Below are 115,343 nucleotides of genomic sequence, written 5' to 3'. Positions count from 1 at the left end.
GATGCTTGATGCCTTCGTCCAGATGCGGATTCTTCAGGCCTGCCGCCTCGGCATGCTTAAGCGCTCCCTCGGCATGCTGCACCAGGGCATCGGCATGCCCCTGCTTGCCATGCGCCACGGCTTCCTTGGCATGTTCCACCGCTTCACTCACATGCTTGTTCTCGGCAAGAGCGAGCCCAGTGAATAGCGGGAAACCAACAAGTGCGGCCACCGCCGCCACGACCAGTGCTCCGCGATGGATTCTGATTTTCATGGGTTCCTCCTCAAGGGTTAAGCTTTATTCGACTGACATAAACCGTTGCATAATCATCGGCTCGTTCACCTTACACAGCCGTTTTTTGACTGTCAAGAAGGCCGCACTTGTGGATCGACGTTCAGGATATGTTGTAGTCCCTTGGCGTCTTTTTCCACCGGACAAGCGAAGTCACGGCTCCACTCCCACCAGGATCCAGGGTAGTTGCGGACCTTCCGGTAGCCGGCCAGCTTGAGGACGAAATAGAGCCAGGCTGAGCGGACGCCGCCCGTGCAATAACAGATGACCTCTTGGTCCTGCGTGAGCCCCTTATCGGCCAAACTCTCCGTAATCGTTTCCAGATCTTTCAGCGTGGCGTTCGGCTGAAGAAATCCCGTCCAGGCCAGATGGATCGCGGTGGGGATATGGCCAGGCCGCGGAATGCCCGAGACCTCTTTCCCGAGATATTCTTCGAGGCTGCGCGCATCCAAAATCACGGTGCCGGGATGCGGCTGCTTCACGAGCTGCTTCAACTCCTCTTTGCCCGCGATCACGGCCGTCACCGGCTTGACGATGAAGGTCCCAGGCTTGGGCGTCACACAACCATGTTCGAACGGCCGCTTTTCCTGCACCCACTTGACCCACCCTCCGTCGAGAATCCGCAGCTTCGTATGGCCGAAATATTCCAACATCCAGAACATGCGGCCTTCGTCGCCCCAGTTGTCGAAGGGATTCGAATAGATCACCACGTCGCTGTCCTGACTGATGCCCAAGGCGCGGATCTTCTGTTCCAGCCTGGCGCGATCGGGATCGAGCAGACCCTTCGGCACGGCCTTGGGGTCGCTGTACTCGTGCCAGGTCGAATGCACCGCGCCGGGAATATGGCCGCCGAATTCGTAGGCGGCCCGCCCCCGCACGTCGAGAATCACCAGGCCGGACTGGCCCAAGTTCTGTTGAAGGGTTTCGGTATCGATCAGCAACGGGTGTGTCATGTCGTTCCTTTGTGGTTTGAGCTGTCAGCGATCAGCCCGCAGCTCCGGCCTTACAACTTGTCCCCTCTGGCTGGCGGCTCAGGGCCGCTGACCGCTCGTTCTCACTTAACGCCGCCGCAAGATCGCCGGACAGCGGGAACTCCCGCTCGTACACGACGAATCGGTAGGGATCGTTTCCCGTCAACCCATACTGAGTCTGCAACATCTCATGCTGCTTGTCGGTCAGGATGTGGTACTGCACCCGCGCCTTGACTTTCAAGCCCTCTGCCTGAGCCGGGAGCTGGTACGTAAACTGGTACTCCCGGCTGGCCAGGGGCAAGAGGCGGTTATCATACAACTCGACGATAGCCGGCTGCCACATGATCCAGCGGCCCATCGTGGAGGTCTGCTGATCCAGCACATGCCCGTCCCGGTCCTCTACGGAAAACTCCACCGTGAAAAACCGGTCCGGATCGCCCGTCGGAATCTTATGGCCGGCTCCCGCATTGATGACCGTGAGGGTAAAACTCACTCGATCGCCAGGCTTGGGGGAGACGATATCGGCCTTGACCTGCACCCCCACCGCCCGTTTCACCATATCCGGGTCGTGCCCGCCGCGCCAGAGATGCTGCCGTCCCCGCCGGATCGGACTATTCGTCGCCACCGGCCGGTCGATTTCAGGCATGTGACAACTCTGGCAAATGAAGCCCCGCTCCTGCATGAAGAACTTGCCTTCATACTCCGAGTAGGTCCCGCAGGGCCCCACATTATAGAACTGGGCCGGACCGGACACCACGTTATGGCAACGCTGGCAGACCTGCGCGGTGCGAAAACTCGGATCGAACTTGGTCGGATGCGGCGCGGCGGAATCTTCGAACGGTCCATAGACGACTCCGTCCCGCACATGGCAGGCCGCGCAAGTCACCGACTCTTTTTGATACTCGGGGTCGTAATGGGGATTGGGCTCTTGCACCGCCTTTTCGACGCGCCCTCGCGGAATCTCCTTCACCAACGTCGGCTGCTGGTTTTCCAGCGGGGTGTGGCAGTTCAAACAGACCCAAATGTTCTTATCCTTCTTCCAATAGGCCTGAAAGAACGGGTCTTCATAGGCATGGGCATGGATGCTCGTCTTCCACTCGTCGTAAATCTCACGGTGGCATTGGCCGCAGGATTCGGCCTTCAAGCTCGTCAGCCCCTCCGGGATCTTTTGAAACGGGATCGCATGGGCATAATCGGACCGCAACCCGAAAATCACGACCGGCTTGACCTCGGTGTAATAGAGATAGACGAGCAGACCGACTAGAGCAGAACCGAGCAGAATCTTAAGAAGGGTTTTCATGCGGCTAACAAAGCCTGGATGTGACGATCCACCGACGCAGCCAAGGATGTCAGATGGTACCCGCCTTCGAGCGACGAGAGGATGCGGCCGTTTGCATGACGCTTGGCAATGCCGGCCACGATGCCGGTGAGATCCTCGTAGCCCTCTTCCGTCAACCCCATGCTCGCAAGCGGATCGTCTTGATGGGCATCGAAACCGGCTGAGATGATCACGAATTCAGGCTTGAAGGCATCGGCTGCCGGGACCAGCGTTTTCTGAAAGACGGCGCGGTACTCCTCATCGCCCTCCCCCGCTTCCATCGGCACATTGATCGTGAACCCCTCCCCTGCCCCTCGGCCCCGCTCCGTCGCGCGGCCCGTGCCTGGATAATGGGGAAACTGATGGGTACTGAAGAACAAGACCGACGGGTCCTCTTCAAAACTATGCTGCGTGCCATTCCCGTGATGCACGTCCCAATCGACGATCAAAACCCGGCTCAACCCATAGCGCTTCTGCGCATAGCGCGCGGCAATCGCCACATTATTGAAGAGACAGAAGCCCATCGCGTGCCCCGCCTCTGCATGGTGTCCCGGCGGCCGCACCGCACAGAACACATGATCGACTTTTTTCGACATGATGGCATCGACGGCGGCCAAGGCCCCGCCTGCTGCCAGATAGGCAGCGGTCAAGGAACCGGGAGACATGGAGGTATCGGCATCGAGGGAGACCCGCCCAGTCGCCGGAGCCTCAGCCTTCAGCATCTCAAGATAGGACGCCTCGTGGATCTGCGTAATCCATTCGTCCTCCGCCTTTCTCGGTTCAATCCTGGTCAACCGAGCCGCAGTCCCGCTCTGTTCCAGCTGCTGCATAATCGCACGCAGCCGATTGGGCGACTCAGGATGCCCTGCACCCATATCGTGCTCGAGATAGCGTGGATCGTAAACGAGTCCGGTGTTGCCCATAAATGCTCCAGCTTGCTTACCCAGCAGGACGCTCAAAATGGCTGCCCCGCAAGGCCGCAGCGAGCGAGATGCCGAGGCGTACTTCCAGTACGTTGAGGCGTTGAGCGACGCGAGCACGAAGCTGGCAGACTTTTTCAGCGTCCTGCCGAATCGTAGCATGCAGGAAACTGCATAGACAACGAGCGTTCGCCACTGCTATCGTCACATATACTTGGAGGGAATCATGGCGAATCGCCGCATCGAACCGCTCAAAAAAGTCCTGGAGATCGATCCGACCGACGAAGTCGCCTGGTTTGGGCTCGGGAAAGCCTATATGGAAGATGCGAACTTCGAAGAGGCGGCCAAGGCCCTGCAGCAATGTGTCACGGTCAAGCCCACCTACTCAGCCGCCTACTATGCTCTGGCCCAATCGCTGCACAAGCTGGATCGAATCGACGAATGTCGAACCGTCTGCGCCACCGGCATCGACGTCTCCACAAAAAACGGCGACATGATGGTCACGAAGAGTCTGGAATCGCTCACTGGCTCGCTGCCCGCCTAAACTGGCTCCGCTCCGTCGTCGTCATCATCAGTCGAAGCCAGGCCGAGAGATTCCGGCTCGCGCTTGGAAATTTCCTCATACACTTCGTCCAGCCAGCGGCTCGCGTAGCCCAGAATCTCCCTGACTAGCGGTTCCGGCTGGCCCGTCCGTTTGATCGTCCATTGGCAGACATATTCCAGCAGCACCTCCCGCTCAAACCGCTCCGACGAGTGTGTGGCGAGCGTCGTCATTTCACCAAGGCCGGTCGTCAGGATATCGGCCACCGTGTCTCGCCCATAGGACGTGCTGGCTGTGACATATTGAATGGCCCGATTGAGTTCTTGGTCGGTCATGAGATCTCCGTTACTCTTGGCGCATCATACCGAGATGCCAGAGCAGATGGAAGATTTCCCCTGAACTCGGCAAGAGAAAATTTCTCCGGCCTCGTCAACGAGAATGGTATGATCCTGAGCCCGCATAATGTGAAGGCGAGATGAAGGAGATATTATCTATGCCAGCGAAGACCAGCCTGAAAAAGTCGACCTCGCGCAAGACCGCTTCCCCGAAACGGCAGAAATCCACCTATGCCGAGCGCTGGGACCTCTCCCATTTGGCAGAGAATCCGGTCAAACATTTTGAAACCCTGCTGGCAAAGATCGAGTCCCAGGTAGCGCAATTCGAAGCGGCGCGAACCCAGTTCAGTCCGACCATGGAGACAGCCGTCTTCCACCCGCTCCTGACGCTCAGTGAGAACATCGCAGCTGCCTCGTCCAAGCTCAGCGCCTACGCCTATCTTTGGTTTTCAGAAAACACGAAAGACCTCGCCGCCCGCTCATTTAAGGACAAGGTCGAGGAGCGGCTCACAGCGCTCCAGAACCGCCTGGTGTTCTTCGACCTCTGGTGGCAAAGCGTCGATGAGGACAATGCGCGCCGGCTCATGGCCGGAACCGGCACGCTCCGGTACCACCTCGAAACCATCCGCCGGTTCAAGCCTCACACGCTCTCTGAACCGGAAGAGAAGATCGTCAACATCAAGAACATCACGGGCCGTAGCGCCGTCCATTCGCTCTACGACGTCGTGACCAACGCCTTCACCTTCACCCTCACCGTCAATGGCAAACGAAAGACGATGACGCGCGAGGAGCTGACGGCCTATCTGCGCCATGCGCAAGGACGGCTGCGCGAAGCTGCCTATCGGGAGCTCTACCGTGTCTATGCCGATCAGCACGACCTGCTGGGCGAGATCTACAAGACCCTGGTCAACGACTGGAAGGCGGAGAATCTTCAGCTGCGCCACTTCACCAGCCCGATTGCCACCCGCAACCTCGGCAACGACATTCCCGATGCAGCCGTAGCCTCGCTCCTCAAGGTCTGTCAGAAAAACGCGGGCATCTTCCAGCGCTACTTCCGCATCAAGGCCCGCCTCTGCAAGATCACGCCGATGAGCCGCTACCACATCTATGCGCCCCATCGCACGGAGCAGAAATCCTATCGCTATCAGGACGCCATCAACATGGTGCTGGAGGCCTATCGAGGATTTTCTCCGCAACTAGCCGACCTGGCGGAGCGGGTGGTGCATGAACGCCATATCGATGCGCGGACGAGACCGGGGAAAATCGGGGGCGCCTATTGCTACAGCGTCGTGCCCAGCATGACCCCCTACGTGCTGCTGAACTTCACCGGCGAAGCGCGCGATATCGCCACGATGGCCCATGAACTCGGCCATGCCGTCCACGGCATGCTGGCGCAACATCATTCCATCTTCACCTTCCATTCCACCCTCCCGCTGGCGGAAACCGCCTCGGTGTTCGGGGAACGCATCCTGTCCGATGCCCTCATGAACCAGGAGCGGGACAAGAAGGTGAGACAGGGACTCCTGCTCAACCAGCTGGACGACATCTACGCCACGGTTCTCCGGCAGGCCTATTTCGTCCAATTTGAAAATCAGGCCCATGAGATGATCGCCCAGGGCGCGACCGTGAAGGATCTGGCCAAGACCTATCTGGCAGAAGTGCGGCAGCAGTTCGGAAAAGGCATCAAGGTCCCGGAAGAGTTTCAATGGGAATGGCTGACCATTCCCCACATCTTTGCCAGCCCCTTCTATTGCTACGCCTACAGCTTCGGGAACTTACTGGTCCTCGCACTGTATCGCATGTATCAAAAAGAAGGAGCCTCGTTCGTGCCCAAATATCTGGAGCTGCTGAGTACTGGCGGATCGGAATCGCCGCAGACCATTCTTGCCAAAGTCGGAGTCGATATGGCTTCTGAGGATTTCTGGCAATCGGGGTTCGATACGATCAGCGAGATGGTGGATCAGCTGGAACAGACGCTGTAAGTATTTCGGCGTGAGGCATTTTAAATATGTTTAATCACAAAACAACCAGCTACCTCGCTGAACACCTATCAAGCAAAACTCGCCCTCAGCTTGATCACTTCTTGGGAAAGCATGGTGTACCAACAGAGCTATTCGCAGAGAGGCCAGAATCATATTCTAAGCTAAAGCTAGCTGGTGAGGTCCTCAAAGAACTGACAAGAAGGAAAGATTTCACAACACTCAAAAGCATCGCTCAAGCAATCCTACAGGAACCAAGCTGCACATCTCTTGAACACCTAGAATCAGCACTAACCGCCGATGGGTTTACGGTTACTGATGGGAAGATTGAAGCTGGTCCAGTATCAATTACCGAGGAGCGATCGGCACTGGAAACAATTATTGAGCGAAACCCCTACCTGTCCCAGGATATCCTCCACCATCATCTCAAGCAAAATATTGACTTATATACAGACGGAAAATGGGATGCCTCGATTGCCCAGGCCCGAAACTTCATCGAGCAATTATTGCATGACATCGCAATGCATTTGGCAAAGCAACGCAGTGAAAAACCAGATTTAGACAAACCTCTCAAGGTTCGCAACTACTTGGTAACGGTTTGCTTTCTTCAGAAAAATGAGAGAGACAAACTTATCGATGGTGTATATGGCTACCTCAGCGAGGAAGGAGCCCATCCTGGCATTTCAGAACAAAAGGTTGCCCATGTGTGCAGAATTCTCTGCCTAACAATTGGTCAGTACCTCATTGAAAAGCTTGAGAACTACTCGTGATTCCTAGTGCGAGATAGGGGATCGCTTGCCACTGTTATCGCCCCCTCTCTCATCGGCTGCTCGACCTTGCAGCAAAGCAGCAAAACGTTGCAGGAACATTGCATTCGACTAATTACTGCACGGGGAATGCAAATGGAAAGAGAAAGATGTGGCGGAGGCGCTACTTAACCGAACCGGCCTTGAACCTTGTCGCGACTTCAGCGACGCGCAAGCCTAAGGCCTTGGCCTCGGCCAATTCCTTGTTGTCGATGCCGGGGCTATCGCCTTCCGTGGTCGCAGAGGCACCGAAGGCCCCGCCCCCGCTGACGACGATCATCTGATTCCCCAACATCGCGGCAAGGATCGTCAACATCGTCACTTCTTTACCGCTGGAAATCTGGCCGCCGGTCGCAAAGGCCGCGCCGACTTTGTTCTTCATCTTGAATTCAGGGAACACGCCAAACTTGAACTGCCAGTTATCGAAGAAGGTCTTCACCTCACCCGACATATTCGACCAATAGACCGGCGAACCGACCACGACCGCATCGGCGGAGAACAGATCCTCCGCCGTCACCTGGCCGACCCGTTTCAGCAGCACCTCGGCGCCGAGCACGCTTCTCGCGCCCTCGGCCACCGCTTCAGCCATGCGTTCGGTATTGCCGGACAACGAATGATAGGTCACGAGGACCTTCACCAGTTGGGCCGGCTCGTCGGCGAAGGTTTCGCCGGAGCCGATGCCCAGTACCAGAAGCAGGACACAGAGGAATAGCGAGCCAATGGAGCGGAGTCGTGAAATGGAGGTGCGAGCAGACAACATCGACTCACAGGGAGCAGGAATCGGTGCACAGGCGTGACGCCGGTTCAACGACGGACGATTTCCTCTTCCATGCGCTCTTCGACAGAGACGTCCGTGAGGGCCCCGCGGTAATCGCACTTGTGGCAACGGACCCGCCAGGCTTCGATCCACTTTTCCTGCACATAGGACTGTCGGCACGTCGGACACACAAACACGCCTTTGACGTAATGAACTTTCCGAACCTCTTTCATGGGCCCCTCCCTTGCGTAAGTTAGCCGAGGATCGCATAGGCAACAATGTGATTGCAAGATACCCCCGGCCAATATTGCCAATGGCCCCCTGCCACCGTGCGGCCCCCAGCTTGACTCATCTCCGACTGGCCGATAGGATGCCGCGATGCAACGACGACTCGCGGCGCTCTTCATCCTGCTCCTCTTCTTCCCTGGCTCCACACAGGCTGGACCCGACCAGGTTCCGGCAGGCCTGATCCCGATTACCCTCCCAGGCGGCGCCATCATCCATGCGGAGCTGGCAGACACGCCCCAGAAACGCGCAGAAGGCTTGATGTACCGCACACACCTCGGCGCCGACCGCGGCATGCTCTTCACGTTCCTCCAAGCGCAGCCCTGGACCTTCTGGATGAAGAACACCAAGATCCCGCTCGACATTATTTGGATGAACGACAAGAAGCAGATCGTCCACATCGAGTCGAACGTCCCGATCTGCACGAGACAGGACGACAGTTGCCCGCAATATCGTCCGAATGACGAGTCGCTCTATGTCCTGGAACTCGCGGGAGGCAGAGCGGAGAGTTTGAAGTTGCAGAGGGGATCGAAGTTACAATTCAAGGTTCCCTGACGAACTATCTTTATGCAGGATGCTCAAAAAGCTCATCCAGCAAGGCCGCAGCCGATGAAAGCACCGGAGGCGTAGCCTCTGGGCTATGTTCAGGATGCTTTCGAGGCGAGAACGCCGCTGGTGGGTTTTTTCAGCATCCGACTAGGATCGTTCCTGCCAGGCCCGTAATCTTCTCGCGGTAATGACGCCATCCACCCGTTCGACGGCTTTTAGCACCTGATCGAGATGCTGGGTGCCTGACACTTCTACGACGAAATCCAGCTCAGCTTTCTGATCCTCCCGCGTCGTAATCTCGGCGCGGCTGATGTTGGCGTGGCAAGCCGCAATCGCAGAGGACACATTCGCCAGCACCCCGGTCTTATCGACGGCCACAATGGACATTTTGACAGAATGGGTGCCGGGTGTGGCCGAGTCCCACTCCACTTCAACTAGCCGCTCTTTATCATAGTCCAGCGCCACAAGGTTCGGACAGTCGACAGCATGGATCGTCAGGCCGCGCCCTCGCGTGATATAGCCGAGGATGCGATCGCCAGGCACGGGATGACAACAGCGCGACAACTGCATGAGCAGGTCGCGCGATCCCTTGACCTGCACCCCGGTGCCGTCGCTCTTCCCTCCCACCAGTTTGTGTGCGACGGGACGTTCCTGAACCGGCTCCTGCGTGCCGGATGGCGGGACGAGTTTGCCGATGACCTGTGAGGTCGCCACGCTGCCGAAGCCCACGGCGGCGGTCAATTCCTCGGTGCTGTCGAATCCCGATTGACGGGCCGCCTCCAACAGCTCTGCCGACTTGAACATCTGAGCCGGCGCCATGCCATGACGGCGGAACTCTGACTCCAGCAACCGGCGGCCGATCTCAACGCTCCGCGTCTGCTCTTCAAGCTTGATCCAATGTTTGATCTTGGTCTTCGCGCGCGAGGTGCGGACGAACTTCAGCCAGTCCTTGTGCGGCGTTTGCGTAGGCGAGGTCAGAATTTCGACCGTATCGCCGCTGGCCAGCTCATGCTTGAGCGGCACGATCTTCCCGTCCACCTTGGCCCCGACGCAATGGTCTCCGACCTCGGTATGAATCGCGAAAGCAAAATCGACGGGGGTCGATCCCTTCGGCAACTCCTTCACGATCCCTTTCGGCGTGAACACATAGACCACGTCGTGGAAGAGATCGAGCTTCACCGAGTCCATGAACTGCCGGTTATCCGACAAATCCTCATGCCACTCGACGAACTGGTGGAGCCAGCCGAACGCCTTGCTGTCACGATCGGCGACCTGTCCCTGCTCCTTATACTTCCAGTGCGCCGCGATGCCGTGCTCGGCGATGCGATGCATGTCCTCCGTGCGAATCTGGAACTCGACGTGCTCCCCCTTCGGGCCCACCACCGTCGTGTGAAGCGACTGATAGAGATTGGACTTCGGAATCGCGATGTAATCTTTGAAGCGCCCCGGCACGGGCCGCCAGAGGGAATGGATCACGCCCAGCACGGCGTAGCAGTTCATCTTGAGATCCGTCACGATCCGCAGCGCCGTCAGATCATAGACCTCTTCGAACGTAATCGACTGCTTGTTCATCTTTTGATAGATGCCATAGAGGTGCTTGGGGCGGCCGTACACTTCTCCGGCCAACCCGTTCTCCTGCATGGCCTTCTGCACAAGCTGGCTGACTTCATCGATGTACTGCTGCCGATCCTCATCCCGTTTCGCCACGCGGGTACGCAGCATTTCGTAGATATCCGGCTTGAGATGCTTGAGACAGAGGTCTTCCAGCTCATTCTTTACCCACCCGATCCCGAGGCGATTGGCCAGCGGCGCATAGATCTCCAGCGTCTCCTGGGCAATCTCCTGCCGCTTGGCTGCGCCGAGATGTTCCAAGGTGCGCATGTTGTGGAGCCGGTCGGCGAGCTTGATGAGGACGACCCGGATGTCGTCCGCCATCGAGAGCAACATCTTGCGGAAATTCTCCGCCTGCTTCTCTTCATAGCTCCGGAACGTGATCTTGCCGATCTTGGTCACCCCGTCGACCAGATGCAGCACATCCTTGCCGAACTCTCTTTCAAGTTCGTCAGCTGTGGCGACCGTATCTTCCAGGGTATCGTGCAGGAGGCCCGCGACGATGGCGGTCACATCCGTTTTAAGCGAGGTGAGGACTCCGGCGACCGCGATGGGATGTTGCAGGTAGGGTTCTCCGGACCGGCGCCGCTGCCCTTCATGCGCTTTCGCAGAGAATTCGTAGGCCTTGCGGACTAGCCCGAGATCGGCATCGGCGGCATAACTCTTGATCCGATCCAGCAACTGGTCAAGATCTGTGACGGTTTCGTACACCATGGCTCACTCACTCCATCACACTCGGACGAACATCGCGAATGCGGAGCTGAATCCTGTCACGGCCGTTCCAATGGTTCAGTTCAGGCGTGAAGGCCAGATCCACCGGCGTGCGGGACGGAATGCCCCGCTCCAGCAACGACCTCATCCCGAACGCAATACTATCGAACGGCACCGAGGAGCCCTGCCGCACGGTCATTTTCAGATGTTTCTCGCCGACGGTGCGGGCCTCCATCACTTCAAGCCGGGTCACGGCAAACGTGGGCTCAGGATTGCCGGCCCCGAACGGATGCAGCGAACAGATTTCCTGGATCAGCTTCAGATTCACTTCGTCCAGCCGGACCTCGGCATCGACATTTAACGTCGGCACCTTGGCCCCCTCGTGGGTCCAGCCTACGACTGCATCGGAAAATTTGGCGCGGAACTCGTCAATCCTGGATTCGCGAATCGTCACTCCGGCAGCGCTGGGATGTCCGCCGAATGCCTCCAGCATCTCCCGGCAGGACGCCAAACCTTGATAGAGATCGAACCCGCCGGTCGTCCGCGCCGAGCCCTTCGCAATGCCCTGCTCATTGATGGCCATGACGATCGCCGGACGCTGAAACCGGTCCACCAACCGAGCGGCGACAATTCCAACCACGCCAAGATGCCAGTTCCTGGAAGCCAAGACCAATGCGGGCGGCAACTCTTTATCCTTCAATGACGCCAGCGCCTCTTCCATGATGTCCACTTCGATGCGCTGCCGTTCCCGATTCAACTGCTCCAGCCGGTCTGCCAACTGCTGCGCCTCGAGCGGATTGTCGGTCGTCAGCAACCGCACCCCTAACATGGCATCGTCCAATCGCCCGGCGGCATTGATGCGGGGCGCCAGCTTGAAGGCGATCGTTTCCGCCGTGCAATCCCGCGTCACCCCCGCCACCTGCTTCAAGGCCCGCACGCCGCAGCGCGCGCCGCGCGACAACTGGACCAGCCCCTCACGCACAAAATTTCGATTCTCATCGTGCAACGGCACCACGTCGGCCACTGTCGCCAAAGCCACGAGATCGAGCAACGACTCCAACGGCACCCCGGCCACCCCGTAACGCAGCTGATAGGCCTGCGCCACCTTGTAGGCCAGCGCCGCAGAGCAGAGCCCGCGGAAGGGATAGAGGGCCCCTGCGCGATGGGGATTGAGCACCGCCACAGCCGGCGGCATCTCCTCGTCGCTCTGGTGATGGTCGGTCACCACCACATCCATACCCAGCTTGGCCGCCAACGCGATTTCTTTATGGGAAGTCGTCCCGCAATCGGAGGTCACCAGCAGCGAGATGCCTTCGTCATGCAGCCGCTGCACGGCGCTGAGATTGAGCCCATAGCCTTCGCGCAGACGATGCGGCACATAAGCGCGCACATTGGCGCCCAGCCCGCCGAAGAACGACAGGTAGACACTGGTCGCCGTAATCCCGTCGACATCGTAGTCGCCGTAAAAACAGATCGGCTCCCGTGTCGTGACCGCGCGATGCAACCGTTCGACCGCCTGCTCCATATCGGGAATTAAAAACGGATCGTGCGGCGACTGCAGCGACATCCAGGACGTGGCTTCATCCGGCGTCGTCACGCCGCGAGCCAAAAAGAGCGAAGCCGTCGCAGGAGAAATGGAAAGGGCCTGGACCAACGACGCCCGCTGAGAGAGATTGATGTCACGGAAGACCCAGAGCTTGGATTTCATGAAAGTTCCTCGAATGGTTCTGAGTCGCAGTAGAAGCTAACTAGCTGAGAATTAAAGGGATACTAGCCGCTCGTTGCTGCGTTGTCAAACCAACAGACGGGAGGCCGCATCAGTATTGGCTCTCAAGCGGGCCATGAAAAACTACAGGGCACGCAAACGCATCGAGGGTCTCCATGTGGGCACAACAGGAAAGCACTCCCGCAGGATGCTCAAACCGTCCGTCCAGCAAGGCCGCAAGCGAGCGATCCAAGATGGTTCTTCCAAGCTTGCTCGTGTACGTTTCCTAGGATGGCCCGGATGAGTCCCCCACTGCGCGCGTCCAACGAGGGTCTTCTGAGACCGCGCGTTGCACGAGCACAGGGGACTCACTGGGCCATCCCACCCTGCTGGCGGACGGCTTCAGCATCCTGCAGAACATCGACCTGTGAGATGAGGAGAAGGAGAGAAAGAAAAAGAGGGAAGTAGCCTGTCGCTACTCCCCCCCTTTTTGCACGTAGTTCTTGACGAATTCTTCTGCGTTTTTCTCGAGGACGTCGTCGATTTCATCGACCAGCTTGTCGATGTCTTCTTTCATCTTCTTGCCGGCTTCGACGACCTTCGGATTGGCCTTAACGTCGTCTTTCCCCTGCGGCTCTCGCTTAGGCTCTTGCTTGCGCTCCTGTTTCTCCATCCGAGCACCTCCCGTACAGCTGGGAAACTCTCGTGGACCAGCACAACGTGATCCCTGCGGTCACCTTACTCCAGGGTCATTTCAGCCGTCAAGCCGAGTGACAAAACGTGAAACGTGAGACGTAAAACGTGAAACGACATAAGCCCTCAGCGATCAGCCGTCAGCATTCAGCCATCAGCACGGAGCTGAAAGCTGAATACTGACCAATCCCATGCTCGCCATTCAGGAACGCCGAGAATCACTTCCAGGATGCTCAAAAATTCCGTCCAGCAAGGCCGCAGGCGAATCGAAACCGGAGGCGTACCCTCAGGGGTACGTTGAGGATTTCGATGAGCCGAGAACGAAGCTGGCGGACTTTTTCAGCATCCTGCTACACGAGCAGCGAGACGATGAGCAGAGCCACGATGTTAATGACCTTGATCATCGGATTGATCGCCGGGCCGGCCGTATCCTTGTAGGGATCGCCAACCGTGTCGCCGGTGACGGCCGCCTTGTGCGTGTCCGTCCCCTTCAATCGCGACGAACAGACCGGTGACAATGCTGCCGACGAGCATGCCGCCCAAGGCCTGCGGCCCCAGAATCACGCCGACCAGGATCGGGGAGATGACGGGAATCAATCCCGGCACCATCATCTTCTTGATCGCCGCCTGCGTGACAATATCCACGCAGGTCCCGTATTCCGGCTTGCCTGTGCCTTCCATGATCCCCTTGATCGTCCGGAACTGCCGCCGCACTTCTTCCACCACGAGGCCTGCTGCTTCTCCCACAGCCTTCATACAGAGGGCCCCGAAGATGAAGGGCAACATGCCGCCCAGGAAAAGTCCGACCAGGACCGAAGGATTGGAGAGGTCGAAGGTGCTCGCCCCGCTCCCCTTCGCCACTTCACGGGCATATTCGGCGAACAACACCACCGCCGCAAGACCGGCCGATCCGATCGCATAGCCCTTCGTCACGGCTTTGGTCGTATTGCCGACCGCATCCAACGGATCGGTAATGTCCCGCACCTCTTTGCCGAGGTGCGCCATCTCCGCAATGCCGCCTGCGTTGTCGGTAATCGGACCGAAGGCATCGATCGCCACCACAATCCCGGCCATCGACAACATCGAGACTGCCGCAGTGGCCACGCCATACAAGCCGCCCGATGCCGCGCCGCCACACAGCCAGTAGCTCGTCAGAATCGCCGCGCCGATCACCACCACCGGCAAGGCCGTCGCCTCCATTCCAACGGCCAATCCTGCAATGATGTTCGTCGCATGGCCCGTTTCGCTGGCCTTGGCAATCGCCTTCACCGGCGCATAGCTCTTCGACGTGTAGTAATCGGTGATAAAGACGAGGGCAAGGGTCACGGCCAAGCCGATCAACGAGGCGAGGTAGTAGCTCATCCCGCTCACGCCGCCCACACCAGACATGATCGAGGTCGTCACAGGATAGAAGGCTACCGCAGCGATGCCGCCCGCCACGAACAGGCCCTTGTAGAGCGCCGGCATGATCCCGCCGCCTTCGCTCACCTTCACAAAGAGAATGCCGATGATCGTCGCGAAGATCGTCACGCCGCCCAACGCCAGAGGATACAGAATCGGCGCGCTGACTCCCTTGAACAGGGTGAAGGCCAGGACCATCGCTGCGACCGTCGTCACCGCGTAGGTCTCGAAGAGATCCGCGGCCATACCGGCGCAATCGCCGACATTGTCTCCCACGTTATCCGCGATGACTGCCGGGTTGCGCGGATCGTCTTCCGGAATCCCCGCTTCGACTTTCCCGACGAGATCCGCGCCAACGTCCGCCGCTTTTGTATAGATACCGCCGCCCACCCGGGCAAAGACCGAAATCAAACTGCCGCCGAATCCAAGACTCAACAGGGCATGAATCGCCTTCTCCTGCCCCGCAATCTGCGACGCCACCACATAGAAGGTGGTGATGGCCAGCAGGCCCAAGCCGATCAACAAGAGCCCCGTCACCGCGCCGCCGCGGAAGGCCACGGTCAACGCCGCATTCATCCCGTTATGCGCAGCCTGCGCCGTCCGCACGTTCGCCCGCACCGCGATGACCATGCCCACATAGCCGGCCAGCGACGACGCGCCTGCGCCAATCAAAAATCCGATCGCAGTCAGCAAACCGAATTTGTCGGAGAACGCCCCTCCGCCCCACAACATCGCGAACAACACAGCCGCAACGACGCCGACGGTCCGATACTGGCGGTTCAGATAGGCGCTCGCGCCTTCCTGAATGGCCTTGGCAATTTCTTGCATCTTCGGATTGCCGGCATCCAGCTTAAACACCCACATGGCCAGATAGAGGCCATAGGCAATGCCGGTCACCGCCGATACCAACGCAAACGTAATGATGGATGAGTCGCTCACAATGGTCTCCTCCTGTTAGGGGTGTTAGGGGACACCCATTTCCTCTGGCCTCCATCCATCACGATGACGTGTTCGATGGCAAACCGCGAAGTGGTACAGAATCGATCCGTGCAGCTAACTAACTGAAAAGTCGGGCCATTCTATACAGGTGAGAGAAGGGGATCAAGGGCGAAAAAGGGCGTGGATGGAGACTGATGATCTTCTGTGCTCGCGCAACGCGCGGCCTCGGAAGGCCCTCGTTGGACGCGCGCAATGGAAGATCAATCAGCCCCCATCCCTAAAGAGAGAACGAGCAAGATTGGAAGGGAGACAGAAGCAGGCAACCGTCCTTCTTGCTCGCAGAACGCGCACAATCGGAATGTGCTCGTCCGATGCGCGCAGTACAGGACGGCTTGCCTGCTCCCTATGGAGAAAGTAAAGAATCGGAAGGGAGACCCACGTTGGTCCTGTGCTCCCGGAACGCGCGCCCGGAGAAGGGCCTCGCTCGACGAGCGGAGGGGAACCGACATCGGGTATCCCCTCAAAAAAGAACGAAACTGAAATGAAAACGCAAACGGCCGCATTTTTCCATTGAAGTGGGTTAGTTTGCGGATCAAAAAGAGAGTTGTTATAGTTCGCGCAGGTGGAGGGCCTATGGGAATGGAACCGAATTACATCGTCATTGATGGGCAGACGTTCAGCAAGGCGAAGCTGTCGCTGGACAACCACGTCTACAAAAACTGCGCGATCGACGACTGCGACATCTATTTCAGCGGGGGGCAATACGAGCTGCTCGACACCCACATTACTAATTCCCGCCTCATCCTCAACCACCCGGCGAAGGGCATGTATAATGCCGTGCAGATCTTTAAGATGAAGTCGCCGGGCTCCAGCGTCATCTCCGACTAGCGGGCAGTCAAAAAGCCCGCCAGCTTCGTTCTCGCTTCGTTCAGACCCTCAACATACCCTCCGGGTATGCCTCGGCCCTTCACTCGCTGCGGCCTTGCTGGACAGGCTTTTTGAACACCCTTCGTGACACGTATCTCGTGAAGCATCGTACGCAACCGGCTGCTACACACCGGCACCAACTTCTCTTCGCTCCCTTGACAGTGCGTACGCAATCACGTACCGTATTATGCAGATACCAACGGAGAGGATGAGGAGCAGACGACATGACAACCCTCAAAGCAAGCGCTGCACGGTCGAAATTATATCGTCTCATCGATGAAACGGCTTCATCTCATGAACCAATCATGATTGCGGGGAAACGCTCAAGTGCGGTGCTCGTCTCCGAGGATGATTGGCGAGCCATCCAGGAAACGGTCTATCTGCTCTCCATCTCCCGCATGAGGCAATCCATTCGCAAAGGCCTCGCGACCCCGGTTGGGAAATGCGCGAAAGAACTCCCCTGGTGAAATGGGAACTGGTCTTTACCAAACAAGCGCAGCAGGACTCGAAGAAAAACGCGGCGGCAGGCCTGCGAGATAAAACCGAACGTCTGCTTGACCTCTTACGCAAGAATCCGTTTCAAACCCCTCCCCCCTACGAAAAACTAATCGGTGATTTGGCCGGCGCCTATCCTCGCAGGATTAACATCCAGCATAGGCTCGTCTATCAAGTCCTCGAACAAGAGAAGATCGTCAAAGTCCTGCGCATGTGGACCCACTACGACTAGCCCCACCTCCTAAATCGGACGAGCGGCACGAAGCTAGAGGCGATAGGCCAAGTCTTCGTACTCTAAGCCTCTCGCCTACTTGACTGATATATTCTCCGCGAACTTCACGATCTCGATCGACTGGAAGACGGGATCTTGCGAGCCTTTGGAGGACTCCGCTTCGACTCGCTGCAGGAAGGAGGCTGAGCCGGTGATCGGCGCGTAGTTGAGGGTCACTTCGACGTCGAAAGTCTTGGTGTCTTTCGGCGTGGGGAAGGTGAAGGTCTCGACGCGGGTTTCTTCCGGCTTCAAGACCGTATCTTCCAGGACCTTGACCGCTTCGAAATCGAAGCTGGTCTTCTGCCCCTTGGCATCCTGATAGACCCGGCCATAGACCCGCTTGTCGGTAAAGACGGTCTTCAGATTCTTTCCTTTGATATCCAGATCCAGCGCCACGCTCGCCCAGGCCGGATGGGTGGTCGGCAAACTGTGCGGCACGAGACTCTGCACCTTCACCGTGACGATGGTCTTGTCGCCGTCGATTTTGGTCTGGACATCCAGCTTGGCCGCTTCCTGGCGGAGCTTGCCGATCCGTCCGGGGAAGGTATGGTTCGCGGTTTTCCGCTTCTTCTCCCCGTTGGCCGACTCCCCGACCTGCTCCGGCATGTGGCAGCTCTGGCATTCCTTGCCGGATTTCACCGCCTTGCTCTGATCCCAGTTGCCCAGCAGGTCGTTGCTCTTGCCTAAGTTGGCCGCCGATGGAACAGACTGGTGGCAGTTGAGGCAGAGATCGGATTTCTGAAACAGCCCCAGCTCCATCGACTGGTGGGCCAAGTTCTGCACAAAGTCCTTATAGGGACCGTAGAGCGTCTTGCTCCCGAGCTCGTACTTGGGCTCCGGCGGCTGTTTGGTCCGATCGACCTGCTTGATCAAGTGGCATTGCGCGCAGGCCACCCCGTCCAGCGAGGGGTCGCCGGCCTTGGCCTGATCGATGAAGAGCTGCGCCTGCTCAGGGAATTCGCGCACGTGCGGCGCATGGCAGCGGAAGCAGAGGGCCTTGTCTTTCCCTGCCGGGGACGCCAGGAATGCATCGAGGGAGGCGCGGAAGGCCGGGGAATGAATGGACTTCGACAGCGGCGAGGTTTCCCATTCTTCAAACACGCGCTCATGGCAGCGCTTGCACTTACTGGAGCTGGGAAAGGCCTTTTCAAGGGTGGGCTTGGGAGCCTCTTGCGCATAGAGGGCATGATCGAGCCACTGCGACAGACACAAGGCCGCCACGATCACCGCGCCGATCCCGAGCTTCACACCCATCAAATTTCGTCCCATCATGCAGCCCTTCTACTTCAACGGCTCAGAGTGTTTTGGCTCGGTACGTCAGCAACCGTGGCTGCGTATACTCATCGAAAATCTTCTTCGCGCTCTCCCGCTCTTTGTCGGTCGCCAGGGTGGCGAGATACTTCTCCTTGAGCGCGGGCTCCGGCGTCGGGATCAACGCATAGTTCAAGACCGCTTCAATCGAGGCGGCCGTCGTGCCGGCCGGAATCGCCAGGGAGAAGGGCACTTTTCTCGTATGGCCGCCCTTGATGAAGGGGTCGGGAATCGGACCGCGGAGAATCTTGTCGTAGGGCAAACCGAACTGCTTGGTCTCTTCCTTCAGCACCTTGCCCTGCGCATCCTTGGCGGTCAGAACCAGATAGAATTGCTTGAGCACCGGGTCTCCGTCCGGAAAACTGTGCGGGAGGCTGCCGACTTTCACCAGCGCCGTTCCCTCCACCGCAGAGGCAGACTTGGTGGCCTCAAGATCCACACGGGGCATCCATTCGGCTTGGAGGTTGCGATTCTTGAGGAGTGTGCCGGGGATCACCACGCCGCGGAACCAATGCCGGCCGATCGCGCGGGTCATGGAGCCGCGCCGCGAGGTGGAACTGCCGGTGGACGGCTCCATATGGCAGTCCTGGCACACCGTCCCCTGTAAAATCTCCCCTGCCAAATCCTTCTGCGTCACATCCTTCACCTTATCGAAGTGGCAGGAGGCACAATAGTTCGCGCCGCGGAACAGATCGGACTGCATCGCAGGATGGACGAGGTTTTCCTCCGGGTCCGCATAGGGGCCATAGATCATCTTGCCAGGCTCGATCTTGAACGACGGCGGAGAATCCTTGGTCTGCTCGACCTGCTTGATCAGATGGCAGGAGGCGCAGCCGATGCCCTCCACTTGCGGCTTGCCGGCCAACACCTGGGCCACGATCTTTTCGGCATGTTGCGGGAAGACGGTAGTCGAGGGCACATGACAGGAGAGACAGCGTCGGCGCTCATCGGTGGTCGGATTAGTCTGGAGCCAGACGCCCAACACGGTGCGGAAGACCGGCGACTCCAGCGAGGTGCCGTGCAGAAGAGCCGCATCGACCCGGCCAAAGGTCTTGAGATCCGGCGTCTGTTCGCGCACGCCCTTCCACTCTTCATAATGCCGATCGTGGCATTGCTTGCAGTCTTCCGATCTGATGAAGATCTTTTCGATTTCCTCCACCCAATCGGACGACGCCTTAACCTCTGACTTCTGGGCGATGGCAGGCCCTTGAAACAGGGCGATGAGGCCCACAATAAGCAGGAAGACCAAACCCAAGGCCATTCGTTGTACGGAGCTGCTGCGTCGTAACATGCTTAATCCCGCCTGCATCCGACGAAATGAAAATTCACGCCCCACCCGACCGGATCGCCCGGATCGGCCGGCTCATAGGTGCCGACGGTGAAGTTGCATTCTTTCATCCCTCGTTTGATCGCTTTTCCGAAGTCGAGCATGTTCCTGATCTCAGTCTTGTCGATTTCCTTGATGACGGATCGGACCTTGATGCCGGCATAGTCGGCGCGCGAGTTTCCGATCACTTCGAAGACGGCGACGCCCTGCGCCCGTTCCAACTTCAATTCTCGTTTAATTTCCTCGTCCACGTCTCCGACGATCACGCCGAAATCTTCCCCCAGCTTCGCGGCCTCCTCCACGGTCATCGGCTCCGACTCAGCCGCCGACGAAAACCCGCTCAACAGGCCCAGGCTGAATCCAAGACACAAAAGAAAGGCCCTTCCACTCCGAAGGGCCTTTGTACGAGCGCTCACTAAACCGATACGAGCATCCTCCAACGTGTACACCTTTCTACGGCTCTACGGCACAGATACGGTCATCGCAACCAAAACACTTTTCCCGCAGGATGCTCAAACAGGCCGTCAGCGAGGCCGCAGGCGAATCGAAACCGGAGGCGTACCCTCAGGGGTACGTTGAGGATTTCGATGAGCCGAGAACGAAGCTGGCGGCCTGTTTCAGCATCCTGCTAAAGCTTCGCCACAGGGTCGATGACCAGCTGAAACCACGGGGCCACGGATTTTTGCCCGTTTCGTTCCTTGTTCTCGCCGTTCCAGACGGCGAAGGACACGGTTTGCACCCGGCCTGGAATCAGCTTGGCTTCGTTCTCCTGCTCTTCGCTCACCAGGGGTCTGCGCATGACGACATGCCAGACTCCCTCTTTCCACACAGCCTTGCCCTGGACCCGCCCCTGCTTTTCTTTGGTTGTCAGCGTGCTGAAGCCCCCGCCAATGAGGTCTTCGACCGAGGAGACCCGGCGCGGAATGACTTCGAATGTCCGCACGCCTTCGCGAGCCCTCTCGGAGGCCCGGGCGGCTCGGCGATCGATATCGCTCTGCCAGTCGGCTTTCCAATGCCAGATATTGATGTAGTGGTCGAGTTGGCCCATGCAGAAAAATGCGGGGGCATCGCCGAGCGGCAACCCGATCGCGACGCCGTCGCGAAAGGTCCCTGGCGTCAAACGATCGTTCTTCGTGTTGTCCTGCCATTCCAGCAGAAACGCGATCTCGATGCCGTTATGGAGCGTCCGCACCGTCAAGGCCCGCGCCGTCGGCTCAGGCCAGACCGGTCTGGTAATGACCTGGCCGCTCAAAGGAATAGTCATCGGCGCCACTGTGGCCCAGGCTGCATCCTCCGGCCCAACCGGCAGCTCTCCCTCGACGAGGCGCGCGCGGATGATCATGCCCTCGGAACTGACGAGGGGCACGCCGAAGCCGACGAACACGCCGGCCACGACCAGGATGAATAGGAGCAACAGTAGCGGGCGGGAAGAACTCTTCGTCGTACGCACCATGCAAGGTCCTCGGGTGACCGCGCGAGTCCATCGCGAGGGGCTCAGAATACCACAAAGCCCGAGCGAGACCAATCCGACTGCATGCGGATGGCTACCAGAGTTTCACGCGGCGAATTTTGTTTTCGCCACGCTCGCAGATATAGAGATAGCCCTGGGAATCCAGCGAGAGGCCGACGGGAGAATTCACGACGGCCTCGATGCCGAGCAGTCCGTCGCCATGCTTCACGGTCCCGGACGATTCTTTCGCCACGAACCGCGCCGCGCCGCAACCGCCCATATTCTTGTCTTCGTAACCGCTATCTCCGTTGCCCGCGACCGTCGTGATCACACCGGTGGCGACGTCCACTTTGCGCACACGATGATTCATCGTGTCGGAGATGTAGAGATTGTCCTGCTGATCGACCACCACGGCTTCCGGCGCATGGAGCATGGCTCTAATCGCCGGCTTGTCGTCGCCATCGTAGCCGTACCGGCAGACGCCGGCCACGGTCGAGATGATGCCGGTCGTGTGATCGATGCTGCGGACGCGGTTGCTGCCCTTGTCGACGAAAATGATATCGCCCTTCCCGTTCACCGTAAGCCCGACGACATCGTAGATGCGGGCCTCCAGCGCGGGCTTGCCATCGTCGAGGTACATGGACATGTCCAAGCCATCCGAACAAACAGGCATGAGCCAGCCATGGTCGTCGCTGAAATCGATGCCGATGGCATCGCCGGAGAGCACGACCAGATTCCGCGCCACAAGCGGCTGCTCGCGGGCTTCGTCTTCGGCAGTCCAGGCCCCTGCCACCGTCGTGACCATGCCGGTCTTGGGATCGTAGCGGCGGATCCGGTGCGCCTGAGTATCGGCGATGTACATCACGTCATTGGGATCGAAGGCAATGGCGGCAGGCCAGGTGAGATTGGTCTCCAGAGCCGGACCATCGCCATTGAAGCCATGTTGGCCGGTGCCGATGATCGTGGTGATGATGCCGGTCTCGTGGTCGATTTTCCTGATGCGGTTGCTGCCGGAATCGCAGATATAGAGATCGTTGTGGGAATCGAACGCCACGTCGAGCGGCAAATAGAGTCCCGCCTCCCCACAGAGGCCTTCGTCGCCGCTGTAGCAGGTTTCGCCGATGCCGGCGAAATTATGGAGGGTGCCCTCCTTGAGGCTCACCCGTCTGATGCGATCGGACCCGGACTCGGCAAAATAAAACCAGGTCTCGTCCTTGTCCAATGCGGCGTGATGGGGCAAGGGAATCCCCGACTTGACCGCCCGCTTTCCATCGCCGGTGCTCCGGGCCTTGCCGTTGCCTGCGAAGGTTTCGATATAGCCGACTGCGAGCTGGAGTTCGGTTTCCATAGACCTGTGGCCTTAATCCCGGCTGATTAGCCGCGTGAAACTGATTGAACGGTCTCGACCGGCTGCGCCACTGGCGCGGCTGCTTGCACCGTCGACTCCGGAATCGCCTGCTGCGGAGCAGCGGCTGTCTGCTGCTGGGCCGCTTGAGCGGCGAGAGCGTCTGCTTCGATCTGGTCCGCCTCATGCACGGACTTCTTAAACCCCTTGATCGCCTTGCCGATCCCCTCGCCCAACTGCGGCAGCTTGCCCGCGCCGAAAATGATCAGCACGATGAACAGGATCAAAATCAACTCTGTAAAACCAAGACTCCCAAACATGGTGTGTTCCTCCGTCTGAATGGGTAACTTAGGATGCGCTGGTCTCTTTGGCCCGCTTTGAAAACCGTTCCTTCAACCGATTCCGGGCCTGTTCGGCCTGTTCGAACATCTTGGCCTTGTCGTAGACGCTGATCAAATTGTAGTAGGCCAGCGGCTCCTCGGGATTCTGCTCGACGGCATCTTCCATGACCTTGATGGCGAGGTCCGTCTTCTTGTGATTCATCGCCAGTTCCATCAGCTTGAAACTGCCCTCCAGATGCTTCGGGTCCAGTTCGAGCGTGCGGATGTAGCACTGGATGGCCATGTCGATGGTGTTGTAATCCGAGACCTGGGGGTTGTCGAGCTCGACATAGACCCCGGCGAGATTGTACCAGGCCATGGGATCGTCCGGGGTGATCTCCACGAGGCGCTCGTAATAATCTTTGGCTTCCATGAACTTCTTTTTGTCGGCATAGACCCGCCCGAGATTGAACAGCGCCAGGACATCGTGGGGGAACACTTCGAGCGCATGTTTGAACTCGGTTTCCGCTTCGTCCGTCATGGCCTTCGTCGCGTAGATCGTGCCCAGATTCGAATAGTACATCGCGAGCGAGCGGTTCATTTCGGCGCGGAGGCCCTCCGCCATCTCAATCGATTTCTTGACCTCGACAAGCGCATCGTCCATCCGGCCTTTGCTGAAATAGAGCTCGCCCAACCGGCAGCGGGCCTGAAAATCGTCCGGCTCAACCGCCAGAAGCTTTTCAATCTCGGCAATTTCTTCGTCCGGATTCAACGGCTGATCGCCCGGATCGACAACGGTCTGACCTGGATCGGAAACAGAAGAGGTTGGTTCGTTCATACGATTCCCTATAGTAAAAAGGTTCGTTAGATATGTCCGCCCGCCAATGAATCCGGCGTGCCGATCACCGGCGCGTTCGTCGCCGGCGCCGAATCAGCCGCATCGCGCCGATGCCGGTCCATGGTTAAGAGCATCACGCCAAGCACCACCATGAGCGTCAGATTCGAGTACAGCAGCGCATAGCCCGCAATAAACATCAACCCGATCCCATAGCCGGCCAGCCGCCCCATCGTCAGCAGCTTAATAACCGTGTAACCCCAGCACAACAGGCCTGCCATGTAGAGGGCAAAGGGAAGGAAGAACGTGTAGCCCATGCCGAACTGAAAAATCCACCCGATGCCGTCCGCCGCTTTCCGAATGTTGTTGGCCAGCCCCGGGTCATACTGCTTGAGCAGATAATCCAGGAACAGCATCAGCGTAAAAACAGACCCGGCGGTGGCCCAAAACCAGATGGCGCGGCGGCGCTGCCGCTGATTGCGCGTCCGAAACGAGACGCCCCGCCCATAGGCCCAAAACACCAGGATGCTGGACAGGACCATCAAGGCCTCGCCCGCGCGATGGGCCTCGTAGACCAACGGCGGCGCCGCCACGGTCCCGATGAAACTATAGGTCGTGGACACGATCTGGTAATACAACCAGCCCCCGATCCCCAGGAGATAGGTGAGCCCCATCGCGCGATGCGACCATTCGGTATGGGCCGAGAGATACTCCGTCATCAGACAGACCAGCGCGACCAGGGCTACGAAGTTATAGATCGCCGATCCCAAAAACGCGGGAGGGACCAAGAGGAAGCCCGCCGTGAGGAGCAATAGAAGCGCCACGGAGGGGACGACGATCCGGTTCGAGCCCACGAACCCGCGCCCGGCCATCCGATTGACGACGCCCACGGCCAGGGCGAGGAATAACAGAATCGCCACGACGTTGAGCAGCCACTCGCCGATCCCCGTCAGGGCCGTGAAGGTCGGAATAATCCACTCATGCGTCTGCGCCAGCTTGCTGAGATGCATCCCCAGCCGCGACACGAGCCGATAGAGGATCAACTCCGAGAAGGAGACGATCAGGACGAGCTTGATTGTGTACTGGAACAACAACGATTGGTCGTTGATCCGTCCCGTCATCCGGTCAATCATGGCATTCGCGGCAATCATGCTGTCGATCCTTACAGGAGGCCCGAATTATACTGCGCGAACAAGAGGGTCACCGTCGTGCGGGGCCGGCGCATCACGATCTCGCCGGCTGCGGCACGCCCACTTCTTGCGCCTTGGCCCGCGCGATGTACAGCAACCCGTCCGCCATGGAGTAGTTGAACGGCAACTCGCACACGACTTCGCTGATCTTTTCGTAGACATGCTGATAAAGGGCTTCCGATTCATCGGGCGTCATGCCTTCGGACACTTCATAGAAGAAGCCCAGGCTCAAGTCCTCCGCCGACGGGCGCATGATGCGCCGGATACCGTAGCTGCCGGGGTCGCTCATGATCGGCGCTTCTTTTTCCAAATCGAAGAGGCAGGGCTGGCAGGAGAAGCCATAAGAGCTATGCAGCCGCTCGTTCTCGACGATGAAATTCATCGTCTCCCGCGCTTCTTCTTCTTTTTCGGTCGGGAATCCCACGATGATGTAACAGTGGACCGCGATCCCCAGATCGACGCAATCGTCGACAATGCGCCGCACCCACTCCTGCTTGATTCCCTTCTTCATGAAATCCATCACCCGCTGGTTGAAGGACTCCAACCCGAAGACGATCTTCAGGCAGCCGGCATCCTTCATCGAGGCCAGGAGTTCCCGCGTCAGGTGCTTCTCGAAGCGCATCTCGCAGGTCCATTTAATGTCCAGATTCTTGTCGATGATCTGCTGGCACAACCGCTTGGTCGGCGAGAGGGCGAAACATTCGTCGGTGAAGAAGAACCGGCTGGCGCCGTAGCGCTGCTTGAGCCATTCCAATTCCTCGACGGTGCGCCCCGGTTCTTTCTGCCGGAAATTCTGGTGATCCAGCGTGAGGGCGCAAAACGCGCAATCCTTGTAGTAACAGCCGCGCGAAAACTGCACGGGCAAGACCGGCTCCGGCGACAGATACAGACCCAGCGGAAAGCCATCGTAATTGGGCGCCGGCAACTGGTTGATATTCTCGGAGTAGAACGGCTGGTTGACCGTGATCTTCCCGTTCTGGCGATAGATCAGGTTCGGGACCTTGCTGAAATCTTTTTTCCCATCCAGCTGATGGACCAGTTCGAGCAGCGCCGTTTCGCCCTCGAAGACGATGATGTCGTCGGTCAGATCGAAGAGACTCGGGCAGCGGCGCAGGTTATCGACCAGCCTGGTGAAGATACTGCCGCCGATGGTCAGATGGATGTCGGGCGCGGCTTCCTTGATCAAACGGCAGAGTGTCAGGCCAGGGATAATCTGCGAGGTCGCCGTAATCGAGACGCCGATCAAGTCCGGCTGATCCCCGATGATCGATTTCAGAAAACGCTCGCGGAACAGCTTGATGTAGGGGTTCTGGGTTTCATCCCTGATGATCTTCATCAGGTCTTTGGACGAATAGATGGAGCAGTTGCCGAATTGATTGTCGACGACCGTTAGTCTAGTCGGGAAATAAAGCGTGGAGAGGACCTCCAGCCATTTGTCGATGAGGAAAAGGCTTTCCTTATAGGACTCGAGATCGTAGAAGCCCTCCCCGCGCAGGGTCTCCTTGGCCGGCTCGATCCGGTCGATGAGATAGGGGAAGCGGTCCAGCGACTCAACGATACGCGCCAAGTGTTCGGCGCTTCCCGGTCCCGTGTCGCCGGTGTGGCTCTGCTCAAGGGCGCGCTGTTTATCGACCAGTTCCTGATAGAGTTCGGCCCCGTAGGCTTGGGTGACCACTCCGTCTAAGAGTTCAATGCCGAGATCGCGTTGGGAGACGTTGTTGACGCCGCCTTGCACCAAGAACCCCGTCAAGGAGGGGAGGCTCAGGTAGGGCTGTGACGGATGCCAGGTTGGAGGAAAAAGCAGTGAGACTTTCATGCTGAATCACTACCAACTCAGTGAAAATTACGGCGTTATCTCAAGAAAATGCACATGTTTTTATACACTCCGCCATCGGCCAAATGCAACCATGGGAGCCGGCTCCAAGCCCTGCCAAGAGCGAATCACGCGAAGGATCATCATCGGTATCGCCCGCCGCAGAAAAAGAGAAAGCCCCAGCCCGGCCTGATGCCGGACTGGGGCTTTCTCGCTCACTATCACTCGTGCCCTAGCGGTACGAGATGGTCTCTCCAGAGACCGGTTATCCTACTGCAACTTCAGGGTAAACCAGGTGGAGAGCGCCTTCATGCCGTTACGTTCAACGTTGTTGCCGTCCCAGACCGCGAAGGCGACTGGCACAGACGCACCTGACTTGAACTGGGTATCGTTGGCATCACCGGTTTCCAACGTGCGCTTCACCACCACGCGCCAGGTTGGACCGGTGTAACCACCGCCCTTGACGGAGCCTGATGGCTCCCACACGCCGTTTCCGATGACATCCTGATGCGCTTGCGTGGTCAGGGTGCTGAAGCCATTGGCGTTCAGATCCTCGACCGAGCTCACGCGCAGCGTCGGGTCAGACATGATGTTGCCGGACCAGATACCGGGATTGAAAGGCCCAAGGCTGCGACCGATCCGGTCAGGATAGGTCACGCCGCCCGCAGGCTCTTCGAAATAGTAGTCCCAGAAAATGCCCGGGTATTGATCGTCCACGTCCCACATACCCGCGCTATCCTTGCCGAGATCCTTCTGCCACTCTGCGTTCCACCGCCAGATGTTGGTGGTGCCGCCGGACTGGCCCATGCACTGGAAGGGGGGCGCGCCAGCCGTATTGACTGGGAACATGATCGCGACCTGATCCCGGAAATCCTGAGGACCGATGGTCGTATCGTTCTTGGTCTGATCGTTCCACTCTAAACGCAGGCCGACTTCTTTGCCGTTGGTCATGGCTTTCACGAACACCGACTTCACCGAAATATTCGGATGCATCGGTGTGGTGATCAGCTGTCCGCTCAACGGCACGATCACCCCTGGCACGCTCTCCCAGACTGGGTTCGCGCCGTCCATGGGAATCGATCCCTTGATGGCCTTCGCCGGAATCGTGACCGGCTGGCTGACAGCCAACGGCACCTGCCCGATCGTCAGCATCACGCCAACGATCAACGCAGAGAGAAGAATGCCAAACACCACACGCTTACTGTGTGTCTGCACAACTCTCATAGGACTACTCCTCCTCTCGATTAAAAGATTAAGAACGGTGGCCCAAGATAACTGACAACAAACAAAAAATAGAAACCCTCACGAATACTTGATGGCTAGGCGGTTCCGACCGGCCCCCCATCGTCCTTGTCTTTCCCTTGATCTTTTTTATCCAAGAATGATTCGGCGCCGACTTCGTTCAACAGCAAGCTGAGCTCGTTGCCTTGATCTTGCGCGCCGCACTCATAGGTCTGGCCTTCCGGCGCATTAAACGTCGCCGGGCGATAATCGGTTTCCGAATAGGGCTGCGGCACGACGCCCAGGAACGCGGCTTCGAAGTCCATCCATTCCGCCATCAAGTCCGCCACGTGCTTGTACAGACCTGAATCGGCTTTCTTGACCAGCATCCGGCAGAACAGCGGCACCCATCGCCCGATGTGGTTTTTGACGAACTTCTTCTGCGCATCCAGGACGATCTGCGTCTTGTCCGCTCCGTCGTGGCAGCGCGAGTAGGACTCTTTGTAGGCCAGGAAATGCATGAACTCGAACTCGACGCTCAAATGGTCGAGCCGTTCATGGATGTCCTTGGACAACTCGACCCCGAACGCCCGGTAGAATCCGGCGATATCGCCCATGACTTGAGATTGGGCAAAGACGTGGTCGTTTCCAAACAGGGTTTCGTAGGGGGGGCAATCTAGGGTAATAACGTTACTGAACACGCGGCGATGCTCGGACTGGAGATCGCTGAGTTGCCAATTGACACACTCAGACGCCACAACCTTTTCAAGTTGATCGAACTGCTTGCGCAGCAACACCAGCTTTTGCTTCGCGCGTTCGCCGCCGATCCCGTCGAGCACCAGGCTCAGGGCATCGACCGCGGCCCGCCCATCCTCGACAAATTCACCGCATTGCACGTAATCAAGAAATTCGTCGTCCTCGGGATAGAGCAGACTCCACGAAACAAGCAAATAGAGTTTGCTGCGATTGAGGGCGCGTTCGACTGCAGGTGAGTCTTTAATGGCCGGCGGAGCTGCGATAACCGCAGCTCCCGCTGGAGAATTCGTTTGCACCGGCTGTTTACTCGTCATGAGAATCAGCTCCTCGGTTTCCCCTGTTGCCCGATTGGATATCCTGGACATCGGGGATCAAACCTTTGGCACAGGCTCGCGTATGATAGGTAACAGCCCTGGGGTTGTCAAGCGCGAACTCGTACTCTCGAATTGATGATCTAAGATAATGATTTTTCACGTTATTTCTCACATTTCCCCGCACGATTTCTTTTCGATTTTCCCTCTTGCTTTTGCCTCACGTTTTTGCCTCTCACAAAAGCGACCGTGCCAGTAACCTGAACGGTGTCACGCGAATCGCCACCTGATCGTTCACGGTCCGGCAGACCTGTTCGCATAGGCCGCACCCGACACAACGTTCAGTCATCACGCCCAAACGCTGCGTATCAAAGTCCATCGATAAGGCATCCGTCGGACATTTAGAGGCACATGCATGGCATCCCTGCCCTGCCGTGCAGATACGATGGGATACGATGGCTAGGCCCATTCGTACCTGCTCGAGCCCTCCGACGGCAAGCAATGCTTCCGTCGCGCAAGCTGCGATGCAGGGCACATCCTCGCAGAGATAGCACGGGATCTGATCCGCAAAAATGACCGGCGTCCCATCCTGCTGGTGAAACGTGATCGATCCGTGAGGACAGACCGTAGCGCAGTCACCGCACTTCGTGCACCGCTCTAAAAACAGCGTCTCGTCAACCGCACCGGGAGGACGCAGCCAATCCGTCCGCACCAGTGGAGCCGATCGTTCCGGCACAACTTCCTGTTGCTTGGAAAATTCCTGGGCCGCCTTGGCAACGGAGACGACCGAGTCCTTGAGGAAATCACGCCGGCCATATGTCGGATCGTTTGCCACAAGAGTGACCTTACATCACGCCGTCGGCGCGTAACTTATAGACCTCGACACAACGGTCGCAGGCCCCAAATTCGATATCCCAGCCCGGGTGATTCTCGCGGATAAAATCGAGCACGTACGACTCGATCTTATTGCCCATATCTTCGACCCACGAATAGGTCGGGAATCGGCATAAGGGGCACGGGAACCCCGGCATCAACATGACTTTGTTTTCGGTTTCCGGAACTTCTCCGCCCTCGACATCCACGGCGCGATCCATCACGCGCAAGGTGTCCGAGGCCATTTCGATCAATTCCGAGTGGGTGAAGAAACTCGTCTGCCACAGCCCCTCGAACACCGACTTCAACTGTGGCGCAGGGATTTTGCGATACCAGGAGCGGAACTCTTTGAACCGGTCTTCCTTGCGCAGCATCGGCTCTTTGCCGGCTGCCGTCAGACGGCTGTCGACGGTGAGACTCCATAAAATCCGATAGCGATGGAGGATGAGCGTTTCTTCGCCGGGGTTCTGTCCGACCTTGGTATCAGGGTCATAGCCAAAGACCGGGTCCAGCATGTCCGAGATATGCAGCAACTCATGACGGCAATAGCGCGTGAGCGCGGGATCGTAGAATCGCCGCGGAATGAGCTTGATCCCGACGCCTCTCAACCCTTTCTCTTCGAACTCCCGAGCCATCTCGTGCTCGACGGAGCCCCACTTCCTGAGAATATCGACGCCTTCCTGATCTTCCTTGAGCACGCCCTTGACCAGGACGATACCAACCCGTTCTTTCAGCAGGGGATATTCGTTGAACGCATCCCGGATGATGTCGGAAAATCCCCAGGTCCCGAACATGTACTGGTAGAGCTTCTTAAACTCGCTCTCCCGATCGTCGAGCGTAAACTTCTCGTAGATCGGATCGGCCAGCTCGTGAAATTCCTTATAATAGGTCGGATCGCCTTCACGCTCCGTCTTTTCGACGAACGAGTCGATGACCTCTTGCAACAATGCGGGCTGAAAACGCAGTTCCATAATAGTCCTTGATCGTCCAATCCGGACTGGCATGGCCGGCACACCCCGTTGAGGGATGCGAACCGGCTCTCATCGCGGCTTGACTTGGTGGCAGGGCTTCTCTTACGATCACCTCAAGCCGACAAGCCGACGCGAATTATACTGGCCCGAATCGCCGATTTGCAATCAAGCCGGTCGCCGCGGGCCGCTTCATCTTGCTCCGACCGTAAGGATTATGAAACATGGCTGATCAGATTGCGCCTCAACTGGCCCCATCGCCCTCTCCACTCACGCCATCATCGGGTGCAGGCAATGCACCGGTCGATTTCCTCGAGTATTGGAAGAGCGGAGCACGGGAGCTCACCACCTTTCGCGGCCATTCGCATGGAGTCTGGTCGGTCGCCTTCTCACCGGACGGATTGACCCTTGCCAGCGGAGGAGTCGACCGGCTCGTCCGTATCTGGGACATTGAGACAGGGCGCTTGCTGCGCTCCCTCAGGGGCCACACGGCAGACATCCGATCCGTCGTCTTCACGCCGGACGGCCAGACGCTGGCCACCGCCAGCGAGGACCGCACCATCCGGCTGTGGAACCCGCACACCGGCGAATCGAAAAAATTGCTCTTTACGCGCTACGACCACAATGTCGTCAGCCTCTCCCTCTCGCCGGACGGCCTCATGCTGGCGCGCGGCAGCCACAACAAAGACATCAAGATCTGGGAAGTCACCACCGGCACCGAGCTCATGACCCTCCTCGGCAAGGACCAGTACGACCACCATTGGTCGGTCTGCGTTACCTTTTCACCGGACGGCATGCATCTCGCCAGCGGAACGGACATCGGCAAGATCAAACTCTGGGAAGTGCTGCCCAGCGGAGAAGAAAAGATCCTGCATAACGGACATTGGAAGCAGGACGAGGATGATAGCAGCGAAACCCGCGGATACTTCGTCGAAGACGACGGTGGCTTTCAAAAGCCGATGGACTATTGGATCGGCGCGATGACCTTTACCCCCGACGCCAAGCTCCTCATCACCGGGAGCCGCGATAAAACGATCAAACTGTTCGACATGCCCAACATGACGGAACAACGGACCCTGAAAGGCCACACCGCCTGGGTGCGCGCCCTCGCCGTCACGCCTGACAACAAAGTGCTCATCAGCGCCGGCGACGATGAAACGATTCGGTTTTGGGATTTATCGAACGGCCGTTGCTTCAGAACGCTCAAGGCTCATACAGGCGGCATTCGCGGGATCAGCCTCTCACCGGACGGCATGACATTGGCCAGCGCGTCATGGGATCGCACGGTGAAACTGTGGGCCGGGGGAACAGAACCAGCCGAGTAATCCCCGTCGAGCTGCGAAGTTTGGCAGGATGCTCAAAACGTCCGTTCAGCATGTTCATGCTGAACGGACGTTTGACTATCCGTTACGCCTACTCTGGTTCATCCTTAGCCGATGGAATCCCGTAGCGTTTGCACTTTTCCCAGAGAGCTTTGCGCGAGAGACCAAGGACCTTCGCGGCCGTCGTTCGGCTGCCCTCTACCCGTCCGAGGACCGACACAATATATTCACGCTCGAATTGCTCCCGCGCCGTCGCCAGCGAGGTCAGCGGCCGCTCCTCGCGCTTCTGCCCCGTCAGTCCTTCGCTACAGAACCCGCAAGACTCTTGAGGGAGCCCTCCCGTATAGGGACAGGACTGGAAGCCGCAGAGATCAGCCGGCTGAATCGCCTCACGATCCCGCCCCAGCGCCACCGCCCGCTCGACCATATTCTCTAATTCCCGCACATTCCCGGGAAACGAATAGCGCAAAAACAGCTCGCGCGCCACGGGCGAAAGCCCCTTCACCGTTTTATTCATCTTGCTGGCGCAAGTCTTCAGCACATGCTCCGCAATGACCATGATGTCTTCCTGCCGTTGGCGCAACGGCGGGATCACGATATGCACGACATTGAGCCGGTAAAACAGATCTTCGCGAAACCGTCCCTGCGAGACTTCTTTCCGCAGATCTTTTTGCGTCGCACAGACCAGCCGCACGTCGACGTCGATCCGGTCGTTCCCTCCGACACGCTCGAACTGCCGCTCTTGAAGCACCCGCAAGAGTTTGACCTGGATGACCGGAGAAATTTCCCCGATTTCGTCGAGAAACAGCGTCCCGCGATGCGCCAGCTCGAATCGTCCGCGCCGCTGCTTCATCGCCCCGGTGAAGGCCCCCTTCTCATGGCCGAAGAGCTCCGCCTCCAGCAAGGTTTCCGGCAAGGCCGCGCAACTGACCTTGATCAGAGGGTGTTGGCTTCTGGCGCTGTTTTGATGGATGGCATTGGCCACCAGCTCCTTGCCGGTGCCGCTCTCTCCAAGAATCAACGTCGTCGAATCCGTGCCGGCCACCAGCTTGATCTTGTCGAGCACCGCGCGCATTTGATTGTTCGTGCCGAGAATGCCCCCGAAGCTGAACTTATCTTCCAGAGCTTCCTTGAGGTCCTGATTCTCGCGCCGTAGCGCCACCACACGGCCCACCCGTTCGACGATCAATAATAATTCGTCCATCTGGAACGGTTTGGTGATGTAGTCGAAGGCGCCGAGCTTCATCGCCCCGACCGCCGTTTCCACCGACCCGTGGGCGGTAATCACCACCACCTCCGTGTGGGGCGCTTGCTCCTTGGTCGCAGTGAGCACCGTGAGGCCGTCCGCGCCTGGCAGGCGCAGATCCGTAATCACCAAATCGAAGGGCCGCCGACGGACGGCGTCGAGGCCGTCCGTGCCGGATGCCGCCGCTTCCACTTCATGGCCGACGGCCTCCAGCGCATCGACCATCGAAAGTCGCATCAACGGCTCGTCATCCACGAGCAGAATCCTGAGCCCCTTCATGACAGTCTCTCCAGGAACGAACGTTCGCGCGAAACCGGCAGATAGAGCGTAAAGGTCGTCCCCTTCCCCACCTCGCTATCCACCACGATCCTTCCTCCATGGCGCTCCACAATGCCGAGACTGACCGACAGGCCAAGGCCGGTGCCTTCCCCTTCGCTCTTCGTCGTGAAAAATGGATCGAAAATGCGAGGCAGGACCGCCGGCGGAATGCCCGACCCCGTATCGCGCACTTCGACCAGACAGACTCCTTCGACGACCACGGTTTGAATCGTCAGCGCCCCGCCCTCTTTCATCGCTTGCACCGCATTCAACACCAGGTTCATCAAGACTTGCTCGATCATATGCCGATCGACCATGACAGATGGCAGCCCATGGCCCAGCACCGTTTCCAAGACGATTCGGTTCGGAACAAAGAGGTGCGTCGTCAACACCAAGACCCGGTCGACGATATGATTGATATCCGTCAAGGCGAACTCCGGCTCATGCTGCTGGGAGAAGTCGAGCAACTGCCGAACAATCTTTTGCACCCGCTGCACCCCATCCTCCATGGAAGCCCGATATTCCTCCTGCCGGCTGGCCGACAAGGTGCCCTTCCGTAAATTGTAGAGACAATTGAGGATGCCGCCCAAGGGATTATTGATTTCATGGGCCACCCCGGCAGCCAGACGACCCACCGATGCGAGCTTCTCCGAGTTCCTGATCTGCTGTTCCAGCTTTTTGGTCTCGGTCATATCCCGCGCAATGCCCAACACTCCGAGAAGCGTCCCCTCAACCGCATGCAGGGGAGAAACGCTGACCATCACCGCCCTCGGCTCCCCCGTGCGCGTCACGACTTCAACCTCATACACCTGTTTCGCCCCGATGTCCAAGGTGCTCTTCAGCCGCCGCCCCCGATGCCGCTTGGACAACAGGGCCAGATAGGGACGGCCGATCAGATCCTCTTTCCGATAGCCCCAGGCTTCGACCTTGCTGTTGACGTAGGTAAACCGCTGCTCGGTATCGAGCGTATAGATGACATCGTTCGCGTTCTCGAGCAAGTTCTCCAGATACTGCTTGGTCTCTTCGATTTCCCTCGTGCGCTCTCGCACTTTCTGCTCCAACTCTTCGCGATAGGTCTGCAGCTGCCGCTCCAGCTTCTTTCGGTCTGTAATGTCGCGCAGCTGCACCATCACCAACAATTGGTCGTCCGCACCGACTCGAATCAAATCCATTTCGACCGGCGTTTCCAGACCGTCGGCATGGCGCACCATAATCTCTTGCGTGGCCACTTTCCGCTGGCCCGTGATGATATCGGCCATCCACCCGCGCAACGCATCATGATGCCCGGCCAGCACGACCTCGAACAGGCTCCGGCCGACCACCGTCGCCTCCGTATAGCCCAGGGCCTGCTCCTCACGTTTATTGACCGCCACGATCGTGCCGGACTCGTTCACCATGAACACCGAGTCCGCCACCAAGTCGAACAGGGCCTTGTAGCGCGCCTGCGACGCCACCAACTGTTGGGTTCGCTCCGACACGGCCTCTTCCAATTTCGTCGTATATTCCTGCAGCTGCTGCTCGAGCCGGCGCCGTTCCGTCACGTCGCGCACGAAGGCGCGGGAATGGACCAGACCGCCCCTCTCTTGATCGATCAAAGCCGTGGCATGAATCTCCACATCGATGGGATGGCCGTCTTTCGCCAGAAACACCGTCTCCATCGAACTGCGCCCCTGGGCCACCAATCGCTCCAGATACTGCAAGACGAGCGATTCCTGCCCGCGCGGCACCAGGTCCCACAGCTTCATCTCCAACATCTCATCCAGCGTATACTTCAGTTTATCCAGCCCTGTCTTGTTCACATGGACGAAACAGCCGCTCCGGTTCAATTGGCAGATCATCTCCGGCGAATGTTCGATCAAATCGCGGTACTTTTCCTCCAGCCGATGCACATCCTCCATCCGCTGCTCGATCTGCCCGAACGACCGCTGGAGATTGGTGGCCATCTGATTGAACGCCTCGGCGAGGCCTTCGATTTCGTCGCCGGTCTTCAGGGCCAGCCGCCGGTCCAATCGTCCGCTTCCGATCTCCCGCACCCCGTCATGTAACAACTGAATCGGTCGGGCAATCCGACGGGCCACGACCATCCCGGTCCCCCACAACACGGCCAGGACGAGCAACCCGTAGAGCAACACCTTCGCCACCAGTTCGGCCAGCGGCGCATAGGTCTCCCGGGGATCCTGCCGCACCACGGTCACCCACTGTTTGCCTCCGAGACTTCCAGGCGCCAACCGCTCGCTGAATCGGACCGGCGCAAATCCGATCAAGGCCTGCTGGCCTCCATGCGAATCGTCCGCCACGACGGACCACCCGGCTTTCAGCCCGCCGAGGGCGCCGATGAACTCTGGCTTGATCGAATGTTCCTCCGGGGCCAGGACCGGACAAATCACCAGGCCTCCATCGGAGCTGAACAGCATCGCATGACCAGTCTCCCCGACCGTGACATCGGCAATGGCATGAAAAATCGTATCCCGGCGCAGCAACACCGTGACTGCGCCGATCGCCGACTCCTTCGCATCGTCCAGAATAGGGACTGCGACCATAATCACATGGGTCCCGAAACTGGGGTCGAACGCGATCTCGCTCACGTAGCCGCTGGGACCGGCCCCTGTCATCACCGCTTGCCACCAGGGCGTCTTGCCGTAAAAGTACTCCACTTGCGGGATGGAGCTCACCACCAGCGCGCCCTGCTGGTCGGTCACCAGAATCCCGACATAGTCGGACTTTCGGATATCGTGCCATCGGATGAGATAGTTGGTGACGATACGATTGATGAAGAGAGGAAACTCGCTGCGCTTGTCCCGCTGACGCCACCGCTGCTGCCAATCCTTGATCATCCCCTGGATGCTGTGCGCATCCTTCCCCTCGTACGTGCGATTGGATTCCGTAACGGCGGTGCGAAGAAACGGGGTGGTCGCGAGCTGCTGTGCCTCGTTCATCCCGCGACCGACCTGCATTTCAATACGACGAGCGGCTTCCACGGCGACTTCTTTGAAGTTCGCGCCGGTCATTTCGCGAAGCGCGCGCCGCTCTTCGACGTAGGTGAGGACAAGCAGAAGTGTCAGGGGCAGAAGGCCGACCAGCACGATCGCCGTGATGATCTTGTGCTGGAGACTGTGAGACCGACTCCAGAATGTCATGGGCATGCCAGCGAACCGCTGCTGCGACCGGATGGCCCGATCGCAGCCTCGTGTCTCTCCGCCAACGGCTGCAGACTAGCTCCGCTTCAAGAGCCGCCCGGACGCTCCGGGCCACAGCAGCAGCAACGGACTCGCGACGAAAATGGATGAATAGGTCCCGAAGATCACGCCCCACAACAGAGCGAGCGAGAAGTCATGCAAGACCTCTCCTCCGGCCAGCGTCAGAGGAATCAGCACCAACACGACGGTCAAACTCGTGACGATCGTGCGGCTCAAGACCTGGTTGACCGCATTGTTGATGATCGTCTCCTCGCTGTCCCGCCTCCGCATCCGGAGATTTTCTCTGATCCGGTCGAACACGACGACCGTGTCGGTCATCGAGTAGCCGGCCAAGGTCAGCAGCGCGGTCACCACCAGCAAGGTGATCTCTTTATCTAAAAGGTAAAAGGCGCCCAGCACTGCCAGCACATCGTGAAAGGTCGCCAAGGCCGCAGCGATGCCGAAGCGAAACTCAAATCGCCCCGCCACATAGAGGATGATCCCGACAAAGGAAATAAGAATCGCAATGAGGGCGTCCTCTTGCAGCTTCTTCCCGATGGTCGGCCCGATCTCCGTACTGGAATCGACCACGAAATGGTTCGAAGGAAACTCCTTCGTAAAGACCGCCACGACCCGTTCGGCCACCTTTTCTTCGATGGTCGTCGAGGCCTTCAGGCGAATCAGGAGTTTGTTCTCCTGCCCGAATTCTTGGAGTTCGGCGTTGCCCAGGCCATTCGCCTCCAAGATTTTCCTGGCTTCGTCGATCCGGATCGCTTGGTCGAACTTCAGCTGCACCGCGGTCCCGCCCGCGAAATCGATGCCGAGGTTTGCCGACCCTCGGCTAATCTGCACGACTGCCACCAGCCCCAGCATCACCATGATGCCGGAAAACAGAAAGGCCCAGCGGCGCTTTCCCATGAAATCGATATTGGTTTTTCCGAGAATCTCTAACATGCCGGCTCCTTCGGACTAGATGCTTAACTGTTCGACTTTGTGTCGTTGATTCATAAGGTCGAAGATGACCTTGGTGCCCACCAGGGCCGTAAAGAGATTGATCCCGATGCCAAGGCACAAGGTCACGGCAAACCCTTTGATCGGCCCCGTCCCGAAGAGGAACAGCGCCACCCCCGTGATCAGCGTCGTCACGTGCGAGTCGACGATCGTCAACAGCGCCTTCTCATAGCCTCCGTCGACAGCCAGCCGAACCGCTTTCCCCGCTCGCAGCTCTTCACGAATGCGCTCGAAGATCAGGACGTTCGAATCGACGCCCATCCCGATCGTGAGCACGATGCCGGCGATCCCCGGCAGGGTCAGGGTCGCGTTCAGCGCCGAGAGCGCCCCCATCAAACAAAGGAGGTTCAATGCCAGCGCAAAGTCGGCAATCACCCCGGACGTCCGATAATAGACCATCATAAACAGCACCACCAGCGCGCCGGCAAACAACGTGGCCTGCACGCCCTTGTCGATCGAGTCTTTCCCCAGCGACGGTCCGACCGTGAGATCTTGAATGATCTTCAGCGGAGCCGGCAAGGCGCCGGCCCGAAGGACGATCGCCAAATCGCTCGCCTCTTGCATCGAGAAGGTTCCGGTGATTTGCGCGCGGCCCCCGGTAATGCGCTCCTGAATCACCGGCGCCGAGTAGATCGTGTTGTCCAGCACGACGGCCATGCGCTTCTTGACGTTGTCGCCCGTGATCCGATCGAACTCCCGGCCGCCCTTGGCGTCGAAGGTGATCGACACGTAGGGATCGTTGAATTGGCCGATCGAGACCCGCGCATCGCTCAACACATCGCCGGTCAACATCACCCGCTTTTTCACGAGATAGGGAATCCGATATTCGCGGCCAGTGTCTTTGTCGACCGCCCGTTCGAACAGGATCTGGTCGCCGACCGGCAACTTCGCCTCGGCCTGCCTCAGCACCTCCGCCTCTTTCTCTTTCGGGATGCGGGCGGGGAGATCCATCTTCACCTGGTTGTCTTCGTCCAGCAGCTTAAATTCAAGCAACGCCGTCTCTTTGATCAGATCCTTGGCGCGCTTGGGCTCTTTGACGCCGGGCAGCTGCACGACGATCTGCTTCAGCCCCTGCCGCTGCACCATCGGTTCCGCCACGCCAAACTGGTCGATGCGGTTCCGGATCGTTTCCAGCGCCTGGTTGATCGCGGAATCCTTGATGCGCTTGATCTCCAGCTCCCGCAGCTCCCACACCAGCATGTTGGCCGATCCGGCAGACTCCGTCTCAAGGAACGTCGGATAGTCCTCGATCATTTTCTGGATCTGCGCCTTGAGCTCGGCATTTTGGAATTGGATCGTCACCTGAGTCGGGCCTGTTCGCGTCACAGACTCGACGGGGATTTTCTTATCCACCAACAAATCTTGGAGGGATACGACCGATCGATCCACGGCAATCTCGACCGCGCGATCTTCGTCCACTTCCATGACGAGATGAATCCCGCCCTGGAGGTCCAATCCCAGCGTAATGCCTTTGTTGGGCATTACCGCCTTCAGCCAGGCGGGCAACGCCTGGTAGAACGGCTGATAGGAGGGAATGAAGAAGATCACCGACAGCACCACCACCAGCGCCAATACTATTAACCGCCCACCCACTTTTTTCATGTTGTCTGTAACCCCTTTGTCACTCGCGGTCTACGAGTCCTTGTCCTTGTCCTCATCGTCGGCGCGTAATCGCGCAATATGTTCCCTCTGAATCCGGATCTTCGCGCTGTCGGCGATCTGCAGCGTCACGGTCTCTTTCCCGAGATTCGTGACCGTGCCCCAGATGCCGGATCCCGTGATCACCTTATCGCCCTTCTTCAAGGCCTCCAGCAAGGCCTTCTGCTGTTTCTGGCGTTTTTGCTGCGGCAGAATGAGCAGGAAATAGAAAATGACGAAAATCAGCACGAACGGCACGAGGGACAAGAGCGTCCCGGAGCTCGACCCAGAACTCCCGCCACCGATTCCTTGAGCCCATGCGACCGATTGCATTACCATACGAACCTATCCCTTCTCCTCACAGTTAATCTGCCGCGTTTCGCCGATGGTCCTCGGCCTCCGCTGCGGCAGTCAGGTCGCGGGACCGATAAAACTCTTCTCGGAACGACCGCAGGCTGCCCTGCGCGATCGCCGAACGGACCCGCCTCATGAGATCGGCAAAATACCACAAATTGTGGATCGTATTCAGTCTCGACGACAGCATCTCTTTCACCTGATAGAGATGATGGAGATAGGCCCGCGAATAGCGCGCACAGACTGGACAGCCGCAGGCCGGGTCGATCGGCTGCTCATCCCGCACATACCTCGCTTGCTTGATCACCACCCGCCCGAAACTCGTAAAGAGCGAGCCGGTCCGTCCATGGCGCGAGGGGACGACGCAATCGAAGAGATCGATCCCTCTGGCCACGCCTTCGATCAAATCCTCCGGCATCCCCACACCCATCAAATACCGTGGCTTCGACACCGGCAGTTCCGGCACGGTCACATCCAGCATGGCATACATCTCGGGCTTCGACTCTCCCACCGAAAGCCCTCCGACCGCATAACCCTCGAAACCGAGCCCCACAAGGTCGCGCGCCGACGTCACGCGGAGATCCTGATCCAAGCCGCCTTGCACAATTCCGAAGAGGGCTTGGTCCGTGCGGCGACGACTATCCTGACAACGTTTGGCCCAGAGGGTGGTCCGGCGCACCGCATCGCGCACCACGTCCTTTTCAGCCGGCAAAGCCACGCAATGATCGAAGGCCATCATGATATCGGCCCCCAGCGCTTCTTCAATCTCAATGGCCGTCTCCGGCGTGATGAAATGCGCAGACCCGTCGAGATGGGACTGAAAGCTCACCCCATCGTCCGTCACCTTACACAGTTTCGCAAGACTGAAAATCTGAAATCCACCGCTGTCCGTCAGAATCGCGCCAGGCCAACCGGTGAACCGATGCAACCCGCCCATCTCAGCCACGACCTTGTGCCCGGGCCGCAGATACAGGTGGTAGGCGTTGTTCAGCATGAGCCCGAATCCGAGCTTCTCCAGGTCGGCCGGATCGATGCCCTTCACCGGCCCCAACGTGCCAACCGGCATAAAGGCCGGCGTGTCGATCGCGCCGTGGGCGGTGCTGAGTCTCCCCAGTCGCGCACTCGTCTCACGATCTGCCTGCTGCACGGAAAAGTCCACAATCCCTCTTGCTCCCTACATCTGATCCGGTGCAGAAATTCCGAGCACAGCGAGTCCGTTCTTCAACACCTGCTGGATGCCTCGCATCAACGCCAATCTCGCCGCAGTCCGTTCCGGGGACAACACCTCTTTCGGCAGCCCCTCCCCTGGAACCAATCCCTCCGGCGTGACCGCCAACAGATCGCGATCCGCCGCGGGAGGCAAAACTCTGTGCTTGTTATAGAACGTATGGAGCAGCCCGGCCAATTGCTGCAGGTAATAGGTCATCCGGTGAGGCTGATACTCCATCGCGCTGCCCTGTAAGACAGAGGGATAGGCGGAGAGCTTGCGAATCAGCCCCAACTCGTCCGGGTCCGTCAAGACGGTGAGATCCGCCTCGCTCGGCAGGGGGCAGACGATGCCTCTGGAAGCCGCAACGCGCCAGAGGCTGGAGATCCTGGCATGGGCATATTGCACATAGTAGACGGGATTATCGGAAGACCGCTGCTTGGCCAGCTCCAAATCAAAGTCGAGATGCGAATTGGAATCACGCATGAGGAAAAAGAACTTGGCCGCGTCGGCCCCGACTTCATCGATGACTTCCCGCATCGTGATGAACTCGCCGGCCCGCTTCGACATTTCCACTTTTTTCCCGCCGCGCAACAGATTCACCATCTGGACCAGCACGACCTGGAGGCGATCTTTCGGATGGCCATAAGCCTGCACCACCGCTTGCATGCGGGGAATATAGCCATGGTGATCCGCGCCCCAGACGTCGATGAGCAGATCGTATCCGCGCCGCAATTTGTCTTGATGGTAGGCAATGTCGGAGGCCAGGTAGGTATATTCGCCGTCCTGCTTCCGGACGACGCGATCCTTCTCGTCACCGAAGGCTGAAGACCGGAACCACCAGGCGCCTTCCTCTTCGAAGAGAAACTGCTGCGCTTTCAATTCATCCAAGACCCGCTGAACCGCCCCTGAATCCACGAGGGAGGCCTCGCTGAACCAGGACTCGAACTCGATCCCGAAGGATTTCAGATCCTCGCGAATCAGACCCAGCAGCTCCTGATAGGCAAACGTTCGGCAACGCGCCTCCACCTCTGTCGCCTCACGCCCGGCCAGCTCGGCCCCGAGCTGCTGCTTCACTCGCTCGGCCACGGCAGTGATGTAGGCCCCGTGATACCCCTCTGTCGGAAATTCGATCGGCCGATTCGAGAGTTCCTCGTACCGTGCGTAGACGGAAGTTCCCAGCAATTTCATCTGTCGGCCTGCGTCGTTGATATAGTATTCGCTCACGACGTCATACCCGATCGCCTTCAGCATATTCGCGACCGCCTGCCCGACCGCTGCGCCGCGCCCATGGCCCACATGCAACGGGCCGGTCGGATTCGCACTCACATATTCCACCAACACGCGACGTCGCTCCCCCACTTCGGCTCGCCCGTAGGCCGACCCTTTCAGCTCGATTTCCCTGAGCACTTCTTGCCAGATGGCAGGCTTGAGCGTGAGGTTGAGGAACCCGGGCCTGGCAATTTCGACCCGGTCGAAAAGTTGCTCGTCCTGAGAAAGATTGTCGATGATGATTTGGGCAATGTCGTGGGGCGCTCGTTGCTCTGAGGCAGCAAGAGACATGGCGACCGTTGAGGCGAGGTCTCCCCATTCAGGCCGTTTGGGAGCATCCAGACTCAGCTCGGGCCAGGCTTCCGTCTTCAGTTGGCCTTTTTTTTTGGCTCCATTGAGCGCTCCGAGGAGCGCACTGGTGACCTTTTCCTGCACGACTCCACTAGACAAAGAAAGCTCCTAAGTCCTTACCAATGAAAGGAAAAACGAACTGGTCACTCTAGCATACGGAATAGGCAGTGACAAGGCAGCCAGCAGGGCTTCTCTATCGAGATGCGGCCTCTCTAAGGTGAGCCAGACAGACTGCCTCAAGATGGGTCTGCGAGACCTTGAGACAAGGCTTTCCCTCACACCGACTGACATCGTTCCACGACTGGCAAAGACAGGGTGCGCCCTGCAGCACTGTGACCTTGGTTCCGCTGGGAGCCCAACGAGCCGGGTCGGTCGGCCCAAACAAAGCCACCGTCCGCACCCCTATCAGACCTGCCAGATGGGTGACGCCTGAGTCCTGCCCGACAAAAAGGCTCGCCTGGGCCAGCACCCCGGCCAGAGTGAGAAGATCCAGGCCCTTCAGGACGATCGGTGAGCTTACGCAAGACTGCATCAGCCGCTCGGCTGGCTCACGGTCTGCCGGTCCTTCCAGAATCACTGGGATCGCCCCGGAGGTCTGGATGGCGGCCACAACAGAGGCCAAGACCTCAGGCGCCACACATTTATGAGCGCTGCCACTCCCGGGATGAATGACGACGAGCAGCGATCCGACCGGGAATCCTGCATCGTTAAGACAGACTTGCCCAAGATGGAGAAGCGGCTCCGGCACCGTCAACAGGGCAGTCCCCCCGCCATCAGACGGCGCCTCCTGAATCGCTTCAAGAAACCGGTCACGTTGATGGATTGCCTGAATCGTGGGCGAGAAGGGAGACCGCACGACCGCCTCTCGAGCGCCGACCCTCCTGAGCCTCTCGCTCAAGGTCCCATCGCGATCCTCCATCCAGCCAATGGCAAGATCGCAGACCTCCAGCCAGGCCTGTAACTGCCTCCTGTCCGAGTCCACCCCGGCGAACAAGTCCGAACAGGCTCGTCCCTGCACAGAGGTCCACTCATCAATGATGCCACAGGCGAGAAGCAGCTGCGCGACCTGATCCTGCGCACAGAGCATCAGCCTATGGGTGGGGAAGCGGTTGCGCAACCGAATCATGGAGGGAACAGCCAAAAGCACATCGCCAAGGCTGCCGGGATGGATGATGACGATCGTTCGTGTCACGGCGGCGCTATACGGGCTTGGGTGGAGGCAACTGAGACAGCAGTGACCGTGCCACCTCCAGGTCTGCTGGAGTATTCACGTTCTGGAAGGAACGTCCGGAAGGGTCGATAGCCCGGAGATCATCCTCAGTCACATAGCGCACATGGAGAGACCGGTCCGATACCATCTCCTGGATCTTGAGCTGTCGCGCCTGAATCATCCGTTCAACGACAGGCAAACATCGCTTGCTATACAAGGCATGCATCGGATGCATGCGGGAGGCAAGCTTCGCCATCACGATGTCAGCGTTGGCTCGCCGGCTCGTGAATTGGGCAATGACTGCCGGATCGAGAAACGGCATGTCGCAGGCCACGACAAATATATAGGGCGTGGTGGCCTGCATTAGCCCCGTGTAGAGCCCACCGAGGCTGCCGCAATCAGGGACCAGGTCGCGCACCACGTGCGCTTCGACGTCGAGCGGAGGGCTGTCCTGCGCAATGACCACCAGGACATCCTGAAAGACTGAGCGGAGCACTGCCAGCCCTCGCTCAAGGAGGGTCTGTTCCCCCACAAGGAGATGCCGCTTATCCTCACCCATTCTCCGGCTTTTGCCCCCGGCGAGCAGAATGCCGGTTACATCGATCTCCATCGTGTCCTCAATGCAGCCGCGCCAAAAAGAAAGAGGGGGTGGGTTACCCCACCCCCTCATACTTCTTCAGACTCTCTCGTTCAAATGAACGTTAGAGGGTCTTTCCCTTCCGCTTGTTCGAGCGTCTGGTGAGAACCCAACCTTCCAGCAAGACCACCCCGAAGGCGATCACAACTGGGTAGATGTAGGCTTCGCGAGGCGTCGGCGGCTCCAGGAACGTGTAGTAGAAGGCCGACACGGCCATCTTCCGTCCTGCGTCACCGTTGTGGCCATCCCAGGCGAAGAACACGGTAGGAATGTACTGTCCCATTTCGAAGAAGGTATCTTCGTCGTAATCCTGATCCTTCTTGTTGCCCAACGGACGTTGAATGATCACCGTCCATCGGCCATCCTTCCACTCCGAGTGAAGGACTTTGATGTTCTCTTCGTACGTATCGCGTTCTGCGAAGTCCTTGTCCCAGCCCGTGCCCTCAAAGGCACGGAGGGAACCGTCGGCTTCCCACTTCACAATGTCGACTGGGTACTGTTCGTTGCTGCCGAACAAATACCGCGGCTTAATCGGGGCTGGAAGCTCTTTCCACTTCACAGCAGTTTCCATGGCGATCGCATCGTTGTAGACCGTGTAGTTGTTCTGATGCGCGGCGATTGAACCCTCTTCGCCCGTCTTCGGGTCCTGTTCCTTCACATCGATGTTGACCTCGGTCGGAGCCCAAGGCAACTTCCCTGTGGCGACGCTCTTCGTCCGGTCGTCCCACTGGAACATGAACACGACATGCTTGTCGTTATAGAGCGACTTCACCCAGATATCGTCGATCCGGTTCACGAAATTTCTTGGCTTATGGGTGATCTGCCCGCCCATCGCGACATACCGGCGAGCCCGGTTCTTCCACAGTTCATGCTCTGGATCAGCAGGAATCTCTCCTTCGACCACCCCTGAGGACACCACGAAATTGATCTTCGGCTTGTCCGCCAACGGGTCGATGGCGAGAGGCGTACCGTCAGCTTCGCGCTCACACAGCGAGTTCACGAAGTTGGCAATGTGCCACCGTTCTTCAACCGTGCTGTTGTCAGCAAACGAGGGCATCGGGGTCCCGTTGATTCCGGTCGAAAACGTCCGGAAAATGTTCTTGACGTTATAGGGATCTTGCCGGCTGCCTCTGAAGTTCCAGCACTTGTGCCAGTCAGCAGGCTGGATCGAGAAGCCCCAGTCGTCCTTCAGATTGAACGCGTTGCCGTCGCCACGGCCATCCGTGCCGTGACACTCGACGCACTTCTTCTCTTTAACGAGCTCCGCGCCCTTTTTCACGCTCTCCTCTGTCGCAGGAATCGGCTTCAGATCGTCCAGCTGCAACACAGTCTGAGCTTCGGACTGCTTGTCGGTAAACTTCCGGTCCTTCACCAGCTGGGTGGTGACGAAAGACAGTACTTGGAGTCGTTGCTCTTCCGTCAGGATGCCTTCCCAGGATGGCATGGCAGAACCCGGGAGACCGTGAGTCACGGTCTCAAACAGGTCATTCTGGCCAGGGACAGGCTTCTTGGCATCGAACAACGGCAACTCACCGCTGGCCGTGCGCCGAATCTTGAACGTCCCCTGGTTGAAGTTGCGGGGACGAGGCCAGAGACGATCGGCGCCTGGGCCATCGCCCGCGCCATCGACTCCGTGACACCACACGCACTTGGTGAAGTAGACCCGCTTTCCTGCTTCGATCATATCGGCAGCAGGCTCAGGCGCTAATTCGCCTTTCTTGAAGCCCTCAGGAAGGGCCTCGTCGGCAAACGCTAGGCTCCCGGTGCTTCCGGCGACCAGGATGACTCCAAAGGCAGCTGTGAGGAGCATTCCTGCCTTCAGACTAAACGAATTCTTCATGGTTTCCCTCATGTCGTAAATCCAGGTTGGCTGTCAATTCCCGTGAACGATTAGTCCCAGGTCCGGGGATAATACCCCGTGTGCCAATATTCGAACAAAATCACTTTCCAGATTTCATCTACCGTCAGGTGCTGTTCCCACGGTGGCATCACGGAGGCCCAGGGGAACCCTTCGTTCGGCAACCCGATTCCACCCTTGGCTACGCGCCAGAAAATGAACGTTTCCTGTAATTGTGCAATCGTTCCCGGATCCGTAAAGTTTGCCGGAATCGGGTTGAACGCGAAGGCATGGAGACCACGTCCGTTCAGGTTATCGCCGTGGCAGAAATGGCAATTCTGAAAGAAGATCTCTCCGCCCTCACGCACATACTTGAGGTACCCTTGCGCATCCTTATCCCAGGGGTTGGCATTCGGTTTCATCAACCGGCCCATACCCTGCTCCACAATATTCGCGTTGCTGTACTCTTGATCGAACTTGCCTTCAAGGTTCACGCGATAAGGATTCTGCGACGTTTGCAGCGTGTAGGTCTTTCCATGCACCTTCGTGCTGGCTGGCGGCGCAGGATGCACCGTCCTCAACTCGATCGGCTCCTCTGATTTCGGGACCATCGCGTTGTAGGAGAAGCCGCCGATCAGAATCGGCAACAGGACCAGATAGGCATACCGCAACAGCTTGTTCACCCCACTCTGGGCATCCAAGATGTTCATGATCGGCTGTTTGAACTTCTTCCAATCTTCCTCGTTCGCAGAGACCCACATAAAGACGGCGACGAGTGAGACCGTCCCGTACATGGCGCGAACACTGAAAGGAATCGGCGGGTAGACGCGGAACTTCAGGTACAGGAGGATGAAACACCAAAAGGCAATCCCCTGCCAGAAGCGAGGGAACGCCATTCCCATGGTGCCCAACATGTAGCTTAACCCTGTAAACCCCGCCACAAACAGCGTGAGTTCAAAGAGCACTTGCATGGGCATGTAGCCTTCGACCAGGCGCACGGTATTTGACGGAACGATATCCAGAATCATTCCGGCAAGCAGGAGTATTCCAATTGCTCCTATGAGTGCCCCGACTGACATTAATGCTTTCATCGGCGAACTCCCTTTGCTCAACAAAAGAGGTAGACAGACAAGATTATGAAATCTTCGGCGGCGGCGATCCCGCCTTCACCTGAGACAGATAATCGACGATCTTTTTCAACGCCCCGGCGCTGAGCTTCTGCCCGAACACCTTCGGCATCGTATTATCCGGGAATGGCTTCACCACATAGGCGCTCGGTGACACGATCGACTCCATGATGTAGTCCGGAACGGTCTTTGCGCCGCCCTTATAGTCCGCACTCTTGATGCGAAGCGGGGCATTCGTCCCCTCTTCGAGCTTCGGACCGATGGTGCCGACCGCGCCCGGGATGCCGGGGATCGTGTGGCAGGCTACGCACTGGGCCTTTGCAAAAATCTGATCGACCGGCTCCGTGCCGTCCGCCATCAAAGCGCTGGGTGCCCCAGCTGCCTTATCGTCCTGCTGCTTTGGCCGATCCGCCTCTGGAACAAACTTTTCATACGACTTGATGATCTCTTCGTATGTCGGAGCATCGCGTCCTTCGCGGATATACAACCAGGTGTCCACGGCGGCCAACTCCGGGAGACTCAACGAGATCGGAGGCTTGTGGATGGCAGGCATCGGGCTCTCTTTATCGTTCGTGCCCTTGACGCCATACCCTGCAACGACGTAACAGCTCGGGCAGGAATGGGATTCAGCGATATACTCCTGGCCATTCTCTGCAGTCCCAGCCCCAGGAAAGGACTCCTTCTGCGCATATTCTCTGGCCAGCGGCTTGCCCTTGCTGTACTTCGGATCCTCTAAGCGCTCTTTGCCCGCACGCTCAGGAAGGCCGTCAAGGTTTGGGGCGCGCTCGCCCAACATACCCTTGTGGAACGCGTGGCAGAGCGGACACTGCCCTTTTCCGATTGCGCCCTGCACCTTGTTTTGCCCGATGCCGCCGAAGATGATCTTTTCGCCTTCGTCGGCCAGCTGCTGCGCCGTCATCGACTCAAACTGAATCTTTTCTTCTTTGGGGGGAAAGCCGCCTTCAACCTGCGGCAGCCAATTCCCATATCCTGACAGGCCAGCGGCGACAAAGAACATGAAGCCACCGATCTTCAGCAACGCAGCCTGGTTAGGGAAATAAATTCCCATCATGAAACACATGGCGGTGATGAGCACCAGCGAAACCGGCAACATCCGGTTCGCGTCGTAAAAGCTCGTCTTGTAGTGCGCGATTGCCAACAACAACATGAACGCGCCAATCATGCCAATAAAGAGCTTGAACGTCGCGCGTTTCTTTGCAGCGGGATCGCTGATAGTTACCAGGGAATACACGAAGAGACTCGCGAGAAGCGCGAGCAGCGGCCACCCTATTGAGATCGCTTCATTTATCAGATCGCCCACGGTTTTATCCTCCTGAGGTTCGGGTAGGAGGAAGGCACGCACACCGCGCCCCCTCTCCCCCCAACCAAGATCCTAACGATGATTAGTGGCCCCCAGCTGGCTGCGGTGCGCCGCCTGGAACCCCTGCCTTCGCTTCAACTGGCGCCTTCTTTATCCCGAGGCTGCCGAGCCAGAAGACAAAGAGGATGCTGATCCAGAAGAACAACACATTAAAGGAAATCATGTTCGCCGCGAATCCCACCGTATGGGTATAGGCCCAGGGAGAGTTATCGCGCATGATCTCATTCACGTGCCAGAACAACCGAACCGATGAGCGAATGTAGCCCATCAACCCCATCATCCAGGTAAAGGCCGTCGCGAGCATGATCAAGGCATACTGTGATCGAGCGGAAATCTTGCCCCACTCGATGGGCCCCATCTGCTTGGCGCCCTTCATCATGAAGCTGTTGAGCGCAAACATGAAGAAGAGGCAGGACAAGGTCGTCGCCACCTGAGGCACCGACAAACCGACCCGCACGTTGGCTGGAATGTAATAGCCGAGGACCGCGAGCCCGATAATATTGAAATAGGCGCAACCGAAGAAGATGCCCATGAAAATATTGCCGAACTTCGACCAGGATACCGTCGAGACCTTATTGCCTCGCATGTACCAGACGAAGCTGAGAATGGTGGTGGTGATAATGACGTTGATACCACCATTCTTGGCCGACATGACGCCATAGTTACCCAGCACCGGGTGCTGCTGCCCGCCCATCGCCTTGAGCTCAGCGGGAGTCATGACGATCGTGTGGGGGGTAATGAACACCAGGTAGCCGCAACAAAGCACGAACACGAGATACTTAATGTACCGTTGATACTTCTCCGCACCGCGCATCCGACCGAGCGCCTGCCAGAGATAGTAATTGGTGCTCAAGAAGAGAATACCGATCATGGTGGCTTGAATGATGAAGAGCCAGGCCAAGAGACCGCCCATGAGCGTAATGCCCATCTGCTGACGATAGGCATACACTTCGCGCATCAGCCAATAACCGGCGAATGGCAAGGGGATCAAGAAAGCCACGCCGAGCGCCATGGCGATATACCCCATCCAATCGTAGTGGGCGCGGTCTTCATCCGTCTTGGACGCCAGGAACTTATAGGCCGCGTAGGCCGCCACGACACCGCCGCCGAACGCCATGTTACCCAAAATGCGGTGCACATTGAGCGGGTTCCAGAGTGCGGTATGGATGACGTGCCAGATGTTCCCCAGGTACCGGCCCTGTTCATCGACGCCGGCAGGCGACATCATGAAGCCGATCCAGGAGTTCGCCAGGAACATGAGCAGGGTGCCGATCACGTTCAAGATCACGGACAGGCTCAAGTGAATCCACTTGAGGAACCCTTCCCGCATCTTGTCCCAGCCGTAATAATAGATGTAGAGGGTGCCGCTCTCCGCCACAAACATCAATGCATAGATATGCATGACCGGGCGGAAGATGCTAGAGAGATAGCCGAAGAATGCAGGATAGAGCGTCAGGAAGGTGAAGATCAGGATACCGCCCAGGATGGCGGTCAGCGAATAGGCCGTCAAACTGATCTTGATGAAGTCATAGGCGAGCTGGTCATACCGCTTCGCCATCGCCTTATCCTTCGTCACCACCCCCATGAACTCAATGACCATGCAGAAAATCGGAACCGCGAGCACGAAACTTCCGTAATAGAGGTGCTGCTGATTCGCAAACCAGAGCAACACGCGGCTCTCGAAATTGTACCGAGGATAATCCCGAGGACCATCGACAGTCTTCGGCGCAGGGGCACCGGCCACGATACCTTCCGTCTTATAATAGACGTCTCTCCCCTTCTCAACCTTCGCCTCACCATCCTTCTTCACCGCATCGGGCGCATCGGTGCCCATAGCCAGTGACGGAAGCGATACGGCGATGGGGAGCAGGAGAAGGCCAATCATCGCGCACAGCGCCATGATTGAGAACAACTTCTTCCCGGCTACTAAACCCATGGGATACCTCCTTAATGCATTCCGAAAAAGACTCATCGCGATCCCTGCAAACTCAACTCAACGCAGAACGACCCCCAAGGCCTACTTCCGGAACAGATACCAGAAGTCCAGTCCCTGCGAATCCATCAAGAAATGGTCAACCGCTGTGAAATAGGCAACGCAAATCACCAGCGACACGATCACATACACAATTGTCTGGCCCATCAGACGCCCTCCCTCACAACTTGCAGACGTTCAAAAAATCACAGCAAGACAGCGGCCCGCACTTAGCAGGGGCACTGAATTCCTGCGAACCAATAGAAAAACCACAGCCCAACCGCACAAGTGATGTAGAAAATCATTCGACCGACTTTGACCTTAAACTCGCTATCCACCGTTGCCGTTGCCATCGTATCTCCTTCTCCTGATGGGGGAAAATAACTACCTGGGTCGTATCAGCGAATTTCTTGACACACAGACGCCCGTAATGTTATTCAAAATTCTTTGCCGTTCACGAAAAATCAGGGGAAAATCGATGATTAAGAACTCAAAAGTGTTCGACATTATAGTTTTGGCCGGAATGGTTGTCAATATAATTTTGGCCGTGTTTCTCATTCTCTACTACTTTGATTTCTTGTAGATTTATCGGGGTTTCCCTCTTCAAATTCTCTCTCATTTTGCCCCCGAAACCGCGCAACGAAACCCGATCGTTTCATCGCGGAAGTCGGGAACCATTTTACTCCGACTGGTGATGCGAATATCGGCTCCCGTTGTCGCATAGCCCCCTCCTCGGAGCACCCGATAGGTACCGGAATCAGGCCCCTGAGGATTTTGTTCGGAAGCCTCAGCGAAATAACTTTCCGCGTACCAGTCGGCCACCCACTCCATCACATTGCCTGCTCCATCCATGACGCCGTAGGGGCTCTTATCGGTCAGGACGGCGCCGACAGCGGCGGCAACCTCATGGCCGTCCTGCACCCTGGCCCAATTCGCTCCATTGGGCTGCTCCACGTCACCCCAGGGCCAGAGACGGCCATCCGTCCCTCGCATCGCCTTCTCCCATTCCGCCTCAGTGGGAAGCCGCCGTCCCTTCCACTGGCAATAGGCCTCCGCATCTTCCCATGACACATAGACCACGGGCTGATTGAGGCTGCGCATCTTGCTCATGTTCTTGGCGTAGCGGGAGGGGGGGCCGGACTTACGATGGCCGGTCGCCTCCACAAATTGCTGATACTGAAAGTTGGTCACTTCATACCGATCGATCGCAAAGGCATCGAGCAGCAACATGCGCTGCGGCCGTTCATCAAATCCGTCATGATCGGTCCCACGGATAAAGGGGCCAGCCGGGATCGAAACCAGTTCTTCCTGGACCGGCTCTTCGCGAGCAACCTGAGCAGGATCGGCCGGCTCCAACGGAGCCACATCTGTAGAGTCGTTTGGAGAATCTTCAAACGGCGTCAAGGTGGTGCCGCGGATGATCCCCATAATAGGGAGCGCAGCAAAGGCGAGGACGGCAAGAAGAAACAGGACCTTGAATTTAGTTTCGAGCATGTCTGTTATGGCGCCGCGGGGCTGTCTCCAACCTCCATATCGCTGGCACAACGGAACCCGATCGTAATGTCCGCCCGCCAATGTTTCGCGGCGAATCGCTTGGAGAGCCGCGCATTATGCTCGGTCTCCCGCCAGGACCCTCCCCGCACGACCTTCAAATCCTCTGCAGCCTCAGCCCCCTTCGGATCACGGTAGGGCGCTTTCTGGTAGTAGTGCTCGTCATACGAATCCGCAACCCATTCCGCGACATTCCCGGTCATGTCATAGATGCCATAGGGACTTCGCCCGGACTCGAACGATCCGGGAGGCGCGAGATACCGATACCCATCTTCACTTCCGTCCACATTGGCATTGGCGCGGCCGCTGATAAAGGTATCGCCCCAGGCATACCTCCTCTTCCCCTCGCCGCGGCCGGCCTTTTCCCATTCTGCTTCCGTGGGAAGGCGCTTGCCCGCCCACTTGCAATAGGCCCCCGCCTCGTCCCAGGTGACGCTCATCGCCGCAAACTCCGGCTTTAGCAGCTTGGATTGATCGTCTTCAAACACTTCGATCTTGGGCAGCGGCCGCTTCGTCATTTTGGCAAACCGGGCATATTCCTCTTGCGAGACCTCTTTCTTGTCGAGGTAGAAGGCCTTGAGAAACACTTGCCGCTCCGGCGCTTCGTCCGGGTCCCCATCCTTGCTGCCCATGATGAAGGGCCCTTCAGGGATCTGCACCATCTCGCGGCCCTCGTCGCCGATCTTCGTTTTATACATGGAGTAATCCTGCGACGGGACGCTGCTCGGCGCAGAACGAGCCTCGGTCTTGATCGAGAGGACCAATTCTTTCATCTTCTTCGCCTTGTACGACTCATTGACCAGCAAGCCGATCAGCAGGAAGAACGACGCAAAGACAAAAATGATCGAGCCGATGAGGACCTTCTTATTTTCCATCGCGTCTCAGGCTCCTTCAATTGTGCGTGACACGGAGGAATCCGCCGACTCAGATGCGGCCTTCTTGGCCGCGCGCATATCCAGCAACATCGAAATCTGCACCCCGAGAAATCCGCCCATAGCAGCGCCGGCCCCGGCGCCCACGGATATTCGCTCCGGCCCGGCAATGAACCAGGCCAACAGTCCGCCCAGCACTGTGCCCACCAAAATACTCGCTAGAAAACGTCGTCCACCCATAAAGCCGATGACCCCGCCAAGCAGGAGCCCTGCCCCGCTCGCAACCGGCAGGATGCCGCCGCCCATGATGACCCCGATCAGCGTCCCGACGGTTCCCATCACGGCCACGCCGAACAGGATATCGGGCACTTTCATCGACCAATCTTGCTCCGTACCGGATTCGGCCATGCTAACTACACTCCAATGCTCTAGTGCCCTGCGCTAGCCACCAGCGAACCGAAATCGATTTCGACGCCAGGCCCGGCAATAATCGAAATACCCCAAGCCTTGGCAGCCGGCTCATGCTTGTGAATCCGCTTGAAGTCTTCATAGACGTTGACCCGCTCTTCAATCCATTGCCCGACATCCTTGGTGCCGCTCTGGACTACGATCTCCGCGCCGCTAAACATGCCCCCCTCGCTCAGTACCCCCTCAGGCTTGGTGGCGCTCCAGATATACTTCGTGAAGACGGGGATGAACATCAAATCCGTATCCAGCGAGGCATAGATCGCCGCGATCGGCTCCGTTCCCGCCGCGGCCTTATTCAACCGCCAGCGCCAGGTGAGGACAGGAAAGGCCTTCGGGTCCCAATCGATCTTCTTTTTCTTGATCCGCTGCCCCGCATCCTTCGCCGCCAGAAAACTCACGCCGTTTTCAGTCTGAATCTTATAGGCATCACGCCCCTTGGAATGGCTTCGTTGATTCTCATGGTCCCAATTCGAGGGGAACCCGTCCGTTTCTTTCGCCTGGAAATCCTCCAAGACCAAGGATTGGTTTTGCGCCGAGACCGCGCCCTGCATCATGAAACTTCCACAGAGCACCAGCCAGACTGCGAGATATCTCTGGATCATCACCCCTCGATTCATACTCCAACCCTTTCGCTGTTCAGGCCTCTTGCGACGATGACGGAGCTAGGACCGGCGCAGCCCCCTCGGCCAACTCTTCCCCCATCACCGGCAACTGATCGCGCTGGCACATCCAGAAAAGCGCAAAGACCGCCCCCCAGAACACCACCATGTTGAGCGTCACCATCTTCGCTGCAAAGGCAAAGTCCGGCGTAAAGGCCCAGGGCGACACATCGGCCATCACCTCACTCACATGCCATGCCAACCGTCCGGAGGAACGAATATAGCCCATGAGACCCATGACCCACGAGAAGGCCGCAGCCAATCCGAAGAGGCCCACCATGCCCCTGACCGAAATCTTCCCCCATTGGACCGGTCCATGGACGAGCGCCCCCTTGAGCATCATACGATTGATCACCAGCCCGACCACCAGCACCGTCAACGTCGTCACAGCCTGCGGGGACGACAGTCCGACGCGGAGCTTCGCCGGCAAATAGAATCCATAGACCGAGAGGTAAATAATATTAATGGAACCGAGCAGGAACAGCGCCCCGATGAGGAAGTTCCCTTTCCTGACCCAGGATACGACCATCGTGCGATTGGCGCGTCGGTAGTAGATGAAACTCAGGGTGGTCACGAGAATCAAGATATTGACCGCGCCATTCTTGGCAGACATCACGCCGTAGTTGCCGACCACAGGATGCGACGAACCGCCCATCGCCTTCACTTCACTGCCCGACATCATGACGGTATGCGGCGTCAGCCAAATGAACAGGGCCAACATCAGCACCGCCAGCAACGACTGATAGTAAGGCTGATACCGTTCCCCTCCGCGAAGGCGCGCCATGCTCTGCCAGAGATAATAGTTCACCCCGAGAAACAAGGCACCGATCAAGAGGGCCTGCACCACGAAGAGCCAGGTAAGCAATCCGCCCATCATCGTCACACCCATGCTCTGGCTGAAGGCATAGACCGACCGCATCAACCAATAGCCGGCAAAGGGCATCGGCAAAAGCGCACAGACCGTGACAAACAAAAAGACGTACCCTACCCAATCGAAATAGGCGCGCTCTTCGTCCGTCTTACTCGTAAAGAAACGATAGCAGGCATAGGCCAGGACCACCGCGCCGCCGGACATGATATCGGCCAGGAATCGATGGACATTCAACGGATTCCAGAGGGCCGAATGGAGCAAATGCCATCCGTTCCCCAGAAACCGCCCCTGCGCATCGACGCCGGCCGGCGCCATCATGAAGGCAGACCAGGAATTCGCCAGGAACAGCAGGGCCGCCCCGAACAGATTGCTCAACACGCCGATCGAGGCATGCACCCACTTCAACGATGGCTCAGCCAACCGGTTCCAGCTGTAGTAATAGAGGATGAGCAGCAGCGATTCCCCGACAAACACGATCGCATACAGCGGCATAAAGGACTTGAACGTCCCGCCCATATACTTCATGAAGCTGGGATAGAACCAGATAAACATCCCCAGCATGAGGCTCCCGACCACCGCGGTCACAGACAGGGCAAGCAGCGCCACTTTGGCTAAATCCCGCGCGAGGCCATCATAGCGAAGGGCCAGCGACGGCTTTCTGCTGCTCAACCCCAGGAACTCCAGCAGGACACAGAAAATTGGCAGCGCAAGGACGAACCCACCGAAGTAGGTATGTTGCTGCGTGACGAACCAGACGAGCAATCGGCTGTCGAACGACCCGATGCGCGAATAGACGGTCTCTTGCGGAGAAGGGGCGGGAGGCCCCTGGGGAGTTCCAGGCGTCTTGAAATAGAGGTCGGTGCTCTCCTCAGCAAAAGCCGGGCCCTGAAGGCCCCAGCCAATCCACGCGGCGGCCAACACCACCAACAGGAGGAGAGAAACCCACACAACTCCGTATGTTCTCTTCTTCATACCCATAGACTACACCTTCGAACCGGCCGTCATAGAGACGCCCGCACCAGATGACTTGCCAAGGATTCCCATGACGAAGGGACAGCGGAGCAAGGCGCTCGACATCGTCTGCCCCTGCTGTTCTTCAACCTGCCGGCGAAACCCGAGATAGTAACAATACAGAGCCATCATGCCGGTCACGAATCCGCCACTAGCCATCGCATACGTAGTGGGAATGCCAGGCTGCCTCAAGAGGAACAGCACAAACCCAACCGCCACCAGATAGTAGGTCGCAACAAAGGCGAGTCCCGGCCACCACCAATATTTCAGCAATTCGCCCGCCTTCGTCTGGAACAGTCCTTGGGTCCATGACGAGTTGGGACGAAGCCCGCCAAAGTAGGCACAGAGAGAAACCAGCCCCCCCAACACCGATACAGAGGCCAACTGCACCAGGGCCGCTCCCTGGCTCGCCTCGACGAGGTGTCCCAGCGAGGCGCCCAATGCTCCAATGATGAGACCAACTGCAACCCAAGGCGCCAGTTCCATTGCATGGCTGCCGACCATCGTGCGGAGGGCCAGCCCATCGGGAAACGTCGGAAAGAGGCGGCCCAGGAGGGCCACTTTCCTCACATGCCCGATCTCAAAAGCATCGCGCGCCACTGCCGTACAGGAAATGATGATGGCCATCATGGCAGGCCCATCCGGATGCTGGAGATAGCCATAGCCGACGAGCCAGAGCAACGCCAGGACCAGCAGAGACAACTGAACCCCATAGACAAACCCGATCCAGCCTCCGAGCCAGAACAGCAAACGGCTCCTGTCCTCTCGAAGGATCGTACCCCAGACAGCGGCGCGACCGACGCGATAGGCAAGCAACGATGTGACCACCGCAACCAGGCCGCTGACCAGCAACAAGACGATCGGTTCCGACAGAGGCAAGAACAGCTTGGCCAGCCGATAGACCACGAAAGCCACCAGCCCCGGCACAAACATGACGATCCGCTTTTGCTTGCGCACAGAGTCTTCCGTAACGGCCAGACTGAGGCTGGGCAAGACTCGCAATGCCATTCGATGTAGCATAATTTGCTCGTTAGACGTGAACCGTGAAACGTGAAATGACGGAAAATCTTCTCGTGTTACGTTTCACGTCTTACCTTTTACGTCTTTTGTGCGGCCATTCCGAAATAACGCGCCTTCACTTCTTCCATCAAGGCGACGGTGATGCGTGTCTCGCCGCGATCTGCCACGGTCCGCTCCAGCTCAATGCGGGCCATGGCACGGACCGGCGCCGGCACCCGCTCCAAGCGACGCTCTGCTTCAGGCTCCCACTCGATACGTTCGCCAGTCCTTGGTCGAAGCAACGTGTCATAGGCAATCACACGCTCACCTCTGGTGCGCACATCCTGCTCCACCTCCGCACGGAATAACGGCGCAAGGTACGGAGGTATACGATCCAGCCGGTGCAGCGCGTCATCGGTCCACATCATCCGATCGACGAGCTCGCCGGTCTGACCGGCAGGGACATCGATGCCGACCTTCAAGCCGCAGCCGCGACATTCCGTTCGAATGAACCACTGGGGCGTCCCATCATCATAGGACCGTTCTTCAATCCCCTCTGTATGCATCCAGCGACCACAGCCGCAGGTCAGCATGACGGGGCCTCAGATCTCAGCACTTCTTGCGTCATCCGATCTTTCCCGGATACAAAAGATAGAGCATCGTATAGGTGGTGGTGCCGGTCACAAAGAGAACACAATAGACGATCATCGTGAACAGGCCAAGCGCCCGATGGCGGCGCGCGCCGTTCGGCCAAATCCGCTGGATCGTCATCTCGACCGAGAAGACAATGGCGATCAGCAGCAGCAAGCTCAGATAGACTTCGAATTTCCGCATGGAGAAACCGGCGGTCGCGACGCGAGAGAAGAACAAGAGCATCACCAGCGCGGTCAGGCTGCCGAAGACCAGCCCGACCTTCCTCCAGGTCGTCAGTAACAGCGCTTCCCTGAGCGATCTGGCCCCATCGACGACTTGTTGAGAGCGGAAACCCAGCACGATCATGTAAATCGCCATGATCAATCCGAGAATGACCAGCACAATGTGCAACGTGAGGACAGGGATGAAGACATAATCGTAGAGGGCCTGCGACCCGCCAAATCCTTCCTTCCCCTCAAAGGCCAGCACGCCCAATTGGCGGAATAAATAGTAGCTCATGAAGAAGGCCACCATGGCGATCATCCCGCCCAGCATCATCCAATGGTGGGCATCAGCCCGGCGTCTCCGCGCCTGGATCCAGCCAATCACGAAGAGCCCCGTAAAGAACGTCGCCATGAGCTGACTCATGTCCGCCCCGACCGTGGCATGGGTGCCAAAAAAACCAGGCTGTTTGAGCCATTCGATCATGAAATTCCTTGCTGTTCGTATCCCGTCACTCGTATTTCGTCGCTCGCACCCTGCGCTTCACGAGAGACGCTTCACGCTTCACGAGCTTTCACGCCCTGCACCGCCGCTGAGGGCTCCAACTCTGTCACGGTTGAAAAACCTGCGTCCTTCATCCACTGCATCGCATCTGTCGTCTTGTAGCAGCCGCCCCGTTCCGTGTTCACCAGAATATGGACCGCAAAGGCGGTGGTCCAGGCAGGACCGGTTCCTGCTTCGTTTAAGAATCGATCCTTGATGACCAACCGGCCGCCCGGCGCCAAATGGGCCAGCACCCTCTTCACCAATGCGGCATTCGTGGCAAAGTCTTGATAGTGCAGAATGTCGGACATCAAGGCCACATCGTAGGGTCCACCGAGTCCATCTTTATTGAAATCGCCTGGGAGCAGGCTAATCCTGGATTCCAAACCGGTCTCTTTCACCGTTCGTTCCGTCAGTCGGAGCGTCGCAGGCAAATCGAACACCGTCGCGGTCAGCTCCGGATAGGCCTGGCAAAAGGCAATCGCGTTGGTCCCGGCTCCGCCCCCCAAATCCAAGAGCCGAACCGGCCCGCTCAGCTGCAGCCGTTTGGCAAAATCAGGCCCACTCTGCTGCCCGATCCGATGGAGGACCGCTAGCACATTGGTGCCCAACTCAGGGTCTGTCTCGAAGACATGCCGGTCGACCGATCGCTGGCCCGTGCGAATCGTCTGCTCCAGCTTGCCCCAGTTGTCCCATTCCGCATCGTGCAGCAACAGGAGATGGCCGATATATTGGGACGAGTTGCGGACCAGATGCGTGGCAGCGGCGGTCGAATTTCCGTAAGAATCCCCGTTCTTATCCAATAGTCGCATCGCGACCAGAGCATTCAACAATAATCCCAAGGTCTGCTCATGCGCGCCCAGGCGACCAGCTACTTCCGGGAGAGTCTTCCGCTTCCCATCCAAAGCGGAAAACACATCCAGCCGGACGGCAGTCAATAGAATCTTGGTCTCCCAGTAGTACCCCAGCTGAAAGATTTCCGCGAGCGACAGTTCCCGTGACACAGGACCCCTTTCAAGCATTTTGAGCAGAAAACCCGGCATCTTACCCAGTTCAGAAAGTGAAAGGCAAGGTAAGGAACAAGGCCCTGCACCGCTAAAAACACGAGGGGCAGCGGATTACTCCGCTGCCCCTCGATTGCGGGTTGCCCCGCCGATACAAAACGTTGGCTTACTTAATTTCAGCCTTGAGCGTGGCCGGCCCGCCTTCGGTCACATCCACGTCAAATTCAACCTTCTTGCCCTTGGCTGCAAACGGATGCCAGGCCACAACTTTGTGCTTGCCGGCTGGCACGCCCTTGATCTCGAACGAGCCATCTTCCTTCGCCACGGCGAAGTAGGCATTCGATACCGGCAGGTAGAAGCCCTGCATGAACTCATGCTGGTCACACTGTAAACGATAGAAGCCATCCTTCTCTGCGCCGCCACGGAACACCACTGGCTTGTCGAGCTTGTCGCCCTTCTTGGCCAAACCGATGTTGAAACCGGTGGCCGAGCTGGAGCCCTTCACCACGAAGCTATGCGGATTGTGCAGCACGCCCTGGACCGACTTTGGGTCATCGGCATCGGCGTCATGGTTCTCAACCTTGAAGGACTTGTTGTTCACGACCACACCGGTGAACGGAAGGAACTCGCAGAACTCCGCCACGACTTCGGTACCCGTATAGGCATCAACAAAAGCCTTGTCTTCCAGATCGACCACGGCCACGACCGCGCCCTTGAGGCCGCCATCCTTGCTGACTTCAATGGTCTTGAAGAAGCGCTTGTCGCCATCCATCAAGGCCTTGTTGGGGTTCTTCACGCAAAACTTCGGGTTCGGGAACTTCGCGAAGGAAAACTCCTTCTGCTCAGACTTTCCAGCAAAGGTCACCTTGCCGGAAATGCTGCCGCCTGCAAACGCAGTGAAAGGCGCCGCGACAAACGCGACGGCTGCCACGCCCAATATGACTGACAACGCACTCTTCATATGACTGCCTCCTTGTGATGAACAACTAACCGCTGAATTAATACTCTCGTCCCCTTATCGTCTACCACCAACCATGAGGGGAACCGGGAACGTATTCCACCCTGGTGACTCGATCTCAATTGCAGTTCGCGTAAGCAGGACTCGTCTCAGAACGAGTCTGTATACAAAACTCTACCCCACCCTGTCAATCCGAAACAAGGGGGCGCCAATCGTACGCCAATTGCCTATTTCTTCAGTTGCAGCAGGTGCAAGAGGGCCCCTGCAGCGGTGGCCCGCACGGCATCGTTCGTGTCGTGCAGGGCTTCCTTCATGAGGGGAACCAGCTCACGGTCCCCCACATGACCAAGGGAACGAATAGCCACAATCTTGGGACCGGGAAGCGGATCAGCCGTCAAACTGGTCAGCAGGGCGATGGCATCGGACACGTTGGGCTTGGTCGCCTTCCCCAGGGCATAGGCGACGGACGCCCGCATCGCCGTATCGTTCTGCTGAGCCAGCGCTTGTGCAGTGGGCGCCACAGTCCGATAGGGTTGGCCCAGCTGAAGCAAGGCGGCAATTGCCGAGGCGCGGACCGTAAAACTGCCGTCGCCGAGCGACCTGGTGATGGCCGGTACCGATTCCGTCCCCCCCATATCCGCCAAGCTCCCGATCGCCGATTCGCGCACGCCGGGAATCGGATCTTTCAGGAGCTGCTCGATTTGTCCCCGCACCTCTTTTCGTCCGAGATGCCCAAGCCCGCGAGCGGCAGCGCCGCGAACGGAGGGCTGCTTGTAGGTTAACGACTCGATCATGATGGGGACGCCTCGCTGGTCGTTCAGGTCGACGATCGTGCGAATGGCATCGGCTCGATCCTCCGGATTCAGCGACTCTGCTGCCTGCTGCAATTGCGTCCAGGCCTCTTTCTTGCCAAGCCGGATCAAGGCGCTATAGGCCGCAATACGAACCGTGCTCAACTCGTCTTTCGTTGCCGCCTCAACGATCGGCAGCACGCTAAGGTCTCCCGTTTTGCCAAGCGCCTTCACGACCCGCGCTTTGACTAACCCTGCTTGATCCTCGATGGCCCCGCGCAGTTTCATCGATTTCCGACCGGCCTCGGATCGACCGAGCCCCTCGACCGCGAGCACCCGGACCGGCCCGGACCCGTCGCTCAAGCCATCCTCGAAATAGGGAATCGTCTCGTCCGAATCCACCTCTTTCAGCGCGGTATAGGCCGCTCCGCGCATTTGATCGCGCATGTCCTTCACCATGACGACGATGAATCCCATCGCCACCTCTCGCAGAAGAGGCAAGTCGTCTTGTTTCAGCGCGAGTTCCAGCTTGTCGTACTCACCGAGCGCATCTTTGGGATTCCCGAGCTTGAGGAACGAGCGGATCTTGAGACGGCGCACGTCCGGAGCGGCGGCCTGGTCCTTCTCCAACTTGGCCAACTGCTCCAGCGCCTGGGCATAGTCTTTCTTCTCGAAGGCCTCTTGCGCCGCCTTGGGCACAGATGCCGTTCCGGCATAGCCCGTTCCACTCCAAAGAGAAACGCAGGCCACCGCCACTGCGGCAAGCAGATTCACCCGGCACGAACGCCTGCACCTCATCACATCACCCATCGTCTCTCTACCCCCGTCCTCTCGGCGCAGTCGCCGTTATACGTTTCTTATATCCTGGTGGCTCGTCAAAATAGTAGGCAGGCTGAGGCGACAGTCTAAACCGTTCATACGCAAACGACCACTCCCGATCCCGGCTGACGAGCTTCAAGACCACGCCTGTCTCCAGATCCACCCATTCATAAAACCGCTCGACCCTGCCCTGGTAGTCTGTCTGAACCTCGAACAACTGGGCCGCACGACCGGCCGCCCTTGCATCACCGACCAGAATCCGCTCCCGCTCTCCCGGCAATGTCGGGCTAACCGGCAGCAAATCATCAGAGTCCAGCCCCGTCACCAATAGTTCTTTTTGCTGCGCCAGCAGATACCAGGTCTCCAATTTATCCAGCCGGATGATTTCGATGGCCGCATAACCCCGTTCGGTCCGAATGGCATACTTATATTCCAGCCGTAACCGATCCCCCTTCGCAAAGACTTGCGCCTGATAGTGCTTCCCCTTGACGGTCTTGATCAGCAAACCGGAGAACTCAACCGAAGGGATAACGACATCGTCAGCCGCCGCAGACCAAGGCAGGATCGCTTGGCAGCCCCACAGGACAAGCCAGAGACAGAACCCCCACCTCCAAGCCTTACCCTCTAGTCTAATAAACATGAACATTTAGCACACTGTGGAAAACTCTGTGGCCATGCGAGAGCTTCTCTACGCCGCATATGTAGCACAAGATAAAAATCTCACAGGATGCTCAAAATGTCCGTCCAGCAAGGCCGCAGCGGTCGACCGCTCACTTAGGGGTGAGTGGGATGATCCCAACTGCGCGCGTCCAACGAGGGGCGTCTGCGACCGCGCGTTGCGCGAGCACAGGGATCATCCCACCCACCCCCGCTCCCTTTTTCAGCATCCTGTCAATGCTGATGCTCGACGAGTGGCTGGATATCGACTGAGTAGCCCAGTGTGTCAGGGCCGAAACGGGGATTGTCCATCACTTTGAAGGCAGAACGGTTCCCCTTCGGAGCGAGGAGGGAAAGTTGCTCGACCAGTTTGCCATCCGGCTGGATCGTGACCATCTTGGTGACGCCAGGTCCGGTCTGAGGATGCCAGACCACCAGCTGATAGGTGCCGGGCGGGATCTGCTCGATCGCAAACTTGCCGTTCGAATCGGTCAGCGCATAGTAGGGACTATTCACCGCCATCGCCCAACTTTCCATATAGGCATGGAAACCGCATTGCATATAGAAGGTCCGCCGCCCTCGATTCAAATACATCGGCCCGACCAACGACTTGCCAGGCGCATGGCTGTGCAGCGCATGAAGATCGCCGCGATGGTGCTGCTGATTCATCACAAGGGGCGTATTGAACAACGTCCGCGCCCCTGCTTCCAGCGAGGTCTCATAGCCTTGGATATCGTGCATCACCGGATCCATGTTGATCACTTCCACCGCATGGCCGTTCCGCACGATGGTCATGAAGGGCGCGAACTGGCAATCTCTGGCTTCGATCAGGGGAACGGACAGCTCGAAGGGCTTGCCGGCTTCGACCCCTTCCAGAAAAACAATCGCGTCCTTCAGTTCATGTTGGGGTCCAACCACAAAATCATGGAGCAGCCGCCAGCCTCGACCGTTCGAGATTCGCCCACAATAGGCCGGGTCGGGAAAGGTAATGAGGTTGAACCCCTTCGGCTCCGGGACTGCGCCATCAAGACGGATCGTGCCTTCAATCGTCCCTCCATGCGGCACGTCGATCACATCGTAGGACCAGGCGACGGTCTCCAGGGACAGGAGGCAAAAAAGAATCGCCGCGCCATGACAAGCTGCTCGAATCATAGACTGGCTCACGAGACCCTCCTCCAGCGTGAAGAATGCCGGCATCGTACCAAAGGGCGCCACAAAAGAAAAAGGGGGAGGCCGTAGCCTCCCCCTTCCCCTGATTCGTCACCTCCTGCGATCGGCAGGACGGTCGATCTTACTTCGCTGAGACTGGGATGATCTGCATCGGTTGCTGAACCGATGCGCTCTTCATCCCGGCGCCCGCTCCATGCAACGGCAGCAGGCGAGTATCGCCGGATGGCAGCACCCGCACATAGCCCCACTGCCCGGACTGGGAGTACGGCAACCGCTGGTTGCTGTACACATAGTCGCCCGGCAAACGGTAAGGACCGCCGGCCGAAGGCAGGAAGGCATCGAGGGTCTCCGAACCGGAGAACTCGACTACGCTGATCATGTCCGCGCCGCGCATGAAGGGCTCGATCGGCCACTCATGTTTCTCGACGCTGAACATGCCGTTCTGCTCATTGCTCGCTCCGATCACATGGATGCGCACCGGATCGCCGGCATGCGCTTCGATGAGCGGAGTGGACGGGTCTTCAGGCTTGTCCGCTTTGCAAGGCTGGAACATCTTGCCCAGCGAGCAACCCTGCTCCTCACGATACTTATACGGTTCCGACCGGTAGTTGACGCCGGTCAAGCCCGCGACATTCTGCACATACGGCATGAAACTCGTGCCGATGATGTTGTCTTCGTCCTGGAAGAACAAGGCCACGTCGCGATAGTTCGGACGCATCTCGTTCCCCGGCACCGAGCGATCGATGATCACATCGGCGGCCCAGGCGTTCTTGTTGCTGATATCGGCGCCAGTCCTGGCATCCCGGTACTTGGATCCCTTCGGACCGACGACCACCGCTCCGAACAACCCGTTGCGCGGGTTGACCATCACGTTGCCCCAGTCCCACACCAACGACGTCGTTTCCCCGTTGAACGGATCCGCGTAATAGGTGTAGGTCCGCTCGGCGCCAGGGACGATCGTCTGATCGCCCGGGTTGTTGCCGACGTTCATGCCCATCGAATCCTTCGGATCGAAAGCCAATCCGATGGCCGAGAAGGACGCCTTGCTCTCCTTCATCTTGTTCTTCAGATGCACTTTGACGCAATCGCCGACGTTCACGCGGAGCGTGAGCGGCATCGGTTGCGCACCGCTCGCCACCTTCGCGGCATCGTCTTCCAAGGCGTAGATCTTGGCCTCGGGGTTGCTGATCTGAATCTTCCGCTCGAAGTCCACTTCGATGGAGTCCGGCGCCTTCGCGTTGAACTTCATCGACGGATAATCCATGGCCACCACGTTGAAACTCTTCACCGGGGCGTCAGCCGGACAGACCGGCAAGGCCTTGGGGATTTCGCCCTTGATGGAGAACCCGGCCGGCAACTTCTTCAAGTCGGCCTGATCCTTGTCGTACACGCGGATGATGCCCCAGCCACCCTCGGAGAACTTCGAGGAACGGCCGTTGAAGTGGATGTAGTCACCCGCTTGCAACCGGGGTCCGCCGGCTTGCGGCACCACGAGGTCATAGCGCTCGGCAATGCCGACGTGCATCGAACTCTTCCGGTTCGCATCGCCTGCATAACGCTCGCTCAAGAACGTATGGCCGGACAGGGTCCAGGTCATCGTCTCGTTCATCAAGGTATGCAACAGCCGGAACACCATCGTGTCGCCGACATACGCCCTCAAGAGCGGCGTGTAGGGATCACCATGGATCTGGCTGTTGAAGGCCTGCGACACATCCGGGTTGGTCGCCAACCGCTGCGCGATCGGTGCCGCCCGGAAATTCAAACCGCTTCCCGTGGTATGGGTCCCACCGTTCAGGAAGGGCATCGGCGTCATATAGAGCTTATCCGGCATCATGAAGGACACGGTCTTCCCCGCTTCGAGCGCCACTTCAATCGGCTGCCCAGGAGGATTGCCCGCGGTCACGATGTTGACGGTGTGCGGCACGGTGTCGTGCAACTGCACCATCAATTCACGGAAGCTGTTGTTCACGCCATGGCCCACCGGCTCGACGGTACGGATGTCCGCGATCGGACCGCTCCGGATCATCTTCCCGGTCTTCGGATCATGGTAGGTCGAGCCAACCGGCTCGGCGATGAAGGTGCCGAACCCGCCGTGCGGCCAGGTGGTCGCACCGAACGCATGGTCGTGCCAGAACACGGTGCCCACGTCCGCATCGACCCAGAACCGCTGACGCACGAACTCCACCGTGACGATATCGTTCGCCGGGTGATCGTGTTTCAAACCACCGGATAAGGTGATCGTGTTACCGCTGATCGCCTTGATCCGTGAGACTTCGTTGCCCTTCACATTGTCGGCGCCGACGAGGATCAGCGTCCCGACGTGGTACTGACGGGCATTCTTCACCGAAATCGAGGTGGCGCCCTTTTTCACCGATGCGGTCATGACCGTGTTCATCGGGACCGGCAGCCCCTTCGTGTTCTTCTTCTCCAACATCGTGAACGGACGCACCGACTGCTCATAGGAGAAACCGGTGATCACGCCGTCAGACGCTTGGTTGTCGAACTGGAGGAAATGCCAGTGGGTATTGATCTTCGACGACTGGAAGTTCGTGTAGTCGTCGTCGTCCCACTCGCTCGTCAGGGTCCAATCCAGGCAATCGTAGATGTTGCCGCGGACGACCAACGGATACTTCAAATCGTCATTGGCCCGGATCGCCGCTTCTTCTTCATGGAGCACGTAGATCAATCCGTTCGGATCGACCACCGCCGGCTCCTTGCCCTGAGCCTTGGCGATCTTGATCGGCAGCTTGATGAAGTGGACGTTGTAGCTCTTCCGTCCCGCATTCTCGGGACAGAGGCTCCAGACGCCGTTCTCACCGGGCTTCGCCTGATCGGTGCTCTCCTCGCCGTTCGCGTCCCGGCGGATCATCTCCAACCAAGGCGCGCCGACGTGGTTCGGGGAGAACATCACCCGGCGGCCGAAATGCGGCGTCAGGTGCGGCCAGGCCACTTTGCCCGTCATCGCCTCGAACATGATCGGATGGCGCTTGCCCGGATGCGTGGACTTGTACTTGGGATTGTCGATCGTGCTCTCGCGCTCGCTCAACGCACGATTGCCGTCCCAGGCCCAATCCAACACGGTCGCGTCATACGAAATGGTCTGGCCCTTCTCGTCATCCTTGTGGCCAGGCTTGCCCATGGTGGGCATCTGCATCGCGACCCAATCCTTGACCGTGATGGTCGCAGGGTTGGTGGTCCAGTTGCTCTTGCCCTTGTCAGTGATCGTGAACTGCTTTCCGAACCAATCGACCGTCTGGCCAACCAGCTTGTCCGACGACACCGGGGTCTTGATCCGGCCCTTGCGGTCCGGCAATTCCTGAAGGTCCGGCATCACGTCGTTCCGGAGGTCGCCCTGCTGGATCGTGTTGTACACGCGCCAGTAGCCCCACATGCCCGCCACATAATGGTGCGCGACGTGGCAATGGAAGAGGAAATCGCCGGCCAATTGCTGACAGAGACCGGAACCGCACTCCGTCTCCAGATCGAGGGCTTCTGAAGGCCCGATCACTTCGACGTCAACCCGGTCCGTCTTGGCGCGAATCACGGGATACTTGACCGGACCGTTCACGGCTGTCGCCCAGAGGTTCATGTCGTCGATCGCCCGCGGGCTGCGCGGCCACCGGATGGTGCCACCATGGGGATGGTGCGAGTGGAAGACTTCCGATCCACCGTGGACCAGGCGGAACTTGGCCGGGTCACCGATGTAGGACCGGGGAATCGTCGGCGACGGATCGCCGAACGTATAGGAGCTGTAGCCCATCGACTCGTCTTCGAAGCCGAAGTACTCGTGCTGCACATGCATGTTGTTGATGCCGAACGGCTCGCTGCGATAGTTGATCGCGCGGCCACCGGGACGGTAGGCATCGGTCAGGGGATCGCGCTGCGGAAGGAAGTCGCCCTTTTTGTTCAACGGACGGAACGCTTCGTCGCCGACTTCGTGGTAGTAGAGCACGAATTCACGGAAGTCAGGACCGGTGCCGTTCTTGATCATGACCTGCCAGCCGCTGGAGGCCGGAGTCACTGCGCCGCTGCCGAGGGCTTCCCAATAGGACGAACCGCGGGGTTCGACGATGAAGGATCCGAACATGCCCATCACCGTCAGCTCACGATCCTGGCTGTAAGTATGGAACTGGCGGACGCCTTCCTGGGTGTTCGGGTGGATGTACCACTCGAACTCGCCGCTCTTCTTTTCTTCGACGATGGAATCGGTATTGGTCGTCGTGGCCGCTGCGCCGGTGGCGCTCACGACCATGCTCGACCCATGGATATGCAAGCTGACCGAGCCGCTGCCCTCTTCCAACTTATTGGAGAGTTTGATCTTGACGCAATCGCCCTGATTAGCGCGGATCGTCAAGGGCTGAATCCACTGAGCCTGCACGCCTGGGATGATGGCTCCGGGATCGAAGCCTTCCTTGTCGCGCGCGGCCTTGTTCGTCGCTTCTTCCGTGCGCACCTTATCCAGGTTCTCGTCCAGCACATACATGTAGCCGGGATAAAAATCGAGCCACTGGTTCAGCGTGATCTCGACGTTGATCGCGGACACATTGTACTGCTTCACCGGGGCCGTAGCCGGGCACTTCCCGCCGCCGGTCAAGGCCACCGGCTCGACCCGGGGATCGGACACGAGGAGCATGTCCTGTCCACCCGCGCCATACTGGTGCATCATAGCAGAGGTGTTGTACATGCCGGTGTTGATGCCCTGCACCTGAGGATCCTGGGCCATGTGGTCCATGATCCGCTGATGCTGCTGTTCAACCATCGCGGAACGCTCGGCCTTGCCGCCCATCGAATCTTCGACGATCGTCTGGCCTTTGAGCTTTTCCGCCCAGCCAGGCAGCTGGTGGTTCATCGCAACGTGTTGCGATGCTGGCGGCCCTATGTGTGAGGGATTCTCAGCGGATGCGAGCGGGGCCCCGAGAAGGGCCACCGCCGCCATCGCGCTAAGCATGCGGGTTGAGACACAAACCCGTAGCGTGTGAAAAAACATGGACCGGCCTCCTTGTTTTTGGTGAGAAAACGACTACGAACTGAAGAAACGATGTATCGCCCGAATAATGAACCGGCCTCCTTGGATGAGGAGTAAAAGAACGAGTAAATTATCAGCTCAGCGACTCATGCGTTCATGCATACAGACTCAGCCTGCCCGCCTCGCGAGAGGACGGTCAGCTTCAAATAATGAGGGGCGAAGATACTGAACTTCCACAGGGACTGTCAACCCCTTTGGACACTCTGCTCCCGGCAAAGTAGCGCAGACTACGTCCCATGCGGTGTTCTGCGGGCCGCCAGAGCATCATTTCATATCGACAAGTGAAATTTTCGCCCTCCGACGTCTGCCCACTGCTTCTTCGATGTACGCGCCTCCATTTCTATGCAATAATTGCTTCCATGATTCTGAAACGTTGGCTCGTCGGCAATCCACTCAAGACTGCGCAAGCCGCCCACCAGCGGCTCTCAAAACGCCTGGCCCTGGCCGTGTTCTCCTCCGACGCCCTCTCGTCGGTCGCCTACGCCACAGAAGAAATTCTCCTGGTCCTCGTGCCGGCCAGTCTGGCCTTCGCGCATTTCTCGATTCCGATCAGCGTCATGATCATCCTCCTGTTGGCGATTTTGACCCTCTCCTACTCCCAGATCATCGTCGAATACCCTGGAGGCGGCGGCGCCTACATCGTCTCAAAATCGAACCTGGGCGAATGGCCGGGCCTGACGGCGGCGGCCTCGCTGATGATCGACTATGTCCTGACCGTCGCGGTCAGCGTGGCAGCCGGCATCGCCGCCATCACCTCCGCCGTCCCCGCGCTCTTTCCCTACCGCACGATACTCGGCGTGGTGGCCATCATCCTCGTGCTCCTAGTCAACCTGCGCGGCGTCCGGGAATCGGGAAAGGTCTTCGCCGTTCCGACCTACATGTTCATCGGGGGCATGCTCCTCATGCTGGCCGCAGGCACCTATCAGCTCCTCTTCGGCCAGCTCACGCCAATCGCCGTGCAAAGCATGGCGACGCAAACCGCAGTCGAGTCGGTGTCGTTGTTTCTCCTGCTCCGCGCCTTTTCATCCGGCTGTACGGCGCTGACCGGCGTAGAAGTGATCTCGAACGGCGTACCGGCCTTTCGCCCCCCGGAGCCGAAGAACGCCGTCATCACGATGATCACCATGGCGCTCGTCCTGGGGACGCTCTTCCTCGGCATCAGTACGATGGCCTATCACTTGGGCGTCCTGCCGAAAGAGGATGAAACCGTCATCTCGCAGGTGGCGCGAGCCATCTTCGGCGAAGGATTCCTCTACTACTTGATCCAGATTTCCACGATGTCGATCTTAGTCCTCGCGGCAAACAGCGCCTTCGCCGGATTTCCGCGACTCGCGTCATTGTTGGCCCGCGACGGCTATATGCCCCACCAGATGGAGCTCATGGGAGACCGCTTGGTGTTCTCCAACGGCATTCTCATCCTGGGCGTCTTTTCCTGCTTCCTCATCATCATGTTCGGCGGCGACACCCACGCGCTGATTCCACTCTATGCCGTCGGCGTCTTCCTCTCGTTCACCCTCTCGCAAGCCGGCATGGTCCGCCGCTGGCTGAGCAAGCGCGGACCCCATTGGCGGAAAAAAATCGTCATTAACGGCATCGGCGCGGTCGCCACGGCCATTGCGACCGCGATCATCGCCAGCACCAAGTTCATGCACGGTGCCTGGATCGTCATCGTGCTGATCCCGATCCTGATCATGATGTTCCGCGGCATTCACGCCCACTACCAAGCGGTCTCCGACCAGATCACGCTCGACCGGCGGGGCAGCCGCCCTCCGATGCCGCGGCGCAATATCGTCATCCTTCCGATCAGCGGGGTGAACCGCGCCGTCATTCGCGCAGTCGACTATGCCCGCAGCAGGCCGGGAGAAGTCCGGGCTGTGTTCGTCGACGTCGACCCGGAAGCCACGGCCCGGCTCAAAATGCAGTGGGCCCAATGGGGCTGCGGCGTCAACCTCGTCGTGCTGCCCTCGCCCTATCGCTCCATCCTGAATTCCCTCCTCGACTACGTCGAGGCGATCCTGGAAAAAGAACCGGACACCTGGGTCACCGTCGTGATTCCCGAAATCCTCCCGGCTCGCTGGTGGCAGAACATCCTGCACAATCAACGGGCCCTCTTGCTCAAAGCTTCGCTCCTGTTCAAAGATCGCGTCATCCTGACCGACGTGCCCTTCCACCTGACGAGGTGAGCGTGGAGAATGCAAAATTGAAAATTAAAAGGGGGAAGTTGGGACTTCACTTTTACATTTTGCCTTTTGCGTTTTGCCTTGCACTGGCGCAGCCGGCCCATGCCTTGAAGATCCTCGAACCGGCTGAGGGGACCAAGCTCACATCGGGGAAGACCGTCACGGCCCGCGTGGACCTCGGCAAAGACTCCGGCATCGTCAAGGTCCGCTACTATTGGTACGGCGAGCAGGACGAGACCCTGGTGGGACAGGAAGATGCGACGGCCACGGGATCGATCATCGCGCCGGTAGCCCTCATCGGACTGGCCGACCAGGATCCCCCGTTCGGAGGGAAGCTCCTCGTCCCCAAGGACAGCATCGGCCCCATGCGCTTGCTGGCAGTCGCAGAAATTTCACGCGGACGACTGGGCACGAGATCCATCTTCGATGAAATCCTCGTGAACGTCGAACCAGCCGCCTCCCTTGCCATCATCGACTTCGAAACGGACAAGCCCTTGCACCTCGGCAGGGCCGGGCAATCCTCCGCCTTCGGCCACGTCGATTCCATGGGGAAAATATTCGAGTTGCCGGTAGTGGGTGAATTCACCGATGGGGTCACCCGCCGGATCAGTACATTGGGCAGCGGCACGAGCTTTCAATCGTCAAACCCCAAAATCATCAAGGTGCTCGCTGGCGGCCTACTCCAGATTGTCGGCAACGGAAAGACAACCGTCACCGTCACCAACCGTGGCAAGCAGGCAACTCTCGATGTCGCAGTCGACGTGAACGAGGAGCCGAACGAGCCTCCGGTCGCGGACGCAGGCCCCAACCAATCAGTCAAATCTGGCACGAAGGTGAAGCTGAGCGGGTTGAAGAGCCGGGATGCGGAAGGCGAAGCCCTCTACTATTCCTGGAGCCAGGTCCGAGGCAGCAAGATCGCCCTGCTGGACGTAAATAACGCCGAAGCCTCCTTCCTCGCTCCGACCGTGTCGGAGAAGCGGACCTATCGGTTTAAGCTGAGGGTGACGGACAAGAAGGGGGCGGATAGTGTGCCTGCGTTCGTGGATGTGACCGTCGAGCCGTGACGGCTGCTGAAAAAGACCCCCAGCATCGTTCTCAGTCCTGTGTCTCCCTGCGACGTACCCTCCGGGTACGCCTCAGTCGCCCCACTCCTTGCGGCCTTGCTGGATGGCCTTTTTAAGCAGCCTGTTTTTGACCACAAGACGCGGGACACTGCTCTCGACAATTAACCTGATGGCTCACATCTATTTTTCAAAAGGCTGAAACCATGCTCCCTACTGCCTTCACTGATCGTCTTAGTCAAATGATGGGCGTAAAGATGGAAGAAATCGCTCAGGAAACACAGGAGGCGTTTTCCAGAGACAGTGCGGAAGCCGCCAGCAGGGGATTGATTCATTCAAGTAATACTCTAGGCCTTTATCAACGAAGACGAGTTCAACAGATAGATAAGCGCGTGAAAGCTGTCCTCGAATGCCAAAAACGTCTCATCTCCGCCGTGCGCCTTCCATTCAGCGAGACCTTGGCTTCTGAGCTTAAGGCACAGTCAGAGGAATGGGTAACGCCTGAGTGGTGCGAGCAATCTGTGCAGTCCGACCCCGACTTGGGCTTGATAAAAGACTACAAAACTAGCTTTCGAGAAGAAACCCTGCAAGCCAGAAACAGCGCCCTGAGAAAAGCCTCCATTGAAATTGACCTCCTTCTCGATGAGTTGCGCCCACAGTCAACCACTCAGGCTCCAGTGAACGCTAAGGAATTGGACCAAAAATTCAAGATCCTTTTGAGCCCTGACCAGGTCAAGAAAGACTTCAATGAGTGGACAGAGAAGCTAGGCCCAGTCAACGGACACATCGCTGTTCTTTTTATCGACCTCGATAAATTCAAAGCACTGAACACGAAATACACTGAGCCAAGAATTGACCAAGACTTCCTACCCGACGCGATGAACCTTGTAGAAAGCTTCGTCCGGGTCCGAGGAGAAGCGGCGAAACATGGAGGAGACGAGTACGTCGTTATCCTTCCGAACCATGATGCGACAGATGCTGTAGCGTTTTCCGAGAAGCTTCGCCGAGCATTTGAACAACACAAATTTGTAGTAGCTGGGGATGACGTTCGAATTACCGTGTCGATCGGTGTGGGCTTGTGGCCACTTCATGGATCGAATTATGAAGAAGTGCTCACGAAATCGAGTGCCGCAAAGCAAACTGCCAAGGCTGATCGCAATAAGGTTGTTCTTGCTCAAGCTGTCTCGGAACAAGTACTTCCTCTCCCGAAAAGCGGGCTATCCCCTGCAGGACAAACGCTCGCTCTGTTTCTGAACCAACGGTCCCAGGCAGCCGAAGAAGCAGATCCCATACTTGGGCCTGAGATAATCTTGGCTAACGGACAGCTCACAGAGGAAGAACTAACGATTGCGGCAGACGAACTACATGCACGTGGCTGGCTCACGACCGATGTCGACGGAAGCAAGATCGGTTTTCGCTATATCCAGCCAACTCCTTTTCTTTTCTTTGAAACTGATCCGGATCTGAGAGGATGGGATCCTCGCCAGGATGCGAAAACGGTAGCAGTGGTTGCCGTCGGGTTGGGGAAAGAATCACTTTCGCCTCGGGAAATTGGCGAGAAACTCGGATGGGAGCCTCGGCGCCTTAACCCAGCTATGAGTTGGCTCGAAAATCGAGGTTTTGCAAAACTCTATAGTGCAATGGGTGCATCGCCCTATCGATTCACCGGGATGTTCATTACGCCTTCAACCCGCCGCCTAGCCTCGGAGACCTAAATCGTTTTCAGAGGCTATGCCTTGCTCAGTCGCATTGGCCCGTAGATTTCCCTGGCTTGCTGGAGCTCCTTCACATGTTTGCGGAGGGCTGGGCCGAACTTGGAGGCGAGGACGGCTTTTCTGTGGGGCTCGATGTTCTGTTCGACCTGCTCGATGGTTTGGGCCAACTGTTCGACCAGCTGCTTACCTGAGCCTGTGAGCCACTTGAGATGCCAGCTGGCATATTCCAAATCATGGATCGAGTAGCGAACCGATTCCACTTCTTCGAGACAACGAAACCTGGCTCGCTGCAGATCTTTCTCAGTGAGGCCTGCCCTCTTCCACCTGGTCGATCCACCCACCCCCGAGGCCCAGATTGAGAGCCGCTCGAAGAGCATCGCCCCCATCGTAAAGGTGAAGGCCGCGTGGAGAATGCCTCTGAACGGACGGAGGCTGCGGCGCCAGGGGGAATAAAAGACTTGCTGGTTGCGATCCCCCTGATACATGACGTACTTGCGCAACAACAGATTCAGGTGGTGATGGCTGTTCTCATGGATCAAGTCGTCAACCAGGTCGAGGTTGTCCCGGTCGAAACAGTTGATAAACGACAAGCCAGGCCTGTGGCGATAGCTGAAGCTCACCACGCCCTTGGCCTTGAGCGGCACGATCCGCGAGGTCAAAAGCGCGAGCACCTCATGCCCTTCCGGCCAGGCCTCTTGAATGATGGTCCAAGCTCGATTGATTCGCTTCACTTGCCCAGCTGACGTGGCGGCCACGGTCTTGGGCTGGCGGTCCTTCCCATAGACGAGCGTTGGCCCGACTGTGATGGCTCCTGCCTGCGTCTCGATGGCCACGACCGGCGGCCGGTGCGTCCAGCTCCAATCCAACCGGTGGCCTCTCATGGTGCAGAGAGGCGTCACGGTTCGTCCGATCTTCACGGACAACTCATGCGGACGAATGAGAAGAGTCGCCAGGCTGGAGGATTGTTTGAGGGCTCGTTTTACCGCGGGGGGCGCCTCGTAACTTCCGCCATCCAGCCCTATGGCCATTGCGCCCAACAGCTCTGCCCTCTCGACATTGCCTCCGAACTGGACTGCGACGTTCCAGGAGGCAATCTTGTGAGCCTCGCACCAGAGCATCGGAAGGCCCGGCACGAGACAGAGCGACTCCTGCGTCAGCTCCTGCGTCAGCCTCTTGCACAGTTGACTCAGCCTCCGTTCGAGTCCCGAGGACTGGGCAACCCCTCGCGGAAACAGATCCTCCAGATAACTGTTCTCGAAAAATTTCTCCTGACATTCGGCAAATAACTGAGCCGCGAACTCGCGCGTATCCTGCTCCTCTCGAATCTGCTGTAATAAATCGATGAAATAAACCAGGTCGTTCAACGCTTCGATCCAGCCGACCACTTTCCAGTGGGCATAGGCATCCCGTTCGAGCGACCGCCCGAGATACCGGAAGTAGGCCACCGGCAAGGCCAAGGACGTCGCAACGTCGGCATATTGGTTTTCCAGATCCAGACAGAGATCGCCCAGGAGCCGCTTCATCGACAGGCGAAATTCTCCTTGCAGGCGAACGAGCAGGGACACATCGAGTAACGGCATGGACACACAGGCTCCAGGGTGAAGGAGTCAGACTGTACCGGAGGAGAGAGCCCGCTGCAAGAATAGATCAGAGCCAGGTATGGCGCGATGGCTTGCGTGTTTTATCGGTGAATCGTACAGTGCAGGGATTCGCCTCAATAGCAGGCTGCGGAAAAATTCGGCGAACACGAAAAATACGGGTGACATGCTCTCTATGACATGGAGGCCTCAATCGCCCTCAGGATGCTCAAAAAGACCGTCCAGCAAGGCCGCAGCGAGCGAAGAGGCGAGGCGTACCCTTGTGGTACGTTGAGCTTCTTCGTGAAGCGAGAACGCCGCTGGCGGCCTTTTTCAGCATCCTGATAGAGCAGCCGACCGGAGACGCATCGTGGCACTAACCGCAGCAGAAATTGGAGAGGTGGTGGCTGAACTGGCCCCGGCCTTGGCCGAAGGCTGGATTCAAAAGATCCAGCAGCCGACGGATTGCACCATTCTGCTGGAAGTCCGCACGCCAGGACGGACGCACCGGCTCCTCCTCTCCTGCCACCCGGACAGCGCCCGCCTCCACTTCACCACGGAAGCCCTTCAGAATCCACCGACGCCGCCGCCCTTCTGCCAATTTCTCCGCGCCCATCTGCAAGGAGCGAGAATCGACAAGATCGAACAGGTTCACGGGGACCGGATCGTCCACCTTGCCCTGAGCACGAAGGAAGGTCCCTGTACGTTGGTCGCAGAGCTGACAGGAAAAACCTCGAATTTCCTTGTGCTCGATGAGACAGGCCTGATCCGGCGAGACCTAAATGGGACCAAAGACCTGGTGGGACAGCTCTATGTTGCGCCAGCCCTCCCTCACCGGGACAAGCCTGCCGCAGCCCTGTCTCGATTCAGCCAGGATAGCCAGGAATCGCTATTCCCCCTCTCCGCTGCCATCGAGGCCCATTACCACAAGGCCGAAGCCACGTCGGTCGTTCAGACCGCACAGAACGCCAGGGCCGGGATACTCAGAAAATCCATCAAGAAGCTCCGCCGCCGCATCGAGGCCTGGCACGAAGACCTCGCGAAGGCAGAAAAATACAAAACCTATGCCCGCTACGGCGAGCTCATCAAGGCAAACCTCGGAGCCATCCGCAGGGGTCAAACCGATGTCACCCTGGTGGATTATTTCAATGAGGAGCTGCCCAGCCTGACGATCCCCCTCGACCAGACCAAAACTCCCCAGGGCAATATGGACGACTACTTCAAGAAACACCGGAAGCACCTGGCGGCAGAGCGGGAGCTACGGCCTCGCATCGCAGAGGGAGAAAATGAGTTGGCTACGCTGCAGCAAGAGTTGACCTCTATTGAGCAGGAAACCTGGCAGCCTCCGGATCGCACGCATCCGGTCCTGCGAGCCAGAATCCTCGCGCGGACAGAAAAGGGAAAGGGCAAGCAGGAACAGCGGCAGGGTCCATTCCGCCGCTTCACCTCGTCAGACGGGCTGACGATTTATGTCGGAAAAAATGCACGAGAGAACGACGAGCTGACGTTTGGCTTGGCCAAGAGCGACGACCTCTGGCTCCATGCCCGTGGCACGCCAGGCTCCCATGTGGTGGTGCGTCTCGAAAAAGGAGCGGAGATACCCCCGGAAACCCTCCGCGATGCGGCGACGTTAGCCCTGCTCTACAGCGACCTCAAGAAAAGCGGAAAGGGCGACGTCATCTATACCCGCCGCAAGTGGGTCAAGAAAGCGAAGGGGCAGGCGCCTGGCGCCGTGACGGTCACTCAAGAGAAGTCCCTGTTTGTCTCGCTCGACAAGATACGGCTTGCAGGCTTGAAAGAGCGATCAGACGCGCAGTAAGCCAGTCACCACCCCCTTCATCTTTTGCTGGAGCAGCCTACTGATGTTGGGTCATGAACCAGCCGGCGACTGAGAGTCGCCGATGCTCACCTGCGACTTGATCCACCCGACAGACCCGATGGAAACGGGGCACCGTGAACATCACGAGCGAGCCAGGCCTGGGCTCGATACAATGGGTCACCTCAAGGTCGGGCTGATCGGTGGCATGAGCCTTCCGCTTGCGATAGATGATCAACTCTCCGCCCCAATCTGACCGCCATTCGTCATGAAAGTAGCTCACCATCGCGAGACGGCGGCGCGGCGCCGTTGTGCCCTCCATCGCATAACCCTGGTCCGTATCGTTATGGGTCAAGAGACAATCGCCCGACGCGTAGGAGTAGTAGCTGAACCCGACATGGCGGCCGACGATATGAGGGAAAGACTCCATGTAGGATTGAATACAGGGCAACTGCAACCGCGACATCAATCGCTGCCCTTGAGCCCGATCGATTTCAGCCTTGGCCCAGTTTCCGGCATTCGGGAAATCCTCCCGAACCTTCGGCAGATCGGCCAGACTCTTCCAAGCCGCCTGCTGCATCCCCTCGCGGAAGAACTGCCGCTCTTCCTGCGACCAGAAATTTTCGACGACCAGCACGGAATGCTCATGAAAAGAAAATGACGAAAGATCGGCCAACGGGACCGGGCCGGACATCGATTCCATTCGAGTGCTCACCAAACGCCTCCTGACAAATGGGGTCGGATAGGTTTCGCACTCGCCACCTCATCACATCCCGCCACTCAATTGATCGACCAAACTGGCCGCAAAAAGGGGGCTGCTATCATGACGATAACAGCCCCCTTCACTTTCTCGCGTAACAACTAGTAACGATCGCGCTTGCCGCCACCCGCGCCGCCACGGCCACCGCCGCCACCAAATCCACCGCCGCCGCCAGTACGAGGCTCCTGGGGCCGCGCTTCATTGACAGTCAAGGTCCGGCCACCCATCTCTGCGCCGTTGAGAGCGGCAACCGCCGCCTGTGCTTCTGCATCCGAAGACATCTCAACGAAGCCGAAGCCGCGTGACTGTCCCGTGAACTTATCCGTAATGATCCGCGCTGAAGCGACGGCACCATGTCGCCCGAACAGATCACTCAACTCCTGCTCGGTCGCCGAATAGGGCAACCCACCAACATAGATCTTTGAACCCATCTGGGGTTCCTCCTTTGAGTATGATGACATTGTCTTGGGCTCGAGGGACGGGGGAAGGAGCGGGCCAAAGACGCAAAGGACGTGGCGACTTAGGTCTGACTTCCGACGAGATTCTCGGGCAAGGCAACATCGATGCTGCAGGCCTGTTTATTTCGCGCCACCTTACCGCCAGGCCCCTGCGAGAAGGTAAGCATAGGCTAGCATAGCCTTCTTGAAAATGGCAATCCGCCACGAGCAGGATGTCAACCCAATTTAGAAATGTCCGCTTTCTCCCCAAGTAGAAATGTCCGGTTTAAGGTTGCGCGGCGGCCGGTCGCTTGCTGGCGATTGTCCCGTAGCCATTCCATGGATGAGTGGCTCGAGGCTTGACGGGCGGCCGCGGCAGCTTGCGTGTCTCCGGCTCCGCCGTCTTGCAGGGCCGCGCGGCAATGGCTTGATACGTGAGCGGCCGGCCATGGTGGGTCATCCGCATCGTCCCATCGAGCCGTTCTTCCACCTGCACCTGGGTCGCCCGAATATGGTCGCGGATCTGATAGAGCTGCCCGTGATGGGCCACGGTCCAATCGCGGCGCAGGACACGCAGAGTCTTGAGGCACAGGCTCCGGTCCAGGGCGCGGCACGTCGGACGGGGCCGATGGAGATCGGCGGGCTGCGCGGGCGAGACCGCAAACTGCTGGTTGTAGCGCGGGAGCCAGGTCTCCAGAAACTGATTGGCCGCCTCAAGCGTGGCCAGGCCCGCCAGGCGTAGGTCTTTGACCAGGCGATCCTGCAGGGTCTTGAACAGCCGCTCGACGCGGCCCTTGGCCTGCGGGGAGTGGGCATGCATCACTGTCACCCCCAACTCGGCGAGCGCTCGCTCAAACTGACTGTGCGGCGGGCGATCAGCTAATTGCTCCTCGACGGTCGGCGCGGCCGGCGACTTGTAGGTCGTATGCTGGTCCGTGTAGAGCGCGAGCGGCAGGCCATAGTGCGTGACGTAGCGACGGAAGCTATCCAGTGCGGGGATCGTGCCTTCATAGGCGTAGAACCGGGCAAAGACCTGACTGCTCGCATCGTCGATGTAGGCCATCAGCACACACCGGGGTCCCCGTCCCTCGAACCAGTCATGATGCGAGCCGTCCACCTGTACCAGTTCGCCCCGGTGCGTTTTCCGGGCCCGCCACGCCCGATGCGGTTGCTTCCGCCGCTGGAAGTGTGTGACCCCGGCGGCCCGGAGCCAGCCGCGTAACGTTTCGGCGCTGAGGGGGAGGCCGTGTCGCTCGGCCAGCTTCTCCGCCGCGAGGGTGGGGCCAAAATCGCCGTAGTGCGTCGCGTACAGCCGAAGGGCCCGGACTTTCAGGGCGGGCCGGTATTGTCGGTGTGAGGGCGTGCCTCGGCTTCGATGCACGAGGCCCATGTCCCCCTCCGCTCGGACCCGCTGGACCAGCCGCCGGACCTGCCGCGTCGTCAGCCCCAAGATCTCGCCCGCCTCCCGCTGCCGTAATGCCTTGGCCATCACTTGCCGAATGACATGCACCCGCTTCAACTCTGTCACGCGCATCTGCACCGTGTCCTCTCCAACCATGCTGCCCTCCCTCTGAGGGCCGCCAGTCTACACAAGAGGACATTTCTACTTTGGTGAAAGCGGACATTCTCATGTTGGGATTACATCCGCCACGAGCAGGATGCTGAAAAAGTCCGCCAGCTTCGTTCTCGCATCGTTCAGACCCTCAACGCCGTCGGAGATCGGAAACACTGAAGGAGATTTTCCGTTCGCCAAGACCCATAAAATAGCGAACGGATCGCACAAAGTGCGGTTTGTACCTCCTCGGCCCTTCACTCGCTGCGGCCTTGCTGGACGAACTTTTTGAGCATCCTGTTAAACCTGGCAGAATCACTCCCCGATGCGGACCAGCAAGCCCCGTTCCCGGCAGAACTCGAACATCCAATGGAACAGGGCGACGACCAGGCTGAGACAGACCACGTTCAAGCCGGTGGCCCAGGCAAGATGCGCGACCGGCGAGACCGTCGCGTTGAGCACAGCGCGCATCCCTTCAAAGACATGGGCGGCAGGATTCATCCAGGCAATGGCCTGCAGCCAGCCTGGGAGCACCTCGATCGGATAGAACACACAGGAGATGGGCTGAAATAAAAACACCATGCTCCAGGCCAGCACTTCCGCTTCCTGGCCAAACCGCATAATGAGGGCCGTGGTCAACACCCCGATGATCCAGCCCGTCATCACGAGATTCACAACGAACGGAATCAGCCAGAGCCCGATCACGAAGATATTGTACGAATAGAAGAGCCCCGCGCAGACGACCATCACCACAGAAACCGCCATCACTTTTAAAACGCTCATCACCATCGTCGCGGCCAGGAACTCGCTCGGCTTGAGCGGACTGGCAAACAAATTCATCAGATTGCGCGCCCAGAGCTCCTCCAGAAACGAAATCGTCACTCCCTGCTGCGCGCGGAACAGCACATCCCATAAAATTAAGGCCCCCAGAAAGAACGTAACCGCCCCTGGGATCTGCCCCTGGAACTTCATGAGATAAACCGTAATGAACCCCCAGATGACCAGGTCCAGAAAGGGCCAATAGAAAATCTCCATCATGCGCGGCAAACTGCGCCGGTACAGGTACAAATGCCGCGCCACCAGCGCATAGACTCGATGGAGTTTCATCTTCCTCTTCTCTTCCCTCTACTCGGTCGGACAGGCAATCAAGGAGGCACTGGGGAGGGTCGCCCCTGCGCGCGTCCAACGAGGGCCTTCTGAGGCCGCGCGTTGCGCGAGCACAGAGACCCTCCCCAGCGCCTCCTACTTCTCCCGCGCCAACTTCACAAACACTTCTTCCAGATCCGCCTGCCCGAACCGCGCCACAATCTCCTGCGCCGTCCCCTCCGCCACGATCTTGCCCCGCTGGAGAAAGATGATCCGGTCCGTCATTTCTTCCATCTCATGCATATTGTGCGACGAGTAGAGCACGCTCAGGCCGGACGAACGCCGCTCTTCCTTGAGAAAACTCCGGATCTTTTGCGCGATATCGGGATCGAGACTCGCGGTCGGCTCATCGAGGAACAGAATCTTCGGTTCGGTCAGAAAGGCCTTGGCCAGCCCGAGCCTGGTACTTTGACCGGAGGACAGTTTGCGCGTGACTTTATGGCGAAACTCCTCCATCTCCAGCCGCTTCACGATGGAATCGATTCGCGACTGGATCTGAGGCAGCCCATAGAGCCTCGCCATCACCCAGAGGTTCTCCTCCACCGTCAGCGCTTGCGGCATGGAGACATAGGTCGAAGAAAAGTTTACTTGCTGGAGAATGGCCTCACGATCCGTCTCCAAATCTCGTCCGAACATCTGAATGGAGCCGGAGGTCAGCTTTACCACCCCGAGCAACATCTGAATGGTCGTGGTTTTCCCCGCCCCGTTCGGACCCAGCAACCCGAGGATCTCTCCCGGCCTGAGGTCGAAGGAAATGTCGTTGACGGCGACGAAATCGCCGAACTGTTTCACGAGATGTTGGACGTGCAGCACAGGTGTGGTCATAACGAATCGGCGACTTAGTTGAACAGTAACGCGTTGCCGATCTTTTCTGGGAGATGGCAGGTTTCACATTTCCGGCTCACGATCTTCCCCTCATATTCCGTCTTCCCGTCGTGGCAGCGGAAACAGTCCTTGAGGGCTCTGGTCCGCAAGTACGAACCTTCCGGATGGTCCGGGTACCAGGGTTTCTCGTCGGCCGATACATGCCCGCGCGGGATCACGATTGGATAGCCCTTGATCGGCTGTTCATGCACGACCGACGAATGGCAGGTTGTGCAGCCCTCCCCCTGGCTTCGCTTCGCAAAGGCCTCGATATGTTTGCGATGGCTCATGATCAACCCGACCTCTTTGACCGGCGGAGGCAGATCGCGCGGGGCCACTTCGGAGACCCGCAGAATGTCTCGATGACAGCCCAGGCAGACGACGGAATCGACCTTCGCCTGGAGATTGTGCGGATCGGTCGGGCTGCCGAACAGGTAGATGGCCACATCCTTCGTCCCGGCCCAGGCCTTATCGTGGAGCCAGCCTTCAAGGCCTGGCCTCACATGGCAGGCCACACAGGTCACGTCTCGATGCGAGGATTTCGTCCAACTCTCATGGGAGGGCGCAATGGTATGGCAACTGGCACAGAAGGTCGGATGGTTCGTAATAGGAATGGCTATCGCGCCAAGCGCGATGGCGCCGAGGGTAAGGGCCAACAGGATGGTCGCTTTAGGCTTCCAGTTCATGCTCCGAATGAGAACGGGATTTGGGGAATTGCTTCATGATCAAAGCCGCCACGCCTGCGACATCGTCCAACCCGAACAAGGGCACGGACAAATCAACCTGCTTATCCGATACCACCGCCAGCAATCCTTCATGAGACACGGGAATTTCGCCGACCGCCTCACGGATGATGACGATCTTCGGATAGCTTTCGTGCTTCCACCCTTCGGCAATGATCAAGTCATAGCTCTGGTCGAGAAACCGGTCCCGTATGGCTTCGACGCTCATCTGGTCGGACACATCGGCAAACATCGCCATGCTGCCCTTGGAGAGCACCATCACGCTGCTGGCCCCGGCCCGCTTGTGGCGCCAGCTGTCCTTCCCTTCGGTATCGAGATCGAACCCATGCCCGGTATGCTTCACCGTCGCCACTTTATAGCCGGCGCGAACCAGTTCAGGAATCACCCGCTCGATCAGCGTAGTCTTTCCGCTGTTCGACCGGCCGACAAACGACACAATAGGTACGGCCATACAACAGGGCCCTTCATTACACGTCGCACCGCAACATCGTCACGGAACTGGACGAAGCTTCAGCAACAGGAGAGATGATGCCCGCCAGCCTGGACCGGGCCTGCGTGGTTCGCCCACACTTCGCCGCACAACAATTGAACCGAGACCAGGTCGCCAGGATTGACCCGTTCGACTTCGACCGGAATATCGATCAAGCAATTGGCCTTCACCATGGAGGTCAAAATTCCGGACCCCTGCGCGCCGGTGGTTCGCACCTTAAAGACTCCCGCTTCCTGCGTGAGCACCCCGCGCAGGAAGTGGCGCCGATCCGTCCTCTTGGAAAACTTTTCCTCGAAGATCGCCTGCACGACCGGACGGCCATAGTGCCGATGGCCGCTCATTTTCAGCATCGCCGGCCGCACCAGCTGCTCGAACGTCACCATGGAGGAGACAGGATTCCCCGGCAAGCCGAAGGCCAGCTTACCCTGAATCTTGCCGAACGCGAGCGGCTGCCCCGGCCTGATCGCCAGCTTCCAGAAGTTCATTTCTGCGCCGAGCTCATGGAACACCGTCTTCGTGAAATCGTAATCGCCCATCGAGACGCCGCCGGACAGGACCAGAATGTCCGCCGTCAGTCCATGTGAAATCTTCTCCTTCAGCGCGGCAGGCGTGTCCCTCGCAATCCCCAATAAAAATGGAATGCCGCCCGCCTCCTGCACCGCGGCCGCAATCCCATAGCTGTTGGAGTTGATGATTTTTTCCTCGCTGAACCGCTCGTCCAAATCCGCCAATTCGTCGCCGGTTGACAAGATCGCCACCCGGGGCCGTTGATAGGCGAAGATGAACGACTTGGCCAGGATCGCCAGCATCCCTGCTTCGCCTGGCCGGATCTGGGTCCCCTTGGCAATGATGCAGTCGCCATTTTTGACGTCTTCTCCTTGCGGACGAATGTTGGCGCCTTGCTGTTCCGCCTTGAAGACGCGAACGGAATCGGGCGTATGCTCCGTATCCTCGACCTTCAAGACCGTGTCCGCTCCCTTCGGGATCGGAGCCCCGGTCATGATGCGAATCGCCTGCCCCTTGCCGACGGTTTTGGATGGCATCTTGCCGGCTGGCACGTCCTCGATCACCGTGAGCGTCACCGGTTTCTGAATCGTCTGTTCCTGTTTGATATCCTCCCAGCGCACCGCAAACCCGTCCATCGCGCTGTTGTTCCAGGGTGGATTATCCCGCTCCGCCACGATGTCCTCGCCCAGGACACGACCGAGCGCATCGAGAATCGAAATCTTCTCCAGGCCCAGAGTCGGCGTGGACTCCAAGACGATCCGCTGCGCTTCCTGTAGCTGTGTGAGCCCCTCTGTCGCGTCTGTGGCCTTCACGGTCTCTCCTCCATCAGTGCGCCTGCCGGGGCGCAATTTTCACGAGCGACCCGCTCTTCTTGCAGAACGCTTCGACCTTATTGGCAATGTCGTGATAACAGGCGGCTGTCGCCGAGTCAGAATTGAACATCGCAAACGGCTCCCCTGCATCGGACTGGATCACGACATCGGGATCGAGCGGGATGCGACCGAGAAACGGCACGCCCATATCGTGCGCCGCGGCTTCGCCGCCGCCCTTGCGGAACACGTCGATGTGGTTATGACAATGGGGACATTCCAGCCCGCTCATATTCTCGACGATCCCGATGATCGGCACTTCGCTGTCCTTGCAGAAGGTCACGGACTTGCGGGAGTCCAGCAAGGCCACTTCCTGCGGCGTCGTAATGATCACGGCGCCGCTGACATTGCCGAGCAGGTCGATGGTCGTGACCGACTCGTTGCCCGTTCCGGGCGGCAAGTCCACAAACAAAAAATTCAAATCCTGCCACTCGACTCCGCCCAAGAGCTGGTTGATGAACTCATACTTGTACGCATCGCGCCAGATAATCGGATCGTCCGAGTTCTGCAACAGGAAAGACATGGAGGCGATTTTGAGGTTATAGGCCTGAAAGGGGATGATCCCGCCCGAGCTGCTGATCTTGAGCTTCTGCCCTTCAGCCCCCACCATCTTCGGAATGTTCGGCCCATGGATGTCCATGTCGCAGATGCCGACATGCCAGCCCTTGAGCGCGAGACTCACGGCGAGGTTGGTCGTGCAGGTGCTCTTTCCGACTCCGCCCTTGTTGCTCATGACGAGCACTTTGTATTCGATCCGTTCCATTCGCTTGGCCACGAGCCAGCGACTGTGCCCTTCCTTGTCCTTCTGGCAGGTTTCATTCTCGTCGCAAATCGCGCAGGCCCACATATAGATGCAGGCATCGCTGCCGCCGGAGCTAGGGGGTTGAATGACGTTCAATTCGCGAGCCATGTATCGTCCTTCTGTAAAACGTTGCGCCCGATCTGCATATTTCCGTTATCGCCGACGGCCTGTCGGCACACCGACATAATCGCCCTCTCCCACGTTGGGGAGTCCCGCCGCCTTGCCGTTTCCCGCCGCGGCAGTGGCCACAACCGGCAGGGACGACTCTTCCGTCGCGGGCTTCTTCTTGTTGAAAAATCCCGCGCTCACGATGCCGACTTCATAGAACACATACATCGGCAGGGCCATGAGACATTGATTGAAGGGGTCTGGCGTGGGGGTCAGGATGGCAGCAATGATGAACGAGCCCAACAGAGCCCACTTCCGATACCGTTTGAGAAAGGGCGCATCGACCCACCCCAGCTTCGCCATGAGGGTGATCGCGAGCGGCACTTCGAAAATCAGCCCGAAGACCATCAGGAACCAGAGGGAAAATCCGACATACTGGGCAATGGAAATCTGGGGGATGAAGCCGGCGTTGACGCCATAGGAGACCAGAAAATTCAGCGCGAACGGCAGCACGAAGAAAAAGGAAAAGCCCACCCCCGCGTAAAAAGCCAGCGCGCTCAGCAAGACGAAGGGCGCCACGAAGCGGCGTTCCTGGGCATGGAGGCCCGGCACGACGAACTGCCAGACTTCCAACAAAATGTAGGGGGTCGCAGCGACAAGGGCAAAGAGCCCGGCCACCTTAACGTTTTGCCACAGGGCTTCAGCCGGCGCGAGAAAGACGAAGGGCACGGTCGGCAGATCCGTCGGCATCCACGAGAGGGAGCCTGGCACAAACATGTTCTGGAGAGGGATACGGAGCCACTGCACCAGCGTATCGGCATAGAAAAACGTGCCGACGAACACCAGGGCGGTGATGATGACTGCGCGCGTCAGCCGGACCTGGAGCTCCACGAGGTGCTCCATCACCGGCATCTTCTTGTCTTCCAGCGGCTTAAAGATCGTGTCTTGCAGCCACTGATTGAGTGAGTTCAAACCGTCGGACATACAAACCGTTCATCCGATGATGAGCCGTGCCTGCCCGTTTCAGGGCAGGCACGGCTCTCGTCATGCTGGTTACTTGGGATTGACCGCTACAAACAGGTTATTCCCCTGCCGACTCAACAGCAGAACGGCCAACTCGTCTTTTTTCAGTTTGCGAGACGCCTTCTGGTAGTCATCGAGCGTCTTCACGACTTCGTGGTTCACTTCCTGAATCACGTCGCCACGCTGCAGCCCCGCCGCTTCCGCCGCGCCGCCGTTCTCGACCGACGTCACGACCACCCCGGTCATCTTCGCCAGGATATTGAATTGGCTCATCGTCGCTGCATCTAGCCCCTGCACTCTGATAGAAGCCAAGACATTATCCGGCAGCTTCGCCGTTTCGGGCTGTTCCTTGGGAGCCGACGGTTCCTTCTTCGCCAACATTTCATCCGTCGGCCGCTCCGCCACCTTCACGGCGAGGGTCTGCTCCTTGCCGTCGCGCAGAATCTTCACCTGCGCATCCTTGCCGACCATCGTGCGGGCAACCAGGTTGCGCAACTGGCTCACGTTCTGGACTTCTTTCCCGTTGAACGCGATCACCACATCGCCGCGGCGGATTCCGGCGGTGTGGGAGGGGCCATTTTCGTTCACATCGCTGATCAAGACACCCTTACGCTGCTCCGGCAGCTTAAACGACTTGGCCAAGGCCGGCGTGATCTCTTGAATCGCGACGCCCATCCAGCCTCGCACAACCTTGCCGGTCTTCTGCAAACTATCGACGATATCCACCGCAATGCTGCTGGGAATGGCAAATCCAATCCCTTCGGATCCGCCGGTCCGCGAGAAGATGGCCGTATTGATCCCCATGAGCTCACCGCTCATGTTGACTAAGGCCCCGCCGGAGTTGCCCGGATTGATTGCGGCGTCGGTCTGAATGAAATCTTCGTAATCGGCGATGCCGACGTTGCCGCGGCCCAAGGCGCTGATGATGCCCAGGGTCACGGTGGAGCTCAGTCCGAAGGGACTGCCGACCGCCAATACCAGATCGCCCACTTGCAACTTCTCATAATCAGCCCACTTTAAAGCCGGGAGGTCTTTCGCCTCGATTTTGACCACGGCCAAATCCGTCTTTGGATCGGTGCCCACCACTTTCGCGCTGAATTCGCGTCGGTCGCTCAGCGTGACGGTAATCTGCGTGGCCCCCTCGACGACATGGTTGTTCGTCACGATAAATCCGTTCGAATCGACGATAACGCCGGATCCGGCGCTTTGATCGGGGCGGCCATGGCCTCCGGGAGGCATCGGCGGAGGAGTCGGGAGTTCGCCCCCTGGCGCCTCTTCACCCGGAGGTCCACCGAAAGGCCCTGGCGGCAACGGCGCTCTCCGGCCCTTGCCCCCACCCTCTCCACCCCCGGTCACCGCAATGTTCACAACTGCCGGCGTCACCTTCTTGACGATCTCTGAAAATCCTTGTGTCAGGCCGGCTGGAGTCCCAGCGAACGCTGCAGGCTCACCCGGCAGGACAGTAAACGCGACGGTGCCCATGACTAGACCGATAGCTGCGACAAGACCGAGGGCATTCCCCCCCTTACTCCGCGTAACCATAACAGCGTTCCTCCACAAGGTTAACCAACGCGAGACCATGCGCTGAACGGCACATTGTACACTATCCCTTCCAAGGGCTTCAAAGACTAATAGTCCCCGCCGGACCCTCACCAGACAGAGCCCGAAGGGGACTGGAATATGACCGCTACAGGATCGAATCTCTCTAGGGACCGGCTTTCCTGGCCTTCGCCTCTGATTCCAACACCCCGAGCCAGGAGTTCTGAAGCTTCAGCAGCAACCGCTTCGCCGCTTGGTCAAACGACACGACCCGCAAGGTATTCGGCGCGCCGGCATAGGTCGGGGGCCAGATACGCCGCTCATCCTGGGGGCGGAGATACACCACCGGATACCATTGCTCGATCCCTGGCGCGCTCGGGTAATCCAAAGTGGCCCAACCCCGCCCCTCTGCCTGCATCACAGTTTGATTGTGCTTCACGTCCAACAGGGCAAACTCCAGCAGCGACCAGTTGTCCCGGCGGAATCCAGGCTCCGCATGGGTGGTCCAGCCCAAAAAGAGCGTCACAGGATACTCCTGCTCTGTGCTAGAGACCACCAGGAGGACCAGATAATCCAGCCCCTGCTGCCGGCCCAGCTCTGCAAACTGCGCCCAATCCCCCTGCGACTTCGGTCTGATCTGGTCAGCTGGGATCAGCTCTTGTATCGTCACGGGAATCGCCCGGCCAATATCCCGTTGAAGGCTCTCAACGAGGCGGACAAGAGCCTCTTCTGGCAAATTCGGAGCAGCGCCTGGCGCTGCCATATCCGACAAGACGATCAGCCCTGCCTTGAGCGGCCGCTGATCGATCCCGGCCAACGCCTCATCTCCAGCCCTGCGCTCAGAGGAAACATAATCACCGATCCTGGCAGGAGGAATGGCAGAGGCGCAGGACACGACGAACAGAACACTAAGCACGAGACTGATGTGTTTGAGCCAATGACGCATCCTCCACCTCCCGGCTACGACAGACTGGTCAGGCATATCCCCCACTCCGATACGTTCGCTCCCCGCCTGCAGATCTGTCAAGTCCAGCGCACGCTCCCCTTGCAATCGTCCCATAGCTCGGCTACCGTGCGTCATCCGGTATTGCTCTGGCGCCGCCGCGGTTCACCGCAACAAGGCTGGTTCCCCTGTCACTCCAACAAACCTCAGGCCCCATCGAATGGTCGATCGTCATTCCGGCCCATAATGAGGCCGCTCGCATCCTGCCCTATCTTCGAACTATCACGTCCTACATGCGCGACCGGGGCCAACACTACGAAGTCCTCGTGGTCGACGATGGCAGCACCGATGCCACTGTTTCCGCAGTCAAAACTCTAATCGCTTCAGCTCCGGAAATTCGACTACTCCGGACCCCACGACGGCAAGGGAAAGGGGCTGCTGTGCGGCGGGGAATGAAGGAAGCCGTCGGACGGCTGCAACTCTTCGCCGACGCAGATGGCGCCACGCCGATCCAGGAACTCGCCCGGCTCGAACAGGCCCTAGCGGAAGGCGCAGACCTGGCCATCGGCTCTCGCGCACTCGCCTCCCGGTTGCCGGACTATGCCATCAAGGCCCGCTTACACCGAACAATGTTGGGCAACCTGTTCAATGCCATCGTGCAACGGAGCGGCCTCAGAGGAATCGCCGACACACAATGCGGCTTCAAGCTGTTCCGCCGGGCTGTCGCGCAAGATCTCTTTGGAGTCTCCTCCATCGACGGCTACGGCTTCGATCTCGAACTGCTCTACATCGCGCGGCAACGGGGCTATCACATCGCGGAAATCCCGGTGAACTGGTCCGATCAACCAGGCTCGAAGGTCCATGCCCTCAGAGATGGGCTCGCCATGTTACGGGAATTGGGGCTGATCAAACGAAAGAGCGCCAAGGGCTGCTATACCGCTCTGTAATAAGACACGGCTTCCCGACCTCACTCCAGCTGCCGCACGTAGATCGCAGCTTTTCCGTCTTCGTATTCCAGCCTCCAAGCCGTTTCACGAGCTAACGCCTCATCCAGCAGGCTCTTTTTCTTCACGATCGCCCAATCGACCGAATAGGCGCTCAAGATCGAAAGGCTCGGCGGATCGGTCAGACTCAAGGCAACATAGTCCTGGAAAATCCTGCGAGACCCGCTTCGCCAAGCCGGCATCCGTCCATCGATAAAAATTTTCTCCTCCGGCAACCACCAGAGCAGAAATCCTCCGTATGTATAGTCATTATAGAGGCGGGTCCCTACCAGCTCCCGATGCGATCGAACCCACTGGACTGCCTCAATCGGATAGGCCGTGCCCTTGAAGTACTCGGCAGGCTGCAAGCCTGATTGCACGACCCGCTGGAGATGGTCCGGCCCCAGCCAGACTAGGAACAGTCCTCCTGCGAGCGTCCCTGCCAGCAACCATTGCCTGGCAGGAACAGCATCCAGCCTGAGCCAGCTTGTCAGTTGACCCAATCCTCTCGCCAGCAACTCGGCACAGAGGGGAAGCGTGACCAAAAGAAAGAACGGAATGTTTCGCATGTGACGAAGCGACAGAATCAGAAACACGCTCCACAACATCCAGCGTACCGGTTCAATGCGCCGGTACCAAGCCGCCATCGCCAGCCCCAGTCCTGCCAAGTAGATCGCATAGCTCCGGCCAGCCAGCGAGTTCAACGACAGAGGCTGCCACTCCTGCAAACTATCGAGCATGAATCGATTTGACAGGGAATCAATGATCTCCCCATACAATCGCCAGCCATAGGGATTCACCAACGTGACCAACGATGCGATTCCCGCTGCCACTACCAGCTGCCAGATCGTAGGCCAGGAGGGAATCGCTTCATCGAGACGGGCGGCAAGCCCAGGCACCCGAGCGACAACCACTTTGACCGTCGCGGAACTGGCGGCCACGAGCCCCAGCAGAAACAGCCCGGCAGTAAACCCTCCGTGCAAGTTGGCCCAGAGCAGAAACAACGGAGGAATCAGCCAGAGCACACGGCTTTGCTCATTCTTATTTCGTTCGAGCATCACCAGCAGAGCCGCAAGGCCTAGCAATGTGACCATCTGGGTTCTCGCCCCCAGAAACGGCAGAGCCACCCACAGGGACAAAGCACAGGCGAGGAGGCGGTAGGTCCTGTTGCAGTGAACCGAAAGACTCGCGACCAGCCAGGCTCCTGCCGTCACCGCAGCAAAAAAGAGGATGACCCCTAAGGCGCCGGACAATGAATAGAACGTTCCAATAATCAGGTCGGTCAACCAGGCATGTTCAACCCAGGGCCAATCGGGCATGGTGTGGGAATAGGGATCCAGGGCCGGCAAAACCCCGCCCTGTCGAAGAAGATCGAGCCCGGTCCGCAGGTGCCAGCCGAAGTCCGGTTCTGTCAGGGGCTGGAGCGTGAAATTCAGGATAAGCAGCAGGAGCAAGGCATCGAGGGCGGGAAATGATTTTTCCCCCTTCGCCTCGTGCCTCATGCGCGACGCCCCGCGGAGGCTGGTTGCTGCACCAGCAGATTTCCCAGCACCAGCCACTCGACTTCCGTGCGGAGGAAACAGTTGATCGCCTCGTCCGGAGTGCAGACGATGGGCTCGTTCACATTGAACGAGGTATTCAGGAGCACCGGCACGCCGGTCTGACGACCGAAGGTTTCGAGCAACAGACGATAGCGAGGATTGGAGGTCTTATCCACTGTTTGCACCCGCGCCGAACCATCCACATGGACCACGGCCGGAATCAGCCCCTTCGCCGAAGGCAAAACCGGAACCGTCAACAACATAAAGGGCGAGGGTGACGGAAGATCAAAATACTCCGATGCCCTTTCTTCAAGGACCGAAGGGGCAAAGGGACGAAAGGGCTCCCGAAGCTTCACCTTGGCATTGATCAGCTCCCTCATGTCCTCGCGGCGCGGATCGGCCAATAGGCTGCGATTGCCCAGGCCTCGCGGTCCCCATTCCATCCGGCCCTGGAACCAACAGACCAGGCGGCCATTGGCCAGTTCACGAGCCACCGTCTCGCAAAGTTCATCATCCGGAAGACGCGAAGCGGACAAGCCGGCCCTCTCAAGCGCTGACAGACATTCCTGTTCGGTAAACTCAGGCCCCCAGGAAGCGGATCGCAGGACCGTCCGTTCGGTCAAGGCTCCGCGCCGGTGGGTCAGCCAGAGGGCCGCGCCCAGAGCCGCGCCTGAATCTCCCGCTGCCGAAGGGATATAGACCTCGCGGAATCCAGTCTCCCGCCACAGACGACTGTTGGCCACACAATTATAGGCCACGCCTCCGGCAAGACAGAGCCGATCGAGACCGGTCAACTGCTGCAGATGACGCGCGAGATGGAGCAGGGTCTCCTCCAGAACCAGCTGTGCGCTGGCCGCCACATCCTTATGCCGCTGCGTCACGTCTTCATCCGGCTGCCGATTTTGGCCTAACAGTCTGAGGATGGCGGGAGAGAAAATCCGATGCCGGGCCAAGTGAAAATCGAAGATCTGCGTATTCAATTCGAACCCACCATCGGGGAGGAGCCGGAGGACCTGTTCACGGAGAGCCGCTGCAAATCGTGGCTCCCCATAAGCCGCCAACCCCATCACAATATATTCATCGTGATCCGGCTTGAATCCCAGATAGGCGGTGATAGCCGCGTAAAACTGTCCGGCTGAATGGGGAAGGGAAATCCGTTTCAGCACCTGAATGTCTTGACCGTCGGCCCTGGCTAACATCGTCGTATGGGCTTCCGACGCTCCGTCCACGATGAGCACGGCCGCCTGGTCGAACGGCGACACCAGCACCGTGCTGGCTGCATGACAGAGATGATGGTCCAGAAAGACTGGTTTCGGGCAGGCGGTTCCGTCGATCTGCCTGGTGAGATTGCTTTGGAGAAAGACGAGCTCCTTCCATTCCTGAGCCATTCGCTCGGCGCTCCTCTTGCCCTTCACCCAACAGAGCTGCGGCGACCGTAGCATCGCCCCCAGAGCCAGGGCTCCCCGCCGGCCGACCTGCCAGTACTTCCAGGGTACCGCGACCGCATCGACGTCGCAGAGGCGCAGGCCTGCCTCGCGGAGACAATAGCGAATCGCCTGCACCGGCAGGGCCGTGACATGCTTCACCCGAACGAACCGTTCTTCTTCCGCCGCAGCAATGACTCGGCCGTTCTCGACCAGCGCCGCCGCGGCATCCCGCATGTTCGACAGACCCAGTATCAACATCGGTCTCGAGCCCCTTCTCTCAGCATAGCCTCTGCCAGGAGCGCAGGATAACTGAGGGCTCGCAAGCTCGCAAGGCATGACTGCGCCCTGTTGCATTCATCCTGACATTTCGGTACGGTGCGCCTTGAGTGTCAGCGACCCAACCCATCACGACACACAGACTTTCCAGCCTATGGCCATCACACGACTCCCGGCACACTCCCCTCAACAACGCACCCTGCGATGGGCCGCTCCCTTCTGCCTGCTCATCGCTGCAAACGGATTATGGGGCTGCGAGAAAGTAGCCTCCGCACTCCACAGGACTCCGTTGCCGGATATGGGTCCGCGTCTGGCCAACTCGGTCAAACTGACCTTTGACCCTGCCTTTAGCAAGCTCACCATGCCGTACGTCGATGGATGCAATAGCCCGCACGAGCTCAATGTGGGAGAAGAAGCCGAATCGATCATGATTGATGCGGCCGCTCAAAACTTTACCGCTGTAACCGTCACCGGTGGCATTGCCGCGCCGGTCCAGCCGGACACAGAGATCGTGATCACGCTTCAACGCTCGAGCCTCAAACTCTGGACAGATAATGTCTATGACCGGGTGCCGGCGGACATCACCCTCGACACACTCGTCACGTTTAAGGATGCTGCGGGAAAAGAGCTAGGCCAGCAGACTATCGCCTTCACGCACAACCAACGACTGATTCTTGAACCGACCGGAAGACGCTGCGATTACGGCAATATCGGAGAGTTTGTGCATGACGCAGGGATCACTCTCTCGACGCATTTCATTCGGGCCGTCCGGACCCAGCTAGCTGCGCCAGGGAGCCCAAAGCCGGCAACCGTGGCAGCCTCGCCCCTGAAACCCTCTTCACCGACAACGACCCAGCAGGCCAAAGGCGCGCCATCGGCTCTTTCGTTCAAAGCCACCGTGCTGGACGAGAACGGCAATTTGGTCTTCGAGGGAGGCGAACGCATCAGGGTGCGCATCGACCTCGTGAACGGAGGGGAACAGGAACTGCAGGGCGTCACCGCGAGCCTGACGGGAACCGCATCGTTGCTGGCCCAATTTCCGACCGCTACATTGACGGCCGGACGACTCCAACCAGGCCAGTCCCGCTCGATCGAATTTACGGCCACGTTGCCGCAGGCCGTCCAACAGCAGAAGGCCGAACTCCAGGTCGCCGTCTCCACTTCGGGAACCGGTGCGCAGCCACAGCCTCAAACCCTGGCCCTGTCGGTTCAACCGACCGGCATCAAGTCTGACGACGTGGATCAGATCCCCGCAATGGCAACAGGATTTCGGCAGCCCCACACCTACCTGATCTCCATCGGGATCAGCGCCTATCGGGATAAACGAGTCTCCTCCCGCAAGTTCGCGTCCTCAGACGCAGAAATCGTCTCGAGCTATTTTCAGTCCATCGGCGGGTTGCCAGCCTCCAATGTCCGGCTGCTGCAAGACTGGAAAGCGTTACGACCGGATATTGACGAAGCCCTGATGGACTGGCTGCCCTCCCACATGAACAAGGACGCGGTCGTCATTGTCTATTTCGCCGGGCTGGCCTCAGTATCTTCGACAGGAGAAACGTTCCTGATCCCCTACGATGGAACAGTCGCGAGCACCTCACGCGCATATCCGCTCAAGGATTTGGAGGCAGCGCTGTCCCGCCTAAAAGCGAAACAGACGCTGTTTCTCTTCGATGGAATTGTGTCTCGTATGGGGCCGGATGGCAAAACCAAGGCAGCCCTCCCCCAATGGAATCCCGCGGGAAGCTCAACCCTCCATGTCATCGGAATCAACGGCATCGGGCGGGGCCTGGAAGACGACCAGCATCGGCATGGGCTCTTCACCTACTATCTGCTGCGGGCGCTGCGAGGTGAAGCCGACACCAACCGGGACGGTGACGTGACCATCGGCGAAACAGTGGGCTATCTCAGCCAGAAAGTGCTCTGGGCCTCCAAGGCTCACATGAATCAGGAACAACGACTCTTGATTGCTCCAGCCCTTCGCTCAACCGACCCTTCGGCTGCTTTGATATTGACCAAACCGGCCGCCATCCGAGGCGCCGAAGCGCACTAAGCGCCGCCTCAGCCAGTCGCACTCCTCGCCCCCGGAAGGCCACACCAGACCGTTCCCCTCGGCATGGTACTCGAGCAGGCGATACGAGCCATGAAGCCGGTCCCTCACATCACGACGCTTCGATAACACAGCCCACGATCCGCAGATAAAAAGAGAGGGTGGAGAAATGAATCCTCCACCCTCTCTTACACTGACCTTACGACGAAACTACTCGCCTTTGCAGAAGCTCCGCTCGTAGTTGATGATCGTCCAGGCTTCTTCTTCGTTGATCGCGGCCGGGATCAAGGAGACCATCCCCGTTCCCGCGCTGCCGTTCTTGATCACCCAGAAGAGCTCGCCATCTTTCCGCTTCTTGTGGAACTTGCAATTCGTGAAATCGCGGGGGCTCGGATTCAAAATCGCACCGGCCGGGCCCTGGCCATTCCCTTCCTTGCCATGACAATTGAAGCAGGTGCCCTTGCCCTCGAACAGCGCCTTGCCCTTCGCAATGCTCTCCGGGGTCACGGCGACCGGATTCTTCATGGCCTTCGCGTCGCTCATCTGATCAGCCGGAACGCGGGGCTTCAGCGGCTCACGCTCTTCAGCTCCCACCACCGAAACCGACAACATCAACAGCGCTGCGCTGATTCCCAAAAACTTCGCAACATAACCCATCAGACTGCCTCCTTTGTGTTTAACCACCGCACATGAACTCGGCCTTGGCCGCTGGCTCGCATGATCCGTGACAAGACGACAAAACGCCGGCGAATATAGCAACGGCCCTCCACTTATGTCAAGCAATCCGGGGGACTACCTACAGTGCGCCAGGACTGTCATGCCCTACCCCGTACGCGCTGCCACTCCGCCTGTTTCAGTCCTGTTACATAGCAGAATACTCAAAGCTCGTGCCAGAACCCCGGCACAGCAGGACACGTTATTTCAGTTAGTTAGGAACAGGCACTCTCCCAAAGATCGCGACAGGCTCAAAGGAGTGGCGCCATTGCGCCACAGCCATTCCTCTTGCGCCACAAACCAGCGGCGCGGGAGCCGCCGGTCGACCCCAGAGCCTGGCTCGGTGAGGATTCCAGGAAGGCTGGTACCCAGGCGAAACGTGGATAGAGAACCGTTAACGCTTAATGACGATATCGCGAGCGACTTTCCCACTCGGGCCGAAGGGCTTTTGCGGCTTGCCATTGAGCTCGCCTTTGACGCCCCCGGCATTGCCGAGCGTCAAGACAAACTGATCCTGGCCTTTCCATCGGCCCTTTTCTCCAGGCCTGAGCAGGGCCTCTTGAGGACTTCCTCCATCGATTTGGACGACAACCCAGCTCAGCTCTGTTGCCTCAAGATCCAAAACCAACTGCCCGTCCGTTGTGGTTCCAGTCCCTTCAAGCAACATGCCTCCCAGCGGCCCATCGCTTCCCAACGACGAAGGGGCCGGAGCGATCGGCGGCGGCACCGGCGAAACCGTGAGAGTTGGTCCTGGCGCTGGCTTCACATTGCTCTCCACGCTCACCTTGGGTGATGCAACAGGAGGCTCGCTCGGCTGAGCCTTGGGAACCGGTGGGGCCACCTCAGGCTGCGGAGTTGGCGGCGCGGACTGAGGCTGTTGATCCAACGGCGTGGTCCGCTTGGCAGCAGGGGCCGAAAGGTCAGAACTTGAACGGCGAACCAACAGCGAGGACTGTTCCCGGCTTAACAGGAAAATGAGCGTAAGGATAGCGATGCCGATCGCCACCGCGACGGCCTTGCGATTAGCTAACCGCTTCCGCTCTTCCTCCGCCTGCCTGAGCTTGAGACGGTCCCGTTCAATTTGCTTGTCGTAATAGGCGCCGGCCGACTGCACGAACCGCTGAATGGCATCGTCCTCATCAAGGCCAAGAGACCTGGCATAGGACCGGACAAAACCCCGCGCAAACACCTGATCCGGCAACTTAGCAAAGTTCCCGTCTTCCAAGGCCTTCACGAAATCGGTCCGAATGCGCGTCTTGGCCGCGACCTCGTCGATGGTCAGCCCCTTCGTCTCTCGCACCTGCCTGAAAAACTCACCGATCGATTCCATAGATGTCTCTCTACGGCTTCAGCCGTGTCAGCAGTTCTTTTGCAGCAGCGGCATACTCGCCGCCCTTATCAAGCGTCATCACCTTGGTCAGCGTTTCTCTCGCACGTTGCTCGAACCCCAGCTTGTGATACGTCCGCCCCAACTCCAAGTGTAACAAAGCCGGAGGAACGTTTGGCGGATTGACCACCAGGGCGTCCTCGAACGCCTCCATCGCTCCCTTATCGTCCCCCTCATGCGCCAGCGACCGGCCGAGATGGAAACGGGCCAGGTCCGGCGTCACATACAAGGGATTGGCCAGCGCCTGACGGAACGACGCGATCGCCTCCCGCCACCGCCCCTGCTTCTCCAAAACCTGGCCTAAATACGTGTGCGCTTCCGAGTACGTTCCATCGATCGCAATCGCAGCCCGGAACTCTTCCTCCGCTTGGGGCAATTTACCCTGGAGCGTCAGAATATGACCGAGCCCATAGCGGGCTTCCTTATTGTCAGGATCGAGTTTCGCGGCCTTCTGAAACGACACGAAGGACTTCTGCTGATCGTAATCCAGGCTCGCGACGCCCTCCTGATAATAGCCTTTTGCTTTCTGGATCGACTCCTCCGAGGCACAACCGGACAGACCTCCGACCACCAGAGCCACCGCCAACAACGAATACCACCGCAGTCGAATAACCGGATCGGCTGAGGCAGCTTGCATCACGAAATATCCTCGAAATGGGTCAACTGTTTAAAGGCTCGAAACCGCTCTTGCACTTCTTTGTAATCTAGGATTCGCAAACGGTCAAGGCTAAAGGCTTCCACGGTAAACGAGGCCATCACGCTCCCGAAAATAATGGCCTGTTTGAACGCCTCAGGGGAACGGTTCCCCGTGGCCGTCAAGTAGCCAAGAAAGCCGCCGGCGAAGGTGTCCCCCGCACCGGTGGGATCGCGCACATCTTCAAGCGGAAAGGCCGGAGCTCCGAACATCTGCTTCTCATTGAACATCAGCACCCCATACTCCCCGCGCTTGATGATGAGGTGCTTGGGTCCGCGCGCGAGTATTTTCTGTGCGACCTTCACGAGATTTGTATCTTCGCCGAGCGCACGGGCCTCCCCGTCGTTCACGATCAGGATATCGACCTTCTCCAACACTCGCCACAAGGCGTCCCGCTTGCCATTGATCCAAAAGTTCATTGTATCGCACGCGACCAGGGGAGGACGCGGAAGCTTCTGCAAAACATCCAACTGGAGTTCCGGGTCGATATTGCCCAGGAACAAGAGATCCGGGGACCGGTAGGCCTCGGGGATCTTGGGCCGAAAGGTTTCGAACACGTTGAGTTTCGTATCGAGGGTATGCGCTTCGTTCAGCTGGTGCGTGTACTCCCCTTTCCAACGAAAGGTCGCCCCGGGCTTTCGCTCCAGCCCCGTCACGTCGATCCCGCGGCTCTTGAGAAAGGCCAGGTGTTGCGGAGGAAAATCCTCCCCCACCACTGCGATCAGATCGACGGTGGTGAAGTAGCTGGCTGCAGTCGAAAAGTAGGTCGCAGAACCTCCCAGCACTTCGCTGACTTCTCCGAAGGGCGTCTTCACCGTATCCAGCGCGACCGATCCGACGACGAGTAACTTTCCCATGGCTTACCGTTTCCCTTTCTTCACCGGCACAACCCGATCCATCAAGAGGGCCAGCTTCCGTCTGAGCGGAGCCGGCATCCGATCAGGCGCCGTAATAATGGCATCCTGCAAGGCGCGCTGGCAGCTGCATGATGTCACGTCGGCCACCGCGCGCAGCGCCGTCCGCAATAATCGTTTGGCCAGCGTGACATTCTGACGAAGCGTGGTCAAAATGCCCTCGACGGTCACAGCCTCTTCCGTCTCATGCCAGCAATCGTAATCCGTCACCAAGGCCACCGTGGAGTAACAGAGTTCCGCCTCGCGCGCAAGCTTGGCTTCCGGGAGATTCGTCATCCCGATCACGCTCGCGCCCCACTGACGATACAAGCGCGACTCCCCTTTGGTCGAAAACTGCGGTCCCTCGATGCAGAGATAGACCCCGCCCTCATGCACCGCGGCGCCGACCGCCCTGGCCGCAGCCGACAAGGCCGTCCCGAGCGACGCGCAGACCGGATCGCCAAACGCCACATGCGCGACGATCCCTCCCTCAAAAAAAGTAGAGACCCGCTTCTTGGTCAGATCGATAAACTGATCCGGCAGCACCACATCCCCCGGCTTGATCGACTCCTTCATACTCCCGACCGCGCTCACAGAAATCACCCGCCTCACCCCCAGCGATTTGAGCGCATAGATATTCGCGCGATAATTGATTTCCGATGGGTTGAGCCGATGGCCTCGTCCATGCCGCGAGAGAAAGGCAATGCGAATCCCGTCCAGTTCGCCAAGCACCACCTTATCGGAAGGAGCGCCGAATGGAGTCTTGACCGCAATCTCCTTGACCGTCCTGAGCCCCTCGATATCGTAGAGCCCGCTGCCGCCAATAATTCCGATGTCTGCCTTCACGGCCTTCCCCTGTCGTGTCATCCCTGCTCCCCAAGTATCGTGAGAAATTGATCCACCTGCCCGATCACCAGCTCCGCCGTTCGCTGAACCGAATCCGATTCGTCAATCATCAACCATTGAATCCCCGGTTCCTTTCGAAACCAGGTCATTTGTCTCTTAGAAAAATGTCTCGTATCCCGTTTGAACCGCCGGACCATTTCAGCCGCATCGTACTCGCCAGCCACATGCTCGGCCACCTGCCGATACCCCAACCCCTTCATAGCCGCGCCGTCGCGCTGATAGCCCTGAGCCAGGAGCTGCTTCGTCTCGTCGATCAACCCGTGAGCCAGCTGCCAATCGATCCGCTCCTCGATGCGCCGATAGAGCACGTCGCGGTCCCGGTTCAAGCCGATGATCAACGCGGCAAAGGGCCGCTCGGCAAACCCATGCTCGGCCTGAAACTCTGACATGCGGCGGCCGGAGAGCTGATGCACCTCCAGCGCGCGGATCACTTTCGATTCGTCTCGCGGGTGCAACCGTGCCGCAGCCACAGGATCAACCGTCACGAGCCGCGCATAGAGCGCATCATGCCCCAGCTCCTTCATCTCCTGCCGCAAGGCTTCCCGCATCGCCGGATCGGCAGCCGGCGCGTCACACAGCCCATTGAGAAGCGTTCGCACATAGAGCCCTGTGCCGCCCACGACCAAAGGGAGGCGGCTATCTCGATAGAGACGCTCGATCTCCTCGACCGCCTGACGGCGATACAGGCCCGCATTAAACAGTTCATCAGGATTGGCAAGATCGATCAGCCGATGGGGGATCCCCTGGCGCTCTTCCATGGACGGCTTATCTGTCCCGATATCCATTCCACGATAGACCTGCCGGGAATCTGCCGTGAGCACCTCTGTCTCGAACGCTTTCGCCACCTCGACCGCGACACGGCTCTTGCCCACAGCGGTCGGTCCGACCACGACCACGACAGGCTTGCAGCGAACCTGTGCCTGGGAGAGACGGCGGGCCGCCTTCGCTGGATTGGCCATCATGTCCATCCGACCCGGCCGAATAACTTGGCGAGTTCATCCGTGGAAAGACGAAACGCGGTGCGGCGCCCATGCGGGCAGGTCATGATCAACCCTTCTTCGACCCAATCCTGCGTCAGCTGCTGAATCTCCGGCAGCGCCAAGGCCCGCCCGGCGCGCACCGCTCCATGGCAGGCCAGCGACGCCAGAACAGGCTGAACCTTCATTTCCAACGATGACACGCTGTCCCACTCCGTCAAATCGTCGAGCAGATCCTGCACCAAGCCTGCCACATCTACCTTGCCGAGCCCGACCGGCACACCGCGAACGGCAACAGCCGTCGCGCCAAACGGTTCGATCAGGAGACCGAGCTTTTCCAGATCATCGAGGCGTTTGAGCAACAATGCACTCTGCGCGACTGATAGCTCGATCGGCTCAGGAATCAAAAGCGGCTGCGACGGGATCGCCCGGCTTTGCCACCCTCGCCAAAGCCGCTGGAAGAGAACCCGCTCGTGCGCCGTATGTTGATCGATCACTTGCAGCTCTTCGCCCACCTGCACCACGAGATAGGTCCGGAGGATTTGCCCGAGCGGCACAATGTCCGGTTTCCCGGCCAACTGATAAGCCGCGCCAGCCTCCTGGGCGAAGGCCAACTGGCTCCCCTCTCCGATGCCGGACAGAGACGCCGCGTCTGGCACATTGCTCCGGGAGTCCTGCCGGAAACCTGAGATCGATCCTACAGGATGAGAGTCCCGCGACGGCGCAGCCTGCGGCGCCGTCGTGGAAGCGAACTCCGGCGCCGGCTGCGACTGTCCCGCCGAGGCGAGACCCAGCACGGACGTTCGCTCGGACCCACCGAGGGAATGACGGACGGATTGGCGCACTAACTGATGCAGCGCTTCCGTCTCCGCAAAGCGGACTTCTTTCTTCGTGGGATGGACGTTGACATCGAGCCGGTCCGGATCGCTTTCCAGAAACAGCACGAAGGTCGGATGAGACCCCTTGGGAAGAAACGATCCATACCCCTCCATGACCGCGTGAAACACCGTCGCATTGCGAACGGGACGCCGGTTCACAAACAGTTCTTGTGGTGTCTTCGAGGAGCGCGCATGGACCGGATCGACCATCACCCCGCGGATCGACAGGCCCGCGACTCGGCCCTGCACCTCTACGGTCCGATCGAGAAAAGCCGGACGGTACACTTGGAGAATGCGGTCACGGTCAGACGACACGGCCGGATAGTTGAGAATCTCCTGTCCGTTATGGGTTAGACGGAAATGCACCGACGGCCAGGCGAGACCTGCAAGCTGCACCACATGACTGATGTGGGAAAACTCGGTTGTGGTCGTCTTGAGAAATTTCTTCCTGGCAGGCTGATTGAAAAACAGATTGGAGACTTCGATCTTGGTGCCAGGCACGGCAGCTGCGTCCGCAATGGCGCCACCGGCTCCCCCTACCAGCGTGAGCTGCGCGCCCACCTGATCCTGCCTGGTCGCGGTCGTCACCAGCACATGGGACACGGAGGCGATGCTCGGCAGGGCCTCGCCGCGAAACCCCATCGTCGTCACCGAGGTCAGGTCCCGGTCGGATCGAAGCTTGCTGGTGGCATGCCGTTGAAAGGCCGTGGGGAGATCGGTGCGGCTGATCCCCTCTCCATCATCCGTCACGCGAATGAGGGTCAGGCCGCCATCTTTCACATCGACCGTAATATGGAGGCCGCCGGCATCGAGACTGTTTTCCAGCAGTTCTTTAACGACGGCAGCGGGACGCTCGACGACCTCGCCGGCCGCGATACGGCTGACCACATCGTCAGGAAGGACATGGATCTTAGCGGAGCAACTGGCGGCGGGCATGACGCGACACTCCAGAGGATAACTATAAGGAGAACGCCGCCTCGAGCGATCTCGCGGGACGTCTGACTATCGAATTTCGCCCAGCTTATTTTTGGCCAGCTTCGCCTCATCCGACAGGGGGAACTCGTCGATGACCCGTTTGAGATACTTCTTCGATTTGGCCAGGTCTCCGGTTTCTCCCGCCGCGAGGCTCAATTTAAACAGCGCCGCCGGTACCTTTTCATTCCCCGGATACTCCGTCGACAGATATTCGAACGACTGCATCGCGCGCGCATAGTCTTTCTGCTGATAATAGGACTCGCCCAGCCAGTAATGGGCATTGGGCGTGAGCGACGTGCCGGAAAAATCCTTCACAAACCGCTGAAATCCCGCCACGGCGAGATCGTATTTCCCGTTGAGATAATCGTTATAGGCCAGATTGAACGCCGACGTCGGCGTGAGCGACGGCACACCAGGCATCATCGGCGACGTATCCGAGGATGACGCCGGCTTCTGAGGCTTGGCTGGACGAGCTGGCTCTCCCGGGGCTGGCTCCCCCTTGGGCGCAGCGGGAACGGCCGGCGCCTCATCGAGTTTGGCCAACCGGCCCTCTATTTTTTGAATCCGCGCAGACAATTCATCAAATCTCGGATCGAGCTTCGGCTTCGCGGAGTCGCTGTCTTTCGTCCGCTCCAGCGACTCCAAGCGCCGTTGCAGCGCATCCAGCCGCTTCTGATCTTGCTCTTGAAACTTCGACACCGCCGCTGTTTGGTCACGCAGCTCCACGAAATCCGCATGCGTGGCGCATCCGGCGAGCAGCAGCACGGTCCCGGCCGTAAGCACGACCAACCCTGTGGCGCCTGTTGTTTTGTGCATCACCGTTCTCGTCACTCCTTCAACTGGGATAATTTATCGGCTGCTTTCCCGGCCTCGGAACTTCGTGGATACGAGGTCACTACCTGCTTAAAGGCGGAAGCGGCGCGCTTCTTATCCTTCATCGCCAAATAGGCATAGCCCTTCTTCAACAGCGCCGCCGGCACTTTCTCGCTCTTCGGGAAATCCAATTCAACACGGTCATATGAATCGATCGCCTGCCGATAGTCTTTCTTTCCGTAATACGATTCGCCCAGCCAATAACGCGCGTTGGGAGACAGATCGGAATTCGGATGGTTTCGCAAAAACGCGGCGAACCCCTCCTTGGCTCCATCCAGATCCCCGCTGCGAAACAGGGTCAGCAATCGCTCATATTCTAGCTTCTCTTGGTGTGCCACCCCCTGACTGACGTGAGATGAGGCCGGCGCGCCGGATGCCGGAGCCGCTTCAGTCGGTGCAACCTCCCGCTCGACCCGCGGGGATTCAGAAAAGGGCTCCACCGATGATTGATGGGACGGCTTCGTGGCCGGCTGGTGCGCCCCCGGCTTCTTTCCACGCAGATGCGCATCCTGATCGATCGCCCGGGACAACGCATCCAAACGCTGGTCCTGCTCGTCGAAACGGGCCGCAAACTTCTGCGCCACGGAGGTCAGGCTCTTATTCACTTCGCTCAAATACCCGGTCACCGACTTATTCATCTCGTTGAGATGGGCCATCGATGCTTTGCCCGCCTGCTCTTCCTGGCTCAGCCGTTCGTTCAACCCCGTCAATGAATCCCGGAACTCCGCCAAGGACCGACTGAACTGCGCGAACTGCTCGGCCAGCTGCTCGGAACGGATCTGGCTGGTTCCCGCCGCCTTTTGCTGTTCCTCCAGGCGGGCATCCACATTCTTCATCAACGCGCCGCCGGTCTTCTGCACCACCTCGATCAGCTCTTTCCGCAACGTTTCGGTCTGCCGGTTCACATCGTCCAGACGGCTGTTCACGTCCGCCATGAACCGCTCGCGGTCTTCTTTACTTTTCAGTTCCTGTGTCTCGAAATTTTTCTGGGCCCAGGCGTAACGCGTGGCGCTCTCCGCCTCTATTTTCGCCGCCAGCTGCTCGAGCTTCTTCGCTTGCTGCTTAAGATCGTCCTGCTTCCCTTGGAGCTCCTGCGCCTGATGCAACGCCCGATCGACATCGCCACGCAATTGCGGCAGCTCCTGCTCCCGGAGCGCAGAGATCTCATGGCCCTGCCGCGCGCGAGTCTGAGCCGACTCATCGCTGGACTGCTTGATGCGCTGCTGAAGATCCCGCTCCGTCCGTTTGAGATCAGCCTCTTGCGCCACACAGCCGGCGGTAAGCACCGCGCAGAGCGAGATCCAGACTCCGCTCATCTTGCCATCAATCCACATCACGCTAGCTACTCCTCACAGGCAACTCGCCCCCGACTACTTTCCCGACTTCACCACCAGATGGCCACGCCGATTCTGCTGGTAGCAGGGCTCCGCATGTTCACTGCAGGACGGCTGTTCTTTTCCATAGGACACCACGGACAGACGATTGGCGCCAATACCCAGTTCGACCAAATAGTTCCGCACAGCCTTCGCCCGCTTCTCTCCCAGGACAAGGTTATAGGCGGAGGTTCCGCGCTCGTCACAATGCCCCTCGATCTTGATCTGCGCGCTAGAGCTGGACTTGATCCACTCGGCATCGCGAGTCAAGGCCTGGCGTCCCTCCTCGGAAATCGCCCAACTATCGTAGGCGAAAAACACATCGCGCAACCCGGCTGCGGCTGAGGCGGCCTGCTCGGCACGGAGATCATCCATTTGCCGCGCGGCGCTGGCGGAGGGATCGACTTTCGCCAGCATCGTGCCATTCCCCACTCGCTCCTCCGACGGGCTCTTGTCGAGACCCCGAAGCCCGCTGCCACTCGGCTGAACCCCGGTGCTCGGGAAGCTGCCGGACGTGACGCCGCTCTCTGCGCTTCCAGTCTTCGCCGGAGCTTGAGCAGACGAATCGCCGCCCGATTGAACGGACTTCGACGCGCAGCCAGCCAGACCAATCAATGCCAGGCTCATCATCGCCAAACCGTACATATACAGTGTCTTTTTCATGGATCGCTCTCCTCTTTGTAAGTTACTCATCTCAACCGTTACCCTCGTGCATTCGACTCACACCATCGCACGGTCAGCCTCAGGATGCCGGAGACCAGGAGGGCGCGCTATTGCGCGTGCCTTCAAAGGTCAGCCGCTCGAGATTCTTGCCGTCCGCATCGATCATATAGATGTGGCTCTTTCCCTCGACCGTCGAACTGAACACCAGATGGCGGCCATCCGGGGACCAGGACGGCGAGTCATCGACGCCCAGCCCCGTCGTCAACTGCATCCGCTTCTGCCCATCCGGCGAGATCACGCACAGCTTATACTCTTTATGAATCCGGCACACATAGGCGATCCAGTTGCCGCGCGGCGACCAGACCGGCGCTGCATTATAGTCCCCCTCGAACGTCAACCGGCGCACATTCGACCCATCCGCGCTCATGAGGAATATCTGCGGCCCGCCTCCCCTGTCGGACACAAAAGTCAGCTCTCGTCCATTCGGAGCCCAGGAAGGAGACAAGTCGCCGGACGGATGTACCGTCAAACGCTGAAGGGCTTTCGTTCTGGTATCCAACAGATAGAGTTCGGAATTGCCTTCGTAGCTGGAGGCAAATGCCAGAAAATTTCCATCGGGCGACAGGGCCGGCGTAATATTCAACCCCCCCAGGGACACCACCGTCCACCGCTTGCCCGTCGCCAGCTCGATCATGTCGATGTCCTGCGTATTCCGGCTGCGATAGGCGGTGAAGACGAGAAACCGGCGATCCGGAGACCAGCGCGGCATCAGGTTCAGAAAACCATCGGCCGTCACCTGACGGGCATCATGTCCGTCATAATCCATGACGGAAATCTCGCGGGCGCCCCCATGCTCCGCGACATAGGCGATCTTGGTCCTGGCAATGCCCGGCTCGCCGGTATACCGAAAGACGAGCTCATCGGCAAAACGATGCGCCATGAGCCGCAGGACCGCCGGCGCACCGGCATACCGTTTCCCCCCGATCACCTCGTCGCTGCCGCTGTCATAGACGAGGCCTTCCATATTCACGTCGGCTTCTTTACCCGACTCTTTCAGGCTTGCCTTGCCCCAGACCAGCACCGACACCCCGTTTTCCGCCGCTTGCTTGAAGACGGCCTTGGCGCCGCTCTCCATCCCTGTGCCCAGATCGCGAGCCTTGATCCCCATGCTCGGCAAATCCACCAGATCGAAAACCAAGGAGCGCCTCACATCCTTCTTGAGAACTTCTTCGATCCGCCCCCCCAACCAGTCGGGACCTCCCGCGTTCTGAATCCCTGCAACAGCCAGAGAAATCTTTTGGAAATCTGGGCGAGTCGCTTCAAGAAACACGTCCGCCGCGCCCGATTCAAGAATGCCAAAAGCCCCTGCTGCCAGCAGGAGCCCTCCAACCACCGAACTGATCCATTTCACTTGTGTCATCCGACCGGTTCTCCGACTCGAAATACCATTTCTATATCCTTATAACCGTCCGTCATATCGGCAGGAAAAGCCGGGAGCACTCGCGGCCGCAACACAGCGCGCTGCCCCGCCATGTCGAAATAGGTATTACCAGAGGTCTGCTTAACCACCACATCTTTGATCATCCCATCCCGTTGCAGCCGAAACTTCACGATGACCTGGTAGGTCTGCCCCGCCATATCGACAGGGGGAGGCTCCCACTGGCTACTGATAATTGATTGTACCCGAGCCCAATAGGAACTGGACCCGGCCATGCCAGCAGTCTTCAGCGTCGTTTCAGGAGTCTTCAGCGCCGACACGTTCGCCTGCTGCTGAGCCACCGGCTTGGCCGGCGCCTCACTGGACTTGTTCTCACGTGGCAGATCCAGCTTGGCTGCAGGCTGAAACGGCTTGATCTTCTTCAGCTCTTCTTCTAACTCACGATTGAGATCGTCGCTGACCGACGATCGTGGCGCCGGCTTCGCAACCGGGACTGGCGCCGCATCCGGGACACGCGGGATATCGAGCGACTTCATTTTCGCCGCCTGCTGTGGCTGCCCCACCGACTTTGCGGGGCTCAAATCCCCGAACTTCGGCGCATCAGGAGGCAGCTGAAAATCCCGCAATACATCCCGCTTCACCCCGCCCTTGGGAGGCGCGACGGGAGGAGCCTGTGCGGCTGGCTTGGCTGACGGGGCAGGAACCGGTTTCGGATCCGAAACTTTCGCTGATTCGGTCGGCTTCGCCGGCTCGGCTGGCTTGACCGACTCAGCTGGCCTCACTGGTGCAGGCAGACTGACCAGCGACACTTCCACCGACGTCAACGGCCGTTCAGCCCGTTGCGGAAGCCTGAGTCCTGTCGCCACGAGCACCACCACATGCAGCGCGAGCGACCAGACCAACGTCCGCTTGAGGTGAACCCATACCCCGGCCTGATCGTCCTGGTCGAACCACAAACCTGACTGGACCGTCGCCTGGGACGCCATAATCACCAGCCCCCTCAAACACGTGGCCTTAATTCTTTCGTGGCGGGAGGTGCGGGAGATGCGGCGCGACCACATGTTCTGGTCCGACCGGCTCCGTTACCATCCCGATCTTCTCGATCCCGGCTTTTTTAATGCCGTCAATGACTTGCACCACGACACCATACGGCACGTCGCGATCCGCCCGGAGGTACAGCGACACATCCGGATGCGTCTGCTTCAAGAGCTTCAGCTTTTGCTCAAGCTGAGCCACGCCGACCGGATCTTTATCGAGATACAAGCGGTGATCTTTTTCGATCGTCAATACAGTCCGCATTTCCGGCTTGATCGTATTGGTCGCGGAGGTCGGCAGCTTGATATCCATCCCGCGATACAGCATTGGCGCGGTGACCATAAAAATCACCAGCAACACGAGGACCACATCGACGAGAGGGATAACGTTGATCTCTGCCAGAAACCGGCGGTGCCGAGATTCCAGGGTCATCCTTGGACTCCGGCCGGAACTGGTTTCGCCTTCGCGGTAGTCGAGAGAGAGGCCAGAAGCTCAATGGTCACCGAATCCAACCGGAAGGCCGTATTCCGAATCCGGATGAGGAAGTAGTTGTAGGCGATGACCGCGGGGATGGCGGTGAAGAGACCGGCGGCCGTCGCGACGAGGGCCTCCGCTACGCCGGGCGCAACCGCGGAAATACTGGCGGTCCCTTGCGTCCCGATCTCACGAAACGCGTCGATGATGCCCAGCACGGTTCCAAGCAGACCGACAAAGGGCGCAATGTTGCCCGTCGTGGCCAGAAAGGGGAGGTAGGTCTCAAGCCGTGAAAGCTGACTTTGCCCAAGATAGGAGGCCGCTCGCTCGATGATGTGCTGATCGACGGGTCCCGCGCCGTTCTTCCCCTCGACACGGCCAGATCCCACCCGCTCCATCACCCCTTCGAATACGGTCGCGCAGGGACTCCCTTCGAGTCGTCGGACTTGCCGGTAGAGTTCGTCGATGTCTTTCGTTTTGGCCAACAACGCGAGGAAGCGCCGATCCTCTCGGTCGGCCACCCGGAACGCGCGCGATTTGGAAAAGATTACAGCCCAGGAGACGACCGAAAATACGAACAGAAGCAGAAGCACGATTTTGGAGACCGAGCCAAGCGAGCCGACCAGTCCGGACAGACCTGTCTGAAACATGCAGCGCTAACCTTTCCAGACTCTCGGAAGTACTCACCCTCCTGCCTGCGGATTCCAGCAACACGGGGAAAATGGCGGGGCCGACGGGATTTGAACCCGCGACCTCCAGATTGACAATCTGGCGTCCTAACCAGCTGAACGACGGCCCCTCGATACTCAACGTATAGCGGAAGATTTTACTGACAAGACGATAACTGGCGGTTGGTCCCGTCTGAAGTTTTTATTGCTCGTATTCTCTCCGTCCTGTCCCCTTCACCCAGTATTTCCCTGGTAGGCGGAACAGGGATCGAACCTGTGACATCCACCGTGTAAAGGTGGCGCTCTGCCAACTGAGCTATCCGCCCGATTTCCTTAGCAAGCTGGGCCGGATGCTACCAAGTCCACCGGCCCATGTCAACCGAATCTCGCACTCTTCTTGCATTTTCTTCGCTCTCACGCAGGTAAATCGCGTCGTTTCGGTTAGGATTTTTTCCCGCGGCTCCGGCCCGCCCTGGGGAAATAGGCGTCATGAACCCGCTTCAACCGTCCCCGCTCAACATGAGTATAAATCTGCGTCGTCACAATATTGGCATGGCCCAGCATCACCTGAACAGACCGCAAATCTGCGCCGCCTTCGAGCAGATGTGTGGCAAACGAATGGCGGAGCATGTGAGGCGAAATGATCTGCGTAATGCCCGCTCGCTGCGCGCGGCGCCGCAGTAGCTTCCAGAACGCTTGCCTCGTCAACGGGCCGCCCCGCCGCGACACGAACAGATACCGGGAGGCCCGTTGCTTCAGGAGCCGGGGCCGCGCCTCTTCTACATACTGATGTAGCAACTGCCGCGCCCCCTCACCCATCGGCACGAGACGCTGCTTCGACCCCTTGCCTGTGACCCGGAGATAGCCGACCTCGAGATTCACCTGCGAGACCTCAGCCGTCACCAGCTCCGAGACACGCAGCCCCGTCGCATAGAGCAATTCCACCATGGCGCGGTCGCGCAAGTCTTCAAGGGTGGGAACCGCCGCCAGATCCAATAGGGCGGTCACATCGTGCTGCGGCAGCGTTTTAGGCAGCCGAACGCCTTTCGCCATCGAAGGCAGCCCGACGACGGGACTCTCTTCGATCATCCGTTCCTGCAATAAAAACCGGAACCACCCACGAATCGCCGAGAGACAGCGAACCGAGGAGGCGCGAGACAGTTTGGCCTCATGTAAGGAGCGGAGAAATCCCGTTACCGTTTCCGCTGTGACCTGTTCGGGCGGTACGGAGCCGGCTCGCTGCACATAGGCATGGAATTTACTCAGGTCCCGCCGATAGGCCTCGACCGTGTTGACGGCAAGACCGCCCTCCACTCGGAGATGGCGCAAATATCGCTCGGCCAGCGGGTCCAACAGCATCGGCGCGATGATAGCCAATCACTGCGGTGAACACAACGAGCCTGGCGGGAGTTACCTTGACACCCTCACAAGGTTTCCGATAGTAGTCACTGGCGCATCACCCATCTGTCACAGCGCCAGGAGCCTATGACCCACCCGGCATCACCCGCATTGTCCCCTCGCACACCGACCCTCGCGACAAGCTGGGGCACGGCGCTCGTCCTGACATGGGGACTGCTCTGGCCGATGGGGGCCTCGCTCACTCCCGTCGTCTATGCACAAACGGGCGCCCAGGCCCCAGCGAACCATCCGGTCCTGACCCAGGCGAAACGTTTACTGGATGCGGAACGGGCGGAAGAAGCGGTCACCCTCCTCCGTCGTTTTCTGGCCACGTCTCCGAAGCCTGAGTTCCTTGACGACACTTATTTATTACTAGGCGCAGCCCTGCATGACACCCAACAATATGGGGAGGCCCTCAAATACTTGCAGCAACTGCAGGCGGAGTTCCCCGCCTCCGAGGTCACAGACCGGGGCAAGCTGCTGCAGGCCCGTTCCCATGCGGCCATGGGCAACCTCGACCTGGCCCTCCCGCTCCTCACCAGTCTCCGCACCCTCTCAAAAGATGACAACATCAAACGCGAAGCCCTGCGTCTGAGCGGGGACTTCTACGCACAGAAAGACGACACCATCCGCGCCATCCAAGCATGGCAGGATGAAATGGCCTTGGGCACCGACGCGCAAGCAGAAGACGCACGAGCCCGTATCCGCACGTTGCTCGGCGACACATCGGACCGGAAAGCCCTTGAGCGCATCCGGGAAACATTTCCTCGCAGTTTTCCCGGCGACCTCGCAGCCCTCCGCCTCATCGACTTCTATGTCGAGCGGAGCGAAGAACATCTGGCCGTCCGGCAAATTCAACAGTTCCTCGCCAACTTCCCGGCGCATCCCCAGGCAGCCAAAACCCTGGAGCTCCTCGCCACACTCCAATCCAAGCTGAAATCCCATCAGTTCTTCGTCGCAACGGTCCTGCCTCTTTCAGGAAAGCTCGCCCCCTTCGCGACCGAAACCCTCAACGGCGTGCAACTAGCTATCGAAACACATAGAGAGCGAGGAGGAGTTCCCTCCATCGGTCTCATCGTCAAGGATTTCGAATTCGACCGCGCCTCATTTTTAGACGACTTCTCCGGACTCTTGAACAACGACCACCCCCTGGCCGTCATCGGCCCGCTCCTCTCGAAACATTTGCCCGCCATGGCCGAACTGGCCGGGCGAGCCCATACCCCCTTGATCACGCCAGCTGCGACCCTCCCCAACGTCAGACGGCTGGGCTCCTATGTGTTCAGCACTTCCCTCACCTATCAGCTCCAAGCCAAGCGCATCGCGACCTATGCCATGAAGGAACAGAACTTCCGCCGGTTCTGCATCCTGCATCCCGACACCGCCTATGGCCGCGAATTGGCCAGGCTCTTCGCCCAGGAAGTGCGCCAAGCCAAAGGGGAAGTGATCGCCATCGAGTCCTACAAGGAAGGCGAGCCAGACGTCAGCACGCAGCTCAAGCATATGAAAGCGGAGGACCTCAAGCGCTATGGCCTCTCCGTACCGGTCGACCTGAGCAAGCTGGCAGGAAAGCAGACGAAGATGGACAGGAAAATCCTCTATACGCCGGGCTTCGATGCGATCTTCATTCCCGGTCGCGCCGCCGACGCAGGCCTCATCACGGCGCAGCTCAATTTCCATGACATGAAAGTGCCATTTCTCGGCGCAAACGGATGGAACTCGACGGACTTCGCCCGCACAGCCGATTCATCGATCGACGGAGCCGTGTTCGTCGATGGCTTCTTTGTGGATAGCCCCAATCCTTCGGTGCAGGACTTTGTCGACCGCTACAAGAAACGATTCCAGACCAGCCCAACCCTCTTCGCCATGCAGGGCTATGACGCCGCAAAGCTGGTGATCGATGCGGCGAAAAAAGGCGCGTCCTCCGGCGAAGCCGTCCGCGACCAGTTCATGACCCAGCCGGACCTTTCGCCGCTCGCAGGGCCGGCGTCCTTCGGACCGGACGGAACCTTGAATCGGCCGCTCTTCCTCCTGCAAATCAAACGAGGCCGATTCCTCCAGATCAATTGAGAAAGCCGACCCCATGAACTCCCTCCCACAGATTCTGCATACCATCTCCTATATGGGGCTCCCGCTCCTCTTCGCGATGGTGCTCCATGAATATGCCCATGGCTGGGTCGCCTATCGTTGCGGCGATGCGACCGCCAAGCTCCAAGGCCGCCTCACCATGAACCCCCTGGCGCATATCGATCCCTTCGGGACCATTATCCTGCCGCTGCTCTGCCTGGCGATGCCGGGCGGATTCTTTCTCGGCTGGGCCAAGCCGGTCCCGATCGACCCGCGCGCCATGCATCAACCCCGCCGCGACATGGCGCTCGTCGCAGCAGCGGGGCCTGCCATGAATCTCGCGTTGGCCATCGGCAGCGCCCTCCTCTTCACGCTCCTCCTGTCCATCGAACCGGCGATTGGAAGCTACTGGTCCGGACCGGCGGACAGCGCCATCCCGGATACCTGGAGCACGAAGCTCCTGCTGCCGATCGCCGTGATGGCCGTCTACTCCGTCTTGATTAACGTGCTCTTGATGCTGTTCAACCTGCTCCCTCTTCCCCCGCTGGACGGAGGCAGGATTCTCACGAGCCTGCTCCCCCCCGCCGCGGCACAGGTGCTCATGCGCGTGGAGCCCTACGGCATGTTCGTCCTGATAGGGCTGATCATTTTCGATCCGCAGATCCACATTATCCATACGATCACCAGCACCTTGACCCATAGTCTGTCCAATACGATTCTCTCCACTGCCATCGGTCTCGGAACAGGAAACACACCATGACCACACCCAGAAAACGAGTCCTCAGCGGCATGCAGCCGAGCGGGCTGCTCCATCTCGGCAACTATCTCGGCGCATTAGAGAATTGGAAAAGCCTACAGAACGAATACGAGTGTTACTTCTTCATCGCGGATTGGCATGCGCTCTCGTCGAACTATGCCGACACCAGCCGCATCCGTGAGTTCGTTCACGAACTCTTGATCGACTGGCTGGCCGCCGGCATCGACCCGGCGAAAGCCACGGTGTTCGTCCAGTCGCGCATCCCGGAACATGCCGTCCTGCATCTCCTGCTCTCGATGATGACGCCGGTCTCCTGGCTGGAACGAAACCCGACCTACAAAGAGAAGCAGGAAGAGATTAAGGATCGCGACATGACCACGTACGGATTTCTGGGCTACCCGGTCCTCCAGGCCGCGGACATCCTGCTCTATAAGCCGGATTTCGTGCCGGTGGGCAAAGACCAATTGCCGCATCTGGAACTCACCCGGGAGCTGGCCCGCCGGTTCAACAGCCTCTACAAGCCTGTGTTCCCCGAACCGGTTGAACAGCTCACCAAGTTCCCGAAAGTGCTTGGGACGGATGGCAGGAAGATGAGCAAGAGCTACGGCAATACGATCAACCTGTCAGACGCCGAACCGGTCGTGCGCCAGAAACTCAAAACGATGGTCACAGACCCGGCCAGAGTCCGGCGCCACGACCCGGGCAATCCGGACCTCTGTCCGGTCTACGATTTCCATAAAATATTTTCCTCGCCGATGGTGCAGGAGCAGATCAATACGGAATGCCGGAGCGCCGCTATCGGCTGTATCGACTGCAAGAAGCTGGTGGCAGACCGGGTCGTCGAACGGATGACGCCGATGTGGGACGCACGCGCGATCCTGAGCAAAGACCCAGCGTATTTGCAGGACATCGTACAAGAAGGCAGCCGCAAGGCCAGCGAAGTCGCCAAGGCGACGCTGCACGATGTTACCGAAGCGATGAAGATCTAGCAGGATGCTGAAACAGTCCGCTGGCGCCGATCAGCTACAAGGCAAGAGACGAAACGCCGATTATGCCGTGAAGGAACAGACGATGAGAATAGTGGCGCTGGTCGCGATTCTACTGGGAGTGAGTTGGGACACAGCCTGGGCGGGCGATCCCCCTTGCGACAAATATCCCCCGGCCAAACAGACCAAATGCGCCGCAGTCTGGAAAGAACTGAACCAGGAAGACGGCCCCTCGATCTCACAGTTCGGGCTGGCCCAACTGAAACGGC

Annotated in this window: 100 protein-coding genes, 2 tRNA genes and 1 pseudogene (2 of these 103 running past the window's edge); 18 read left to right on the top strand and 85 right to left on the bottom strand. The window is 58.6% G+C overall.

The window, feature by feature from the left end; translation table 11 throughout:
• The 4 genes from smbP to NT179_08430 all read right to left on the bottom strand — a co-directional run.
• Positions 1 to 253, bottom strand: the 5' portion of a protein-coding gene (gene smbP / locus NT179_08445) for a small metal-binding protein SmbP (GenBank protein MCX5722041.1). 95 nt of this gene lie to the left of the window's left edge; the window shows 253 of its 348 coding nt (coding positions 1-253); it begins with the start codon at positions 251 to 253; its stop codon lies off the left edge, out of view.
• A 92-nt stretch (positions 254 to 345) separates the two neighbouring features.
• On the bottom strand, positions 346 to 1,224 hold the full coding sequence (locus NT179_08440) for a sulfurtransferase (protein MCX5722040.1): 879 nt from the start codon (positions 1,222 to 1,224) through the stop codon (positions 346 to 348).
• Between the two features lie 31 nt (positions 1,225 to 1,255).
• On the bottom strand, positions 1,256 to 2,542 hold the full coding sequence (locus NT179_08435; GenBank protein MCX5722039.1) for a multiheme c-type cytochrome: 1,287 nt from the start codon (positions 2,540 to 2,542) through the stop codon (positions 1,256 to 1,258).
• Positions 2,539 to 3,483 carry a histone deacetylase gene (locus NT179_08430; protein ID MCX5722038.1) on the bottom strand — a complete coding sequence of 315 codons (945 nt, stop codon included), beginning with the start codon at positions 3,481 to 3,483 and terminating at the stop codon, positions 2,539 to 2,541. Before NT179_08430 ends, NT179_08435 begins: the two co-directional genes overlap by 4 nt.
• A gap of 223 nt (positions 3,484 to 3,706) precedes the next feature.
• On the opposite strand from NT179_08430, the gene NT179_08425 reads away from it, so the two are divergent.
• The gene (locus NT179_08425) at positions 3,707 to 4,024 is read left to right on the top strand and encodes a tetratricopeptide repeat protein (protein MCX5722037.1); all 318 of its coding nucleotides are present in this window, start codon (positions 3,707 to 3,709) and stop codon (positions 4,022 to 4,024) included.
• Here the strand turns inward: NT179_08425 and NT179_08420 are convergent.
• Positions 4,021 to 4,356, bottom strand: coding sequence for a hypothetical protein (locus NT179_08420; GenBank protein MCX5722036.1), 336 nt, complete (start codon positions 4,354 to 4,356; stop codon positions 4,021 to 4,023). The genes NT179_08425 and NT179_08420 overlap by 4 nt on opposite strands.
• 158 nt (positions 4,357 to 4,514) lie before the next feature.
• Here NT179_08420 and NT179_08415 point away from each other — a divergent pair, with 158 nt between their 5' ends.
• Both NT179_08415 and NT179_08410 read left to right on the top strand, forming a co-directional pair.
• Positions 4,515 to 6,338, top strand: coding sequence for a M3 family oligoendopeptidase (locus tag NT179_08415; GenBank protein MCX5722035.1), 1,824 nt, complete (start codon positions 4,515 to 4,517; stop codon positions 6,336 to 6,338).
• Between the two features lie 26 nt (positions 6,339 to 6,364).
• A complete protein-coding gene (locus NT179_08410) occupies positions 6,365 to 7,105 on the top strand; it encodes a hypothetical protein (protein ID MCX5722034.1) in 741 nt (246 codons plus the stop codon).
• A 160-nt stretch (positions 7,106 to 7,265) separates the two neighbouring features.
• Here NT179_08410 and NT179_08405 read toward each other — a convergent pair whose 3' ends face one another.
• Both NT179_08405 and NT179_08400 read right to left on the bottom strand, forming a co-directional pair.
• The gene (locus tag NT179_08405; GenBank protein MCX5722033.1) at positions 7,266 to 7,901 is read right to left on the bottom strand and encodes an NAD(P)H-dependent oxidoreductase; all 636 of its coding nucleotides are present in this window, start codon (positions 7,899 to 7,901) and stop codon (positions 7,266 to 7,268) included.
• Between the two features lie 44 nt (positions 7,902 to 7,945).
• On the bottom strand, positions 7,946 to 8,131 hold the full coding sequence (locus NT179_08400; GenBank protein MCX5722032.1) for a hypothetical protein: 186 nt from the start codon (positions 8,129 to 8,131) through the stop codon (positions 7,946 to 7,948).
• 145 nt (positions 8,132 to 8,276) lie between these two features.
• Between NT179_08400 and NT179_08395 the strand changes: the two genes are divergently transcribed.
• Entirely contained in the window at positions 8,277 to 8,738 is a 462-nt protein-coding gene (locus tag NT179_08395) for a DUF192 domain-containing protein (GenBank protein ID MCX5722031.1), read from the top strand.
• Positions 8,739 to 8,879: 141 nt separating this feature from the next.
• Here NT179_08395 and NT179_08390 read toward each other — a convergent pair whose 3' ends face one another.
• The 4 genes and pseudogenes from NT179_08390 to NT179_08375 form a co-directional block, all read right to left on the bottom strand.
• On the bottom strand, positions 8,880 to 11,057 hold the full coding sequence (locus NT179_08390; GenBank protein MCX5722030.1) for a bifunctional (p)ppGpp synthetase/guanosine-3',5'-bis(diphosphate) 3'-pyrophosphohydrolase: 2,178 nt from the start codon (positions 11,055 to 11,057) through the stop codon (positions 8,880 to 8,882).
• 7 nt (positions 11,058 to 11,064) lie between these two features.
• Positions 11,065 to 12,762, bottom strand: coding sequence for a single-stranded-DNA-specific exonuclease RecJ (recJ, locus tag NT179_08385; protein MCX5722029.1), 1,698 nt, complete (start codon positions 12,760 to 12,762; stop codon positions 11,065 to 11,067).
• 472 nt (positions 12,763 to 13,234) lie between these two features.
• Positions 13,235 to 13,432 (bottom strand): ubiquitin-like protein Pup, encoded by a 198-nt coding sequence (locus NT179_08380; GenBank protein MCX5722028.1) that lies wholly within the window; start codon positions 13,430 to 13,432, stop codon positions 13,235 to 13,237.
• 370 nt (positions 13,433 to 13,802) lie between these two features.
• Positions 13,803 to 15,792 (bottom strand): annotated as a pseudogene (locus NT179_08375) (sodium-translocating pyrophosphatase).
• A gap of 633 nt (positions 15,793 to 16,425) precedes the next feature.
• Here NT179_08375 and NT179_08370 point away from each other — a divergent pair.
• From NT179_08370 to NT179_08360, 3 genes are all read left to right on the top strand, one after another.
• Entirely contained in the window at positions 16,426 to 16,680 is a 255-nt protein-coding gene (locus NT179_08370; protein ID MCX5722027.1) for a hypothetical protein, read from the top strand.
• A 263-nt stretch (positions 16,681 to 16,943) separates the two neighbouring features.
• A complete protein-coding gene (locus NT179_08365; protein ID MCX5722026.1) occupies positions 16,944 to 17,186 on the top strand; it encodes a type II toxin-antitoxin system Phd/YefM family antitoxin in 243 nt (80 codons plus the stop codon).
• Positions 17,183 to 17,446, top strand: a complete 264-nt coding sequence (locus NT179_08360) for a Txe/YoeB family addiction module toxin (GenBank protein MCX5722025.1) — start codon at positions 17,183 to 17,185, stop codon at positions 17,444 to 17,446. Before NT179_08365 ends, NT179_08360 begins: the two co-directional genes overlap by 4 nt.
• Before the next feature lie 75 nt (positions 17,447 to 17,521).
• On the opposite strand, the gene NT179_08355 is transcribed toward NT179_08360, so the two are convergent.
• From NT179_08355 to NT179_08295, 13 genes are all read right to left on the bottom strand, one after another.
• Complete coding sequence (locus NT179_08355) at positions 17,522 to 18,757, bottom strand: multiheme c-type cytochrome (protein MCX5722024.1); 1,236 nt, start codon at positions 18,755 to 18,757, stop codon at positions 17,522 to 17,524.
• A 22-nt stretch (positions 18,758 to 18,779) separates the two neighbouring features.
• Positions 18,780 to 20,087, bottom strand: a complete 1,308-nt coding sequence (locus NT179_08350; protein MCX5722023.1) for a multiheme c-type cytochrome — start codon at positions 20,085 to 20,087, stop codon at positions 18,780 to 18,782.
• A 2-nt stretch (positions 20,088 to 20,089) separates the two neighbouring features.
• Positions 20,090 to 20,494: a PDZ domain-containing protein gene (locus NT179_08345; GenBank protein MCX5722022.1), complete on the bottom strand. Its 405-nt coding sequence runs from the start codon at positions 20,492 to 20,494 to the stop codon at positions 20,090 to 20,092.
• Between the two features lie 257 nt (positions 20,495 to 20,751).
• Positions 20,752 to 21,576 carry an ethylbenzene dehydrogenase-related protein gene (locus NT179_08340; GenBank protein ID MCX5722021.1) on the bottom strand — a complete coding sequence of 275 codons (825 nt, stop codon included), beginning with the start codon at positions 21,574 to 21,576 and terminating at the stop codon, positions 20,752 to 20,754.
• 91 nt (positions 21,577 to 21,667) lie between these two features.
• The gene (locus NT179_08335; protein ID MCX5722020.1) at positions 21,668 to 22,921 is read right to left on the bottom strand and encodes a hypothetical protein; all 1,254 of its coding nucleotides are present in this window, start codon (positions 22,919 to 22,921) and stop codon (positions 21,668 to 21,670) included.
• A gap of 26 nt (positions 22,922 to 22,947) precedes the next feature.
• Entirely contained in the window at positions 22,948 to 23,238 is a 291-nt protein-coding gene (gene tatA, locus NT179_08330) for a twin-arginine translocase TatA/TatE family subunit (GenBank protein MCX5722019.1), read from the bottom strand.
• A 28-nt stretch (positions 23,239 to 23,266) separates the two neighbouring features.
• A complete protein-coding gene (locus tag NT179_08325; protein MCX5722018.1) occupies positions 23,267 to 24,076 on the bottom strand; it encodes a tetratricopeptide repeat protein in 810 nt (269 codons plus the stop codon).
• A gap of 26 nt (positions 24,077 to 24,102) precedes the next feature.
• Entirely contained in the window at positions 24,103 to 25,224 is a 1,122-nt protein-coding gene (locus NT179_08320; GenBank protein MCX5722017.1) for a hypothetical protein, read from the bottom strand.
• Between the two features lie 73 nt (positions 25,225 to 25,297).
• A complete protein-coding gene (locus NT179_08315; GenBank protein ID MCX5722016.1) occupies positions 25,298 to 27,079 on the bottom strand; it encodes a radical SAM protein in 1,782 nt (593 codons plus the stop codon).
• 267 nt (positions 27,080 to 27,346) lie between these two features.
• The gene (locus NT179_08310; protein MCX5722015.1) at positions 27,347 to 28,300 is read right to left on the bottom strand and encodes an ethylbenzene dehydrogenase-related protein; all 954 of its coding nucleotides are present in this window, start codon (positions 28,298 to 28,300) and stop codon (positions 27,347 to 27,349) included.
• Between the two features lie 95 nt (positions 28,301 to 28,395).
• Positions 28,396 to 29,367 carry a molecular chaperone TorD family protein gene (locus NT179_08305; GenBank protein MCX5722014.1) on the bottom strand — a complete coding sequence of 324 codons (972 nt, stop codon included), beginning with the start codon at positions 29,365 to 29,367 and terminating at the stop codon, positions 28,396 to 28,398.
• Positions 29,368 to 29,599: 232 nt separating this feature from the next.
• The gene (locus NT179_08300) at positions 29,600 to 30,199 is read right to left on the bottom strand and encodes a 4Fe-4S dicluster domain-containing protein (GenBank protein ID MCX5722013.1); all 600 of its coding nucleotides are present in this window, start codon (positions 30,197 to 30,199) and stop codon (positions 29,600 to 29,602) included.
• Between the two features lie 10 nt (positions 30,200 to 30,209).
• A complete protein-coding gene (locus NT179_08295) occupies positions 30,210 to 31,208 on the bottom strand; it encodes a hypothetical protein (GenBank protein ID MCX5722012.1) in 999 nt (332 codons plus the stop codon).
• Positions 31,209 to 31,429: 221 nt separating this feature from the next.
• On the opposite strand from NT179_08295, the gene NT179_08290 reads away from it, so the two are divergent.
• Complete coding sequence (locus NT179_08290) at positions 31,430 to 32,530, top strand: WD40 repeat domain-containing protein (protein ID MCX5722011.1); 1,101 nt, start codon at positions 31,430 to 31,432, stop codon at positions 32,528 to 32,530.
• Between the two features lie 88 nt (positions 32,531 to 32,618).
• On the opposite strand, the gene NT179_08285 is transcribed toward NT179_08290, so the two are convergent.
• The 29 genes from NT179_08285 to NT179_08145 form a co-directional block, all read right to left on the bottom strand.
• Positions 32,619 to 34,052, bottom strand: a complete 1,434-nt coding sequence (locus tag NT179_08285) for a sigma-54 dependent transcriptional regulator (protein ID MCX5722010.1) — start codon at positions 34,050 to 34,052, stop codon at positions 32,619 to 32,621.
• On the bottom strand, positions 34,049 to 37,234 hold the full coding sequence (locus NT179_08280) for a PAS domain S-box protein (GenBank protein MCX5722009.1): 3,186 nt from the start codon (positions 37,232 to 37,234) through the stop codon (positions 34,049 to 34,051). The genes NT179_08285 and NT179_08280 overlap by 4 nt, the downstream gene beginning before the upstream one ends.
• 69 nt (positions 37,235 to 37,303) lie before the next feature.
• Entirely contained in the window at positions 37,304 to 38,221 is a 918-nt protein-coding gene (secF, locus tag NT179_08275) for a protein translocase subunit SecF (protein ID MCX5722008.1), read from the bottom strand.
• A gap of 15 nt (positions 38,222 to 38,236) precedes the next feature.
• Positions 38,237 to 39,880, bottom strand: coding sequence for a protein translocase subunit SecD (gene secD, locus NT179_08270; protein MCX5722007.1), 1,644 nt, complete (start codon positions 39,878 to 39,880; stop codon positions 38,237 to 38,239).
• Positions 39,881 to 39,910: 30 nt separating this feature from the next.
• Positions 39,911 to 40,255 (bottom strand): preprotein translocase subunit YajC, encoded by a 345-nt coding sequence (yajC, locus tag NT179_08265; GenBank protein MCX5722006.1) that lies wholly within the window; start codon positions 40,253 to 40,255, stop codon positions 39,911 to 39,913.
• A 25-nt stretch (positions 40,256 to 40,280) separates the two neighbouring features.
• Positions 40,281 to 41,429, bottom strand: coding sequence for a tRNA guanosine(34) transglycosylase Tgt (tgt, locus tag NT179_08260; protein MCX5722005.1), 1,149 nt, complete (start codon positions 41,427 to 41,429; stop codon positions 40,281 to 40,283).
• A gap of 15 nt (positions 41,430 to 41,444) precedes the next feature.
• Complete coding sequence (gene argS / locus NT179_08255) at positions 41,445 to 43,199, bottom strand: arginine--tRNA ligase (GenBank protein MCX5722004.1); 1,755 nt, start codon at positions 43,197 to 43,199, stop codon at positions 41,445 to 41,447.
• 94 nt (positions 43,200 to 43,293) lie between these two features.
• Positions 43,294 to 44,292 (bottom strand): glycosyltransferase family 9 protein, encoded by a 999-nt coding sequence (locus tag NT179_08250; protein MCX5722003.1) that lies wholly within the window; start codon positions 44,290 to 44,292, stop codon positions 43,294 to 43,296.
• A 7-nt stretch (positions 44,293 to 44,299) separates the two neighbouring features.
• The gene (locus NT179_08245) at positions 44,300 to 44,920 is read right to left on the bottom strand and encodes a molybdenum cofactor guanylyltransferase (GenBank protein MCX5722002.1); all 621 of its coding nucleotides are present in this window, start codon (positions 44,918 to 44,920) and stop codon (positions 44,300 to 44,302) included.
• 91 nt (positions 44,921 to 45,011) lie between these two features.
• A complete protein-coding gene (locus NT179_08240; protein ID MCX5722001.1) occupies positions 45,012 to 46,787 on the bottom strand; it encodes a c-type cytochrome in 1,776 nt (591 codons plus the stop codon).
• Between the two features lie 50 nt (positions 46,788 to 46,837).
• Entirely contained in the window at positions 46,838 to 47,875 is a 1,038-nt protein-coding gene (locus tag NT179_08235; GenBank protein ID MCX5722000.1) for a cytochrome c, read from the bottom strand.
• 43 nt (positions 47,876 to 47,918) lie between these two features.
• On the bottom strand, positions 47,919 to 49,232 hold the full coding sequence (locus NT179_08230) for a nitric oxide reductase (protein MCX5721999.1): 1,314 nt from the start codon (positions 49,230 to 49,232) through the stop codon (positions 47,919 to 47,921).
• 82 nt (positions 49,233 to 49,314) lie between these two features.
• Positions 49,315 to 51,228: a cytochrome ubiquinol oxidase subunit I gene (locus tag NT179_08225; GenBank protein MCX5721998.1), complete on the bottom strand. Its 1,914-nt coding sequence runs from the start codon at positions 51,226 to 51,228 to the stop codon at positions 49,315 to 49,317.
• A gap of 81 nt (positions 51,229 to 51,309) precedes the next feature.
• On the bottom strand, positions 51,310 to 51,432 hold the full coding sequence (locus NT179_08220) for a hypothetical protein (protein MCX5721997.1): 123 nt from the start codon (positions 51,430 to 51,432) through the stop codon (positions 51,310 to 51,312).
• A 62-nt stretch (positions 51,433 to 51,494) separates the two neighbouring features.
• A complete protein-coding gene (locus tag NT179_08215) occupies positions 51,495 to 51,617 on the bottom strand; it encodes a hypothetical protein (GenBank protein MCX5721996.1) in 123 nt (40 codons plus the stop codon).
• Between the two features lie 262 nt (positions 51,618 to 51,879).
• A complete protein-coding gene (locus tag NT179_08210) occupies positions 51,880 to 52,758 on the bottom strand; it encodes an SUMF1/EgtB/PvdO family nonheme iron enzyme (protein MCX5721995.1) in 879 nt (292 codons plus the stop codon).
• A gap of 5 nt (positions 52,759 to 52,763) precedes the next feature.
• A complete protein-coding gene (locus NT179_08205) occupies positions 52,764 to 53,477 on the bottom strand; it encodes an SUMF1/EgtB/PvdO family nonheme iron enzyme (protein ID MCX5721994.1) in 714 nt (237 codons plus the stop codon).
• Between the two features lie 219 nt (positions 53,478 to 53,696).
• Complete coding sequence (locus NT179_08200) at positions 53,697 to 54,095, bottom strand: hypothetical protein (protein ID MCX5721993.1); 399 nt, start codon at positions 54,093 to 54,095, stop codon at positions 53,697 to 53,699.
• A 20-nt stretch (positions 54,096 to 54,115) separates the two neighbouring features.
• Entirely contained in the window at positions 54,116 to 54,772 is a 657-nt protein-coding gene (locus tag NT179_08195) for a DUF3047 domain-containing protein (GenBank protein MCX5721992.1), read from the bottom strand.
• A gap of 19 nt (positions 54,773 to 54,791) precedes the next feature.
• Positions 54,792 to 56,657, bottom strand: coding sequence for a hypothetical protein (locus tag NT179_08190; GenBank protein ID MCX5721991.1), 1,866 nt, complete (start codon positions 56,655 to 56,657; stop codon positions 54,792 to 54,794).
• 9 nt (positions 56,658 to 56,666) lie between these two features.
• Complete coding sequence (locus NT179_08185; protein ID MCX5721990.1) at positions 56,667 to 57,716, bottom strand: hypothetical protein; 1,050 nt, start codon at positions 57,714 to 57,716, stop codon at positions 56,667 to 56,669.
• A 77-nt stretch (positions 57,717 to 57,793) separates the two neighbouring features.
• Positions 57,794 to 58,261, bottom strand: coding sequence for a PCP reductase family protein (locus NT179_08180; GenBank protein MCX5721989.1), 468 nt, complete (start codon positions 58,259 to 58,261; stop codon positions 57,794 to 57,796).
• Positions 58,262 to 58,319: 58 nt separating this feature from the next.
• Positions 58,320 to 59,036, bottom strand: a complete 717-nt coding sequence (locus NT179_08175) for a DUF420 domain-containing protein (protein ID MCX5721988.1) — start codon at positions 59,034 to 59,036, stop codon at positions 58,320 to 58,322.
• A gap of 71 nt (positions 59,037 to 59,107) precedes the next feature.
• On the bottom strand, positions 59,108 to 60,097 hold the full coding sequence (locus NT179_08170; protein MCX5721987.1) for a methyltransferase: 990 nt from the start codon (positions 60,095 to 60,097) through the stop codon (positions 59,108 to 59,110).
• Between the two features lie 166 nt (positions 60,098 to 60,263).
• Positions 60,264 to 61,058: a hypothetical protein gene (locus NT179_08165; protein ID MCX5721986.1), complete on the bottom strand. Its 795-nt coding sequence runs from the start codon at positions 61,056 to 61,058 to the stop codon at positions 60,264 to 60,266.
• Between the two features lie 224 nt (positions 61,059 to 61,282).
• The gene (locus tag NT179_08160) at positions 61,283 to 62,644 is read right to left on the bottom strand and encodes a HEAT repeat domain-containing protein (GenBank protein MCX5721985.1); all 1,362 of its coding nucleotides are present in this window, start codon (positions 62,642 to 62,644) and stop codon (positions 61,283 to 61,285) included.
• A gap of 19 nt (positions 62,645 to 62,663) precedes the next feature.
• Positions 62,664 to 63,305 (bottom strand): hypothetical protein, encoded by a 642-nt coding sequence (locus tag NT179_08155; protein ID MCX5721984.1) that lies wholly within the window; start codon positions 63,303 to 63,305, stop codon positions 62,664 to 62,666.
• 251 nt (positions 63,306 to 63,556) lie between these two features.
• Positions 63,557 to 64,486 (bottom strand): carboxypeptidase-like regulatory domain-containing protein, encoded by a 930-nt coding sequence (locus tag NT179_08150; protein ID MCX5721983.1) that lies wholly within the window; start codon positions 64,484 to 64,486, stop codon positions 63,557 to 63,559.
• 127 nt (positions 64,487 to 64,613) lie between these two features.
• On the bottom strand, positions 64,614 to 69,479 hold the full coding sequence (locus tag NT179_08145) for a multicopper oxidase domain-containing protein (protein ID MCX5721982.1): 4,866 nt from the start codon (positions 69,477 to 69,479) through the stop codon (positions 64,614 to 64,616).
• 398 nt (positions 69,480 to 69,877) lie between these two features.
• Between NT179_08145 and NT179_08140 the strand changes: the two genes are divergently transcribed.
• The 3 genes from NT179_08140 (at position 69,878) to NT179_08130 (ending at position 74,474) form a co-directional block, all read left to right on the top strand.
• Positions 69,878 to 71,701, top strand: a complete 1,824-nt coding sequence (locus NT179_08140) for an APC family permease (GenBank protein ID MCX5721981.1) — start codon at positions 69,878 to 69,880, stop codon at positions 71,699 to 71,701.
• 2 nt (positions 71,702 to 71,703) lie between these two features.
• Entirely contained in the window at positions 71,704 to 72,762 is a 1,059-nt protein-coding gene (locus NT179_08135; protein MCX5721980.1) for a PKD domain-containing protein, read from the top strand.
• Positions 72,763 to 72,965: 203 nt separating this feature from the next.
• The gene (locus NT179_08130; GenBank protein ID MCX5721979.1) at positions 72,966 to 74,474 is read left to right on the top strand and encodes a GGDEF domain-containing protein; all 1,509 of its coding nucleotides are present in this window, start codon (positions 72,966 to 72,968) and stop codon (positions 74,472 to 74,474) included.
• Between the two features lie 14 nt (positions 74,475 to 74,488).
• Here the strand turns inward: NT179_08130 and NT179_08125 are convergent, their stop codons facing one another.
• Positions 74,489 to 76,054 (bottom strand): HEXXH motif-containing putative peptide modification protein, encoded by a 1,566-nt coding sequence (locus NT179_08125; GenBank protein MCX5721978.1) that lies wholly within the window; start codon positions 76,052 to 76,054, stop codon positions 74,489 to 74,491.
• Positions 76,055 to 76,421: 367 nt separating this feature from the next.
• On the opposite strand from NT179_08125, the gene NT179_08120 reads away from it, so the two are divergent.
• Positions 76,422 to 77,870 (top strand): NFACT family protein, encoded by a 1,449-nt coding sequence (locus tag NT179_08120; protein MCX5721977.1) that lies wholly within the window; start codon positions 76,422 to 76,424, stop codon positions 77,868 to 77,870.
• Positions 77,871 to 77,907: 37 nt separating this feature from the next.
• Here NT179_08120 and NT179_08115 read toward each other — a convergent pair whose 3' ends face one another.
• The 12 genes from NT179_08115 to NT179_08060 form a co-directional block, all read right to left on the bottom strand.
• A complete protein-coding gene (locus NT179_08115; GenBank protein MCX5721976.1) occupies positions 77,908 to 78,582 on the bottom strand; it encodes a 2OG-Fe(II) oxygenase in 675 nt (224 codons plus the stop codon).
• 146 nt (positions 78,583 to 78,728) lie between these two features.
• A complete protein-coding gene (locus tag NT179_08110) occupies positions 78,729 to 79,058 on the bottom strand; it encodes an RNA-binding protein (GenBank protein ID MCX5721975.1) in 330 nt (109 codons plus the stop codon).
• 292 nt (positions 79,059 to 79,350) lie between these two features.
• On the bottom strand, positions 79,351 to 80,622 hold the full coding sequence (locus NT179_08105; protein ID MCX5721974.1) for an ISNCY family transposase: 1,272 nt from the start codon (positions 80,620 to 80,622) through the stop codon (positions 79,351 to 79,353).
• A gap of 309 nt (positions 80,623 to 80,931) precedes the next feature.
• Positions 80,932 to 81,723 (bottom strand): ABC transporter permease, encoded by a 792-nt coding sequence (locus NT179_08100; GenBank protein ID MCX5721973.1) that lies wholly within the window; start codon positions 81,721 to 81,723, stop codon positions 80,932 to 80,934.
• 135 nt (positions 81,724 to 81,858) lie between these two features.
• On the bottom strand, positions 81,859 to 82,587 hold the full coding sequence (locus tag NT179_08095; protein ID MCX5721972.1) for an ABC transporter ATP-binding protein: 729 nt from the start codon (positions 82,585 to 82,587) through the stop codon (positions 81,859 to 81,861).
• 14 nt (positions 82,588 to 82,601) lie between these two features.
• Positions 82,602 to 83,312 (bottom strand): NapC/NirT family cytochrome c, encoded by a 711-nt coding sequence (locus NT179_08090; protein ID MCX5721971.1) that lies wholly within the window; start codon positions 83,310 to 83,312, stop codon positions 82,602 to 82,604.
• Positions 83,296 to 83,820, bottom strand: a complete 525-nt coding sequence (gene mobB, locus NT179_08085) for a molybdopterin-guanine dinucleotide biosynthesis protein B (protein MCX5721970.1) — start codon at positions 83,818 to 83,820, stop codon at positions 83,296 to 83,298. Before mobB ends, NT179_08090 begins: the two co-directional genes overlap by 17 nt.
• A 59-nt stretch (positions 83,821 to 83,879) precedes the next feature.
• Positions 83,880 to 85,178, bottom strand: coding sequence for a molybdopterin molybdotransferase MoeA (locus tag NT179_08080; protein ID MCX5721969.1), 1,299 nt, complete (start codon positions 85,176 to 85,178; stop codon positions 83,880 to 83,882).
• 13 nt (positions 85,179 to 85,191) lie between these two features.
• The gene (locus NT179_08075) at positions 85,192 to 86,145 is read right to left on the bottom strand and encodes an Mrp/NBP35 family ATP-binding protein (GenBank protein ID MCX5721968.1); all 954 of its coding nucleotides are present in this window, start codon (positions 86,143 to 86,145) and stop codon (positions 85,192 to 85,194) included.
• A gap of 45 nt (positions 86,146 to 86,190) precedes the next feature.
• Positions 86,191 to 87,129: a twin-arginine translocase subunit TatC gene (gene tatC / locus NT179_08070; GenBank protein MCX5721967.1), complete on the bottom strand. Its 939-nt coding sequence runs from the start codon at positions 87,127 to 87,129 to the stop codon at positions 86,191 to 86,193.
• 69 nt (positions 87,130 to 87,198) lie between these two features.
• Positions 87,199 to 88,710, bottom strand: coding sequence for a Do family serine endopeptidase (locus tag NT179_08065; protein MCX5721966.1), 1,512 nt, complete (start codon positions 88,708 to 88,710; stop codon positions 87,199 to 87,201).
• Positions 88,711 to 88,873: 163 nt separating this feature from the next.
• Positions 88,874 to 89,653, bottom strand: coding sequence for a hypothetical protein (locus NT179_08060; protein ID MCX5721965.1), 780 nt, complete (start codon positions 89,651 to 89,653; stop codon positions 88,874 to 88,876).
• Positions 89,654 to 89,883: 230 nt separating this feature from the next.
• On the opposite strand from NT179_08060, the gene NT179_08055 reads away from it, so the two are divergent.
• A complete protein-coding gene (locus NT179_08055) occupies positions 89,884 to 90,597 on the top strand; it encodes a glycosyltransferase family 2 protein (GenBank protein MCX5721964.1) in 714 nt (237 codons plus the stop codon).
• A 20-nt stretch (positions 90,598 to 90,617) separates the two neighbouring features.
• Here NT179_08055 and NT179_08050 read toward each other — a convergent pair whose 3' ends face one another.
• The gene (locus tag NT179_08050) at positions 90,618 to 92,135 is read right to left on the bottom strand and encodes a hypothetical protein (protein ID MCX5721963.1); all 1,518 of its coding nucleotides are present in this window, start codon (positions 92,133 to 92,135) and stop codon (positions 90,618 to 90,620) included.
• Positions 92,132 to 93,859 (bottom strand): carbamoyltransferase, encoded by a 1,728-nt coding sequence (locus tag NT179_08045; GenBank protein MCX5721962.1) that lies wholly within the window; start codon positions 93,857 to 93,859, stop codon positions 92,132 to 92,134. The genes NT179_08050 and NT179_08045 overlap by 4 nt, the downstream gene beginning before the upstream one ends.
• Positions 93,860 to 94,175: 316 nt before the next feature.
• Here NT179_08045 and NT179_08040 point away from each other — a divergent pair, with 316 nt between their 5' ends.
• Positions 94,176 to 95,924, top strand: a complete 1,749-nt coding sequence (locus NT179_08040) for a hypothetical protein (protein MCX5721961.1) — start codon at positions 94,176 to 94,178, stop codon at positions 95,922 to 95,924.
• Positions 95,925 to 96,131: 207 nt separating this feature from the next.
• Here the strand turns inward: NT179_08040 and NT179_08035 are convergent, their stop codons facing one another.
• The 17 genes from NT179_08035 to xerD form a co-directional block, all read right to left on the bottom strand.
• Positions 96,132 to 96,578, bottom strand: coding sequence for a c-type cytochrome (locus NT179_08035; GenBank protein ID MCX5721960.1), 447 nt, complete (start codon positions 96,576 to 96,578; stop codon positions 96,132 to 96,134).
• 451 nt (positions 96,579 to 97,029) lie between these two features.
• Positions 97,030 to 97,965: a DUF4115 domain-containing protein gene (locus NT179_08030; protein MCX5721959.1), complete on the bottom strand. Its 936-nt coding sequence runs from the start codon at positions 97,963 to 97,965 to the stop codon at positions 97,030 to 97,032.
• A 10-nt stretch (positions 97,966 to 97,975) separates the two neighbouring features.
• Entirely contained in the window at positions 97,976 to 98,659 is a 684-nt protein-coding gene (locus tag NT179_08025) for a tetratricopeptide repeat protein (protein ID MCX5721958.1), read from the bottom strand.
• Positions 98,659 to 99,573, bottom strand: a complete 915-nt coding sequence (locus NT179_08020) for a PfkB family carbohydrate kinase (GenBank protein ID MCX5721957.1) — start codon at positions 99,571 to 99,573, stop codon at positions 98,659 to 98,661. The genes NT179_08025 and NT179_08020 overlap by 1 nt, the downstream gene beginning before the upstream one ends.
• Before the next feature lie 3 nt (positions 99,574 to 99,576).
• Positions 99,577 to 100,455 (bottom strand): S-methyl-5'-thioadenosine phosphorylase, encoded by an 879-nt coding sequence (mtnP, locus tag NT179_08015; GenBank protein MCX5721956.1) that lies wholly within the window; start codon positions 100,453 to 100,455, stop codon positions 99,577 to 99,579.
• A 17-nt stretch (positions 100,456 to 100,472) separates the two neighbouring features.
• Positions 100,473 to 101,477, bottom strand: a complete 1,005-nt coding sequence (gene miaA / locus NT179_08010) for a tRNA (adenosine(37)-N6)-dimethylallyltransferase MiaA (protein MCX5721955.1) — start codon at positions 101,475 to 101,477, stop codon at positions 100,473 to 100,475.
• A complete protein-coding gene (gene mutL / locus NT179_08005; protein ID MCX5721954.1) occupies positions 101,474 to 103,306 on the bottom strand; it encodes a DNA mismatch repair endonuclease MutL in 1,833 nt (610 codons plus the stop codon). The genes miaA and mutL overlap by 4 nt, the downstream gene beginning before the upstream one ends.
• Before the next feature lie 66 nt (positions 103,307 to 103,372).
• Complete coding sequence (gene ybgF / locus NT179_08000; protein MCX5721953.1) at positions 103,373 to 104,161, bottom strand: tol-pal system protein YbgF; 789 nt, start codon at positions 104,159 to 104,161, stop codon at positions 103,373 to 103,375.
• Between the two features lie 11 nt (positions 104,162 to 104,172).
• Entirely contained in the window at positions 104,173 to 105,552 is a 1,380-nt protein-coding gene (gene ybgF / locus NT179_07995; GenBank protein MCX5721952.1) for a tol-pal system protein YbgF, read from the bottom strand.
• A 36-nt stretch (positions 105,553 to 105,588) separates the two neighbouring features.
• On the bottom strand, positions 105,589 to 106,254 hold the full coding sequence (gene pal, locus NT179_07990) for a peptidoglycan-associated lipoprotein Pal (GenBank protein MCX5721951.1): 666 nt from the start codon (positions 106,252 to 106,254) through the stop codon (positions 105,589 to 105,591).
• 79 nt (positions 106,255 to 106,333) lie between these two features.
• Positions 106,334 to 107,674, bottom strand: a complete 1,341-nt coding sequence (gene tolB / locus NT179_07985; GenBank protein ID MCX5721950.1) for a Tol-Pal system beta propeller repeat protein TolB — start codon at positions 107,672 to 107,674, stop codon at positions 106,334 to 106,336.
• Complete coding sequence (locus NT179_07980) at positions 107,671 to 108,678, bottom strand: TonB family protein (protein MCX5721949.1); 1,008 nt, start codon at positions 108,676 to 108,678, stop codon at positions 107,671 to 107,673. The genes tolB and NT179_07980 overlap by 4 nt, the downstream gene beginning before the upstream one ends.
• Before the next feature lie 28 nt (positions 108,679 to 108,706).
• Positions 108,707 to 109,159 (bottom strand): biopolymer transporter ExbD, encoded by a 453-nt coding sequence (locus tag NT179_07975; GenBank protein MCX5721948.1) that lies wholly within the window; start codon positions 109,157 to 109,159, stop codon positions 108,707 to 108,709.
• Positions 109,156 to 109,851: a MotA/TolQ/ExbB proton channel family protein gene (locus tag NT179_07970; protein ID MCX5721947.1), complete on the bottom strand. Its 696-nt coding sequence runs from the start codon at positions 109,849 to 109,851 to the stop codon at positions 109,156 to 109,158. The genes NT179_07975 and NT179_07970 overlap by 4 nt, the downstream gene beginning before the upstream one ends.
• 72 nt (positions 109,852 to 109,923) lie before the next feature.
• Positions 109,924 to 110,000 (bottom strand) — tRNA-Asp (locus tag NT179_07965).
• A gap of 119 nt (positions 110,001 to 110,119) precedes the next feature.
• Positions 110,120 to 110,195, bottom strand: a tRNA-Val gene (locus tag NT179_07960).
• A 115-nt stretch (positions 110,196 to 110,310) separates the two neighbouring features.
• Complete coding sequence (gene xerD / locus NT179_07955; GenBank protein MCX5721946.1) at positions 110,311 to 111,228, bottom strand: site-specific tyrosine recombinase XerD; 918 nt, start codon at positions 111,226 to 111,228, stop codon at positions 110,311 to 110,313.
• 126 nt (positions 111,229 to 111,354) lie between these two features.
• Here xerD and NT179_07950 point away from each other — a divergent pair, with 126 nt between their 5' ends.
• The 4 genes in view from NT179_07950 to NT179_07935 are tightly spaced (at most 13 nt apart) and all read left to right on the top strand, a layout consistent with a single transcriptional unit that may run on beyond the window.
• On the top strand, positions 111,355 to 113,334 hold the full coding sequence (locus tag NT179_07950; GenBank protein ID MCX5721945.1) for a penicillin-binding protein activator: 1,980 nt from the start codon (positions 111,355 to 111,357) through the stop codon (positions 113,332 to 113,334).
• Positions 113,335 to 113,347: 13 nt separating this feature from the next.
• Entirely contained in the window at positions 113,348 to 114,091 is a 744-nt protein-coding gene (locus tag NT179_07945) for a site-2 protease family protein (protein ID MCX5721944.1), read from the top strand.
• Entirely contained in the window at positions 114,088 to 115,077 is a 990-nt protein-coding gene (gene trpS / locus NT179_07940) for a tryptophan--tRNA ligase (GenBank protein ID MCX5721943.1), read from the top strand. The genes NT179_07945 and trpS overlap by 4 nt, the downstream gene beginning before the upstream one ends.
• 4 nt (positions 115,078 to 115,081) lie before the next feature.
• A protein-coding gene (locus NT179_07935; protein MCX5721942.1) for a hypothetical protein crosses the window boundary here: on the top strand, positions 115,082 to 115,343 show its 5' portion. It continues 113 nt past the right edge of the window; only the first 262 of its 375 coding nucleotides appear in the window; its start codon is at positions 115,082 to 115,084; the stop codon falls past the right edge of the window.

This window comes from Nitrospirota bacterium (genome assembly GCA_026387665.1).
Taxonomy (GTDB): domain Bacteria; phylum Nitrospirota; class Nitrospiria; order Nitrospirales; family Nitrospiraceae; genus Palsa-1315.
Note: the sequence above shows the minus strand (reverse complement) of the source record. Positions and strands in the feature narration are given on the sequence as shown.

Bases quoted from the DNA above. Each gene is read 5' to 3' on its own strand.
- NT179_08220 (MCX5721997.1), bottom strand. From the start codon at position 51,432: ATGGGCCAGACAATTGTGTATGTGATCGTGTCGCTGGTGATTTGCGTT.
- miaA (MCX5721955.1), bottom strand. From the start codon at position 101,477: ATGATGGCCAATCCAGCGAAGGCGGCCCGCCGTCTCTCCCAGGCACAG.
- NT179_08205 (MCX5721994.1), bottom strand. From the start codon at position 53,477: ATGGTGCAGATCCCTGAAGGGCCCTTCATCATGGGCAGCAAGGATGGG.
- NT179_08425 (MCX5722037.1), top strand. From the start codon at position 3,707: ATGGCGAATCGCCGCATCGAACCGCTCAAAAAAGTCCTGGAGATCGAT.
- NT179_08380 (MCX5722028.1), bottom strand. From the start codon at position 13,432: ATGGAGAAACAGGAGCGCAAGCAAGAGCCTAAGCGAGAGCCGCAGGGG.
- trpS (MCX5721943.1), top strand. From the start codon at position 114,088: ATGACCACACCCAGAAAACGAGTCCTCAGCGGCATGCAGCCGAGCGGG.
- NT179_08420 (MCX5722036.1), bottom strand. From the start codon at position 4,356: ATGACCGACCAAGAACTCAATCGGGCCATTCAATATGTCACAGCCAGC.
- NT179_08430 (MCX5722038.1), bottom strand. From the start codon at position 3,483: ATGGGCAACACCGGACTCGTTTACGATCCACGCTATCTCGAGCACGAT.
- NT179_08285 (MCX5722010.1), bottom strand. From the start codon at position 34,052: ATGAAGGGGCTCAGGATTCTGCTCGTGGATGACGAGCCGTTGATGCGA.
- ybgF (MCX5721952.1), bottom strand. From the start codon at position 105,552: ATGTGGATTGATGGCAAGATGAGCGGAGTCTGGATCTCGCTCTGCGCG.
- secF (MCX5722008.1), bottom strand. From the start codon at position 38,221: ATGTTAGAGATTCTCGGAAAAACCAATATCGATTTCATGGGAAAGCGC.
- NT179_07945 (MCX5721944.1), top strand. From the start codon at position 113,348: ATGAACTCCCTCCCACAGATTCTGCATACCATCTCCTATATGGGGCTC.
- NT179_08155 (MCX5721984.1), bottom strand. From the start codon at position 63,305: ATGTTTATTAGACTAGAGGGTAAGGCTTGGAGGTGGGGGTTCTGTCTC.
- NT179_08190 (MCX5721991.1), bottom strand. From the start codon at position 56,657: ATGAAGAAGAGAACATACGGAGTTGTGTGGGTTTCTCTCCTCCTGTTG.
- NT179_08365 (MCX5722026.1), top strand. From the start codon at position 16,944: ATGACAACCCTCAAAGCAAGCGCTGCACGGTCGAAATTATATCGTCTC.
- NT179_08110 (MCX5721975.1), bottom strand. From the start codon at position 79,058: ATGGGTTCAAAGATCTATGTTGGTGGGTTGCCCTATTCGGCGACCGAG.
- NT179_08355 (MCX5722024.1), bottom strand. From the start codon at position 18,757: ATGATGGGACGAAATTTGATGGGTGTGAAGCTCGGGATCGGCGCGGTG.
- NT179_08295 (MCX5722012.1), bottom strand. From the start codon at position 31,208: ATGGAACTGCGTTTTCAGCCCGCATTGTTGCAAGAGGTCATCGACTCG.
- NT179_08020 (MCX5721957.1), bottom strand. From the start codon at position 99,573: ATGGGAAAGTTACTCGTCGTCGGATCGGTCGCGCTGGATACGGTGAAG.
- tolB (MCX5721950.1), bottom strand. From the start codon at position 107,674: ATGACACAAGTGAAATGGATCAGTTCGGTGGTTGGAGGGCTCCTGCTG.
- yajC (MCX5722006.1), bottom strand. From the start codon at position 40,255: ATGGTAATGCAATCGGTCGCATGGGCTCAAGGAATCGGTGGCGGGAGT.
- NT179_08030 (MCX5721959.1), bottom strand. From the start codon at position 97,965: ATGGAATCGATCGGTGAGTTTTTCAGGCAGGTGCGAGAGACGAAGGGG.
- NT179_08405 (MCX5722033.1), bottom strand. From the start codon at position 7,901: ATGTTGTCTGCTCGCACCTCCATTTCACGACTCCGCTCCATTGGCTCG.
- NT179_08315 (MCX5722016.1), bottom strand. From the start codon at position 27,079: ATGAAAGTCTCACTGCTTTTTCCTCCAACCTGGCATCCGTCACAGCCC.
- NT179_08215 (MCX5721996.1), bottom strand. From the start codon at position 51,617: ATGGCAACGGCAACGGTGGATAGCGAGTTTAAGGTCAAAGTCGGTCGA.
- mutL (MCX5721954.1), bottom strand. From the start codon at position 103,306: ATGCCCGCCGCCAGTTGCTCCGCTAAGATCCATGTCCTTCCTGACGAT.
- NT179_08340 (MCX5722021.1), bottom strand. From the start codon at position 21,576: ATGGTGCGTACGACGAAGAGTTCTTCCCGCCCGCTACTGTTGCTCCTA.
- NT179_08095 (MCX5721972.1), bottom strand. From the start codon at position 82,587: ATGACCACACCTGTGCTGCACGTCCAACATCTCGTGAAACAGTTCGGC.
- NT179_08140 (MCX5721981.1), top strand. From the start codon at position 69,878: ATGATTCTGAAACGTTGGCTCGTCGGCAATCCACTCAAGACTGCGCAA.
- NT179_08370 (MCX5722027.1), top strand. From the start codon at position 16,426: ATGGGAATGGAACCGAATTACATCGTCATTGATGGGCAGACGTTCAGC.
- NT179_08280 (MCX5722009.1), bottom strand. From the start codon at position 37,234: ATGCCCATGACATTCTGGAGTCGGTCTCACAGTCTCCAGCACAAGATC.
- NT179_08185 (MCX5721990.1), bottom strand. From the start codon at position 57,716: ATGCTACATCGAATGGCATTGCGAGTCTTGCCCAGCCTCAGTCTGGCC.
- NT179_08045 (MCX5721962.1), bottom strand. From the start codon at position 93,859: ATGTTGATACTGGGTCTGTCGAACATGCGGGATGCCGCGGCGGCGCTG.
- ybgF (MCX5721953.1), bottom strand. From the start codon at position 104,161: ATGCACAAAACAACAGGCGCCACAGGGTTGGTCGTGCTTACGGCCGGG.
- NT179_08200 (MCX5721993.1), bottom strand. From the start codon at position 54,095: ATGGCCGAATCCGGTACGGAGCAAGATTGGTCGATGAAAGTGCCCGAT.
- NT179_07950 (MCX5721945.1), top strand. From the start codon at position 111,355: ATGACCCACCCGGCATCACCCGCATTGTCCCCTCGCACACCGACCCTC.
- NT179_08065 (MCX5721966.1), bottom strand. From the start codon at position 88,710: ATGGTTACGCGGAGTAAGGGGGGGAATGCCCTCGGTCTTGTCGCAGCT.
- NT179_08320 (MCX5722017.1), bottom strand. From the start codon at position 25,224: ATGATTGCCGCGAATGCCATGATTGACCGGATGACGGGACGGATCAAC.
- NT179_08050 (MCX5721963.1), bottom strand. From the start codon at position 92,135: ATGAGGCACGAGGCGAAGGGGGAAAAATCATTTCCCGCCCTCGATGCC.
- NT179_08090 (MCX5721971.1), bottom strand. From the start codon at position 83,312: ATGAACTGGAAGCCTAAAGCGACCATCCTGTTGGCCCTTACCCTCGGC.
- tatC (MCX5721967.1), bottom strand. From the start codon at position 87,129: ATGTCCGACGGTTTGAACTCACTCAATCAGTGGCTGCAAGACACGATC.
- NT179_08235 (MCX5722000.1), bottom strand. From the start codon at position 47,875: ATGAAAGCATTAATGTCAGTCGGGGCACTCATAGGAGCAATTGGAATA.
- NT179_08335 (MCX5722020.1), bottom strand. From the start codon at position 22,921: ATGGAAACCGAACTCCAGCTCGCAGTCGGCTATATCGAAACCTTCGCA.
- NT179_08310 (MCX5722015.1), bottom strand. From the start codon at position 28,300: ATGAGAGTTGTGCAGACACACAGTAAGCGTGTGGTGTTTGGCATTCTT.
- NT179_08025 (MCX5721958.1), bottom strand. From the start codon at position 98,659: ATGCAAGCTGCCTCAGCCGATCCGGTTATTCGACTGCGGTGGTATTCG.
- NT179_08240 (MCX5722001.1), bottom strand. From the start codon at position 46,787: ATGAAGAATTCGTTTAGTCTGAAGGCAGGAATGCTCCTCACAGCTGCC.
- NT179_08035 (MCX5721960.1), bottom strand. From the start codon at position 96,578: ATGGGTTATGTTGCGAAGTTTTTGGGAATCAGCGCAGCGCTGTTGATG.
- NT179_07980 (MCX5721949.1), bottom strand. From the start codon at position 108,678: ATGGCGTCCCAGGCGACGGTCCAGTCAGGTTTGTGGTTCGACCAGGAC.
- NT179_08060 (MCX5721965.1), bottom strand. From the start codon at position 89,653: ATGCGTCATTGGCTCAAACACATCAGTCTCGTGCTTAGTGTTCTGTTC.
- NT179_08410 (MCX5722034.1), top strand. From the start codon at position 6,365: ATGTTTAATCACAAAACAACCAGCTACCTCGCTGAACACCTATCAAGC.
- NT179_08145 (MCX5721982.1), bottom strand. From the start codon at position 69,479: ATGTTTTTTCACACGCTACGGGTTTGTGTCTCAACCCGCATGCTTAGC.
- NT179_07975 (MCX5721948.1), bottom strand. From the start codon at position 109,159: ATGACCCTGGAATCTCGGCACCGCCGGTTTCTGGCAGAGATCAACGTT.
- NT179_08165 (MCX5721986.1), bottom strand. From the start codon at position 61,058: ATGAAGAGTGCGTTGTCAGTCATATTGGGCGTGGCAGCCGTCGCGTTT.
- xerD (MCX5721946.1), bottom strand. From the start codon at position 111,228: ATGCTGTTGGACCCGCTGGCCGAGCGATATTTGCGCCATCTCCGAGTG.
- NT179_08435 (MCX5722039.1), bottom strand. From the start codon at position 2,542: ATGAAAACCCTTCTTAAGATTCTGCTCGGTTCTGCTCTAGTCGGTCTG.
- NT179_08400 (MCX5722032.1), bottom strand. From the start codon at position 8,131: ATGAAAGAGGTTCGGAAAGTTCATTACGTCAAAGGCGTGTTTGTGTGT.
- NT179_08175 (MCX5721988.1), bottom strand. From the start codon at position 59,036: ATGATCGAATGGCTCAAACAGCCTGGTTTTTTTGGCACCCATGCCACG.
- NT179_08440 (MCX5722040.1), bottom strand. From the start codon at position 1,224: ATGACACACCCGTTGCTGATCGATACCGAAACCCTTCAACAGAACTTG.
- tatA (MCX5722019.1), bottom strand. From the start codon at position 23,238: ATGTTTGGGAGTCTTGGTTTTACAGAGTTGATTTTGATCCTGTTCATC.
- NT179_08290 (MCX5722011.1), top strand. From the start codon at position 31,430: ATGGCTGATCAGATTGCGCCTCAACTGGCCCCATCGCCCTCTCCACTC.
- NT179_08390 (MCX5722030.1), bottom strand. From the start codon at position 11,057: ATGGTGTACGAAACCGTCACAGATCTTGACCAGTTGCTGGATCGGATC.
- NT179_08130 (MCX5721979.1), top strand. From the start codon at position 72,966: ATGCTCCCTACTGCCTTCACTGATCGTCTTAGTCAAATGATGGGCGTA.
- pal (MCX5721951.1), bottom strand. From the start codon at position 106,254: ATGAAAAAGACACTGTATATGTACGGTTTGGCGATGATGAGCCTGGCA.
- NT179_08075 (MCX5721968.1), bottom strand. From the start codon at position 86,145: ATGGCTCGCGAATTGAACGTCATTCAACCCCCTAGCTCCGGCGGCAGC.
- recJ (MCX5722029.1), bottom strand. From the start codon at position 12,762: ATGAAATCCAAGCTCTGGGTCTTCCGTGACATCAATCTCTCTCAGCGG.
- mobB (MCX5721970.1), bottom strand. From the start codon at position 83,820: ATGGCCGTACCTATTGTGTCGTTTGTCGGCCGGTCGAACAGCGGAAAG.
- NT179_08040 (MCX5721961.1), top strand. From the start codon at position 94,176: ATGGGTCCGCGTCTGGCCAACTCGGTCAAACTGACCTTTGACCCTGCC.
- NT179_08225 (MCX5721998.1), bottom strand. From the start codon at position 51,228: ATGGGTTTAGTAGCCGGGAAGAAGTTGTTCTCAATCATGGCGCTGTGC.
- NT179_08395 (MCX5722031.1), top strand. From the start codon at position 8,277: ATGCAACGACGACTCGCGGCGCTCTTCATCCTGCTCCTCTTCTTCCCT.
- NT179_08305 (MCX5722014.1), bottom strand. From the start codon at position 29,367: ATGACGAGTAAACAGCCGGTGCAAACGAATTCTCCAGCGGGAGCTGCG.
- NT179_08350 (MCX5722023.1), bottom strand. From the start codon at position 20,087: ATGTTACGACGCAGCAGCTCCGTACAACGAATGGCCTTGGGTTTGGTC.
- NT179_08210 (MCX5721995.1), bottom strand. From the start codon at position 52,758: ATGCTCGAAACTAAATTCAAGGTCCTGTTTCTTCTTGCCGTCCTCGCC.
- NT179_08100 (MCX5721973.1), bottom strand. From the start codon at position 81,723: ATGAAACTCCATCGAGTCTATGCGCTGGTGGCGCGGCATTTGTACCTG.
- NT179_08105 (MCX5721974.1), bottom strand. From the start codon at position 80,622: ATGGTTGGAGAGGACACGGTGCAGATGCGCGTGACAGAGTTGAAGCGG.
- NT179_08325 (MCX5722018.1), bottom strand. From the start codon at position 24,076: ATGAACGAACCAACCTCTTCTGTTTCCGATCCAGGTCAGACCGTTGTC.
- NT179_08180 (MCX5721989.1), bottom strand. From the start codon at position 58,261: ATGCATACAGAGGGGATTGAAGAACGGTCCTATGATGATGGGACGCCC.
- secD (MCX5722007.1), bottom strand. From the start codon at position 39,880: ATGAAAAAAGTGGGTGGGCGGTTAATAGTATTGGCGCTGGTGGTGGTG.
- NT179_07970 (MCX5721947.1), bottom strand. From the start codon at position 109,851: ATGTTTCAGACAGGTCTGTCCGGACTGGTCGGCTCGCTTGGCTCGGTC.
- NT179_08415 (MCX5722035.1), top strand. From the start codon at position 4,515: ATGCCAGCGAAGACCAGCCTGAAAAAGTCGACCTCGCGCAAGACCGCT.
- NT179_08195 (MCX5721992.1), bottom strand. From the start codon at position 54,772: ATGAATCGAGGGGTGATGATCCAGAGATATCTCGCAGTCTGGCTGGTG.
- NT179_08125 (MCX5721978.1), bottom strand. From the start codon at position 76,054: ATGCCGTTACTCGATGTGTCCCTGCTCGTTCGCCTGCAAGGAGAATTT.
- NT179_08160 (MCX5721985.1), bottom strand. From the start codon at position 62,644: ATGAGGTGCAGGCGTTCGTGCCGGGTGAATCTGCTTGCCGCAGTGGCG.
- NT179_08245 (MCX5722002.1), bottom strand. From the start codon at position 44,920: ATGGAGATCGATGTAACCGGCATTCTGCTCGCCGGGGGCAAAAGCCGG.